Below are 113,636 nucleotides of genomic sequence, written 5' to 3'. Positions count from 1 at the left end.
CGACCCGGTCGATGAGGGCGGCGGCCCGCTTGGCCCGCTCCGCCTTGTCCCTGACCCCGGCCAGCCTCAGCGGCTCGGCGACGATGTCCTGGGCGCTCAGATGGGGATCGAGCGAGCCGTACGGGTCCTGGAAGACCATCTGCACCCGGTGGCGCAGCGGACGCAGCCGCCGCTCGGGCAGCGCCGCCAGGTCCTCGCCGTCCAGCAGGATCCGGCCGGAGGCCGGCTTCAGCAGCCGGACCAGCGCGCGGGCGAGGGTGGACTTGCCCGACCCGGACTCGCCGACGACCGCGAGCCGGCCGCCGCGCTCCAGCGTGAACGAGACGTCGTCCACGGCCCGGAAGGGCCCCTGCCGGGTGGCGTACTCGACGACGAGGTTCTCGACGGACAACAGTGGTGTGCTCACCTGGCTGCTCCCTGCGCTGCGATGTCGGTGCCGGACCCGGCGCCTGGACCGGCTCCGGGCGGACTCTGGCCGTCCTCGTCCCAGGGGCCGAGGCGCGGCACCGCCGCGAGCAGATCACGGGTGTACCGCTCGACGGGGGATTCGACGATCTGCTCCGCCGTGCCCGACTCGACGAACCGGCCCTCCCGCATCACATGGATCCGGTCGGAGACCATCCTGGCCACCCCCAGGTCGTGCGTGATCATCAGTATGCCGATGCCGGTGCGCTCCTGGAGTTCCATCAGCAGCCCCAGCACGCTCGCCTGGACGGTGGCGTCCAGCGCCGACGTCGGCTCGTCCGCGACGAGCAGCCGGGGTTCGGCGGCGAGTGCGACGGCGATCAGGACGCGTTGCAGCATGCCGCCGGAGAACTGGTGCGGATAGGCCTTCCAGCGGGTCTCCGGGTGCGGGATGTGCACCTGCGCCAGCAGCTCGGTGCCCCGCTCCCTGGCCTCGGCCCTGGACAGCTCAGGACGGCGCAGCCGCACGGCGTCGCCGAGCTGGCGGCCGATGGTGTGGACCGGGCTCAGCGCGGTCATCGGGTCCTGCGGGACGAGCGAGACGGTACGGCCGCGCAGCCGGCGTACCGCGCCGGGGTCGGCGATCACGTCCGTACCGGTGATGCGGACGCTGCCGGACATGACGGCGAGTCCTTCGGGCAGCAGCCGCAGCACCCCCATGGCCGTGGTCGACTTGCCCGACCCCGACTCGCCGATGAGGGTGACGGTCTCGCCCTGCCGCACGGTGAAGTCGACACCGTCGACCGCGCGCACCACGCCGTGCGGGGTGACCAGTTCGATCTGCAGGCCCGCCACGTCGAGGAGCGTCTCGTCGGGGCGGTCGAGGTGGTCGGGATGGTCGGGGCGTTCGGACACCGGTGTGCCGGTCATGGCTCAGGCTCCCTTCGTGGTGCGTGTGCGGGTACGGTCGCGCAGCCCGTCGCCCATCAGGTTGACCCCGACGACCAGCAGCGCGATGACCAGTCCCGGCAGGGTCACCAGCCACCACGAGGTGGTCAGGTAGTCCTGCCCGTCGGAGATGATGCGGCCCCAGGTGGCGAAGGGCCGCTGCGGTCCGGCGCCGAGGAAGCTCAGGGCGCTCTCCAGCAGGACGGCCTGGGCGAGCAGCAGCAGGATGACCAGGCTGGCGGGCCGGATGATGTTGGGCACGATGTGCCGGCCGAGGATCGACCAGTTGCGCAGCCCCAGCACCCGGGCCGCCGCCACGTACGGCTTCTCCCGCTCGACGAGCACGAGCGAGCGGGTCAGCCGGGCCACCTCGGGCCACTGGGCCACCGCGATCACGCAGGTGATGACGGTGACGGAGGGCCCGAAGAGGGCCACCACCAGGAGCAGCATCATCAGCAGCGGCAGGGCGAGCTGCGCTTCGAGCACGCGGGAGACGACCGCGTCGACCCAGCCGCCGAAGTACCCGGCTGCGGACCCGGCGACCAGGCCGATGATGCCGGAGACGAGCACGGCGAGCAGGCCGACCGTCAGGGACACCTGCCCGCCGTGCAGGACACGGGAGAGCAGGTCGCGGCCGAGCTGATCGGTGCCGAAGACATGCCCGTCGGTGAAGGGGGCCAGCCGGCGCGCCGACAGGTCCTGCGCGTCGGCGGCGGGCAGCGGCAGCACGCCGGCCAGTGCCACGGGCAGCGCGACGATCACGGTGCAGACCGCGCCCGCCCACAGCTTGACGTGTGCGGCGCGCTGCTGCCGGGTCGCGGTGGCGCGGGCCAGTTGGCGCGGTGTGACCGCGCTCGGCCGGGTGAGGGTGGCACTCATGCTCAGGCCGCCTTTCCGAGACGTACCCGCGGGTCGAGCAGCGGATAGGCCAGGTCGACAAGGAGTTGGACGAGGATCGCGAGGGTTGCGGTGACGAGCACGGTGGCCTGGATGAGCGGGTAGTCGCGGGTCTCCAGGGCGCGTACGACGAGGGAGCCGACGCCGGGCCAGCCGAAGACGACTTCGACCACCACCACGCCGTTGAGCATCGCGGCGAACCGGGTGCCGATCGCGGTGAGCAGCGGCACACCCGAGTTGCCGAGCGCGTAGCGCCAGGTCAGCGCGGATTCGCCGACACCGCGCGAGCGGGCGACCGTGATGTAGGGCGAGGCGAGCGCCGTCGTCATCTCGCGCCGTACGAGCCGGGAGACGAGCGCCAGTTGCAGAATGGCGACGGTCACGGTCGGCAGGATCAGACCGCTCCACGAGGTGAATCCGGAAGCGGGCAGTACCGGTATCAGGACGGCGAAGACCGTCAGCAGCATCACGCCCGTCCAGAAGTCCGGCATGGACTGCCCCGCGATGGTCAGCACGTTGGCGCCCACCTCGCGGGTGGTGTCCGCCCTGCGGGCCATCCAGACGCCGAGCGGGACCCCGACGACGACGGTCACGATGATCGCGGCGACGGACAGGGTGAGCGTGTACGGCATGCGGTCCAGCACGACCTGGAGCGCCGGGGAGTGGAACGAGTAGCTCGTGCCCAGATCCCCGGTGACCAGGTCGCGCAGGAAGATGCCGTACTGCGTGATCATCGGCTTGTCGAGGCCGAACTGCGCGCGGATGTGCGCCAGGTCGGCGGTGGTGGCGGAAGGTCCCGCGTAGGCGGCTGCCGGGTCGCCGGGGGCGAGCCGTACGAGCACGAAGACGGCGGACAGGGTCAGAAATACGGTCAGCAGGCTCTGCCCGACACGGCGGGCCAGATACATCGGCACGGCTCAGCCCTCCAGCCGCACTGCGGACAGGTCGTAGGAGTTGATCGGGAGCAGATCGAGCCCGGCCACCCGGTCGCGGCGCGCGAGCAGGGTGTTCGGTGCGAAGGCCCACAGGCACGGCCAGGTGTCCCAGATGGCGCGCTGGACGTTGCCGAGCCGGGTGGTGCGCTCGGCCGGGTCGACCTCCTGGGCCGCGGCCGACAGCGCCTGTTCGATCTCCGGCTTCACGTATCCCATGAACGCGTCGCCGGTGCGCTCCTTGGCGGGTGTGCCGCCGTAGAGGCCCTGCAGGGTGGTCAGCGCGAGCCCGGTGGGATTGCCGAAGCCGTTGCCGATGATGTCCCAGTCGCCGCCGCGGCCCTGGCGCCACTTGAGGATGTCGCCGCCCGGCTCGAACTCCTGGAGCGTGGCGCGGACCCCGACGTCCCCCAGCATCGACACGACGGCCTCCATGACGGAGGCGTCAGCTGCGAACTCGCCCGACTCCCAGATGATCTTCACCTTGAGCCCGTCGGCGCCGAGCGTCCGCAGCGTCTTGCGGGCGAGGCCCGGGTCGAAGGCGTACGCGCCGGTGCGTATCGCGCCCTGGAGGGCGATCGGCACGACCCCGTCGGTCTGCTCGGCCGCGCCGGTCAGTACGTCGCGTACCAGCGCCTTGCCGTCGATGGCGTAGGTGAGCGCCTTGCGGACCCGGGTGTCGGCGAGCGGATGGCCCTTGGGCTTGCGGAAGTTGTAGAACAGCACGCACAACCGGGTGCCGGCGCTCTCTTCGAGCGTGACGCCCGGCAGCCCCTGGAGCTGCTCGGCCGAGTCGGGCGTGAGCGTGTCAATCACGTCGATTTCGCCGCTGCGGATCGCGACGACCCGGCTGGACTCCTCGGGCACGAAGCGCACCCGTACGTTCTCGACGGCGGGCGGCTTCCCCCAGTAGTGGGGGTTGCGGCCGAGGGTGTACTCGCCCGCGCCGCCGTTGGCGCTGAGCACCCTGTAGGGGCCCGAACCGATCCCGGAGCTGAGTTCCTCCGGGCGGTTCGCCTTGGCGGGCGTGATGTGGATGTTGGCCATCAGCAGATCCAGCACCGGTACCGGCTTCTTGGTGTGCAGCCGGAACGTGCGGGCCCCGGTGGCCTCGACGGTGGGCAGCTCGGGGAAGAGCCCGAGCAGGAAGGAGCCGTTGACCTTGCCGTACATGGTCAGGGCGGTGGAGACGTCGGTGACGGTGACCGGGCTGCCGTCGGAGTAGCGGACCCCGGCGCGCAACCGGACGTCCCAGACGGTGGGCTCGGTCATCTCGAACCGGTCGGCGAGGACCAGTTGGGTCTTCATACCGGGCCCGATACGGGTCAGGGTCTGCCGGACGGCGCGCTGTACGGTCACCGCCGCGTCGAACTGGTTCAGCTTGTTGTCGAGGCTGACGAGCGAGCGGTTCAGGCCCAGTGTCAGCGTGCCGGGCCCGGGGGCGCCGGTGGGCCCGGCACATGCCGTCAGCGGGCCGAGCGTGATCGCGGCTCCGCCGGCCGCGCCCCACTGCAGCAGGGTGCGACGGCTGAGCGTCTCACTCAGGGGAGTACGGGTCATCGTTGACCTTCTCGGGTTCTTGGACGCGACTGGCTCGGACCGCCGCCCGGTATGTCGGGGGCGGCAGGTTGTCGCGGCGCAAAACGTCGCACGATTGCGTGTTTCGCGCAAGAGGTCTCGCGCATTTCGCGCAAGGTGTGCCATCATCAGCCGCCGAGGCGGTCCGTCGGGACCGCCGTCCCGGTCACCCGAGGAGAGAACCGCACCCGTGTCCCCGAACAGCGGCGGCATACGTCCGCCCGGCCGCGTCATCGCGCTGGCGGACGACCTGTCCGGAGCCGCCGAGACGGCCGCCCTGCTGCGGATCCGCAGCACGGTCGTCCTCGGACCCGCCGCCGCGCCCGCGCCCGCCGAGGGTGCGGCCGTCGTCCTCGACCTCGACACCCGCCAGCTCTCGGCGGACGAGGCGCACGCGGCGGTGGCGGACGCGCTGACCGGGCTCGGCGGGGCCGCCGGCGCACCCGGCACCCTGGTCCTGAAGAAGACCGACTCGCTGCTGCGGGGCAATCTCGCGGCCGAGGCCGCCGCCTTCGCCGAAGGCGCCGAAGGGCTGGTCATCGCCACCGCGCTGCCCGCCGTCGGACGCACCGCACGCGGCGGCGTCGTCCATCTGCACGGCACGCCCCTGCACGAGACGGACGCCTGGCGCGCCGAGAGCGCGCCGCCGCCGCGCTCCGTCGCCGAGGCGCTCGGCCGGACGGCCCGGGACACCGGCATCCGTACCGAGGTGGTCCCGCTCGCGGTGGTCAGAGGCCCGGCCGAAGCGCTGCGTCAGCGGCTCCGCACCCTCGTCGCCGACGGGCTCGCACCCGTCTGCGACGGTGAGAGCGACGCCGACCTCGACGCGGTCGTCCGGGCCGCCGCCGGCTGCGGCCCGGGTGTACGGCTGATGGGCACGGGCGGCCTCGCCGCCGCCGTCGGACGGCTCATGGGGCGTCCTGACGTACCGTCATCGGCGTTCGGGGGAGGGCAGGTTCGGCCGCTGCTCGTCGTGGTCGGCACAGCCGAACCCACTGCCGTTGCGCAGATCGCGCAACTCACCGCCGTCGGCGCGCACCACATCGCGCTGCCGCCCGACGTCCTCGGCGCGCCTGCGGGCGCCTCCGTACTGCCCGACCTCGACCCCCGCGGGGTCACCGTCCTCAGCATCGACGGATCCTGCGGCATCAGCCCCGGCACGGCGCGCGCCCTGGTGGCGGGACTCGCCAGGACCGTGGCCGCCCTGCCCCTGGCCGCCCCGCCCGCCCCCGCCGATCTCGTACTGACCGGCGGCGAGACCGCCCGCCGGGTCCTCGACGCCCTCGGCGTCACCCAGCTCTTCCCCCTCGGACAGATCCAGCACGGCGCCGTGCACAGCACGACGGCCGACGGCCGCTCGGTCGTCACCCGGCCGGGCAGCTTCGGCGACGCCGACTCGCTGCTGCGGATCGTCCGCACGCTCCGCCCCGGCCTCCGGCCCCACCCCGTACCGCAAGGAGAAGCCCTGTGAACGCAAGCCCGACCGCCGACAGCGCCCAGCAGACCGGCAGCGGCACCGCCCGGCTCCCCGTCATCGCGGTCACCATGGGCGACGGTGCCGGTATCGGCCCCGAGGTGATCGTCCCCGCGCTGCTCGACCCGGACACCCTGGCCCGCTGCCGGCCCGTGGTCGTCGGCGACGCGGGACGGCTGCGCCAGGCAGCCGCGCTGCTGGGCATCGACTGCGAGATCGTGCCCGTCGAAGGGCCCGAGGACGCCGAGTTCACCCCCGGCCGGGTCAACGTCATCGACCTGGGGCTGCTCCCCGCCGACCTGCCCTGGGGCCGACTGTCCGCCGTCGCGGGCGACGCCGCGTACCACTACGTACGGGTCGCGGCCGAACTCGCCCTCGGCGGACGGGCCGACGGCATCTGCACCGCCCCCCTCAACAAGGAGGCGCTGCACGCGGCGGGGCACCTCTACCCCGGACACACCGAACTGCTGGCCCATCTCACCGGCGTCAAGGAGGTGTCGATGATGCTGTCGACACCCAAGGTGAAGGTCATTCACGTCACCACCCACATCGGACTGATCGACGCGGTCAACCGCATCGAACCGGGCCTGGTGGAGCGCACCGTGCGCAGGGGCCACCAGGCGATGGTGCGGGCCGGCGTGCCGGAACCCGTCATCGGGGTCTGCGGCATCAACCCGCACGCGGGCGAGAACGGCCTGTTCGGCTACGGCGAGGAGGAGGAGAAGATCGTGCCCGCCATCGACATCCTGCGCGCCGACGGCATCGACGCGCGCGGCCCGCTCCCCGCCGACACCGCGTTCTTCCTCGCCGGCCGAGGCGACTACGACCTGATCGTGGCCATGTACCACGACCAGGGGCACGGCCCCGTGAAGGTGCTCGGCATCGAGGCCGGTGTCAATCTCACCGTCGGACTCCCCGTCATCCGCACGTCGGTCGACCACGGCACCGCGTTCGACATCGCGGGTACCGGCGTCGCGGAGGCCGGTAGCATGGTCGAGGCCCTGCGCCAGGCGGCCGAGATGTCCTCCGCAGCCGTCCGGTGAGCAGCCGTCCGGTGAGTGAACCGGTGCGGGAATCCGTCGAAAGAGGATCAGTGCCGATGACCCCGATCGGATCCACGGCTCGCCGTGACCGCATCGTCCACCTGGCCAACACCACGGGCCTCGCCAGCGTCGAAGAGCTGTCCCAGCTCTTCGGTGTGACGGCCTCGACGATCCGCCGCGATCTGGCGAAACTCACCGGCGACGGGCGGCTCGCCCGCACGTACGGCGGTGCGATGGCGCTCGCCGCACACCCCGAGGCGTCGCTGCGCCAGCGCACCGGCGAGGCGTTCGAGGCGAAACAGGCCATCGCCCGCTGGGCCGCGGCACAGATAGGGGCGGGCGAGACGATCCTGCTCGACGCGGGATCCACCGTGGGGGCGCTCGCGCACGAACTGCGCACCGCCAAGGAACTGACCATCGCCACCACGGGTCTGACGGCCCTTCAGGAACTCTCCGACGTGGAGACCCTGCACATCGAATGCCTCGGCGGCACCCTGCGCCCGCTCAGCCAGGGCTTCGTCGGCCCGCTGACCGAGGCGGCGCTGGACCGGATGACCTTCGACCGGGTCTTCCTCGGCGCCGACGGCGTCTCGCCCGAGCACGGCATCTGCGAGGCGGACCTGCGCCAGACCCGCCTCAAGGAGCTGATGGCCCACCGCGCCGAGCAGGTGTACGTCCTCGCACACGCGGCGAAGCTCGGCCGCGGCCCTTTCCACGCCTGGGCGCAACTGCCCCCGGGCTGGACCCTCGTCACCGACGGCGCCGCCGAACCATCCGTGGTCGAAGCGCTGCGCGGACGCGGCGTACAGGTCGTCCTGACGGAGCCGTAAGAGCGAAGCTGAGGGAGAAGAGACCATGGCCGGCACCGGGGAACTCGTCACGGAGACGCTCGGGTACGACGGCGGCCGGCACGTCACGGCGTACGTGCCGCCGCGTGCGCCCGAGGCCGTCGTGTTCGCCGGTGACGGCCAGATGGTCCCGCGGTGGGGCGCGGTTCTGGAGGCGGCGGCCGACGTGCCGCCCACGATGGTCGTCGGTGCGCACCGGACGGCGGACGAGACCCTGCGGCTGCATGAGTACTCACCGGACTTCGACCCCGAACGGTTCGCGGCACACGAGGAGTTCTTCGTCGACGGCGTCCGCCGATGGACGCGCTCGCGCTTCGGAGTCGCGCTGCCCGCCGTGCGGACCGCCGTGTTCGGTGTCTCCGCCGGCGGGGAACTGGCGCTCGCCCTGGGGCTTCGGCACCCGGAACTCTACGGCGCGGTCTTCTGCGCGTCGCCGGGCGCCGGCTACCGCCCCGCCGACCCGCTGCCGACGCCGCTTCCGCGCGCGTACTTCGTCGCGGGCACGTCGGAGCCGTTCTTCCGCGCGAACGCGGTGCGCTGGGCGGACGCGCTCCGCGACGCGGGCGGGGACGTCGTCATGACCGAGCGGGCAGGATCGCACGGCGGCGCCTTCTGGCAGGAGGAACTGCCCCTCATGGTGGCGTGGGCCTTCGGGCGATGAGCCGCGCCCCGGTCAGCGCAGGGCGGGGATCTCGATGGCGGGGCAGCGGTCCATGACCATGTCGAGTCCGGCCGCGCGGGTACGTTCATACGCCGCGTCGTCGATGACGTCCAACTGGAACCAGACGGCCTTGGCGCCCACCGCGACAGCCTCGTCGGCGACCGCGCCCGCCAGGTCGCTGTTGACGAACACATCCACCACGTCCACCGGGAACGGGATGTCGGCCAGCGACGCGTACCCCTGCTCGCCGTGGACCGTCTCGGCCTTCGGATGCACCGGCACGACGCGCTTGCCGAAGCGCTTCAGGACCCCGGCGACCCCGTAGGCGGCGCGCGCCGTGTTGTTCGACAGGCCCACCACCGCCCAGGTGTCACCCGTCGAGGTCAGAATCCTGCGGATCGTCTCTGTCTCTGCGTCCATGACCTGCACAACGGCCCGTGCGACCCGGCCGTTCCCGGCGCATAGGGTGGGCCGAATGCAGGAGCAGTACAGAACGATCGCCCGCGCCGGAGTGCACGAGACAGAGGTGAACCGCTCACGCTTCATCTGCTCCCTCGCGCCCGCCGCGACCGAGCGGGAGGCGCAGGAGTTCATCGCGGCCGTACGCGCCGAGTACCCCACCGCGGGCCACCACTGCTTCGCGTACGTGATCGGCGCCGACGCCTCCGTACAGCGGGCGAGCGACGACGGCGAGCCGGGCGGCACGGCCGGCGTGCCCATGCTCCAGATGCTGCTGCGCCGCGAGACACGCTTCGTCGTGGCCGTCGTCACCCGCTACTTCGGCGGCGTCAAGCTCGGCGCCGGCGGTCTGATCAGGGCGTACGGCGGAGCCGTCGGCGAAGCCCTGGACGCGGTCGGCACCCGCACCCGGCAGCGGCTGCGGCTCGCCACCGTCACCGTCGACCACCAGCGCGCGGGAAAGCTGGAGAACGACCTGCGCTCCACCGGCCGCGCCGTGCGCGAGGTCCGGTACGCGGCGGCCGTCACGATCGAGATCGCCCTCCCCGACGCGGAGGTGGCCGCCTTCCGCGGCTGGCTCGCCGACACGACGGCGGGCACGGCGGTACTGGACCTGGGTGACGAGGCGTACGGCGACGCGTGAGCAAATCGGAGGTCCGTGGGGGAGCCGGGAACGATCGGCGCTAGCGTGGTGGGCTGTTGACCGGCCGGCAGACCCGGAGCGGCGGCGCAGGTGCGGCGCGCGGGTGGGGAAGGGAACGATGGGGCTCGGAGCTGTCTGTTGAGGATTCTGCACACGTCGGACTGGCATCTCGGCCGCTCGTTCCACCGGGTCGGCCTGCTGGACGCCCAGGCCGCCTTCCTCGACCACCTCGTGGCGACGGCCGTCGACCGTTCCGTGGACGTCCTGCTGGTCGCGGGCGACGTCTACGACCGGGCCGTGCCGCCGCTCACCGCAGTCGACTTGTTCGACCGGGCGCTGCACCGGCTCGCCGATGCGGGCGTACCGACCGTCATGATCTCCGGGAACCACGACTCGGCCCGCCGACTCGGCGTCGGGGCCGGCCTCATCGAGCGGGCGGGCATCCATCTGCGCACCGACCCGGCGCGCTGCGCCACCCCCGTCCTACTCACCGACACCCACGGCGACGTCGCCTTCTACGGCCTGCCGTATCTGGAACCGGCCCTGGTACGCGACGAGTTCAAGGCTCCGAAGACCGGACACGAAGCGGTGCTCGGCGCCGCGATGGCGCGGGTACGAAGCGACCTCGCCGCCCGTACCCCCGGCACCCGCTCCGTCGTACTCGCCCACGCCTTCGTCGCCGGCGGCGCGCCCAGCGACAGCGAGCGCGACATCACCGTCGGCGGGGTGGAGTCCGTGCCCGCCGCGGTCTTCGACGGGGTCGACTACGCCGCGCTCGGCCATCTGCACGGGGCGCAGAGCGTGACCGAGCGCGTCCGCTACGCCGGATCGCCGCTCGCGTACTCGTTCTCCGAGGCCACCCACCGCAAGACGATGTGGCTGGTGGACCTCGGCCCCGGCGGCGAGATCGAGGCCGAGCGGATCGACTGCCCCGTGCCCCGCGCGCTGGCCCGGCTGCGCGGCAGGATCGACGACCTGCTCGAAGACCCGGCGCTGGCCCGGCACGAGGACGCGTGGACCGAGGTGACGCTCACCGACCCGGTCCGCCCCGCCGAACCCATGGCCCGGCTCACCAAGCGCTTCCCGCACACGCTCAGCCTGGTCTTCGACCCAGACAAGGCCGACGACGACCCGCACGCCTCCTACGCGCGCCGGCTGCACGGCCGCACCGACCAGCAGATCGCCGAGGACTTCGTCGCGCACGTCAGGGGCGGCGCGGGACCCGACACCCGCGAACGCGCCGTGCTGCGCGGCGCCTTCGACGACGTACGGGTCGACGCGACCGTACGCGAGGTGACCCCATGAGACTCCACCGGCTGACCGTCGCCGCCTTCGGACCCTTCGCCGGTACCGAGGAGGTCGACTTCGACGCGCTCTCCACCGCCGGGATCTTCCTGCTGCACGGGCCGACGGGCGCGGGCAAGACCTCGATCCTGGACGCCGTGTGCTACGCGCTGTACGGCGAGGTCCCCGGCGCCCGGCAGGGAGCCGGGGCGGCGCTGCGCAGCGACCACGCGGCGGCCGGTACCGCCACCGAGATCAGCCTCGAACTGACCGTCGCAGGCCGCAGACTGGAGATCACCCGGCGCCCCGCCCAGCTCCGCCGCAAACTGCGCGGCACGGGTTTCACCACCGAGAAGGCCCAGAGCCGGCTGCGCCAGTACGACGCCGACAGCGGCGACTGGCGGGCGCTCAGCCGCTCCCACCAGGAGATCGGCGAGGAGATCAGCCAACTCCTCGGCGGGATGAGCAGGGACCAGTTCTGCCAGGTCGTCCTGTTGCCGCAGGGCGACTTCGCCCGCTTCCTGCGGGCCGACGCCGAGGCGCGCGGCAAACTGCTCGGCCGGCTCTTCGACACCCGCAGGTTCGCCGCCGTCGAGGACCGGCTCGCCGAGCTGCGCCGGGCGGCGGAGCACCAGGTGCGCGCGGGCGACGAGCGGCTGCTGTCCGTCGCGCAGCGCATCGACCAGGCGGCGCGGGACAGTTCGGCGCCGCCGCTGCCCGAGCGGCAGCCGGGCGACCCGGGCCTGGCACCCGCCGTCCTGGAATGGGCCGCGCTCGCCCGGTCGCTCGCGGTCGAGCGGGCCGACATCGCGGCGGCGGCGCTCGAAGCGGCCGGGAGCAGACAGGCGGCGGCCCGCAGGGCCCTGGACAGCGAGCGTGAACTGGCCAGACTCCAGGACCGGTTCGCCGAGACCCGGCGGCGCGCCGACACGCTGGAGGAGCGCCGCCCGGCGCGCGACCGGGCGCAGGCCGTCCTCGACCGGGCGCACAAGGCGGAACTCGTCGCGCCCGCGCTGGAGTTGCGCGAGGACGCCGAGCGCGCACACCGCAGCGCGGCGGCGGAGCACGACCGTGTGCTGCACGGCCGCCCGGCCCACCTGCCGGCCGTCCTCGCCGAGGCCGGAGCCGAACAACTCGTCGCGCTGGAACGGTCGGTGAGCCAGCAGCTCGGCGCCCTGGCCGCCGCCAGGACCGCCGAGCTGCGCAGCGCCGACATCAGCGAGGAGCGTGCGGCCCTTGACCTGGAGGCGCGGTCCGACGACGCGATCCTCCAGGACGCCGCCGGCTGGCTGAGCGGCTGGGAGCCCACCCGGGCCGCGCTGCTGGCCCGTATCGACGAGGCGCAGGTGGCCGCCGCCCGCGCCGAACAGCTCGCCGGTCAACTCGACCCGGCCGCGCGGCAGCTCGCCGCCGCCCGCCGGCGCGACGACCTCCGGACGGCGGTCGAGGACGCCGCGCGCACGCTCGACACCGCGAAGGAACACACCAACCAGGCCCATGAGCGCTGGCTGGAGCTGCGCGAACGCAGACTGCACGGCATGGCGGCGGAGTTGGCGGCCCGGCTCGCGGACGGCGAACCCTGCGCGGTCTGCGGCTCCGCCGACCATCCGGCCCCGGCCCGGGTGACGGCCGGTCAGGTGGACCCGGCGGCCGAGGAGTCGGCGCTGAACCGGTACCGGAGCCTGGGTCTGGCCCGCGACCGGGCCGACGCCGCGCACAGCGCCGTACGGGAGCGGTACGTGGCGGCCGAGGCCGAGGCGGACGGTGCGAGCGTCGCCGAACTGACCCGGCTCACCGGGCGGCTGGAGGACGAACACCGCGCGGCGCACACCCTCGCGGCGGGCACGCACGCGGCCCGCGAAGCGCTGGAAAGCGCCGAGCGGGAACAGCGGAACCGACTGGCCGCCCAGTCGGGCGCCGAGCGCAGGATCGCCGCCCGTACCTCGCGGCGCGAAGCCCTCGACCGCGAACAGGCCGCACTGCGCGACGAGTTGGCCAAGGCGCGCGGCGACGCCCCCAGTGTCGCCGCCCGCGCGGCCCAACTGGACTCGGGGGCGCGCTGGCTGGCCGCGGCGGCCGACGCCGTACGGGCCGTGGAGACCACGGCGGTACGGCTCAAGGAAGCCGACGACAAGCTCGCCACCGCCGCCTTCCGGGCCGGCTTCGACACCCCGCGCGCCGCGGCCGACGCGCTGCTCGGCACGGCCGCCCGGCGCGCCACCCAGCATCTGGTGGACGAGTGGCAGAGCGAGGCGGCCAAGATCGCCGAACGGCTCGCCGAACCGGACACCGCCGACGCCGCGGCCCGCCCCGCCGCCGACCCCGAAGGGGCCCGCACCGCCCACGACATGGCGGAGCGCGCCCTGCGCGACGCCACGTCGGCCCGCGCCACCGCCGACGACCGCCGCGCCGAACTGGCCAGGCTCTCCCGGCAGGCCGAGAGCGAAGTGCGCGCCCTCGGCCCGCTGCGCGAGGAGTACGACCGGGTGGCCCGGCTCGCCGGACTCGCCGCGGGCACGTCCACCGACAACGAACGCCGGATGCGCCTGGAGGCGTACGTGCTCGCCGCCCGGCTCGAACAGGTCGCCGCGGCGGCCACCGTACGGCTCCAGCGGATGTCCGCCGGGCGGTACGCGCTGCTGCACTCCGACGCCAGGGCGTCGGGCCGGTCGCGCTCCGGGCTCGGCCTCCAGGTGGTCGACGCCTGGACCGGCAGCGCCCGTGACACCTCCACGCTCTCCGGCGGCGAGACCTTCTTCGCCTCCCTGTCCCTCGCGCTCGGCCTGGCCGACGTCGTCACCGACGAGGCCGGCGGCGTACGGCTCGACACCCTCTTCATCGACGAGGGCTTCGGCAGCCTGGACGACCAGACCCTGGACGAGGTCCTGGACGTCCTGGACTCGCTGCGCGAACGGGACCGCAGCGTCGGCATCGTCAGCCACGTCGCCGATCTGCGCCGCCGTATCCCGGCCCAACTGGAGGTCGTGAAGGAGCGGCAGGGATCGGTGATCCTGGCCGTGGACACCGGACGCACGGCCGGCTGACCGGTCCGGTGTGCGGAAATACGGCTCAGCGGGCGCCGAGCGCCGTGAACAGCGCCGTGGCGTCCGCCCCCGCCGGCAGCCCGCTGACCTGACCGTCCCCGACCTCCACCACCCGCCACTCGCCGTCGTCGCGCAGCGCCATGTCCGTGGTCACGAACGGGCAGCCGAGCGCCTGCACGGCGGCGCCCACCGCGTCGAGTTCAGGCGCGGGAACCCGCTCGGGGGTGTCGGGATGCGCCGTGGTGAGGACCGGCTTGCCGTCCAGCCACCAGACGCGGGCCTCGCCGCCCGCCACGAACGGCTCGAACGCGCGCAGCACCACACCGCCGGCCAGGAACTCCTCCTGAAGGGCGAAGAAGCGGCCCACCACCGACACGAGCCGTGCCTGGTCGGTCAGTTCGGGGATGAAGCAGGCTTCGTCCCACTCGTGCTTGCGGGACTTGACGAAGTCCTTCACCACCCCGGGACCCGCACCCAGCGGGGCGGCCAGCGCGCTGAGCGCCGCCGGTTCCGGCGGGGTGCCCGGTGGCCGCGCCTGCCAGACGGTGCGCGGCGTGAGCGCGGCGAACTCCTCGTACCAGCCGGGCAGTTCGTGCGCGGTACGGAACGCGGCCGCGTCGGTGAACAGCGCGCAGCCGCGCTCCGCGAGCCCGCGCTCCAGCGCCGCGTACACCTCAGCGGGCATCATCCAGCCCCGGTACCAGTACGTGCCCGAGTCGCGCGGGACCCGGGCGAGCGCCGCTTCGGTGTCCCCGGCGAGCAGCGCGTCGTGGTCGACGAGCGCCACCCGTTCGGCCGACGATCTGGCCAGCGCCGATTCGGTGGCGAACGCCGGATCGGTCCGGCTGGCCCGCAGCGGATCGGAGCAGAGAAGGAAACCCGTGTGTGATGCCACCCCCGAGTCGTATGGGAACTGCGGGCGGCCGGGCCCGGACACCCCCGGGGCCCGGCCGCCTCGGATCGACAGCGGTCAGAGCTTGGACAGCTCGTCCACGAGGTCGTCGAGGCCGAGCGAGCCCTGCGACAGCGCCGCCATGTGCCAGGTCTTCGCGTCGAACGCGTCGCCGTGCCGCTTCTTGGCGTTCTCCCGGCCCAGCAGCCAGGCGCGCTCACCCAGCTTGTAGCCGATGGCCTGGCCGGGCATCGACAGATACCGGGTCAGCTCGCTCTCCACGAAGTCGGCGGGCCGCCCGCTGTGGTTGCCGAAGAACTCCTGCGCCAGTTCCGGGGTCCAGCGCTCGCCCGGGTGGAACGGCGACTCGGCCGGGATCTCCAGCTCCAGATGCATACCGATGTCCACGATGACCCGGCAGGCACGCATCATCTGCGCGTCGAGATAGCCGAGCCTGCGCTCCGCGTCGGGCAGGAAGCCCAGCTCGTCCATGAGCCGCTCCGCGTACAGCGCCCAGCCCTCGGCGTTGGCGCTGACCATGCCGACCGTCGCCTGGTAGCGGGAGAGCTGGTCGGCGACATGCGTCCACTGCGCGAGCTGCAGATGATGGCCGGGCACCCCCTCGTGGTACCAGGTCGACACCAGGTCGTAGACCGGGAAGCGGGTCTCGCCCATGGTCGGCAGCCAGGTGCGGCCGGGCCGGGAGAAGTCCTCGGACGGGGTGGTGTAGTACGGGGCGGCCGCGCCGCCCGCCGGGGCGATCCTGGCCTCCACCTTCCGTACTCGCTCGGCGAGTTCGAAGTGCGTGCCGTCCAGCGCCTCGATCGCCTCGTCCATCAGGCCCTGCAGCCACTCGCGGACCTCTTCGACGCCTTCGATGTGCTTGCCGTGCTCGTCGAGATGGGCGAGCGCCTCCCACGGGGTGGCGCCGGGCAGGATCTTCGCCGCTTCCGTCGTCATCTCGGCGAGCAGCCGGTGGTATTCGGCCCAGCCGTACGCGTACGCCTCGCCGAGGTCGAGGTCGGTACCGTTGAAGTAGCGCGACCAGCGGGCGTACCGCTCGCGGCCGACGGTGTCCGGCGCGTCCTCGACGGCCGGCGCGTACACGTCGCGCAGCCAGTCGCGCAGCGCGACGACGGCCGCGGTGGCTTCGGCGCCCGCAGGGTCGAGTTCGGCGCGCAGCGCGTCGGGGCCCGTCGCCGCGAAGTCGTCGAACCAGCCGCGCTGGTCGCCCGCCCACTGCGTGAGCTGGTCGATCAGGGTCGCGGTGGCGCGGGGGCCGCCCGGGAGCTTGCGGTCGAGGCCGAGGGCGAGCGAGACGCGGAACCCTTCGAGCGCGGCGGGCACCGCGCGCAGCCGGGCGGCGACGGCCGCCCAGTCGGCGTCCGTGTTCGTCGGGGTGACGGCGAAGACGTCGCGGATCGCGTGGGCGGGCGAGTGGATGTTGCTGACCGCGCGAAGGTGCTCGTCGGCTTCGTGGACGGCGAGTTCGGCGGTGAGGCGTTCGCGCAGCAGCCGGCCGCAGCGCACCTCTGCCTCGCTGTCGGCGCCGGGCAGTTTCTGTGCGGCGTCGAGCTTGGCCAGGGTGGCGACGGCGAGATCCGCGAGGGCCTGGCGGCCGGCGGGGGAGTAGTCGGGAAGGCGGGCCGAACTCTCGGCGACGCCCAGAACGGTGCCGGTGATCGGGTCGAGTTCGATGAGTGCGTCGACGTAGGCGTCGGCGACCTGGCGGGGCAGCGCGCTGCCGGCTGTGTCTGACATGGGGACATCTTCTCGAACGCGACCGGCCGCGTCACATCAATGCCGGTCGTTGGCTTGTCACACGCCCTTGCCATGCCCTTGTCAGGTACTCGGCGCGCTGCCCCGCGGCCCCGCCCTGCGCGGTGTCTAGCGCCGTCCGGAGTCGCCGTACGGGGGCAGCGAGTGCACGGCTGTCGGGTCCAGCATGGCGGTGACGACCAGGGTGCCTTCCTCCACCTGGTAGTCCAGCGGCAGGCCCAGGCCGCGCATGGCGGCCACCATGCCCGTGTTGGACGACTGGGTGACGGCGTACACATGCGCGCAGCCGGCCTCGGCGGCCAGCTCCGTCAGCCGGCCGAGCAGCGCGGCGCCGATACCGCGCTGCTGGTAGGCGTCCTCGACCATCAGGGCGATCTCGGTTTCTTCGCCGTCCCACAGCAGATGGCCGAGAGCGACCAGTCGGCCCGACGTCGTGCAGACGGCGAGGGTCCGGCCGAACCGGGGCGAGAGCAGATGGGTCAGATAGCGGTCCGCGTCACCGACCGGGCCGTGGTAGCGCAGCCCCAGGGTGCGCTCCGAGCAGCGCGCGTGCATGGCGAGCGCCGCTTCGAGGTCGTCCTCGTCCGCCCTGCGGACGGTGATCTCCTCGCCCTGCGGGAGGGTGAGCGGCTGCTGGCCGCGCGGGACCCGGGGGCCGAGCCGGGCGTCCAGCTCGACCAGGGCGCGGGCCCTGGCGAACTCGGTCGGGGTGAAGGGGAGATACGGGCGCTCGACGCCGATCGTGCCGCCGTTCGGGTCGCGCAGCCGCATCGACGTACCGTCCAGCACGCCCTCGACCGGCGCGAACTCGCCGGTCGGGCGGCCGGTGACGGAGACGGCGGGCCGTGACGTTATGGTGCAGCGCCCCAGCAACTGGCGCAGGGCGAGGGGCAGTTCCGAGGCGTCCAGGGCGGTGCGGGTCGCCAGACCGAGCACCCGGGTCGGGGTGTCGACCAGGTCATGGGCGTCGGCCCGCTCGATCCAGGTACGGCAGCCGCCCGCTGCCGACACGGTCTTGCTGAGGTCGCTCGCCTGGAGGTCGGCGGGGGAGCGCAGCAGGAACTCGTCGACCGTGCCGTCGGCCAGCGGGTGCGTCTGGAGGGTGAGGATGTCGACGCGGTGCGTGGCGAGGGCCGTGCACAGCCGCGCGAGTGTGCCCGGCTCGTCCCGGACCGTCGTGCGCATCCGCCACAGCGCCGTCGGTTCGTCGGACGTGTCGGGTCGGTCGGCCGTCGCGGCCTGGTCTGTCGCGGCCTGGCCCGGTGCGGCCTGGTCGGGTGCGGCCCGGTCCGGTGGGGCGTGACCGTGGTGACGTGCCCACCAGGTGTGGAACGTGGCCGTGGCGACGAGCGCCACGGCCGAGGCCACCAGCAGGAAGAGCCCGTCAGGAACATGCGCGATCGTGTTCGCGATGGCGTCCGCGACCGCCACCGCGGTGAACAGGGCGGCCAGCTCGACCAGATCCCGCCGCCAGTGGTGGGGGCGGCGGGAACTCTTCGCCGAAGTCACATCTGTCATGGCACCACTGTGACCGAGCGGTGTTTCGCGATCACGAACGGTTTGTGACTGACGGGTTAAGGATGGGTCTGTTTTAGTTTAGGCTGGTTTTTACCGTTTTTGGCGTGGAGTGATCGTTGGGTGGCGCCAACGCGGCCAGCAGCCGGGCCGCTTGAGCCGTCACCCGCGCGGCGCCGCCCCGCGCGGCCAGCGCGGCGAGACCGGCCGGCGCCTCGCCCGCGGCGCCGCAGTGCTCCACGCAGTCGGCCGCCACCGCCAGTATCTCCCCGAGTCCCGTCCGTTTGGTCCCCGGGGCCAACAGAGCTGGCAGAGCAGGGCGGATGACGGACCAGACCGTGCCGGCCGCACCGCTCTCCGCCGCCGTACGGAGCGAGTCGGTGAGCCGGTTCAGCTTCACCGAGTCCTCGTCCACGAGCGCCCCGGTCCGCTCACCCAGCAGCTTCCCGTCGAGACCGCCGCGGGCCGCCAGGATCAGCAGCCCGTCCACGGCCGCCAGCCGGTCGGCGGGGTGCCGGGCGCCGAGCCCGTACGCGAGCGCCAGATGGAGCGAGGGCCCCGGCCCCGGCAGTTCGGCGATCTCGGCCAGGACCGGCAGGCACCACGTGCCGCCCCGCTGCGTGTCCTCGGCGCAGCCCTGGACGCCGGGCAGCAGCCAGTGGGCCAGCACCTCGCTGTCCTCGGGCAGCACAGCGGGCCAGTTGGTGTTCCGGCCGCCGCCCCAGTGGTAGCAGTACCGCGCCACTTCGGCGTCCGACCGGCCCAGCCAGTGGAACTCACGGGGGAAGTCCTTCTCCACCACCCGCCGTTCACGCGTGCCGGCCAGCAGCCTGCGGGCCCTCGGCAGCAGCCCTCCGGCGGGCGCGGCGGGCGCGGCGGGGTCGGCGGGGCCTTCGAGATCGTCACGGAGCAGCGCCGGGAGGGGTGTTCCCCCGCCGCTGAGCCAGTCGGCCAGCCGGCGCGCCTCGGGCGTGCCCAGCGCCGCAGCGGCGCGGGCCGTCTCCGGACGGCCGCCGCGCCGCACCCGCAGCAGAGCCTGGGCGAAGTCGACCGGTGCGGGCGTGGCGCACAGCCGCTGGTACTCACCCAGCCGCTCCACCAGCACATCGGGATCCAGCGCCCCGGACTCCCACGTGGGAGTGGCCAGCAGGAAGGGCAGCGGTCTCGTCCGGATCAGCGAAGCGACCTCCCGCAGCCGTGCGTTGAGCACGCCGTCCAGCGCGTCGTGCGCACACCACTTGCCGTTCGCGGTCCACCGCGACTTCACGATCGTCAGCGTCCGCGCCGACACCTTCTCCAGCAGCGCGGCGGCGACCAGGCCCACATCGGCCGCCCGTACGAACCACGAGTCCTGGTCGATCCGCCTCTCGCCCTTGAACCACCAGCGGTCCGCGAGCGCGTCACCCAGCGCGGCCGTCAGCGCCGCGGCGTCCTGGTAGGCGAGCCTGACCAGGCCGTCGAGGGTCCGCTCGAACGACACGGTGTCGCCGTCCCGCCCGCGGGACAGCACCACCATCTCCTCGACCACCTCGGCGACGGTCGAAGGCGCCGGAGCGAGCCGTACCGGCAGCGGTACGGGAGGCAGGATCTCCTCGTACGGTACGAGGTCGGCGCCTGCCACCGACTGATCGCCGAACAGCTCGACCGCACGCGCCCGGTGGACCGGGCTCAGCAGCGCGGCCGAAGCCGCCACCGCCTGCCGGGACTCCTCGCCCGCATCGGCCAGATACCGCGCCACCAGCTTCAGCGCACGCTCCTGGACGTCGGTGTCCTGATGCCCGAACGCCGCATCGGCCAGCCCCGGCAGCAACTCGTCGGCGGCGCCCCGGTCGCCGCGCAGGACCTTCCCGACGAGCACCAACTGGGCCCGCAGCAGCTTCTTCTCCGGCCGGAACAGCACCGCCCCGGTCAGCTCGGCCAGGCTGCGGACCGGCAGCGCGCCGTCGGCCGCGAGCCGGGCGAGCACCCCGTGGGCGTGGCCGGCGACCGCCGACGTACCGTCGGCGGCCATCCCGATCCAGTCGGCCGTGTGCGCCGCCTCCTCCGCCGGGCTCAGCCTCAGCCGCCTGGCCACATTGAGGAAGAAGACCAACTCGCGCGGCCGGCCGCCGCGCAGCAGCCGGGCCACGCACGCGTCCACCAGCAGGGCGCGCTCGACCACCCCCTCGTCGGCCAGCACCGCCAGCAGCGAGGGCCAGTGGCCCGGGTCCTCCGCGTCGGTGCGCCAGCTCACCCCGTCGGGCAGTTCGGCGAGTTCGAAGAGCCGGGGCACGAACACCGCCGTCTGCGGGTCCTTGCGCAGCCCGCCGAGCAAGGACTGCTCTCGGTCCCCGACAGTGTTCGCCCAGCCCCGGACCACGGGGTCCGTGTCGGGCAGCGGGACACCGGCCCGCTCGCTCAGCTCCCGGATGAGGGAGAAGTCGTCCTCCGCCGTAGAACTGCGCTCGGCGAGCCTGCGGGCCACCTCGCCCAGCCAGGCAGGATCACGGTCGGCGAGCAGATCGGCCAGGCCCCACGGCGCCCGGTCGCCGTCGCGCAGATCGCGGGCCCCGATCCAGGCCGCGGTGGCGGCGGCCCCCGTCAGACACCCCGCACCCGCCACCAGCAGGGCGCGCTGCACGCGCCTACGCTCCCGCCAGCGGTTCCAGTCCCAGCCGCGCACCTCGGAGCGCAGCGCCTTCAGCTCCGCCAGCTCCGCCTTGCGGTCCGCCGGTGCCAGGGGCTTCAGCAGCCCGGGAACGGCATCGTGGTCACCGGCCCGCACCGCTTCGAGCAGCGCACTCATCGCGCACCGCCCGACACCAGCACCGCGCCGCGGCGCGCCATCCGGACGGCGAGCGCGTGCTTGCACGGACCGCGCCCGCCCCTGTGCCCCGCCCACCAGGCGCAGGTGCAGCTCAGGACCCCCGCGGCCTCCCGTACCTGGTAGCGCCGCTCGCCCGAGGCCACCGACGCCAGCTCGCCTTCGAGCCGCACGGCCCCTTCGGCGATCAGCGCACGCGCGGCGGTCAGCCGTGGATTGTGCCGCTCGACCCGGCCGGCGTCGTAGGGCAGCTCCCGGTGGAAGTACGCCGCGTCGGCGATGTCGTACCCGACCTTGCCCGCCGAGCCCAGCCTGGTCAGCGCCGCGCGCACCCGCGCCACGCTCAGCCCGGCGCGCGCCGCGAGATCCGCAGGTTCGATGGCGGGCTCCCAGGCCAGCAGTACGGACACCAGCTCGGCGTCCTCGGCCGACTCGTCGGCGGCCAGCGCCTCCAGCACCCCGCCCTCACCGGAGAAGCCGCGCGCCACCTCGGGCGACAAGGTCAGCGTGAGCCGCATCCCCGGCAGCGTCACCTCCCACGCGCTCGCCGCCGCGGCGCCGTCGGCCACGGGCCCGTACACCCGCAGCGCCGTCGCGTCCCGCAGCACCCGCTGGAGCGCGGCCAGCCGCTCCGGGCCCGGCAGGCAGACGGCGCCGGGTACGGGACGGGAGGTCGGCCGCAGCGTACGGCCGGCCGGTATCACCCACATCGCACCGCGCGAGGCACCGCCCGACCTGCTCGAAGGACGCGGCAGGGACCGCAGGAAGCGCACCGCTTCCGTCGCGGACAGCTCGGCCCGCAGATCGAAAGCGGCGGAAGCCACTTGCGCCTCGGCGAACCCGCGCAGCCAGCGGTCGGGCAGCGGCACCTTCTTCTCGACCACCGGACCGTCGAGCGTCGTCACCGCCATCTCGTCCGGGCCCACCCGCAGATGCAGCGGATCGTCGCCCGCCAGCCGCGAAAGCGCCTCACGCAGGGGGTTGTTCACATCCACATTGGTTGTGCCATGCCCGGTGTCCGCGCTGTCGAGACCGGCGCGCAGCACATCCAGCCTGGCGTACACGCCGCAGCACCCGGAGAACGACTCGAACCGCAACCGGTCCCCGTTGCCCGTGACCACCGGGTCGAGCGACGCGCGCAGCATCGGCTGGTAGTAGCGAGCAGCCGCCACGTCGGCGACCGCGAGCAGCCCCTGGGCCGCCGTCCGCGGCGAGGTCAGAAAACCCGTGAAGAACTGGGGATGGGCCTGCGCCCCACGGGGCGTCAGACCGCCCGATGTCTCCAGACCGAGCAACTGGCCGTCAGGCGCGCTCTCCAGCGCGGACGGACGTGAATAGGCGAGTGCCTGCATGGATCGCGTCATGGGAAAGACGCTAGAGCCCGCCACTGACAATCGGCCGGTCGGCCGCCATGATCGTCCACCCCCTCGGTGGCGGCACGGGAGCCTGCTCGTACGAGCGGGAGTCGCCCGGGGCTCCGGGAAGCTCACAGGACGGGTACGTGCAGGAAGGACCGCGTACGACGGCCGGGGGATTGGTCTTGACCAAAGGGTTGCACCGCCCTATCGTCATTAGTTAGTGCAGGAACCTTTAATAAACAAGGGCACGGAAAACCCGCCGGGGACACGGCGATTGCGGAGGATCAGGGTGGGGACCACGCAGCTCGAAACGGTGCCGGAGCCGAAGTACTGGCATCTCAAGACCGTGCTCGCAGAAGCGCTCGACACCGACTTCGCCGTGGGGGAGGTGCTGCCCAACGAGCGCGAGCTGGCCGCCAGGTTCGGCGTGGCGCGCGCCACCCTCAGGCAGGCGCTGGAACAGCTCGAACTGGAAGGCCGGCTCCAGCGCAGGCGCGGTGTGGGGACCACCGTCGCCCCGCCGCGCGTCGGTGTGGACGTCTCCACCGCCCAGCACGAATGGCCCGGCGCCGATCAGGACGCCTGGCAGCCCATCGGCTGTGTGACGGAGCCCGCGCCGATCGCCGTGGCCAAGCTGCTCGACTCGCCGTCCGGCGAAGAGGTCCATGTCGTACGGCGCATCCGGGTGACCCACGGCCAGTCCGTGGCTGCCGAGTTGCTGTACGTACCCGCCTCGTCCGTGCCCGGCCTGTCCGCCATAGACACCCCGTCCGGACCCGCCAGGGCCCGTGCCGTGCTGCGGGAGTTGCAGCATCTGGGGCTCGAAGGCCAGGATCGCGCCGTCGAACTCGGCTCCGCGCGCGCCGACGACGCCAGGGAACTCGACCGGCTGCCCGGTGCGCCCGTCCTCGTCGTCACCACGCGCTACATCGCCGAGGGCCGCACGGCCGCCGTGTCGATGGCCACCTACCGCGCCGACACCTGCCGGCTCACCTTCGGCGACTCGGGCGACCTGCAGATCACCGACCAGCCCCCGGAGCGCCAGGCGTCCTGATCCGCTGCGGGGCGGTCACCACGCCCCTCAACCGCCTTGCTCCACCACCATGTTGCTCCACACGGCCCGTCCGCGCTCAGCGGCGGGCCGTCACCGTTCCCTCCACGGCGAAGAGCTGCTCCTCGACATGGTCGAGGGCCAGCCGCAACGCACCGGTCGCCACCGCGGCCTCGCCGAGCAGCGAGAGCGTCACCCGCGGTGGCCGCAGACAGTAACGCGACAACTCGCCGCGCAGCGGCTCCAGTACGCCGTCGAGACCGGCCGCCCAGCCGCCGATCACGACCAGTTCGGGATCGAGCGCGAGCACCAGCGCCGCCACGTCGTGCACCAGCCGCTGGATGAACCGCTCCATGGCCTCCTGCGCCCGCTCGTCGCCCTGCTTGGCCAGGGCGAAGACCTTGGCCACCGCATGCTCGTCCAGCGGGTGCAGCGGCTCGTCCGTCGTCGACAGCAGTGTCTCCGGTGTGGCCTCACGGCCCAGCAGATGCAGGGCGCCGATCTCACCGGCCGCGCCGCCGAAACCCCGGTGCAGCCGTCCGCCGATCAGCGCGCCCGCGCCAGGGCTCAGCCCGGCCAGGACGAAGACGATGTCGTCGGAGTCGGTGGCCGCGCCCTTCCACTGCTCGGCCACGGCCGCCGCGTTCGCGTCGTTCTCCACCAGGACCGGACACCGGAACGAGCGGCGCAGCCGCTCGCCGAGCGCGAGCCCGGTCCACTGCGGCAGCGCCGTACCGAGCCGTACGGTCCCGTCCGCCTCCACGATGCCCGGACTGCCCACCCCGACCGCCCGCAGTGAGCTGCGGGCCACCCCGGCCCGCCGCAGCACATCGGCGACCACCGCCCTGACCCGGTCGAGCCGTTCGTCGGCGCAGGCCGTCTCCGTCACCTCGCGCGACCCGGCGCCGATGATCCGGCCGTCAAGACCCGACAGCAGGGCGGCGACCCGGTGCGGACCGATCTCGATACCGAGCAGATGCCCCGCCTCGGCCCGGAAGCGGAACCGGCGCGCCGGCCGCCCCTGCTTGCGGGTCTCGCCCTCTTCCGGCGCCGTCTCGACGACGAGCCCCGCCTCGATGAGCCCTTCGATCACCCCTTCGACCGTGGGCCTGGACAGCCCGGTGATCCGGGTCAGATCCGTCAGCGTGGGGGAGTCGGCGCCGCGCAGGGCGTGCAGCACGACGGCGGAGTTGATCCTCCGCAGCAGGGAAGGGTCTCCGCCGGTCAACCGCCCCACGGTGTGCCCTCCCAGCTCGTACAGGTGTGTCCGGATGCTACTCGTTGGTTGCGTACCGGGCGAGTGCCGATGGAGGGTAGGCGAATATCAACCGTCGAACGATCCGGAGGATCACGCATGCCGCAGGACGAAGAGCCCGTTGTCAGCCCCTCCGACTGGGTCGCGCAGCAGGCCACGCTCTACGCCGATTCGGACGGGGCCGAGGGCGGCGACTTCCAGGGCTCGCCGTGCCTGCTGCTCGACTACCGGGGGCGGCGGACCGGTCAGTGGCGCCGTACGGTCCTCATCTACGGCCGTGACGGCGAGGACTACCTGATCGTCGCCTCCAAGGGCGGCGCCGACGAACACCCGCTCTGGTACGTGAACTTGGCGGCCGAGCCCGACGTACGGCTGCAAGTCGGCGCCGAGCGGTTCGCCGCACACGCCGAGACGCTGTCCGCCGACGAGAAGGCGCGGGTATGGCCGAGCCTGGTCGACGTCTACCCGCCGTACGCCGACTACCAGCTCAAGACCGAACGGGACATCCCCGTGGTCCGGCTGCGCCGCACGGCCGGCTGAGCACCGCCACCGAGCACCGCCACCGAGCACCGCCACCGAGCACCGCCACCGAGCGCTGCCACCGAGCACCGCCACCGAGCGCTGCCACCGAGCGTTGCCACCGAGCGCTGCCACTGAGCACCGCCACCGCACACCGCACACCGCGACCGAGCAGCGGCACACCCCGGGCGGTCAGCGCGGCGCGACGAACCCCGATTCGTACGCCGCGATGACCGCCTGGGTCCGGTCCCGGGCCCCCAACTTCCCCAGCACCGCGCTCACATGGGACTTCACCGTCTCGGCGCCCACCACCAGCCGCCCGGCGATCTCCCCGTTCGTCAGCCCCTGGGCCATCAGCCGCAGCACCTCCGCCTCCCGGCCCGTCAGCCCGGCGGCGGCCAGCTCCCTGCGCGCCTCGGCGTTGCCGTACTCCGCGGCGAGTGAGCGCACAGCGGCCGGGAACAGCAGCGAGTCGCCCGCCGCGATCAGCCGCACGGCGTGGACGATCTCGGCCGGGCGGGCCCGCTTGAGCAGAAAGCCGTCGGCGCCCGCCCGCAGCGCGCGGTAGACGTACTCGTCGTTCTCGAAGGTCGTGACGACCAGGATCTTCGGCGGCGGCGACACCGTCCGCAGGACCGCCCTCGTCGCCTCGATCCCGTCCATCAGCGGCATCCGCACGTCCATCGCCACCACGTCCGGACGCAGGCTCCGCACCAGCGGGATCACGGCGGCGCCGTCCGCCGCCTCGCCGACCACGGCGATGTCGGGCTGCGCCTCCAGCACGGCGCGCAGCCCCGCCCGGACAAGCGGCTCGTCGTCCACGAGCAGCACGCTCACCGTCATGCCCGTACCCCCGCCCGGCCGTCCAGCGGCAGCATCGCGCTCACCCGCCACTCCCCGCCCCGCAGCCCCGTCCGCGCCTCGCCGCCGAGCAGCGCCGCCCGCTCCTTGATCCCCCGCAGCCCGCCGCCGTCCGCCAGCACCGGACCGTGGGCCGCCGCACCCGCGAACGGGTTGGTGACCTCGATACCGAGCCCCGCCCCCGTCACATCGACACACACCCGCACCGGCGCCGCCCCCGCCGCGTGCCGCAGTACGTTCGTCAGCGCCTCCTGGAGGATCCGGTAGCCCTCACGGGAGACCGGCGCGGGCACCCGCTCCAGCGGCCCGGTGACGGTGGCCTCCACCAGCGCCCCCGAGGCGCGCGCCGAGTCCAGCAGCCGGCCGGCGTCGACGAGCGTGGGCCGCTGCGAGGCGGGCCGCGCCGACTCCCGCAGTACGAGGAGCACCCGCTCCAGATCCTCCAGGGCCGCGCGGCCCGTCTCCTCGATCGTGCCGAGCGCGCGGTCGGTGAACGCGGCGTCGCCCGCCGCCCTGGCCGCCCCCGCCTGGAGCACGGCGACGGTGAGGGCGTGGCCGATCGAGTCGTGCAGCTCACGGGCGATCCTGGTGCGTTCGAGCAACTGCTCCGTACGCTCCTCCAGCGCCGCCAGCCGCTCGGCGGGCGAAGGACCGAGCAGCCGCCGCGCGACCGCGGCGGCCAGCCGCCCGATCGCCACCACCCCGACGGCGGCGACGGCGAGCGGCACGGGCGCGAGCACCGCGCACCACAGCCGCGGCGCCGTCCCCGACAGAGCGGGAAACGTCGGCGGCGCGTGCCCGGCGGCCCTGACCAGCAGATCGACACCGAGCAGCGGCAGCCAGACGGTGCACCCCAGCATCAGCACCGACAGCACCGAACGCGCCTCCAGCCACAGCACCGTCCGCCACCGGTCGGCCCAGGTCGCCGAGGCCCCGGCGGCGATGACCGGGTCAGGACCGCTCCGCTCACGCGGCGTGAGCAGGAGCTGCGCCTGCACGCCCTCCGCCAGCCGCATCCCCGGCAGCAGCCCGATCGGTACGAGGAACAGCAGCGGGAGGTACGGATGCCGGGGGTCGACGAACATCCAGACCGCGAGGAGCGCGAGCGGGATGCACAGATGCAGGACGCGGGTGTACGTCACCGTGCGGGCCAGCGGTCCCAGGAGTCGGCGCATGCCGCCATCGTGCCAGTGGCCGCGCCGCCGGAGCCTCCCCCGGCCGGGGGAGAAGCCGGCCACCTGCGGGGGAGGGCACGGTCCTGCGCGACGGCCAGGCTGAGGCCATGACCAGTATCGACATCCAGCACCTCACCAAGGAGTACGGGGCGACCCGCGCCGTCGACCGGCTCACGTTCCGGGTCGCACCCGGCCGGGTCACCGGCTTCCTCGGCCCCAACGGCGCGGGAAAGTCCACCACCATGCGGCTGGTCCTCGGCCTCGACCGGCCGACGTCCGGGAGCGCCACCGTCGGCGGGCAGAGTTACGTACGGCTCGCCGAACCGCTGCGCGAGGTCGGGTCGCTGCTGGACGCGGGAGCCGCCATGGGCGCGCGCACCGCACGCGCGCACCTCCAGATACTCGCGGCGAGCAACCGCATCCCCGCCCGGCGGGTGGAGGACGTGCTCGAAGAGGTGGGCATCGCGTCCGTCGCCGGGCGCCGCGTCAGGACGTACTCGCTCGGGATGCGCCAGCGGCTGGGCATGGCGGCGGCGCTGCTCGGCGACCCGCCGGTGCTGATGCTGGACGAGCCGTCCAACGGCCTCGACGCCGAAGGCATGCGCTGGATCAGGGAGTTGCTGCGCCGGTTGGCCGACGAGGGCAGAACGGTCCTGGTCGCCAGCCACCTCATGAACGAGACGGCGTCCTACGCCGACCACCTCGTGGTCCTCGGACGCGGCAGACTCCTCGCCGACACCCCGCTGCGGGAGTTCATCGACGCACGCGTGCGCCCGCGCGTCAGACTGCGCACCACCGAGGGGGTCCGGCTGCGCACCCTCCTGCGCGCGAAGGGCTTCGCGCCCGTCGAGGACGCCGACGGCGGCTGGACCGTCGAGGGCGCCCGGGTGGTGGAGATCGGGCCGCTCGCCGCCCGCGCGGGCATCCCCATCCTGCAACTCGCCGACGAGGTCGGCACGCTGGAACAGGCGTATCTGCAACTCACCGAGGACGCCGCGCAGTACACGTCCACCACCGCCCCGCACCCCCAGGAGGTCTGAGCCATGTCGCTCCCCGCGGCGGCCCACGCCGAATGGATCAAGGTCCGCTCCCTGCGTTCCCTGCCCGGCTCGCTGGCCGGCGGCTTCCTGGTGACGACGGTCTTCTCCCTCCTCATCTGCGGCACGCTCGGTCCCGACGACACCGCGAGCGCCGACTTCGACCCGCTGCTCTCCTCGTACTCCGGCCTGAACTTCGGCCAGCTCGCCGCCATCGTGTTCGGCGCCGCCGCCATGGCGTCCGAGTACCGGGGCGGCACGATCCAGGTCTCTTTGGCCGCCGTGCCGGACCGACGCGCCTTCTACGCCGCGAAGCTGGCGGTCGTCGCCGTCCTCGCGTGCGCCGTCGGGCTCGTCACCGGCCTGGTCTGCTTCACCGGCGGACAGGCCCTGATCGGCGAGCAGTTCGGCATCGGCATCGGCGACCAGGCGGCGCCGCGCGCGATCCTCGGCTGCGGCCTCTACTTCGCCTGCGTCTCGCTGCTGGCGGCGGGCGTCGCCGCGCTGCTGCGCAGCGTGGCAGGGACGCTGAGTCTGCTCGTGCCGGTGTTCCTGCTGCTGCCCTTCGTGCTCGGGGACGTGTCGGGCAACGGAAAGGCGGCGGACTTCTTTCCCGCGCAGGCGGGCCGGCGGATGCTCGTGCTGGACCCGTCGGGAACACCCGGCGCCTGGACGGGACTTGCCGTGCTGATCGGCTGGACGGCCGCCGCCGTACTGGCGGGCGGACTCGCGCTGCGCCGCCGCGACGCCTGACGGGGAGCCAACTGTCGGCGCGGCCGGGTTTACTGGACACATGGACATCGCCCGGCAACTCGCCCTCGTGGAGCTGCTGCGCACCCGGGAGTTCCCCGCGGAGCGCGGCAGCTCAGGGACGGTCACCGGCGGCCCCGGCTACCATCTGGCCGCGCTGAGCAGCAGCGAGGAGTTCTGGGAGGACGACGGCAGCGGCAGCGGGCCTGCGGCCGAGCAGTACGAAGCGCTCTGCGAGGCGCTGGCAGGGCGCCTGGACGCGCGCTGGGGCCCCGCACAGCGGTTCAGCCTGTGGAGCATGCGGGCCAGGGGCATGGCGGGCGAGGAGCTGCCCGAGCCCTGGTACGAGCTGAGCGCGGCGGTGGAGTCGCTGTGGATCTGGCGGACGCAGGACCGCTGGACGGCGATAGGGGTGGCCCGGTGGGGCGCGGAACAGCCGTACCAACTGATGGCCCTCATAACGGAAACGGACCCGCCGTAGCCTAGAAATACGTCCCGACCTGCGACAACGTGCCTTCCTGACAAGCGACTTGACGCACGGACGGTGCCCCTTCGGCTGATTGGAACGTTCAAAACCCTTGACGGGCTTCTCGCCCAGGAGTCACGATCTTCTGGTCACCGTGTCGCGCGTGCGCGTCGCGGTGCGTCGCGGTCCCCCCATGTCCTGCCGTGATCCGCCCCAGGAAAGGCCGGTATCCCCGTGTCCCCCCACTCCCTCCGGCGCCGCACAGGCGCGCTCCTCGCGGCGCTCGGCGTCGCTGCCCTGTCCCTCACGATGGGCGCAGGCTCGGCCCAGGCAGCCGCTCCGGCCGCGCCGTCGGCCGCCGCCGCACCGGCCGACGCGGGCAGCGCCTTCGTCACCTTCACCAACAACAACGACGGCGGGGTGTACACCTGCGAGGTCACCATGCCCTCCGGCATCGGTTACCCCCCGACCCAGCCCCACCAGCTCTCCTGGCGGTCGGTCATCGTGTGCGGCGTCGTCGTGCGCATGTACGGGGTCAGCGCCTCGTACGTCTGGGGCAGCGACATCGCGTACTACCCCGGCAGCACCTACGACATCACCGGCACCATCGCCGAGACGGTCGGCCGCGTGAACGTGCCCCCGGGCGCGTGGGGCCTGAACAGCAACGTCATCATCTTCACCCCGGCCGGCTACACGGCGACGCCGGGCGCCGGCTGCGCGACCGTGGCCGCCGACCAGACGAAGTGCACCGCCACCGCGGGACCGATCGCGGTCAGCTAACGCCGGACACCGGCCCGAGCCGGACACGTCCCGAACGGGCCCGTCCCGACCGGGACACGTCCCGAACCGGACACGTAGCGCCGTCGCCGTCCCGCCCCACGGGCGGCCGGCGCTACGTGCCCGCCGGTCCCTCGGCCGCCTCCGCCGCCGCGCGCAGCCGGCCGAACTCCTCCGCCATCGTCTGCGCCGTCCAGTGCGCGTTGAGCCCGCTCGGGTTCGGCAGCGCCCACACCCGGGTCGCGCCGATCGTCCGCTCCTGCGGGCCTATCCGGGCCTTCCTGTCGGCGAAGGCCACCCGGTACGCCGTGACCCCGACCACCGCGAGCCAGCGCGGCCGCAGCCGCTCCACCTTGGCCGTCAGGATCTCGCCGCCCGCGCGGAACTCCTCGTCGCCCAACTCGTCCGCGCGCGCCGTGGCCCGCGCCACGACGTTGGTGATGCCCAGCCGGTGGGTCAGCAGCTCCTGCTCCTCGGCCGGCTTCAACTGGCGCGGTGTGAAGCCGGAAAGATGCAGCACCGGCCAGAACCGGTTGCCGGGGCGGGCGAAGTGATGGCCCGTCGCCGCCGACATCAGGCCCGGGTTGATGCCGCAGAACAGCACACGCAGCCCCGGCCCGGCCACATCGGGCACGAGCCGGTCGCGGGCCGCTTCCAGTTCTTCGGGGCGCATCTCAGAGGATCGATCCGGGCGTGTACCCGGCGGCCTCCGGACGCTGCTTCACGATCTCCTCGATCCGGGCGACCACCGCGCCGATCTGGTCCTCCGCGGCGCCTGTGAACGACAGCTTGTCCGCCATCAGCGCGTCCAGCCGGGCGCGGTCCAGCGGGATCCGGTCGTCGGCCGCCAGCCGGTCGAGGAGTTCGTTGCGCTCGGCGCCCCGCTCCCGCATGGCCAGCGCCGACGCCACCGCGTGCTCCTTGATGACCTCGTGCGCCGCCTCCCGGCCGACGCCCTCGCGTACGGCCGCCATCAGCACCTTCGTCGTCGCCAGGAACGGCAGGTAGCGGTCCAGTTCACGCGCCACCACGGCGGGGAACGCGCCGAACTCGTCCAGCACGGTCAGGAACGTCTCCAGCAGCCCGTCGAGGGCGAAGAACGCGTCGGGCAGCGCCACCCTGCGCACCACCGAGCACGAGACGTCGCCCTCGTTCCACTGGTCGCCCGCCAGCTCGCCGGTCATCGACGCGTAGCCGCGCAGGATCACCATCAGCCCGTTGACCCGCTCGCAGGACCGGGTGTTCATCTTGTGCGGCATCGCGGACGAGCCGACCTGGCCCGGCTTGAAGCCCTCGGTGACCAGTTCGTGCCCGGCCATCAGCCGGATCGTCTTCGCCACCGACGACGGCGCGGCGGCGAGCTGCACCAGCGCGGTCACCACGTCGTAGTCGAGCGAGCGGGGGTAGACCTGGCCCACCGAGGTGAAGGCGTGCGCGAAGCCCAGATGCCCGGCGATCCGGCCCTCCAGGTCGGCCAGCTTCGCCGCGTCGCCGCCCAGCAGGTCCAGCATGTCCTGCGACGTGCCGACCGGGCCCTTGATCCCGCGCAGCGGGTAGCGCTCCAGCAGGTCATCGAGCCGCCCGTACGCCACCAGCAGCTCGTCGGCCGCCGTCGCGAACCGCTTGCCGAGCGTCGTGGCCTGCGCCGCCACGTTGTGCGAACGGCCGGCGATCACCAGCGGCCCGTACTCTCCGGCCAGCTTGCCCAGCCGGGCCAGCACCGCGACCGTGCGGTCCCGCATGAGTTCGAGCGACAGCCGGATCTGGAGCTGCTCGACGTTCTCGGTGAGATCCCGCGACGTCATGCCCTTGTGCACCTGCTCATGGCCGGCGAGGGCGTTGAACTCCTCGATCCGGGCCTTCACATCGTGCCGGGTGACCTTCTCGCGCTCCGCGATCGACGCCAGGTCGACCTGCTCGACCACCCGCTCGTAGTCGGCGACGGCCGTCTCCGGCACCTCGATCCCGAGGTCCCGCTGCGCGCGCAGCACGGCCAGCCACAGCCGGCGCTCCAGCTTCACCTTGTGCTCGGGGGACCACAGCACAGCCAGCTCCACCGAGGCGTAGCGGCCGGCAAGGACATTGGGGATACGGGGCTTCGACACGGGAGTCACGTGAGCGGATTCTACTGGGGCCCGGCCGGGGACCGCGCCACGGTCCTACCGGGTCCCGTCGGCGGACTCGGGCGCGTACGGCTGGTAAGGCAGCAGCTCAGGGCGTTTGGGCAGCCTGCCGTCACCCGTCGAGCGCCCGGTCAGCCTGCGCACCACCCACGGCCCGAGATACTGCCGGGCGAACCGCACGTCGCTGCCGCGCCGCATCAGCCAGCGGGCCGGCGCGGCGGGCGGCAGCGCGGCGCGCCAGTCGTGCTCGGCGTCGAGGCCGAGCCCCTGCCAGACCGCCTCGGCGATACGCCGGTGGCCCTCGGCGGTCGGATGCAGCCGGTCCACGTCCCACAGCCGCTGGTCACCGAGGACGTCCCCGCCGTAGAGGTCGACGACCAGCGCGTCGTGCCGCTCCGCCAGCTCGTCGATGTACGTGAACAGCTCCTCCATGCGCGGCCGGATCCGCTCCATCACCGGACCGTTCCTGCCGGGGCTGCGCATCAGCACGAGCTGCTTGCAGGACGGCGCGAGCCGCTCGACGGCCTCTTCGAGCAGCCCGCGCACCCGCCCCATGTCGACCTTGGGCCGCAGGGTGTCGTTGAGCCCGCCGACCAGCGTCACCAGGTCAGGAGTCATCGCGGCGGCGACGTCCACCTGCTCGTCCACGATCTGCCCGATGAGCTTGCCGCGCACGGCGAGATTCGCGTACCGGAAGCCGGGGGTACGGGCCGCCAGCCGGCCGGCGAGCAGATCGGCCCAGCCCCGGTACGTACCGTCGGGCAGCAGGTCGGACATGCCTTCGGTGAAGGAGTCCCCGACAGCGACGAAACTGGTGTAGTTGGCATTCATCTCCATGGCGGGCCTGATCCTACCGCGCGGTAGGACCCGGCTCAGGCATGGCGCCCCACCAGTTCGCGCAGCACGTCCTCCATGGTCACCATGCCTTCGAGCTTGCCGTCGGCGTCCAGCACCGCGGCCAGGTGCGTACGGCTGCGGCGCATCGCCGTCAGCACGTCGTCCATCGGTGTCTCGTCCTTCACCCGGGCGATCGCGCGCATCCCCGTGACCGGGAACGGCACGTCGCGCGGCATCGCGTCGAGCGCGTCCTTCACATGGAGATAGCCCAGGATCCGCCGCGACGGGTCGACCACGGGGAAGCGCGAGAAACCGGACGTGGCGGCCATCGCCTCCAGCTCCTCCGGGGTCACCCCCACCTCGGCCGTCACGACCCGCTCCAGCGGCAGCACCACGTCGCGCACCGGCCGGCGGCCCAGCTCCAGCGCGTCGTGCAGCCGCTCGGTCGCCCGGTCGTCGAGCAGTCCCGCATGGCCCGCGTCGGTGACCAGCCGGGCCAGCTCGTCGTCGGAGAACGTCGCCGACACCTCGCTCTTGGCCTCCACCCGCAGCAGCTTCAGCAGGGTGTTGGCGAAGGCGTTGACGGTGAAGATCACCGGCCGCAGCGCCCGCGACAGGCCCACCAGGGGCGGCCCGAGCAGCAGCGCCGTACGGACGGGCCCCGCCAGGGCGACGTTCTTCGGCACCATCTCGCCCAGCAGCATGTGCAGATACGTCGCCAGGACCAGCGCGATCACGAACGAGATCGGATGGACGAGGCCGTGCGGCACGCCGACACCGTTGAAGACCGGCTCCAGCAGATGGGCGATGGCGGGCTCGGCGACGATGCCCAGCACCAGCGTGCACAGCGTGATGCCGAGCTGGGCTGCGGCGAGCAGGGCCGACACATGCTCAAGGCCCCAGATCACGCTGCGCGCCCTGCGGTCGCCGTTCTCGGCAGCCGGTTCGATCTGGCTGCGGCGCACGGAGATCAGGGAGAACTCGGCCCCGACGAAGAAGGCGTTCACGACGAGCGTGAGCAGACCGATGATGAGCTGGATCGCGGTCATCGTCCGGCCTCCTCTTCCGTGTCGTCAGCATCCGTACCGCTGTCGGCATCCGTATCGCTGTCGGCGCCCGGCAGCGCGCCGTGCAGGGTCAGCCGGGCCGCGCGGCGGCCCGAGGCGTCGGTGACTTCCAGCCGCCAGCCGCCGACGCCGACCTCGTCGCCCTCGGCGGGGATCCGGCCCAGCTCGGCCGCGACGAAACCGGCCAGCGTCTCGTACGGACCCTCCGGCACCCGCAGCCCGATCTTCTCCAACTGGTCGGCGCGAGCGGCACCGTCCGCCGACCACAGCGGCCGGCCCTCGGCGTCCTCACCGACCGGGGCCAGGTCCGGGGTCTCGTGCGGGTCGTGCTCGTCGCGCACCTCGCCGACGACCTCCTCGACGATGTCCTCCAGCGTCACCACCCCGGCCGTGCCGCCGTACTCGTCGATGACGACCGCCATCGTGGAGCGTCCGGAGAGCCGGTCGAGCAGCTTGTCCACCGTCAGCGTCTCCGGGACGAGCAGCGGCTCCCGCAGCAGCTCCCTGACGGGGTGCCGGACCCTGCGCTCGGCCGGTACCGCCAGGACGTCCTTGATGTGCGCGATACCGACGACCGTGTCCAGATTGCCGCGGTAGACGGGGAAGCGGGACAGGCCGGTGGCCCGGGTCGCGTTGGCGACGTCCTCGGCCGTGGCCTGCACGTCGAGCGCCATGACCTGGACGCGCGGCGTCATCACGTTCTCCGTGGTGAGCGCGGCCAGGCTCAGGGTCCGTACGAACAGCTCGGCGGTGTCCGCCTCCAGCGCGCCCTCCTTCGCCGAGTGCCGGGCCAGCGCGACCAGTTCCTGCGGCGAGCGGGCGGAGGCCAGCTCCTCGGTCGGCTCAAGACCCATCGCGCGCACGATGCGGTTCGCTGTGTTGTTGAGATGCGCGATGAACGGGCGGAAGACGGCGGTGAAGTGCCGCTGCGGTGTGGCGACGACCTTGGCGACGGCCAGCGGGGACGAGATCGCCCAGTTCTTCGGTACCAGCTCGCCGACGACCATCAGCACGACGGTCGACAGGGCCGTACCGATGACGAGCGCGACCGAGGACGCCACGGACTCCGAGAGGCCGATGGCCTCGATCGGACCCCGGATCAGCTTGGAGACGGACGGCTCGGCGAGCATACCGACGACCAGATTGGTGACGGTGATGCCGAGCTGCGCCCCGGAGAGCTGGAAGGTGAGGCTCTGCACGGCCTTCAGCGCCCCGGCGGCGCCCCGTTCACCGCGCTCGGCGGCCCGTTCCAGATCACCCCGTTCGACGGTGGTGAGCGAGAACTCGGCGGCGACGAACGCTCCGCAGAGCAGCGCGAGCAGCACGGCCAGGATGAGCAGCAGCACTTCGGTCATCGGTTCACCTCCGTCACATGATCGGTCAGCGGGCGGAGGGCTGCGCGGTGTCTGCTGATACTGGGAGGCTCGCCCATGAGCGGACGTTCACACCTTTCGGTTGTACGGAACAACGAACCCTCATGGTAAAGGATCGGCAAAGTGGCTACCGCAGGGGCTTCACCCAGCGCCGCCAATGATCCTCGCGGTGGTACCCGGCGGACGCCCAGGCCCGCCGCGCCCGCGTGTTGTCCTCCAGCACCATCGCGTCCACCCGCCGCCCGCCGATGGCCGCGAACCGCTGCTCGGCGGCGTCCAGCAGAGCCGTGGCGACACCCCGCCTGCGCTGCTCCGGATGGACGGCCAGCCGGTAGGCGGAGCACCGCCACCCGTCGAACCCGGCGATGACCGTCCCCACGAGCCGGCCGTCGCGCTCGGCGAGCAGCAGGGCCTCGGGGTCGCGCGAGATGAGCCGGGTCATCCCGTCGTGGTCGTCACTGATGCTGGTGCCCTCGGCGGCCAGCCGCCAGAAGGACAGTACGGCGTCGATGTCGGCGAGTCCGGCGCAGCGGATCTGGAGGTCACCCATGCCCCGAGCCAAGCAGAGCGGCCACCGCCGGGGCGAGCCGATTTCGGCGCAGGTCCGGCCAGGTCAGGCCGGGGTCACGAAGCAGAACTCGTTGCCCTCCGGATCGCGCAGCACCTGGAAGCTGCCCGCCGTGTCGGACACGATCCCACCGACCCGCTCGGCCCCGAGCCCGACCGCCTCGGCCGTGGCGGCGGGGATGTCGTCGGCCAGCAGGTCCAGATGGAGCCGGTTCTTGACGGTCTTGCCCTCCGGAACCCGCTGGAAGGCGATCCGGCTGAACTCCGGCGGGTCGATGTAGGCCCAGTCGGCACTCCGCTCAGCCGGCTCACCACCGAGCAGCCCGGCCCAGAACCGAGCCAGCTCCGCCGGCTTCCCGCAGTCGAAGACGATCTCGTCGATACGTGCGCGCATGCGGAGCAGCCTATGGGGCGGTGAACTCCGCGCCGAACGCCGCCGCGTCCCACTCGCCGGCCAGTTCCGGGGCGAGCCAGTGCGGCGCCTCCGTGCGGAAGCGGTTCGGGGGGAGGGTTCCCGCGCCCGCCGGGATCGCGCCCAGGAGTGGGGTGCCCGTCATGTCCGGGAGGTCCGCCAGGTTGCAGCGGGCCGCGAGGTCCGGGGCGGTCGGCCAACTGCCGATGACCACGCCGAGCGGGCGCACGTCACGGGCGCGCAGGGCCTCGGTCGTCAGGGCCGTGGCGTTGAGGGTGCCCAGGCCGGCGGGGGCCACGACCAGGGCGGGTGCGCCCAGCAGCCGTGCCGCGTCCGCCAGGGTGCCGCCGTGGGCGTCGAAGCGTACGAGCAGGCCGCCCGCGCCCTCGACCAGCACCAGGTCGTGCTCGGCGGCCAGCTTCTCCGCGGCGACGGCCACCTCGTCGGGCCGTACCGGTGTCAGGCCCGCGCGCCGGGCGGCGGTCGCCGGTGCCAACGGCTCGGGGAAGCGGGCCAGTTCGAGCGGTGTGACAGGACCGGCCAGCCGGGCCGCCTCCGCAGCGTCGCCGGGTTCGCCGGGCGCCAGACCCGTCTGGGCCGGTTTCAGTACGGCGACGGTCCGGCCCCGCGCGAGCGCGGCGGCCGCCAGTGCCGCCGTGACGACGGTCTTGCCGATCTCCGTCCCGGTGCCCGTGACGATGAGAATGGTCATGTCAGCCCTCCCGCGCCGCCGCCGTCACCGCGCGGCAGATCCGCGCGATGTCGTCGTCACCCGTCACATACGGCGGCATCGTGTAGACGAGATCGCGGAACGGCCGCAGCCATACGCCCGCGCGCACCGCCGCCCGGGTCGCCGCCGCCATGTCCACGTCGTGGTCGAGCTGGACCACCCCGATGGCGCCCAGCACCCGTACGTCACGCACGCCCGGCAGCTCCGCGGCTTCCGCGAGACCTTCGCGCAGGCCCGTGCCGATCCGCTCCACCTCTTTGACCCAGTCCTGGCCGAGCAGCAGGTCGATGGAGGCGCAGGCCACGGCCGAGGCCAGCGGATTGCCCATGAAGGTCGGCCCGTGCGCCAGTACGGGAACGTCGCCGCGCGCGATGCCCTCGGCCACCCCCGCCGTGCACAGCGTCGCCGCCATCGTCAGATAGCCGCCGGTCAGCGCCTTGCCCACGCACATCACATCGGGCGATACCCCGGCCTGGTCGGCGGCGAACAGCGTGCCCGTACGGCCGAAGCCCGTCGCGATCTCGTCGAAGACCAGCAGGACGTCGTGCGCGTCGCACGCCTCCCGCAGCACCCGCAGATACGTGGGGGAGTGGAAGCGCATCCCGCCCGCGCCCTGCACCACCGGCTCCACGATCACCGCCGCCAGTTCGTCCGCGTGCTCGGCGATCAGCGCGCGCAGCCCGTCCGCGTACGTCTCGTCGTACTCGACCGGCGGCACCCCCGCGAACACCTGGCGCGGCAGGACGCCCGACCACAGCTCGTGCATCCCGCCTTCCGGGTCGCAGACCGACATCGGCTGCCAGGTGTCGCCGTGGTAGCCGCCGCGCCAGGTCAGCAGCCGCTGCTTCGCGGGTCTGCCGACCGAACGCCAGTACTGCAGGCACATCTTGACGGCGACCTCGACGGAGACCGAGCCCGAGTCGGCGAGGAACACGTGCCGCAGCGGCTCGGGCGTCATGTCGACCAGCTTCGTGGCGAGCCGTACGGCGGGCTCATGGGTGAGGCCGCCGAACATCACATGGCTCATCCGGTCGAGCTGGCCGTGCGCCGCCTCGTTGAGCACGGGATGGTTGTAGCCGTGGATCGCCGACCACCAGGACGCCATCCCGTCGACCAACTCGCGCTGCCCGTGCGCCGGTTCGGCGAGCCGTAGCCGTACGCCCGACGCGGACTCCACGACCAGCGGGTCCGTACGGCCCGGCATCGGGCCGTACGGGTGCCAGACGTGCGCCCGGTCGAGCGCGAGCAGTTCGGCCGGGGCGAGATCAGGCATTGGGTGCGAGATCCGTACCGGCTCCGCGGCGGCGCACCGAGACCAGGTCCTTGCGCGAAGGCGCCGGAGCCGCGTCGGCCAGCGGCTCGTCGGCCACGGCGGCGGCAGGCGCGGCGCACCCGCCCGCGCGGTGTTCCGGCAGGGTCGTCGTCTCCGCGCCCTCCACCTCGAAACCGGCGTCCGCGATCATCTCCAGGTCGGCCTTGCCCTCCTGGCCCTCGGTGGTCAGATAGTCGCCGAGGAAGATCGAGTTGACCAGGTGCAGCGCGAGCGGCTGCATCGAGCGCAACTGCACCTCACGGCCGCCGGCCAGCCTGACCTCGACGTCGGGGCAGATGAACCGGGTCATGGCGAGGATCCGCAGGCAGCGCTGCGGGGTGAGGTTCCACTCGGCGGCGAGCGGCGTGCCCTCCACCGGGATGAGGAAGTTGACCGGCACCGAGTCCGGGTCGAGCGCGCGCAGCGAGAAGACGACATCCACCAGATCGGCGTCGCTCTCGCCCATGCCGGCGATCAGCCCGGAGCAGGCGGACAGCCCGGCCGCCTGGGCGTGCCGCACGGTCTCGACCCGGTCGGCGTAGGTGTGCGTGGTCGTGATGTCCCCGTACGTCCCCTCGGACGTGTTGAGGTTGTGGTTGTACGCGTCGGCGCCCGCGGCCCGCAGCCGCTCGCCCTGGCCCTCCGAGAGCAGCCCCAGGCACGCGCAGACCTCGACGCCCTCGTTCTGCTCCTTGATGGCCTTGATCGTGCCGGACACCCGCTCCACGTCGCGGTCGGTCGGACCGCGCCCGCTGGCGACCAGGCAGACCCGCTTGGCGCCGCCCGCCACCCCGGCGGCAGCGGCCTTCGACGCCTCTTCCGGCTTCAGCCAGGTGTACTTGAGGATCTCGGCGGTCGAGCCGAGCCGCTGCGAGCAGTACGAGCAGTCCTCGGGGCACAGCCCGGACTTGAGGTTGACCAGGTAGTTGAGTTTCACCCGCCGGCCGAACCACTGGCGGCGCACCTTGCCCGCGGCAGCGACCACCTCCAGCAGGTCGTCGTCGGAGGTCGCCAGCACGGCGAGCGCTTCTTCGCGGGTCGGCGGCTCGCGCCGCAGGCCCTTCTCCACCAGCGTGTTCAGCAGGTCCATAGGGCCGATCTTCGCCTACCTCCGCACCCTGATGCCAGGGTGGAATCTGACAACTCCGCCACTTCGAAGTGTGGGTATGGCCACACCCTGTCCTGGTCCGGCCGGGTTTAGGGTCTGTGCGCAGCCTACAAAAGGACCTACGGAGGGACCGGACCCATGGAGCAGGACCCCTTCGACTGGACCGACGGGGCGGCGCGCGCCCGCGAGGCGTCGGGCCTGGTCCGTACGCTCCGGCCGCGGCCGGCCGATTCCCCGCTGCTCGACCTCGCGAGCAACGACTACCTGGGCCTCGCCCGGCATCCCGCCACCACCGGCGCCGCCGCCGAGGCCGCCCGCCGCTGGGGCGCCGGCGCCACCGGCTCACGGCTGGTGACCGGCAGCACCGAACTGCACGCGGAGCTGGAGGCCGAACTGGCCGCGTTCTGCGGATTCGAGGCGGCGCTCGTGCTGTCGTCCGGTTACGCGGCCAACCTCGCCGCGCTGACCGCGCTGACCGCGCGCGGCTCGCTGCTGCTGTCCGACGCGGGCAACCACGCCTCGATCGTGGACGGCTGCCGGCTCTCCCGCGCCGAGACCGTCGTCGTCCCGCACAGCGAGCCGGAAGCGGTACGCAAGACGCTGGAGGCCGAGCGCGGCAGGCGCGCGCTGGTGGTCAGCGACGGGGTGTTCTCGGTGGACGGCGACGCGGCGCCGCTGCGCGAGCTGGTAGCCGTCTGCCGAAGTCTCGGAGCCGCGCTGGTCGTTGACGACGCGCACGGGTTCGGGGTGCTGGGCGCGGGCGGCAGGGGAGCGCTGGACGCGGCCGGTGTCGCCGGCGCGCCCGGGGTTGTCGCCACCCTCACGCTGTCCAAGTCGCTGGGCAGCCAGGGCGGTGCGATCCTCGGCCCGGCCCGGGTCATCGACCATCTGGTCAACGCCGCCCGTACGTTCATCTTCGACACCGGCCTCGCCCCAGCGGCCGTGGGCGGCGCGCTGGCGAGCCTGCGGCTGCTGCGCGCGGAGCCCGCTCTCGCCGGGCGCGCGAGAGAGGTGGCGCGCACGCTGCACGGTCGGCTGACCGCCGAAGGTCTGACCGCCGTACGTCCGGACGCCGCCGTCGTCTCCGTACAGGCGCCGTCGCCCGAGGCGGCGTTGCGCTGGGCCGCGGACTGCCGGGCCGCAGGTGTGTCGGTCGGCTGCTTCCGGCCGCCCTCGGTGCCGGACGGCATCTCCCGTATCCGGCTCACCGCGCGCGCCGACCTGACGGAGCGTCAGATCGACACGGCGGTCGGCACGATCGTGTCGGTCGCGGCTCAGTAGGCCGACCCCGGCACCTCCCCGCGCAGGGCCGACACGAAACAGCTCCAGGCTTCGGCGGAGAAGGACAGATGCGGGCGGGTCACGTTCTTCGAATCACGAACGGCGAGTTCGCCCGCGCCTTTGCGGGCCGTCTCCACGCAGTTGTTCATCCCTACGCTGCGGCTGCTCCGCCGCCAAGCCGCGGGGTGTGGGGGGTTAGCGGTCATGATGCTCCCTAAACGCCGTCACCGATCCCGGCGATGAGATCCAGCGAATCATCAGGCGAAAGGGCATGCGCCTCCAGGGTGCGGAACGCGGCGCAGTACGCCTCAAGGTCTTCTTCCCGCTCCAAATAAAGGCTACTCGTCAAGTGGTCGAGAACGACCAAATCCAGATCGGTAATGTTCGGGAAAGAGAAGATGACGAAAGGGCCGGTCAGGCCGACATGGCCGCCGACGCTGAACGGCAGCACCTGGAGCCGGATGTGGGGCAGCTCGGCGAGTTTCCGCAAGGTCCACAACTGCTCGCGCATCACCCCGGGCCCGCCCACCTCGCGCCGCAGCACCGCCTCGTCCAGCACCGCGTGCAGCGCCAGCGGATCCGGCGCGCGCAGCACCTCCTGGCGGGCGAGCCGCACCTCCACCAGCGAGTCGACCGTCGTGGCCGGCGGGCCGTCCAGCGCCGCCCGGGTGACCGCTCGGGCGTAACCGGGCGTCTGCAGCAGCCCCGGCACCACCGATGTCTCCAGCGTGCGCGCCGTGCGGGCCTGCGACTCCAGGCTGATGAAGTCCCGGTACCGGGGCGGGATCACCCCGCCGTACGCCTGCCACCACCCCTGGCCGCCGCCCGCAGCGCCCGCCAAGGTGCCGAGCAGGGAACGCAGTCGGCTGTCGGTGACCCCCAACGCGTCCAGCAGCCTGGGCAGATCCGCGTCCTTCACGCCGCTGACGCCCGTCTCGATCCGGCTCACCTTCGACTGGTGCCAGCCGAGCAGCCGCGCGGTCTCGTCGCTGGTGAGACCGGCCTCGCGGCGCAGTCTGCGTAACTCCTCGCCGAGTCTGCGGCGGCGCACCGCAGGACCGTTGCGCATGATCAACTCCCCTTCTCCGCCCCCGTTTCGGCCATATCGCGGAGAAGGTATCTTTCGGCCGCCCAAATACGCTCTCGCGTCGCAGAGTTCACCGCTTCGAGCGACAGATATATGCATATCTCGGTGGATTGGTCGGGGCAGGGGCACGATGAGTGGCACTCTGACGCGGAGGACGGATCCGGAGCCCTCCGCGCAGTCAACCGTTCTGTGCCGGATATCGGATCCGGCGGGAAAGGGACAGCCTCGCCATGGCAGACCATCAAGAAGCATCCGTCACCCTGCCGAGTGATCCGGTCTCGGTGCCGGCCGCTCGCAGATACGTCGCCGACATCCTCGCCGAATGGGGCCTGCCCGGCGGGGCGGAAACCGCTGAAACGGTCCGCCTGATCGTCTCGGAGCTGGCGACCAACGCCGTCCAGCACACCTTCGGCCAGTCACCCACCTTCACGGTGGACATCCGCCTCGAACGGCACGAGCAACTGCGGATCGGCGTCACGGACAGCCATCCCCGCTGGCCGCAGCGGCTACCGGCAGCGGTCCAGCAGGACAACGGCCGCGGCATGGTCATCATCCGCTGGCTCGCGGCCGAATGCGGCGGCCGGATGAGTGTCGTCCCGACGGCGGAGGGCGGCAAGACGGTCTGGATCGCCCTGCCGTGGCCCGTCGTCGTACCGACCTGAGCGCCGCGGACCCAGGCCTGTAGATCAGCCCCCGCGCGTACCGTGCCCCCCGCGCGTACCGTGCTCGCCGTTCGGCCCAGCGCCCGCCGTCCGGCTCAGCACCCGCCTCTCGGCCCGGCGCACCCGCCCGGCCCGGCGCACCCGCCCGGCCCGGCGCACCCGCCCGGCTCAGCGCACCCGGCCGTACCAGACGCTCTTGGACCAGATCCGCTCCAGCCGCACCACGGCGCCCGTCTTGGGGGAGTGCCAGATCTTGCCGCTGCCCGCGTAGATCCCCACGTGGTAGACCCTGCGCCCGGAATGGAAGAACACCAGGTCGCCCTGGCGCCGTCCGGCGGCCGAGACATGCCTGGTGTTGTTGTACTGCTGCTGTGTCGTGCGCGGGAGCTTCTTCCCCGCCTTCTTGTACGAATACAGCGTCAGCCCCGAGCAGTCGAAGCGTCTAGGCCCCGAAGCGCCCCACTGGTAGGGCGCGCCCTTCTTCGACGCGGCGATCTGCAGCGCCTTCGTCGCCAGCGTGGCCGCGTGCGCCTCGGCGGCCGCACCCGGCGCCAGGAGCATGCCGCCCACGGCGACGAGCGTCAGACCCGAGACGGTACGGGCCCGCGAGAGCAAGGACGGGACATGTGTCTGCGCAGTCATGCGCAACCCTTCGTCAGCCGCCTGTGAAGGATGACCTGTCGGGTTCGGGCTGGCGAAGTTGCCCGGCCGCCGCGGCGGCTTCACCCCGAGGGAGACTCGTTTCCGGGCCGTCCCGTACTGCTCGGGTCCTCCACTCCTGCCGATCCACTCGTGTCGACCAGGCATCCGGACGGCGGCAGGACTCGGCGTCCGCCCGGACCGCCCCGCCGTGGTGGCGGGGTCTTGCGACCTGTCACCCAGGGATCGTGTCCCGGCACGGGGCGTTTTCCGAGTTGAAATAGTGATATGTGAAATACGTCACTTTTGACCCATCCGGTGCGCGAGGTGACGACCAGCCACCGCCCGCGCCCCGCCGCCGAGGGCCCGACCTGCGACGCGAGCGCGGCGCGCCGGGCAAACCCCCGGCGCATCCCGCAACTCGCGCCCGTCAACCCGCCGCCGGGTCTCCTACGCCGAACGTGCGGGGCGTGTCGCCGCCGGAGCGGCCGAACGGGTGGCGCGGATCACCGTCCGCGGGCGGGTCCCGGAACGCTCAGCGACGCCTTGCGGTTGCGGACCACGTGGTCGACCAGTCCGTACGCCTGGGCGCCGGCCGCGTCGAAGACCGTGTCCCGCTCGATGTCGGCTGCCACCCGCTCGTCGTCCTGGCCGGTGTGGCGTACGAGGATCCCGGCGAGCATGGCGCGCTGGCGCAGCAACTCCTCGGCGTGGATCGCCAGGTCGGACGGCTGGCCCTGGACGGGTTCCTCGAAGCCGGGCTGCTGGAGCACGACCCGGGCGCCCGGCAGCGCCATCCGCTTGCCGGGGGCGCCCGCTGCCAGCAGCACGGCCGCGGTGGAGACCGCCTGGCCGAGGCAGGCGGTCTCCACGTCGCAGGTGATCATCTGCAGCGTGTCGTAGACGGCCGACATGGCGCTGATCGAGCCGCCGGGCGAGTTGATGTACAGGCAGATGTCCCGGTCCGGCGCCGCGTATTCGAGATGCAGGAGCTGGGCGATCACGTCGTTGGCCGAGGTGTCGTCGAGTGCGGTGCCGAGGAAGATGATCCGCTCCTCGAAGAGCTTGGAGTACGGGTCGAGCGTGCGGGTCCCGTTGCTGGTCCGCTCGGAGAACTCGGGCAGGACGTAGCGGGCCGAAGGGCGGTTCATGGGCATGGCTCTCCTCGTGCGGCGCTCTGTAAAAAATGTACAGGATGTACAACGCGTACCCTGGGGAGCATGGCCTACGAGATTCCGGTGACGCAAGCCCGCGCAGAGCTGGCAGACCTGATCAACCGCGTCGTCTACGGGGACGAGCGCGTGGTCGTGACCCGGCACGGCAAACCGCTCGTGGCCCTGGTGTCCGCCGCCGACCTGGCGCGACTTGAGCGCGAAGAGGCGCAGGAGCAGGAGCAGGATCAGCAGCGGGAGCGCGAAGAGGAGCAGGTGATCCGGTCCGTCTCGTCCGTCGGCCCGGGGCCGTCAGCTCCCGGCGAACCGGCCCGCTTCGGCATCGCCGCCCACCACGCGGGCCAGCACCGCTCCGAGCACCCCCGTGACCAGCGGTAGAGCATGATCAGTTAACGCGCCGGAAAAACTTCGCCTCTAACCTGCAATGTCCGGCCATCCACGGGCCGGACACGGTGAGGTGGAGACATGCAACTGACCCCGCACGAGCAGGAACGCCTGCTCATCCATGTGGCAGCGGACGTGGCGGAGAAGCGCAGGGCGCGCGGACTCCGGCTCAACCACCCCGAGGCCGTCGCCCTGATCACCTCACATCTCCTCGAAGGCGCCAGGGACGGCCGTACCGTCGCCGAACTGATGGCCTCGGGCCGTACGGTGCTCGGCCGCGCCGACGTGATGGACGGCATCCCCGAGATGATCCACGAAGTGCAGGTGGAGGCCACCTTCCCGGACGGCACGAAGCTCGTCACCGTCCATGACCCGATCGTCTGACGGCAAGGAACCGCCCGTGATTCCCGGAGAGATCCTGTACGGCGACGGGGACATCGTCCTCAACGAGGGCCGCGACACCACCGCGCTCACCGTCGTCAACGTGGCCGACCGGCCCGTCCAGATCGGCTCGCACTACCACTTCGCCGAGGTCAACCCCGGCCTCGACTTCGACCGCGCCGCGGCGCACGGCAAGCGGCTGAACATCGCGGCGGGCACCGCCGTCCGCTTCGAACCCGGCATCCCCGTCGACATCACACTCGTCCCGCTCGCCGGACTGCGTATCGTCCCCGGCCTGCGGGCGCAGACCGGAGGTCCCCTCGATGGCTGAGCTCTCCCGCCCGGTGTACGCCGACCTGTTCGGCCCCACCACCGGCGACCGGGTCCGGCTCGCCGACACCGATCTGCTCGTCGAGATCGAGGAGGACCGCAGCGGCGGTCCAGGACTCGCGGGCGACGAGGCGGTGTTCGGCGGCGGCAAGGTGATCCGCGAGTCGATGGGCCAGTCCCGTACGACCCGGGCGCAGGGCGCCCCGGACACCGTGATCACCGGCGCGCTCGTCATCGACCACTGGGGGATCGTCAAGGCCGACATCGGCATCAGGGACGGCCGGATCACCGGCGTCGGCAAGGCGGGCAACCCCGACACGATGGACGGGGTGCACCCCGATCTCGTCATCGGGCCGGAGACCGAGGTCATCGCGGGCAACGGCAAGATCGTCACGGCCGGCGCCATCGACGCGCACGTCCACTTCATCTCGCCGACCCTGGTCGACCAGGCGCTGTCGGCCGGGATCACCACCCTCGTCGGCGGCGGCACCGGACCCGCCGAAGGCACCAAGGCCACCACCATCACCCCTGGCCCCTGGCATCTGGCCCGGATGTTCGAGGCGTTGGAGACCTTCCCCGTCAACATCGGGCTGCTCGGCAAGGGCAACACGATGTCGAGCGACGCCATGCACTCCCAACTGCGCGGCGGAGCCCTCGGATTCAAGATCCATGAGGACTGGGGCGCCACCCCCGCCGTCATCGACGCCTGCCTGCGCGTCTGCGAGGAGACCGGCGCCCAGCTCGCCCTGCACACCGACACGCTGAACGAGGCCGGTTTCGTCGCCGACACCCTCGCCGCCATCGCGGGCCGCACCGTGCACGCCTACCACACCGAGGGCGCGGGCGGCGGGCACGCACCCGACATCATCACCGTCGTCTCCGAGCCGCACATCCTGCCCAGCTCCACCAACCCGACCCGGCCGCACACCGTCAACACCATCGAGGAACACCTCGACATGCTGATGGTGTGCCACCACCTCAACCCTGCGGTCCCCGAGGACCTGGCCTTCGCCGAGTCCCGGATCCGGCCCTCCACCATCGCGGCCGAGGACATCCTGCACGACCTCGGCGCCATCTCGATCATCTCCTCCGACGCCCAGGCCATGGGCCGGATCGGCGAGGTGATCATGCGCACCTGGCAGACCGCGCACGTGATGAAGAAGCGCCGGGGCGCGCTGGCAGGCGACGGCCGGGCCGACAACCACCGGGTCCGCCGCTATGTCGCCAAATACACCATCAACCCGGCGGTGGCGCAGGGGCTCGACCAGGAGATCGGCTCGGTCGAGACCGGCAAACTCGCCGACCTCGTCCTCTGGGACCCCGCCTTCTTCGGCGTGAAGCCGCAACTCGTCATCAAGGGCGGCCAGATCGCCTACGCGCAGATGGGCGACGCCAACGCCTCCATCCCCACGCCCCAACCCGTGCTGCCACGGCCGATGTTCGGCGCGCTCGGCCGGGCGGCGGCGGCCGGCTCCGTCAACTTCGTCTCGCAGCCGGCGCTGGACGACGGACTGCCCGAACGCCTCGCCCTGCACAAGGAGTTCAAGGCCATCTCCAGCACCCGGCAGGTCACCAAGGCCGACATGCGGGAGAACGACGCGCTGCCCCGCGTCGAGGTCGACGCCGACACCTTCACCGTCACCATCGACGGCGAGCCGGTCGAGCCCGCCCCCGCCGTCGAACTCCCCCTCGCCCAGCGTTACTTCCTCTTCTGATGAGCCGCGCGGCGCTGCTGGTCCTCGCCGACGGGCGGTTCCCCGCCGGGGGCCACGCCCACTCCGGCGGCGCCGAGGCGGCCGTCAAGGCGGGGCGGATCCATGACGCCGCGACCCTCGCGGCCTTCTGCCGGGGCAGGCTGCACACCGCAGGCCTGACCGCCGCCGCGCTCGCCGCGGCGGCGGCCCACGGCATCGACCCCCTCGCGCTCGACGAGGCGGCCGACGCCCGTACCCCGTCGCCCGCCCTGCGGGCGACCGCGCGCAAACTCGGCCGACAGTTCATGCGCGCCGCCCGCGCCACCTGGCCGGGCGATGAGCTGGACGCACTCGCCGCCGCCCGGCCGCGCGGCGCGCACCAGCCGGTGGTCCTCGGACTCACCGCGCGCACCGCCGGGCTTACCCCCGAGGACGCCGGGCACTGCGCGGCGTACGAGAGCGTCAGCGGCCCCGCCACCGCCGTCGTACGCCTGCTCAGCCTCGACCCGTTCCAGGCCACCGCCGTGCTCGCCCGGCTCGCCCCCGAACTCGACCAGGTCGCCGCACGGGCCGCGCGCGCCGCCTACGACGGCATCGAAGCGCTGCCCGCCGCCTCGGCGCCGCTCCTCGACATCGCGGCGGAGGCCCACGCCGCCTGGCCGGTACGGCTGTTCGCCTCGTAGCGGCGGTCCCACCGAACACGCACCACCGAAAGAAGGAGCCGCACCATGCATCTCGACCACCCCCAGCCGGGTCCCGGCGCCGTCAGCGCCGACGCCGTACGGTCCGACGGCACCCGGCGCGCCCTGCGCATCGGGCTCGGCGGCCCGGTCGGCTCCGGCAAGACGGCGACCGTCGCCGCGCTCTGCCGGGTCCTGCGCGACCAGCTTTCCCTCGCCGTCGTCACCAACGACATCTACACCCGCGAGGACGCCGAATTCCTGCTCCGCAACGCCGTCCTGCCGCCCGAGCGCATCCAGGCGGTCGAGACGGGCGCCTGCCCGCACACCGCGATCCGCGACGACATCTCCGCCAACCTCGAAGCCGTCGAGGACCTGGAGCACGCCGTGGGACCGCTCGACCTGATCCTCGTCGAGTCCGGCGGTGACAACCTGACGGCGACCTTCTCCAAAGGGCTGGTCGACGCGCAGATCTTCGTCATCGACGTGGCCGGCGGCGACGACATCCCGCGCAAGGGCGGCCCCGGCGTCAGCACCGCCGACCTGCTCGTCATCAACAAGACCGACCTCGCCCCGCACGTCGGCTCCGACCTCGGCAGGATGGCCCGCGACGCCAAGGAGCAGCGCGGCGAACTCCCCGTCGTCCTCACCTCGTTGAAGTCGCTGCACGGCGCGCCCGGCGAGGCGCTCGACGGGGTGCGGCCCGTCGCCGACTGGGTACGCGCACAGCTCGCGGCCTGGGCCGCGTGAGCGTCCGGGCCACCGCCCGGATCGTCGCCGCACCGGACGGGCTGCCCGTGCTGCACGGGGAAGGACCACTCGCCCTGCGCCGCACCCGCGCCACCGGGCCAGGCATCCGGGTCACCGTCGTCGGCGCGATGACAGCGCCGCTCGGCGGCGACCGGCTCACCATCGAGGTGGACGTACGGGACGGCGCCGTACTGACCGTGGACGCGGCGGCGGCGACCGTCGCGCTGCCCGGCCGCACCGCCGAACACGCCCGCTACGACCTGCGGTTGACGGTCGGCGACGGCGCCACGCTCAACTGGCTGCCCCAGCAGATCATCTCCGTGCGCGGCAGCGACCTGCGCACCCGCACCGAAGCCGACATCGCGGCCGGCGGCCGGCTCGTGCTGCGCGAGGAGCAGATCCTCGGCCGGCACGGCGAGGAGTCCGGCACCCTCACCAGCAGGCTCGCCGTCCGGTACGCCGGACGCCCGCTCCTCGACCAGGAGTTGGCGTACGGTCCTGGCGCACCCGGCGGCTGGGCGGGCCCCGCCGTCCTCGGCGGCCACCGGGCCGCGGGCCAGTTGCTGCTCGCCGGGCCGGAGTTCGCGGAGAAACCCCAGGAGGCCCTGCTGCTCGGCGACACCGCCGTCCGCACCCCGCTCGCCGGACCTGGCGCGCTGGTCACAGCGGTGGCGGCGGACGCCAGGCTGCTGCGCCGGGTGCTCGACGAGGCGCTGTGCGAGCGCTGAAAAGATCAGTTCGGTAAAAAAATCGTCCCACAGCCTGTACCCAGCAAGGTCACAGACGAAAGGATCCCGGGGAGCCCAACGGACACGCGCTGCCACGAGCGGCGCACCACACAGGGGGAGGATCCACTTGAGACGCACAGCAGTGCTCGGTTCGGCCGGCACTCTGCTCGCGGGCGCGCTCATAGCCGGCGCCGTGGCCGCCCCGTCGGCCACAGCCGACGGACGCCATCACGACAACTCGGCCGCGTACGGCGCGAAAATAGCCGCCGAGCGAGCCGCGAAGACGGGCATCGCCTGGCAGGACTGCCCCGCCGACTGGGGCATCGCCAAGGGCATCCAGTGCGGCTGGGTGAGCGTTCCGCTCGACTACACCAAGCCGAACGGCAAGCAGATCAAGCTCGCCGTCGACCGGATCGGCAACACCGGTACGGCGGCGGAGCGCCAAGGCGCGCTCATCTACAACCCGGGCGGCCCCGGCGGCTCCGGCATGGCGTTCCCCGCCAGGGTCGTCAACAAGAACGCCATCTGGGCGAGCGCGGCGAAGGCGTACGACTTCGTCGGCTTCGACCCGCGCGGCGTCGGCCACTCGTCGCCCATCTCCTGCATCGACCCGCAGGAGTACGTCAAGGCGCCGAAGCTCGACCCGCGGCCCGGCAGCGAGGCGGACAAGCGCGCCCAGCGCAAGCTCGCCGCCGAGTACGCGGACGGCTGCAAGGAGCGCAGCGGTTGGATGCTGCCGCACATGACGACGCCCAACACGGCACGCGACCTGGATGTCATCAGGGCCGGGCTCGGCGAGAAGAAGCTCAACTACCTGGGTGTCTCCTACGGGACGTACCTGGGCGCCGTCTACGGCACGCTCTTCCCGTCGCACGTCCGGCGCATGGTCGTCGACAGCGTCGTCAACCCGTCGAAGGAGAAGATCTGGTACCAGGCCAACCTGGACCAGGACGTCGCCTTCGAGGGCCGGTTCGCCGACTGGATGACCTGGGTCGCCAAGAACGACGCGGTCTTCCACATCGGCACGACCAGGGCAAAGGTCGCCGCGGAGTACGAGACGCTGCGCGCCGCCGCCAAGAAGGCGCCGTTCGGCGGGGTCGTCGGACCCAACGAGCTGGACGTGCTGTTCCAGGGCGCCGCGTACTACGACTCGAGCTGGGTCCCGACCGCGGACGTCTGGAGCAAGTTCCGGGAAGGCGACACCCAGGCACTGGTCGACGCGGCCGGTCCTGACCTGTCGAACACGGCGGGCAACATCTCCGCCGAGAACGGCAACGCGGTCTACACCGCCGTCGAGTGCGCCGACGCCAAGTGGCCCACGAGCTGGCAGAAGTGGGACCGGGACAACACCCGCCTCAACCGCGACTACCCGTTCCTCACCTGGGGCAACGCCTGGCTGAACCTGCCGTGCGCGACCTGGGGCGTCAAGCAGCAGACCCCGCTGACGGTGAAGACCGGCAAGGGCCTGCCGCCGGTGCTGATCGCGCAGTCCACCCGGGACGCCGCCACGCCGTACGCGGGCGCCGTCGAACTGCACAAGCGGTTCAAGGGCTCGCGGCTGATCACGGAACAGGACGCCGGATCGCACGGCATCACCAACCTGGTGAATCCGTGTATCAACGGCAAGGTCGAGGCGTACCTGCTCAAGGGCACGCTCGACCGGCACGACGCGACGTGCGGCCCGCACGCCACGCCGGTGCCGTAGGCGCTGTAGTGGGTTAAGAGCGTCAGTCAGTACGGCGGGGGCGTCCGGCGCGAGCCGGGCGCCCCCGTTTCTGTCCGCTCTGCTCGGCCTTCACATCGGCCGCGTAGCGGTCCACGTACTCCTGCCCGGACAGCGCGAGGATCTCGTACATGATCTCGTCGGTGACGGCCCGGATCGCCGCCTTCTCGTTCTCCAGGCCCGCGTAGCGCGAGAACTCCAGCGGCTTGCCGAAGCGGATGGTGACCCGGCCGATCCGGGGGAGCTTGCGCCCCGGAGGCTGGAGCTCGAACGTGCCCACCATGGCGCACGGCACCACCGGCACCCCGGCGCTGATCGCCATCACGGCGACCCCCACCTTGCCCTTGTACAGGCGGCCGTCGAGCGACCTGGTGCCCTCCGGGTAGATCCCCAGCAACTCGCCCCTGGAGAGCACCCCCAGCCCCTCGCGGATGGCCGCCTTGCCCGCCTCCTTGCCCGAGCGGTCCACCGGGATCTGACCGATGCTCCGGAAGAAGAAGGCGGTGAGCCGCCCCTTGGGGCCGCGCCCGGTGAAGTACTCCGCCTTGGCCAGGAAGGTGATGCGGCGCTTGAGCATCGTCGGCATCAAGAAGTGGTCGGAGAACGAGAGATGGTTGCCGGCGACGATCGCCGCCCCGTCCGCGGGGATATGTTCCAGACCCTCGATCCTCGGCCGGAACAAACCTCGCAACAGCGGGCCTAGCAGGACGTACTTGAGCACGTAGTAGAACACGGCGTTGTGCTCCTCACTCTGCCGGACCGGGACCGAGTGGTCCTCGCACAGGTTCATCGACCATACTGCCCGCCGTGGAGCGCATCGATCCGAAAATCCAGCCCGTACCCGCAGCGGGAACCGATCCCGGATACATCCCTGGGCTCATGGCACCCCGTACCGCCGAGGAGGCCGACGACACCGTCCCCGAGGAAGCGCCGCAGGACGCCGCCGAGCGGCAGGCCGGGAGCCCGGCCGTGGCAGAGCCCGCCGACGAACCCGCCGCCGAGGAACCTGGCGCAGCGGAGCCCGCCGCAGCGGAGGACGACGCGGCGCGGGACGCCGCCGGAGCAGCCGAGGGGCCCGTCTTCGAGGTCAGCGACCGGCGCAGCTCGGTCTCCGCGGACCGTACCGGCGTACGGCTCCAACTGGACGAGGAGGAAGCGGAGTTCCGCTGGGACGAGATCGGCGCCGTCGAGATCGGCAGCCCCCGGTTCGGACGCCGCTTCGCCGTCACGGTCCACACGACGGACCGCCACTCGTACGAGGCGGACGTCGAGGCACCCGCCAGGAGCAGCCTCAAGGAGTGGGAGGCCGGACTCGACGCGGTGCTGGACGCCTACTTCGAGGAAGCCTGACCCCTCCCCGCGACCCCCGGCACCCGGACGGACCCGTCCCGGTGGCCGGGGGTCGCTGCCTGCTGTCCACTGGGGCTGGCGGCCCCGCCTGGGCCGGCCTCGCGCTGCCCGCACGGGGTGGCCGGACGGACCCAGAGGAGTCCCTTCATGAGACAGCACACCAGGACAGTCACAGCGACGGCCGCGGCCCTGCTGTTCGCAGCGGCGGTCGCCGGGTGCTCCGGCAGCGGCAGTGACAACGACAGCCACACCACCGGGAGCCACGACAACGGCCGCAAGGTCGAGGTGGCCGCTTCGGCGTCGGCGTCGGCTTCGACCTCCGCCTCCGCTTCCGCCACGTCAGCGGCGAAGCCCACCCTGGCCGTCGCGAAGGGATCGCTCGGCAAGATCCTCGTCGACGACAAGGGCCGGACGCTGTACCTGTTCGACAAGGACACCAAGACCAAGTCCAACTGCACCGGTGCGTGCGCAGCGGCGTGGCCGCCGCTCACCGACAAGACCAAGCCGACGCTGGGCAGCGGCCTCAAGGCGAACCTGCTCACGACGATCGACCGGTCCGGTGGTGTGAAGCAGGTCGCGTACAACGGCCACCCGCTCTACCGGTTCCAGGGCGACACGAAGGCCGGCAACACCAACGGCCAGGGCCTCGACCAGTTCGGTGCCAAGTGGTACGTCGTCGACCCGGCGGGCAAGCAGATCACCAAGAGCGCGCAGAACAGCGGCGGTACCGGTTACTGATCCCGGCGGCCACCGACCCCCGGCGGCCACCGACCCCCGGCCGGTCCGGCCCTGTCCGGCCGACGAGCGTTTCGGAGACCTCATGCAGTTGTCACGCCACACCGGCCGGGCACGGTTCGCCGCCGTCGCCTCCGCCGTCTGTCTGACCGCCCTCGTCGGCTGCTCCGACAGCAACGGCGGAGGCAGCGGTGACAGTTCGTCAACTCCCGCTGCCACCACCGCTGTACCGAGTCCGTCCGGCAGTTCGTCGTCCTCGGCGCAGCCGGGGAAGACGGCCGCGAAGGTCGTCATCAAGAACTTCAAGTTCAAGCCCGCCACACTGAGCGTCGCGCCCGGCACCAAGGTCACCGTCACCAACTCGGACACGACGACGCACACCATGACGGCGACCAAGGGCAAAGCCTTCAACACCGGTGACATCGCGGTGGGCAAGACGACCACCTTCACCGCACCCTCGAAGACCGGTGCCTACCCGTTCGACTGCACGATCCACCCGTTCATGACGGGCACACTCACCGTCAAGTGACCCCGGTCCCCGCCGCCGGCCGGCGGCTCGAATGGAGCAGCCATGCCGTCATCGACCTCCGGTCGCCTTCTGCGGGGAACCGCCCGGGTGCTCGCCGCCGCCGGCCTCGCCGTCGACGCGTATCTGCACGCCCATCTGGCGGACCGGTACGACGCGATCACGACGACCGCGATCAGCCAGGGCACCCTCTTCCGCATCGAGGCGGGCGCAGCCGCGCTGGCGGCGCTGCTCGTGCTGGTGTGGCGGCGGGTGCCCGGCGACGTCTTCGCCTGGTCGGTCGCGGCAGGCGGGCTCGCACTCCTGCTGGTGTACCGCTACGACAACGTCGGCGAACTCGGCTGGTTCCCGAACATGTACGAGCCGATCTGGTACGGCCAGAAGCGGCTCACCGTCATCGCCCAGGCGGTGACCATCGTGACCACCGTCTATCTGCTGCTCTTCCGCCCGCACCGCGACGCGGCCGCCGCGGGCGGGGGCGGCGGCGGGCGGCACAGCCACGGCAGGCGGCGGCGTACCTGACGTACCGGGGCGAATTCACCTGATCGCAATGAAACGATCTCGACACACACCCCCACCAGGTGTAATTCTCGCGCCATGCACCTCAGCGCCCGGGCCTGGCTGCCCGCCGTCCTCGTCATAGCCGCCGGCGCGGCCGCCGGCTGCGCCCCGCAGGAGGAGTCCGCGTCCACGGACGCCTCCTCCTCGTCCGCCGCCTCGTCCCCCGCAGCGGGCTCCTGCGCCAAGGGGCAGCTCGCGACCGCCACCAAGGGGAAGCTGACCGTAGGGACGGACAAGCCGGCGTACGCGCCGTGGTTCCAGGACGACGACCCGGCGAGCGGCAAGGGCTTCGAGTCCGCCGTCGCCTACTCCGTCGCCAAGGCGCTCGGCTACGAGAAGGACCAGGTCGTCTGGCAGACGGTGCCGTTCAACAACTCCTTCGCCCCTGGCGCGAAGAAGTTCGACTTCGACATCAACCAGGTCAGCGTGAGCGACGAGCGCAAGCAGGCCGTCGACTTCTCGTCCGGCTACTACGACGTCCGCCAGGCCGTCATCGCGCTCAAGTCGTCCCCGTACGCCAAGGCGAAGACCGTCGCCGACCTCAAGGGCGCGAAACTCGGCGCCCAGGTCGGCACCACCAGCCTCGACACCATCAACGAGATCATCAAGCCGGCCCAGAAGCCGGCCGTCTTCCAGAAGAACGACTTCGCCAAGTCCGCGCTGAACAACAAGCAGGTCGACGCCATCGTCGTCGACCTGCCCACCGGCTTCTACATCACCTCGGCCGAGGTGACCGACGCGAAGGTGGTCGGCCAGTTCGCCCAGGCGGCGGGCACACCCGAGCAGTTCGGGCTCGTCCTCGACCGGGAGAGCACACTGACGGGCTGCGTCACCGCCGCTGTCGACGGGCTGCGCAAGGACGGCACCCTCGCCGCGCTGGAGAAGCAGTGGCTGTCCGAGGCCGTGGACGCGCCGGTGCTCAAGTGACCGAGGAATCCGCCGTCCGCGAGGCCTACACACCCTCGCGGCGGCGGCTGGAACGCGAACGGTACAAGCGCGCGAGAAGCCGCCGCGCCCGGGGCGTGGCCACCCTCTCCACCCTGGTGACGGCGGCCGTGCTGTACTTCGTCATCACCGGCTCCCCGGGCTGGCAGCGCACCCGCGAGATCTTCTTCAGCGGTAAGTACGCCCGGATCGCGCTGCCCGACGTCCTCGAGGGACTGCTGCTCAACCTGAAGCTGCTCGCCATCTGCGGTGTGTGCGTCCTGGCTCTTGGGCTGCTGCTCGCCGTCGCCCGCACCCTGCGCGGCCCGGTCTTCTTCCCGCTGCGCGCCCTCGCCACCGCGTACACCGACTTCTTCCGCGGCCTGCCCCTGATCATCTGCCTGCTGGTCATCGTCTTCGGCGTACCGGCACTGCGGCTGCAAGGCGTGCCGACCGACCCCGTCGTGCTCGGCGGCGCCGCCCTCGTGCTGACCTACTCCGCGTACGTCGCCGAGGTCTTCCGGGCCGGCATCGAATCCGTCCACCCCTCGCAGCGCGCCGCCGCCCGCTCGCTCGGCCTGTCCTACGCCAAGACGCTGCGCTACGTCGTGCTGCCGCAGGCGGTGCGGCGGGTCATCCCGCCGCTCCTCAACGATCTCGTGTCGCTCCAGAAGGACACCGGACTCGTCTCGATCGCCGGCGCCGTCGACGCCGTCTACGCGGCCCAGATCCTCTCCGGCAAGTACTTCAACTTCACGCCGTACGTCGTCGCGGGACTCGTCTTCGTCGCCCTGACCATCCCGATGACCCGCTTCATCGACTGGCTGACCGCGCGGACCGACCGCAGGCGCGCCCAGGGAGGGACCGTATGACCGCCGACGCCGCGCCGGTGCTGCGCCTCGATGCCGTACGCAAGACCTTCGGCGACGGCCGGGTCGTGCTGCGCGACGTCAGCCTCGACGTACCCCCGCACACGGTGACCGCCCTGATCGGCGCCTCGGGCTCCGGCAAGTCCACCCTGCTGCGCTGCGCCAATCTGCTGGAGGAGATCGACGACGGGGCGATCTTCCTCGACGGCGAGGAGATCACCGACCCGCGGACCGACCCCGACGCGGTGCGCCGCAGGATCGGCGTGGTCTTCCAGTCGTACAACCTCTTCCCGCACATGACCGTCCTGCAGAACGTCACCCTCGCGCCCCGCCGGGTCCTCGGCACCCCGCGCGACGAGGCGACGGAGCGGGCCATGGAGCTGCTGGTCCGACTGGGGCTCGGGGACAAGGCGCAGGAGTATCCCGACCGGCTGAGCGGCGGCCAGCAGCAGCGCGCCGCGATCGTCCGGGCCCTCGCGGTACGGCCCCGGCTGCTGCTCCTGGACGAGATCACCGCGGCCCTCGACCCCGAGCTGGTCGGCGAGGTGCTGTCGGTCGTACGGGACCTCAAGGGCGAGGGGATGACCATGGTCCTCGCCACCCACGAGATGGCCTTCGCCCGGGAGGTGGCCGACCAGGTGTGCTTCCTGGACGACGGTGTCGTCCTGGAGCGCGGCACCCCGGACGAGGTCTTCGGCGCCCCCCGGCAGAAGCGGACGCAGCGGTTCCTGAGCCGGATCGTGGCGGCCGGGCGCTTGTAGGCCGCGCACCCGTTTTTCACGGTCCTGATACAGCCCGTGGCAGTGATACTCAGCCGACATCTCCCGGAGTACTGTGAACGTAACGGGGGCGTGTCGCCGTCGGCCGTGTGTACCCGGGTGTTCCCGGGAGGCCGGCGAGGTTGGAGGCGTGGGCCTCCGGAAGGCGTGGTCGCCCTATGGATGTGGGTGAGGGGGCGCTGGAGGTGGGGGAAACGACCTATGTGCGCGGCAGATGAGTCTTCGCAGAGCCCGGTAGGAGCGGTCGGCAGAGTCACCGTGCCGATCCCGGACGGCGGACCGGGCGAGGTTCTGGTGGCCGTACGGGGTGGCTCCGAGGCGTACGCGGCGTGGTCCGACCGGCCGATCGGACAACACATCAGGGTGATTGTCACCGACAGCATCTCGGCGCGCTCGGTGATGGTGGAGCCCCTTCCGTCCTGAGCCCGACGGTGCCCGGATTTTCCCGGGCCCTGTTCTCCGGACAAACGTGTAGTACGAAACCATGTAGTACGACAGGAGTTTCGCCATGCTGTTCTGGCATGTTCCAGCGCCCAACGAGGCAATGCTGATCTCCGGCTCCAAACGACAGGTCCAGGACACCCAGTTCCGGATCGTCACGGGCCACGGAAGCTTCGTGCTGCCCATCAAACAGAAGGCCCGCATGCTCTCGCTGGCGCTGCGGGAGGCGGAGATCGCCGAAGACTGCGTGACACAGCAGGGCATCCGGCTGACGGTGCGTGCGGTGACCGTCTTCAAGGTCGGCGACGACGCGGTGTCGATCGCCAACGCCGCCAGGCGCTTCCTGGCGGAGCAGGACCGGATGGAGGAGCTGGTCGGCCGGATCTTCGCCGGCCATCTGCGGTCCATCATCGGCGGCCTGACCGTCGAGCAGATCATCCGCGAGCGGGACAGGGTCGCCCAGGAGGTGAAGGCGGGCAGCCACAGCGAGATGGAGAAGCTCGGCATCGTCGTGGATGCCCTGCAGATCCAGGAGATCGAGGACAACACCGGCTACATCAACAACCTCGCCGCCCCGCACGCGGCGGCCGTCGCCAGCCAGGCGCGTATCGCCGCCGCCAGGGCGGACCAGGAGGCGGCCGAGCGCGAGCAGCAGGCGGAGGCACTGAAGGCCGAGTACGAGCGGGACACCTCGATCAAGCGGGCCGGCTTCCAGGCCGAGACCGAACAGGTCAGGGCGCGCGCGGCGCAGGCCGGACCGCTCGCCGAGGCGAGGGCGTCGCAGGAAGTCATCGAGCAGCAGACGGCCCTGGCGGAGCGTCAGGCCCAACTGGCCGCCCAGCGGCTCGAAGCGGAGGTCAGGCGGCCGGCCGACGCGGAGGCGTACCGGCAGCGCACCCTGGCCGAAGCGGCGCGCGACCAGGCGAAGTTCGAGGCGGACGGCAGCGCGTACGCCGAGCGGACCCTCGCCCAGGCGCAGGCCGACGCGAACAGCGCACGCGCCGAGTCGCTGCGGGACGGCAACCAGGAACTGATCGCGGCCAACCGCATCGTCGAGGTGCTGCCCGCGCTGGCCGACGCCGCGGCGCGCGGCATGGCGGACTCGAACCTCACCATCCTCAACGGCACCGACGGTGTCAACGAGATGGCGGCGGGTCTGGTCGGTCAGGGCATGGCCATCCTGAACTCGCTCCAGCGGCGCCCCGGTTCGGGCGGCGCGGGTGCGGACGGCGGTGCGCAGCACCACAACGGCAATACACCGGCCCGTACGGGCGACTCGAAGTAGCCGACGCACGGTTCCTCGGAGCCCGGCTCTCCCCGGTGGGGTCAGCCGGGCTCCGGCGCGTCCGGAGCCGTCTCCGGGGGAGCGGCGGCAGGAGCCTCGGCCAGCCGCTTGATGACCGACAGCCGGGCGTCCCAGTCGGCCGCGATCCGGTCCATCCAGCGCGCCGTCGCCCCGAGCCCCTCGGGCCGGACCGTGAACCGCGCCTCACGGCCCTCCCTGCGGCCCGCGACCAGGCCGGCCTTGTCCAGTACGGCGAGATGCTTGACGATCGCCTGGCGGCTGACCGGCAGTTCGGCGGCGAGGACCGTGGCCGTCGCCTCGCCGTGCGCGGCGAGGGCGTCCAGGATCCGCCGCCTGGTCGGGTCGGCCAGCGCGGCGAGGACGTCCGTCACCGCGTCCTGCGCGGAATCCGCTGTCATCCGGCGGTCATTCCCCGTCGTTCTGGGCGTACTTCTGGATGGTGCCCACCATCTCGGTCCAGCCCTCGCTGTGGCTCGCGTGCGACGCCGCGTGGGCGCGGTCCTCGGGGATGTCGAGGGCAGCGAAGCCCGTCTCGACCACGCGCAGGTGCGTGCCGTCGCCCTCCGGGGTGAGGGTGAACTCCACCAGGGTCGAGTTGGTCTCGTCGGCCACCTGCGCGGGGAAGGCGCTCGCCCAGCGGTACGAGAAGTACCGCGGCGGGTCGACGGTCACGATCTTCGTCCGGAACACGCCGAAGTCGCCGTGGTCCAGCACCATGATCCCGCCGGGCCGCAGGTCGACCGGGGTCGGCTTGCCCTGCCCGAACCAGCTCCCCACATGCTCGGGCTCGGTCAGCACGGCCCAGACGCGCTCCACGGACGCGTCGATGGTGATGTCTCGTTCGATCCGGTCCTCGGACATGGGAAGTCCCTCCACTGGGAAGACAGCCTCTCGGCCTTCACGTGCAACTCCAGAGTTGCACGTGCCGGAGGGACGCGCAACCTTTCGGTTGCGTGATGCGGTCAGTGGGTGCGGGTGGCGACCATCCCGATGGTGACCAGACCGAGCACCACCCAGCCGAACCAGAGCCAGCCGTTGCTGCCGAGCGCCGCCGTGTAGGCGGTCACCATGACCAGCGCACCGACGGTGAGCACACCCATGGTCTTCGTGGATCCGGACATGTCGTCCTCCTCCCGGCCGAAAGCCGTGACTGCCATCCTCACCCACGCCGCCCGGTTGGCGCTACTACGGGCCTGTCCGGTGGATCAGGCCCTACTGCCTCGCCTGCAGCGACGCGAGGTACGCGTTGTACGCCGCCAGCTCCTTGTCGCCGTCCCGGTCCGCCGCGCGGTCCGAGCGCTTCGCCTGGCGCTGCTCCGAGCGGTACCACTGGTACACCAGCGCGATCAGCACCAGCACGGACGGGATCTCGCTGAACGCCCAGGCGATACCGCCCGCCGCGCTCTGGTCGGTCAGCGCGTCGATGCCGAGCGAGCCCGGCGGGTTCTTGTACGCGTTGATCATCGGCTCGCTCGCCATCATCAGCGCGATCCCGAAGAAGGCGTGGAACGGCATCCCGGCGAACAGCTCCAGCATCCGCATCACATAGCCGGGCCGGTGCGGCCCCGGGTCGACCCCCATGATCGGCCAGAAGAAGACCAGACCCACGGCGAGGAAGTGCACCATCATCACGACGTGCCCGGTCTTCGACTCCATCAGGAAGTCGAACAGCGGCGTGAAGTACAGCCCGTAGAGGCTCGCGATGAACAGCGGGATGGTGAAGGCGGGGTGGGTGACCACCCGCATGAACCCGCTCCGCAGGAACGCCAGCAGCAGCTCGCGCGGCCCCTTGCTGCCGCGCGTCGCCGCGACCGGCAGGGCGCGCAGGGCCAGCGTCACCGGAGCGCCCAGCAGCAGCAGGATCGGCGAGACCATGCTGATCACCATGTGCTGCACCATGTGCACGCTGAACATGACCATGCCGTAGTCGTTCAGCCCGGTGCACATCATCAGCGCCACCGTCAGCACGCCGAGCCCGAAGGCCACGGCGCGCGTCACCGGCCAGCGGTCACCCCGCCGCACCAGCCGCGCCATGCCCCAGCCGTACAGGACGAGCGCCAGCACGCAGCCGACCAGGAAGAAGGTGTCGGGCGAGTACGCGAGCCCCCGCCCCAGCGTGAACGGCGGCAGATCCATCGTCATGCCGTGCCCGCCGTGGTCCATCCGTGAGCTCCCGAGACAGTCCTGATTCGTACCTGTTGTCCGAACCAGACTAGGACCGCCCCGGATCCCCCTCGCGCGCGGGGCCCTCTCAGCCGCGCGTCACAGCACGCACTCCGCCTCGGCGTACCGCTCGGCCGGCACCGTCTTCAGCGTCTCGACGGCCTCCGCCAGCGGCACCATCACGATGTCCGTGCCGCGCAGCGCCGTCAGCATGCCGAACTCGCCGCGGTGCGAGGCCTCCACGGCGTGCCAGCCGAACCGGGTCGCCAGCACCCTGTCGTACGCGGTCGGCGTACCGCCGCGCTGCACATGACCGAGTATCACCGGCCTGGCCTCCTTGCCGAGCCGCTCCTCCAGCTCGATGGAGAGCTGCCGCGCCACCCCGGCGAAGCGCTCGTGGCCGTACGCGTCCTTGACGCCGACGTCGAACTCCATCGAGCCCTCGCGCGGCTTGGCGCCCTCGGCGACCACGACGATCGCGAACCGCTTGCCCGCCGAGAACCGCTTGCCGACCAGTTCGGTCAGCTCCCCGATGTCGAAGGGCCGCTCCGGCACCACGATCGCGTGCGCGCCGGCCGCCATGCCGGAGTGCAGCGCGATCCAGCCGGTGTGCCGGCCCATGACCTCGACGATCAGCACCCGCTGGTGCGACTCGGCGGTGGTCTTGAGCCGGTCGAGCGCCTCGGTCGCGACCCCGACGGCCGTGTCGAAGCCGAAGGTCACGTCCGTCGACGCGATGTCGTTGTCGATGGTCTTCGGGACACCGACGATCGGCAGCCCCGCGTCGGAGAGCAGATTGGCGGCCTTGAGCGTGCCCTCGCCGCCGATCGGGATGATCGCGTCGAGACCGAGGTCGGCGACATGGCCCTTGGCCCGCTCCACGCCGTCCCGCAGATGGGCGGGCTGGACCCGGGACGAGCCCAGGATCGTGCCCCCGCGGGCCAGGATCCCGCCCACGGCGTCAAGGTCGAGCTTGCGGTAGTCGCACTCCAGGAGACCCTTCCACCCGTCGTGGAAGCCGATCACCTCGTCGCCGTGGTCGACGACGGCGCGATGCACGACGGACCTGATCACGGCGTTGAGGCCGGGACAGTCGCCGCCGGAGGTGAGCACACCAATTCGCATTGCCCGGATTACCTTTGCAACGTGGGCCGGGGCCGGACCACATCGTCCGGTCTGGTCCCAGCCAGCCTACCGGCGCGAAGCGGCCCGACCGAACCCGCAGTCCGCCTGCTGGACACCTGCTCAGGTGGGTCCAGCAGGCCTCAAGCGGGCGGCCCCGCCCTGGTCCTGCGGCGCTCCCGCGCGGGTCAGGCGGGCTGAGTCGCGGCGGCCACCCGCTCGGCCCGCAGCGCCTCGAACCACCGGTCGTCCGTCGGCGGCAGCGCGTTGACGTCGAGCGCCAGCTTCAGCAGCAGATCCGCGATCTGCGGGTTCCGCGCCATCACCGGGCCGTGCATGTACGTACCGAAGACGGTGCCGTTGAACGCGCCCTCCGTACCGTCCCCCGTGCCGTTGCCCTTGCCGAGCCTGACCCGGGCGAACGGCCTCGCGGCGGGGCCGAGATGGGTGATGCCCTGGTGGTTCTCGAAGCCCGTCAGCGGCGGCAGGTTGAGCTGCGGGTCGATGTCGCCCAGCACGTCGCCGACGCACCGCTCGCCCTCGCCCCGGGTGGAGACCACGTCGAGCAGCCCAAGACCCGGCTCGCGCTCACCGAGGTCGTTGATGAACTCGTGGCCGAGGATCTGGTAGCCGGCGCAGACCGAGAAGATGATCGCGCCGTTGGACACGGCGCGGCTGAGCCCGCCGTCCCTGCGCAGCCGCTCGGCCGCCAGCCGCTGCGGGCGGTCCTCGCCGCCCCCGATGAGGTAGATGTCACCGGAGGTGGGGATGGGCTGGTCGCTGCGTACGTCGACCCGGGTGACCCCGAGCCGCCGCTGCCGGGCCCTGCGCTCCACCACGAGGGCGTTGCCCTGGTCCCCGTACGTGCTCAGCAGGTCCGGATAGATCCACACCAGCCGCAGGCTGCTCTCACTCATGCTCGCTCGTCCTTCGTGTCAGTTGCCGACGCGGCGGCGCAGATCCTGGAACGCGGTGTAGTTGGCGATCGCCTCGATACGTCCGGGCGGCGCCGACTGCACGGCTTCGTCCGGGCTCTCGCACACCCGGAAGTCGAGCCCGGCCACCTCAAGGCGCACCGCGAGGTCCAGCTTGCGGTCCCCGATGACGAAGATCGGGTGTCCGGCCAGCCGGGTGTAGTCGACGTCCCACAGCCACGACGTGTCCGTACCGTCGGCGCCGCGCGCGTTGACGGAGAGGATGACCGGGGTGGGCGGCGGGTCGATGAGGGAGAACGTCTCCAGCCAGCCCGCCGGGTTCTTCGCGAGCAGCAGCCGGATGTCGCGGCCGAGGAACGACACCACGTCGTAGCGGCCGGCCACGGCCTGCACCTGCCACATACGCTCCAGGGCCACCTGCGGCGGTACGCCGAAGGTGGCGGCGACGGCGGCCGACGTCGCCGCGTTCGCCTTGTTGGCGCGGCCCGGCAACTGGAGGTGGATCGGCCAGGCCGAGCCGTGCGGGTCGAGCACGTGGTCGCCGTGCAGCACCCAACTGGGGGAGGGCCTGCGGAAGCCGCACTCGCCGCAGAACCAGTCGTCGCCGGGGCGCTGCATCACACCGCCGCAGGAGGGGCACGACCAGGCGTCGTCCTTCCACTCCTGGCCGGCCGCCACCCACACCACGTTCGGGGACGAGGAGGCGGCCCACACGATCAGCGGGTCGTCGGCGTTGGCGATGACGACCGCCTTCGTGCCGGCCAGGCCCTCACGCCACTTCTCGGCGAGCATCCGGGTCTCCGCCGCGCGGTCGAGCTGGTCGCGGGAGAGGTTGAGCAGCGCGATCGCCTTGGGTGTCGTGTCGCGTGCCACCCCGGCGAGGTACTTCTCGTCCACCTCGATCACACCGAACCTGGCGTCGGAACCGCCGGCCAGGGCCGAGGTGATGCCGGCCGGCATGTTCGCGCCCAGCGCGTTCGAGACCACGGGCCCGGCGGCGCGCAGGGCCTCCGCGATCAGGCGGGTGGTGGTGGTCTTGCCGTTCGTCGCCGACACCAGGATGACGTCGAGGTGCTGCGCGAGCCGGCCCAGCAGATCGGGGTCGAGTCTCAGCGCCACCTTCCCGCCGATCACCGATCCGCTGCCACGCCCGGCAGCGCGCGACACCGCCGCTGCGGCCTTGCCCGCCGTCACGGCCAGTTTGGCCCGCGGCGACAGCGGCTCCGTGTTGCCTGCCATCGTCCTTGATCCTCCTTGGGTCGGTCCGTGGGTCAGCCTATCGAGATCCGGCCACGGACCCGAACTGCGGCACCGGGCAGAAGACGGAGGTCACCTGGACCGTACCCTGACCGGCATGCGAAACCGCCCGATCCCCGGCAGTACCGGGCGAGTACGAGCCATGCGAATGCTCGGCGACCCGGTGCTGCACGCTCCCTGCGAACCCGTCACGGACTTCGGCCCCGCCCTCGGCGGACTGATCGAGGATCTCTACGCGACGATGTACGCGGCGCGCGGCGTCGGCCTGTCCGCCAATCAGATCGGCGTGGGGCTGCGGGTGTTCGTGTACGACTGCCCCGACGACGAGGACGTGCGCCATCTCGGACACGTCGTCAACCCGCGGCTCGTCGAGGCGGACGGCGTCGTCGTACGCGGTCCCGAGGGCTGTCTCTCGCTGCCCGGCATCGAGGCGGGAACCGAGCGGTTCGACCACGCGGTGGTCGAGGGCTTCGACCGCGAGGGCGGTCCGGTACGGCTGGACGGCGGCGGCTTCTTCGCCCGCTGCCTGCAGCACGAGTGCGATCATCTGGCCGGCAAGGTCTACCCGGACCGGCTGACGGGGTGGCGCAAGGCCAAGGTGCTGCGGGCGGCCCGCCGGGCGCCGTGGAGCGGGTGACGCACCCCGGCCCTGGTGGTTCAGAAGCCGGGGCCGCCGGCGCGATTGTCGACGCTCGCCAGCCTGCCCCACAGCATGTCCGCCAGGGTGCGCACCAACTGCTCACGCGAGCAGGGGCGTTCGCCGAGCCACCAGTCGCCGGCCGCGTGCATCATGCCGACGATGCCATGCCCCCAGATACGGGCGAGCTGCTGGCCGTCGGGGCCGAGGTCGACCCGCTCCTCGATGACGGTGGCCAGCTCCTCGCCGAGCCTGCGCAGCAGCGGCGCCGAATGCCGGCCGACGTCGAACCCGGCCTCGGTCGGCTGGGCGTCCTCGGCCGGATGCATCAGGAAGCGGTACACCTGCGGACGCGCCTCGATGGCGTACAGGTACGTGTCCAGCGTGGCCTCGACCCGCTGGCGCCGCTCGGCCGGCGCGTCCAGCGCCGCGCGCAGGGCGTCGAGCAGCGCGTCGGTGTGCCGCTTGGCGAGCGCCCGGTACAGCCCGCCCTTGTCGCCGAAGTGCCGGTACAGAATGGGCTTCGTGATGCCCGCCTCGGCGGCGATGGCGTTCATGGACGCCTGGGGTCCGTCGCGGAGCACCACGCGGTCGGCGGCCTCCAGCAACTGGCGCCGTCTCTGCTGGGCCGAGCGCTGCTGCTCGGCCTGCTGTGTGGTCTCCATCGTTTCTCCCCGCCCGTGCGATTTCCGTGCCGCTCCCGCAACGTAACACCCTGCCCGCCGCCCACGCGGATCCGGCCGAACTCTGTTGACATGGCCTACTTGCGGGTAACAGACTGTGGTTACCGCAGGTAACCAACGCGGGTGGCCGCCTCGGGCGACACAGCGCGCGACGCAGCACTGGAGGAGAACATGGCCGAGTTCACGCTCGAACTCAACGACGACCAGAAGCAGGTGCGGGACTGGCTGCACGGCTTCGCCGCCGATGTCGTCCGCCCGGCGGCCGCCGAGTGGGACGAGCGTGAGGAGACGCCGTGGCCGGTCATCCAGGAGGCCGCCAAGCTCGGCATCTACTCGCTCGACTTCTACGCGCAGCAGTTCTTCGACCCCACGGGCCTCGGCATCCCGATGGCGATGGAGGAGCTGTTCTGGGGTGACGCGGGGATCGCCCTGTCGATCGTCGGCACCGGCCTCGCCGCTGTCGGCGTCCTCGCCAACGGCACCGAGGAGCAGATCGGCACCTGGATCCCGCAGATGTACGGCGACGCGGACGACGTGAAGCTCGCCGCGTTCTGCTCGTCCGAGCCCGACGCCGGCTCGGACGTGGCCGCCATGCGCACCCGAGCCGTGTACGAAGAGGCCACCGACGAGTGGGTGCTGAACGGCACCAAGACCTGGGCGACCAACGGCGGCATAGCCAACGTCCACGTCGTGGTCGCCGTGGTCGATCCGGAACTCGGCTCGAAGGGGCACGCGTCCTTCATCGTCCCGCCGGGGACCCCCGGGCTCGCCCAGGGCCAGAAGTTCAAGAAGCACGGCATCCGCGCCTCGCACACCGCGGAGGTCGTCCTCGAAGACGTCCGGATACCCGGGCACTGCCTGCTCGGCGGCAAGGACAAGCTGGACGAGCGCCTCGCCAGGGCCCGCGAGCGGGCCGCGGCCGGCGGCGAGCGGACGAAGAACGCCGCCATGGCCACCTTCGAGGCGTCCCGCCCCGCCGTCGGCGCGATGGCGGTCGGCACGGCGCGCGCCGCGTACGAGGTCGCCCTCAACTACGCCACCACCCGCACCCAGTTCGGCCGCCCCATCATCGACAACCAGGGCATCGCCTTCCAGCTCGCCGACATGCGCACCCGGATCGACGCGTCCCGGCTGCTGGTGTGGCGGGCGTCCTGGATGGCCAGCACCGGAAAGCCGTTCACCTCGGCCGAGGGCTCCATGTCGAAGCTCTTCGCCAGCGAGACCGCGAAAGCCGTCACCGCCCAGGCCGTACAGATCCTGGGCGGCAACGGCTTCACCCGCGAATACCCGGTCGAGCGGATGCACCGGGACGCGGCGATCTACACGATCTTCGAGGGCACCAGCGAGATCCAGCGCCTGGTGATCGCCCGCGCCATCTCGGGCGTGCAGATCCGCTAGCGCGCTGCGGAGAAGGCGGGTGTCAGGCCGGGAGCTGCGCCTCGATCGCCGAGACGACCTCCGGCGCGTCCGGCTCGGTGCGCGGCCGGATCCGGGCCACGACCTCGCCCTGCGGGGAGAGCAGGAACTTCTCGAAGTTCCACGAGACGTCCCCGGCCTCACCGGCGCCGTCCGCGGTCTTCGTCAGCTCCGCGTACAGCGGGTGCCGGCTCTCCCCGTTCACATCCGTCTTCTCCAGCATCGGGAACGTGACGCCGTACGTCGCCGAGCAGAACGTCTGGATCTCCTCGGCCGTACCGGGCTCCTGCCCGGCGAACTGGTTGCTCGGCACGCCGAGCACGGTGAAGCCCCGCTCGCCGTAGGTCTTCTGAAGCTGCTCAAGTCCGGCGTACTGCGGGGTGAGCCCGCACTTGGAGGCCACGTTCACCACCAGCACGGCCTTGCCCCGGTACTCGGCCAGAGAAGTGGGCTCGCCGGCCAGGGTGCGCAGCGGGATGTCGTACAGGGCCATCGGAATCTCCTCAGTACTCAAGTAGTCCTTCCAGTGTGGACCCGGGAGACCGACGGCCGTGAACAGGCCCCCCGGCCGGCTCAGAGCTGACCCACCGACGTCACCCGGACGACGGCGAGACCCTCCTCGTCCGAGGCCGCCAGGTCCACCTCGGCGCTGATGCCCCAGTCGTGGTCGCCGTTCGGGTCGGCGAAGGTCTGGCGGACCCGCCAGAGGCCGTGGGCCGGGTCCTCCTCGATGGCCAGCAGCTTCGGGCCGCGGGCGTCGGGGCCGGTGCTCATGTCCTCGTACTCGTCCCAGTACGCGTCCATCGCCTCGCCCCACTTGTCGGCGTCCCAGCCCGAATCGGCGTCCAGCTCGCCCAGTTCGCCGACCTTGTCCAGCGCCGCCAGCTCCACCCTGCGGAACATGGCGTTGCGTACCAGGACCCGGAAGGCGCGTGCGTTGGCGGTGACCGGCCTGACCTGGTCGGCCTTCTCCTGCGCCTGCTCGGCCGTTTCCACCTCCGGGTTGGCGAGCTGCTCCCACTCGTCCAGCAGACTGGAGTCGACCTGCCGGACCATCTCGCCCAGCCACGCCGTCAGATCCTCCAGGTCCTCCGACTTCAGATCGTCCGGAATGGTGTGCTCCAGCGCCTTGTACGCCCCGGCCAGATAGCGCAGCACGATGCCCTCGGTGCGGGCCAGCTCGTAGAAGGAGGTGAACTCCGTGAACGTCAGGGCCCGTTCGTACATGTCACGAATCACCGACTTGGGCGAGACCGGGTGGTCGCCGACCCACGGATGGCTCGTGCGGTAGGTGTTGTACGCGTGCACCAGCAGCTCTTCCAGCGGCCTCGGGTACGTGACGTCCTGGAGCCGCTCCATCCGCTCCTCGTACTCGATACCGTCGGCCTTCATCTGCCCGACCGCCTCGCCGCGCGCCTTGTTCTGCTGCGCCGCGAGGATCTGCCGCGGGTCGTCCAGTGTCGACTCGACGACCGAGACCATGTCCAGCGCGTACGAGGGGGAGTCGGGGTCCAGCAGCTCGAAGGAGGCCAGCGCGAAGGTCGAAAGGGGCTGGTTCAGCGCGAAGTTCTGCTGGAGGTCGACGGTGAGCCGGACGATCCTGCCCTCGGCGTCCGGTGTCTCCAGGCGCTCGACCACACCGCCGTCCAGCAGCGAGCGGTAGATCGCGATGGCGCGTCTGATGTGCCGCAACTGCTGCCTGCGCGGCTCGTGGTTGTCCTCCAGCAGATGGCGCATCGCCTCGAAGGCGTTGCCGGGACGGGCGATCACCGACAGCAGCATCGTGTGTGTGACCCGGAAGCGTGAGGTCAGCGGCTCCGGGTCGGAGCCGATGAGCTTGTCGAAGGTGGTCTCCGACCAGGCGACAAAGCCCTCGGGCGCCTTCTTGCGCACCACCTTGCGGCGCTTCTTCGGATCGTCCCCCGCCTTGGCGAGCGCCTTCTCGTTCTCCACCACATGCTCGGGCGCCTGCGCCACCACGAGCCCGGCCACGTCGAACCCGGCGCGGCCCGCCCGGCCGGCGATCTGGTGGAACTCCCGCGCGCGCAGCGTGCGTACGCGGGTGCCGTCGTACTTGGTCAGGGCGGTGAACAGCACCGTGCGGATGGGGACGTTGACGCCGACACCCAGCGTGTCCGTACCGCAGATCACCTTCAACAGCCCTGCCTGCGCCAGCTTTTCGACCAGCCGGCGGTACTTGGGCAGCATCCCCGCGTGGTGCACGCCGATGCCGTGGCGGACGTAACGCGACAGGTTGCGGCCGAACTTGGTGGTGAAGCGGAAACTGCCGATCAGATCGGCGATCTTGTCCTTCTCCTCGCGGGTGCACATGTTGATGCTCATCAGCGACTGCGCCCGCTCGACGGCCGCCGCCTGGGTGAAGTGCACGATGTACACCGGGGCCTGCCGGGTCTCCAGCAGCTCGGTCAGTGTTTCCGTGATCGGTGTCAGCCGGTACTCGTACGACAGCGGCACCGGACGCGTCGCCGACCGTACGACGGAGGTCGGCCGGCCCGTACGCCGGGTCAGATCCTCCTCGAACCGCGACATGTCGCCGAGCGTCGCGGACATCAGGATGAACTGCGCCTGCGGCAGCTCCAGCAGCGGGATCTGCCAGGCCCAGCCGCGGTCCGGCTCGGCGTAGAAATGGAACTCGTCCATCACGACCTGGCCGATGTCGGCGTACTTGCCGTCACGCAGCGCGATGGAGGCCAGCACCTCCGCCGTACAGCAGATGACGGGCGCGTCGGCGTTGACCGAGGCGTCGCCGGTCAGCATGCCGACGTTCTCGGTGCCGAAGAGTTTGCACAGGTCGAAGAACTTCTCCGAGACCAGCGCCTTGATCGGCGCGCTGTAGAAGGTGACCTTGTCCTGGGCCAGCGCCGTGAAGTGCGCACCGGCCGCGATCAGGCTCTTTCCCGACCCGGTGGGGGTCGAGACGATCACGTTGGCCCCGGAGACCACCTCGATCAGCGCCTCCTCCTGCGCCGGGTAGAGCGCGATGCCCTGGCCCTCGGTCCAGGAGGAGAACGCCTCGAAGAGGGCATCGGGGTCGGCATCGGGCGGCAACTGATCGATGAGGGTCACCACCCCATCTTGCCTGCCTTCCGCCCCGATGAGGGAACCGGACGACGTCGAGAAGATCATGGAAGGTAGCCTGCCGTCTCAACTGACCATGAATAACAACTGCAATGGGGCGGGTACGACGATGATGGGACCGGCACACTCACTGTCAGGGGCAGCGGCCTGGCTGGGGGTGGGTGCGGCGGCGGCAGCCGCGGGACACAGCATGCCGTGGCCGGTACTGGCCGTGGGAGCCCTGATATGCGCGGGCGCCGCGCTCGCCCCCGACCTGGACCACAAGGCGGCGACCATCTCGCGTGCGTTCGGTCCCGTCTCACGCTGGCTGTGCGAGGTCGTGGACCGGATGTCGACCGCCGTCTACAAGGCGACGAGGAAGAAGGGCGACCCGCGCAGGAACGGCGGCCACCGCACCCTGACCCACACCTGGCTGTGGGCCGTCCTGGTCGGCGCGGGAGCCTCGGGCCTCGCGATCGCCGGCGGCCGCTGGGCGGTGCTCTTCATCCTCTTCGTGCACATGGTGCTGGCCGTGGAGGGGCTGCTGTGGCGGGCCGCGCGGGTGTCGAGCGACATCCTCGTCTGGCTGCTCGGCGCGACCAGCGCGTGGATGCTCGCCGACATCCTGGACGAGCCGGGCAACGGCGCCCACTGGCTGTTCACCGGGGTCGGCCACGAGTACGTCTGGCTGGGGCTGCCGATCGTCCTCGGCGCGCTCGTGCACGACATCGGCGACGCGATCACGGTCTCCGGCTGCCCGATCCTGTGGCCCATCCCGCTGGGCCGCAAGCGCTGGTACCCGATCGGGCCGCCGAAGTTCATCCGCTTCCGGGCGGGCGCCTGGGTGGAGATCAAGGTCCTGATGCCCGCGTTCATGGTGCTGGGAGGGGTCGGCGCCGCGGCGGCGCTGGGCGTGTTCTGACCCGGCGCCGCACCGGGATCCCGGCGCCGCCCGCGTGTCATTCCGCCGACAGGTCGGACATGTCGAGCACGAAGCGGTAGCGCACGTCGTTGCGGCCGAGCCGGTCGAGCGCTTCGTTCACCCGGGCCGAAGGCAGCAGCTCGATGTCGGCCGTGACGCCGTGCTCCGCGCAGAACTCCAGCATCGCCGCGGTGGCCGGGGTGCCGCCGCTGCCGGCCGACGTGAGCTTCTTGCGGCCGGTCAGCAGGTCCAGGGTCGCCACCTGCATCGGGCCCAGGTAGCCGACCTGGCTGAGGGTGCCGTCCATGGCCACCACGCGCAGGTACGGGCCGAGGTCGTGCACGGCCGAGATGGTGTCGATGACGACGTCGAAGCGGTCGCGCGCCTCGGCCATCGCCGCTTCGTCCGTGGAGACCAGCAGGCCGTCGGCGCCCAGCTTGCGGGCGTCGTCCGCCTTGTCCGCCGTGCGGCTGATCACCGTCGTCCCGGCGCCGAGCGCCACGGCGAACTTGACCGCGAGATGGCCGAGCCCGCCGAGCCCGGCCACGGCGACCCGGGTGCCGGGGCCCACCCCGAGGGCCCGCAGCGGCTCCCAGACGGTGATTCCGGCGCACAGCAGCGGGGCGGCGGTGGCCGGGTCGAGTCCCGCGGGCAGCGCATGGACGAAGCGGTCGCGCACGACGTACTCGCGTGCGTAGCCGCCCAGGGTGGTCGATCCGTCCTGGCGGTCGGTGCCGCCGTACGTCAGGGTCGGGAACTCGCGGCAGAAGTTCTCCTGCCCCGCCCGGCACATGGCGCACACACCGCACGAGTCGACGATGTTGCCCACCGCCACCAGATCGCCGACCGCGAAGCGGGAGACCTCGGGGCCGACCTCGGTCACCGTGCCGGTGAACTCGTGGCCCGGTACCAGCGGGGCGTCCTCCTCGCCGGTACGCGCGGTCAGGGCGTGCAGATCGGTGTGGCAGACACCGCAGAAGTCGACCTGTACGGCGACGTCGTCGGGGCGCAGCTCGCGGCGCTCCAGCGGGGTGCGGCGCAGCGTCGTCCCAGATCCTTCGGCGCGCCAGCCAACTGTGGTCCTCATGCCAACTCCTCAAACAGACTGTTCGGTCTATTTGAGCGTAGGCGCATCGGGTCCGCCAAGCAAACCAACTGTTCTGTTTGGTACCGTGGCGGACATGGCCGACCAGTCCCTGACCGCCCGCGGCGCCGCGACCCACAAACGCATCCTCGACGTCGCGACCGCGGAGTTCGCCGAGCACGGGATCGCCGGGGCCCGGATCGAGCGGATCGTGGCGGCGGCACGCACCAACAAGGCGCAGCTCTATGCCTACTTCGGCAGCAAGGAAGGGCTGTTCGACGCGATCTTCTTCGGCATGATGGAGCGGATCGTCAACGTCGTCCCCATCGACGCGGGCGACCCGGGCGACCTCGCCGACTGGGCCGTACGCCTCTACGACGAGTACCTGTCCCGCCCCGACCTCATCCGGCTCGCCACCTGGGCGCGCCTGGAGCGGCGCCCGGCAGGGCATCTCGTCGAGGAACACGAACGCCTCGACCAGCGCAAACTGCGCGTCATCGCCGACGCGCAGGCGGCGGGGCTGGTACGGCAGGGCAACCCGTTCGACCTGATGGCCATGGTCATCGCGATGTCCATGGCCTGGTCGCCGGTCAGCAACGTCTACGCGGCGACGGCGGACGAGCCGGCGGAGGTGCACGAACAGCGCCGCGCGCTCCTGCGCGAAAGCGTCAGCCGTGCCACGGCGCCGACCGACGTGCTCTCATGAACAGGTGACCGTGCCGCCCGCGCCGCTGTTCGACTCGGTCCTCCGGCGGATGTACCGGCGAGAGGGCGAGGCGGCCCTGCCCGCCCACATCGAGCAGACCTGCGGGATCACCCCCGCGAAGCTGACCACCCTCGACGTCGGGGTGTTCCGGGTGGACCGGAGCGACAAGGGCACACCGCTGGTGGCACGGCTGTTCTCCGCCGCGCGGCCCTACGCCGCCGCGGCGGCCGATCTCGCCGTGCTGCGCGCTCTCGCCGGGACCGGCTTCCCCGCCGAGCGGCCCTTCGGGGACGCGGCGCTCAGCAGCCACGAAGGCCAGGCCCTGCTCCTGACCGAGTTCGTCCGGCAGGTCCCCAAGGCCGACCGCCCCCCGTACCCCATCGTCTCCCTCGGCGCCCGGATCGGCCGGCTGCACCAACTCCCCGTGCCCGCCGGCGCCGACCGGCCCGCAGGGGCCCTGCACCACTTCGCCGAAGGGACGATGACCGACGAACTCCGGGCGGTGCAGGGCTGGCTCGACTCCGTCGCACCCCGGATGCCGCGCGGGAGCGCCGACGCACTCGACGCCCTGCGCACCGCCGTGGCCACCGCCGACGGCGGGGACGGCCTGCCCGAGGCGTTCGTCCACCCCGACCCCGTCCCCAAGAACGCGATCTTCACCGCCGAAGGCCCTGTCCTGGTCGACTGGACCTCGGCGGGACGCGGCCCCCGGCTCGCGTCCCTGACGCTCATCCTCAAGTCGGGATGGGCCGCGGCGCCGTTCCTCAAGGGCTACACCAAAGTGGCTGCCTTCACGGACGACGAACGCGACCGGCTCGGCGGGCTGCTCTTCAGCCGCAGGCTCATCGACGTGGTGTTCCGCGTCTGCCGCGAACCGGAGACCGTGACCGCCGCGGCAGGAAAGCTCGCGGCCCTGCGCCTCGACAGCGAGGCCAAGGCGCAGGGGCTGCGCGGCACCATGGGCTAGCCGTGCCACGAGCGCCACAGCGCCGCGTACGCCCCGTCCGCCGCCACCAGTTCGTCGTGGCTGCCCAGTTCGCTGATCCGGCCCCGCTCGACCACCGCGATCACATCCGCGTCATGCGCCGTGTGCAGCCGGTGCGCGATCGCCACCACCGTGCGCCCGTCCAGGACCCGGGCCAGTGAGCGCTCCAGATGGCGGGCGGCCCGGGGGTCGAGCAACGACGTCGCCTCGTCCAGCACCAGCGTGTGCGGGTCGGCCAGGACCAGCCGGGCCAGCGCCACCTGCTGCGCCTGCGCCGGGGTGAGCGCGACACTGCCCGAGCCCACTTCCGTGTCGAGCCCCGCGGCGAGGCCGCGCGCCCAGCCGTCGGCGTCGACCGCCTCCAGCGCCGTCCACAGCTCGGCGTCGTCGGCGCCCGTGCGGGCGAGCCGCAGATTGTCCCGCAGCGTGCCGACGAAGACATGGTGCTCCTGGTTGACCAGCGCCACATGCTGCCGCACCCGCTCGGCCGGCATCCGGGACAGCTCGGCGTCGCCCAGCGTGACCGTACCGGTCCGGGGGCCGTAGATACCGGCGAGCAGCCGCCCCAGCGTCGACTTGCCGGCGCCCGAAGGGCCGACCAGCGCCAGCCGGGTGCCGGGGCTGACGTTCAGGGTCACCCGGTGCAGTACGTCGACCCCTTCGCGGTAGCCGAAGTGCACCTCGTCCGCGCTGACCGCGCGGCCGGCGGGCACCACCGACTCGTCGCCCGCCGCCGGTTCGATGTCCCGTACGCCCACCAGCCGGGCGATGGACACCTGGGCGACCTGCAACTCGTCGTACCAGCGCAGGATCAGCCCCACCGGGTCGACCAGCATCTGCGCGAACAGCGCTCCCGTCGTGAGCTGGCCGACGTCGATCCACCCCTCCAGGACGAAGGCGCCGCCCATCACCAGGACCGCGAGGAAGATCACCACATTGGTCAGGTTGATGACCGGGAACAGCACCGAGCGCAGGAACAATGTGTACCGTTCCCACCCCGTCCACTCTTTGATCCGCCGGTCCGACAGCGCCACCCGGCGCCCGCCGAGCCGGTGCGCCTCCACCGTGCGGCCCGCGTCCACCGTCTCGGTCAGCATCGCCGCGACCGCCGCGTACCCCGCGGCCTCCGAGCGGTACGCGGAAGGCGCCCGCTTGAAGTACCAGCGGCAGCCGACGATCAGCAGCGGCAGCGCCACCAGCACGGCGAGACCCAGCGGCGGCGCCGTCACGGTCAGCGCGCCGACCAGCAGCAGCGCCCACACGACACCGATCGCGAGCTGCGGCACCGCCTCGCGCATGGCGTTGGCCAGCCGGTCGATGTCGGTGGTGATCCGGGACAGCAGATCGCCGGTCCCGGCCCGCTCCAGCACCCCCGGCGGCAGCCCGACCGACCGGACCAGGAAGTCCTCGCGCAGATCGGCCAGCATCTCCTCGCCGAGCATCGCCCCGCGCAGCCGGACCGTCCGGGTGAAGACGGTCTGGATGATCAGCGCGACCGTGAACACCGCGGCCACGCGCCCCAGATGCAGATCGCGCGCGCCGTCCGACAGATCCTCCACGATGTTGCCCAGCAGATACGGGCCCACCATCGAGGCGATCACCGAAACGGCGTTCACGGCGACCAGCACGACGAACGCCGTACGGTGCCGCTTCAGCAGCTCGGACACATACGCCCGGACCGTCGCGGGGGTGCCGACCGGCAGGGTCGTCGCGGACTCCGGGGCCGCCGGGTCGTGATCCGGTCGTGCCACGCCGATCATGCGGACTCCTCGATGAGCTGTTCCTGTTCGGTCTCGCGCGTGACGACCGCGCGGTACTCGCCGTTGTCGCGGACGAGTTCGCGGTGGCTGCCGGCGGCCACCGCGGCGCCGTCGTGCACGAACACCACCCGGTCAGCGTGGTCGAGCAGCAGCGGCGACGAGGCGAACACCACCGTCGTACGGCCGGCCCGCAGCGCCTTCACGCCCTCCGCGATCCGGGCCTCCGTGTGCGAGTCGACCGCCGACGTCGGCTCGTCGAGCACCAGCACCTCCGGGTCGGTGACCAGCGAACGGGCCAGCGCGAGACGCTGGCGCTGGCCGCCGGAGAGCGACCGGCCGCGCTCCGTGATCCGCGAGCGCATCGGATCGCCCGTACCGTCGACGGACGCCTGCACCAGCGCGTCGAGCACATCGCCGCACTGCGCCGCCGCCAGCGCCTTCTCCGGGTCGACGGCGCCCGACGACGGCACGTCGAGCAGCTCGGCGAGGGTCCCCGACAGCAGCACCGGATCCTTGTCCTGGACCAGCACACTGGCCCGCGCCGCGTCCAGCGGCAGATCGTCCAGCGCCACCCCGCCGAGCAGCACCGAAGCGCTCTTCTCCTCCTCGGCCGCATGCCCGCCCAGCCGCTCGGCCAGCCGGCCCGCCGCGTCCGGGTCGCCGCACACCACCGCGGTCAGCAGCCCGGCCGGGACGCGCAGCCCGGTCGCCGGGTCGTACAGATCGCCGGTCGGCCTGGCGTCGGCGAGACCGCCGCGCTCGGCCTCGTACGAGGTGCGCTCCAGCGCCAGCACCCGGGCGGCGCGCTTCGCCGAAGGCCGGGAGAAGGAGTACGCCATCGCGATCTCCTCGAACTGGCCGAGCGGGAAGATCAGCAGCGTGACCGCGCTGTAGACGGTCACGAGCTGCCCCGGGTCGATCCGGCCGTCCAGGGCGAGATTCGCCCCGTACCAGACCACCGTGATCAGCATGATCCCCGGCAGCAGCACCTGGACGGCGGAGATCAGCGACCACATCCTGGCGCTGCGCACGGCCGCCTTCCTGACCTCCTGCGAAGCGGCGCGGTAGCGGTCGAGGAACAGCTCCTCGCCGCCGATCCCGCGCAGCACCCGCAGCCCGGCGACGGTGTCCGAGGCCAGTTCGGTGGCCTTGCCCGCCTTGTCGCGCTGCACGTCGGCCCGCTGGGTGGCGCGCGGCAGCAGCGGCAGGACGGCGAGGGCCAGCACCGGTACGCCGATGGCGACCACCAGCCCCAGCGACGGCAGGTACCAGAGGAGCCCCGCGCAGATCAGCACGATCGCGCAGGCGGCGGCGAGGAAGCGGGAGACCGCCTCGACGAACCAGCCGATCTTCTCCACATCGCCGGTGGAGACGGCGACCACCTCACCGGCGGCGACCCGGCGGGTCAGCGCCGAACCCAGCTCCGCCGTCTTGCGGGCGAGCAGTTGCTGGAGCCGCGCCGCCGCCGTGATCCAGTTGGTGATGGCGGTGCGGTGCAGCATCGTGTCGCCGAGCGCGATCCCGACACCGAGTACGGCGATGAGGCCGCCGGCGAGTGCCAGCCGCGCGCCCGAGCGGTCCACGACCGCCTGCACGGCGAGGCCGGCGCCCACCGGCAGGCCGCCGACGGCCAGATGGTGCAGCAGGCCCCAGCCCAGCGCCTTGAGCTGGCCGCGCAACTGGTTGCGGCCCAGCCACAGCAGGAACCGGGGGCCCGACCGTGCGTCGGGGACCCCGGGGTCGGCGTACGGAAGGTCGCGAATCTGCATGATGTCCCATGACTCGTGGAGTGGCCCCAAACCGTGCAAGCTTCGCCTTCCGGGACCGCCCGGAGCAACGGCTTTTCCGCGCTGAGGTGGCAAAACGAGCCACCGGGCCGAGCGGGACGCGGCGGGTCAGGGGGCGGCGGGGCGGGTCACCCGCTCCAACTCCAACAGCACGGACCGGTAGTGGTGCCCGGTGGCCCGGTCCATGCCGATCTCGCACATCCGGTTCGCCGAGAGATACGCGTCGAAACTCCGTCCGGTGACCTCGGCCGCCTCATGGGCGGTGGCCGAATCCGTCAGCTCCTTGTGCAGCATGCCCCGGTCACCCGCGAAGGCGCAGCAGCGGGCGTCGTCCGGCACGTACACCTCATGGGCGCAGGCCTCGGCGACCGTACGCAACTGCTCCTCGTCGCCGAGATGGCGCATCGAGCAGGTCGGATGGACGACCGCCGAATCCGCCTTCCTGAGCACCGTCAGCCGGGGGAGCAGCGTGTCGGCCGCCCAGACGAGCGAGTCCACGACAGTCAGCTCCTTGTGCAACTGCCGGTTGTCGGGGGTGAGATACGGCACGACCTCCTCGGCGATACCGAGCGTGCAGGACGACGCGTCCACGATCAGCGGGAGCCGGCCGCCCGCCGTCCAGCGCCAGGCCGCCTCCACGATGCGGTTGGCCATCAGCCGGTTGCCCGCCTCGTACCCCTTCGAGTGCCAGATGGTCGCGCAGCAGGTGCCCGCCACATCGTCCGGGATCCAGACGGCCTGTCCGGCGCGGTCAGCGAGCGCGACGACGGCCTGCGGGAGCGACGGGCCCTTCTGGCCCTTGCGGCCTTCGCCGTCGGCCGAATCGCCGAAGATCCGGTTCACACAGGCGGGGTAGTAGACGGCCGTCGCCGCCCGCTTGTCCGTACGGGGCAGGGCGCGCGCTGCGGCGCCGGGGATCTCCGGCAGCCACTCGGGGACGAGATCGGGGCGCACCGCCGCGCGTGCCCTGCGGGTGACCGACTCCAGGAGCCGGTCGCTGATCCGGGTCGAAGCGGCGACGGCGAGCCGTGCGGACGCCTCGACCGCCTTGAAGTGCCGGGCGGTCAGCTCGGCGATCCGCTCCTCACGCGGGGAGTGCCGCTGATGCCGGAAGTCCTTCATCATCGCACCGGTGTCGATGCCGACGGGGCAGGCCAGCTTGCAGGTGGAGTCGCCGGCGCAGGTGTCCACCGCGTCGTAGCCGTAACTCTCCAGCAGATTCGACTCGACGGGGGAGCCGCCAGGCTGGCGCATCATCTCCCTGCGCAGCACGATGCGCTGGCGCGGGGTGGTCGTCAGGTCGTGGCTGGGGCAGGTCGGTTCGCAGAAGCCGCACTCGATACAGGGGTCGGCGACGGCCTCGACCTCGGGGATGGTCTTGAGGCCGCGCAGATGCGCCTTCGGATCGCGGTCGAGCACGATGCGCGGGGCCAGCACCCCTGCGGGGTCGATGATCTGCTTCGTCCGCCACATCAACTCCGTGGCCCGCGGCCCCCATTCCAGTTCGAGGAAGGGCGCGATGTTGCGTCCGGTGGCGTGTTCGGCCTTGAGCGAGCCGTCGAAGCGCTCCACCACCAGCCGGCAGAACTCGTCCATGAACGCCGCGTACCGCTCGACGTCCGCCTCCTTCGCCGCGTTGAACGCGAGCAGGAAGTGCAGATTGCCGTGCGCGGCATGACCGGCCACCGCCGCGTCGAAGCCGTGCCTGGTCTGCAGTTCGAGCAGCGCCTCGCAGGCGTCGGCGAGCCGCGACGGCGGTACGGCGAAGTCCTCGGTGATCAGCGTCGTACCGGACGGGCGCGCGCCGCCGACCGCCGTGACGAACGCCTTGCGCGCCTTCCAGTACCCGCTGATCACCGCCGCCTCGCGGGTGAAGGTGTTGGTCACCGACGCCACGGGCGCGACCAGGTCGAGCCCCTTCATGGCGTCGGCGGCGGCCTGCTCGTACGCCTCCTGGCCCGCTTCGTCGGGGGCCCGGAACTCCACCAGCAGGGCCGCTGTCGAGCGGGGCAGCCCGGCCCAGTCGGCGGGCACCCCGGCGACGCTCACCGAGGCGCGGAGTGTGTTGCCGTCCATCAGCTCGACGGCGATGGCGCCGGCCTCGGTGAAGCGCGGCACGGCCGCCGCGGCGGCGGGCAGGGAGGGGAAGAACAGCAGCGCCGTGCTGACCTTCCGGTCGAGCGGCAGGGTGTCGAAGACGATGTCCGAGATGAAGCCGAACGTGCCCTCGGAGCCGACCATCAGACCGCGCAGGATCCGCACGGGCGTCGCGCCGTCCAGGAAGGCGTCGAGCCGGTAGCCGTTGGTGTTCTTGATCTCGTACTTGGCGCGGATCCGCGCGGTCAGCGCCGCGTCCGCCTCGATCTCCGCCTTCACCGCGAGCAGCCCGGCACACAGCTCGGGCTCGGCGCGCGCCAGTTTCTCTTCGGCGTCCGGCGCCGCCGTGTCGACGACCGTGCCGCTCGGCAGGACGAAGGTCAGCGAAGCGACCGTGCGGTAGGAGTTGCGGGTGATGCCCGCCGTCATCCCCGACGCGTTGTTGGCGACGACCCCGCCGACGGTGCAGGCGATGGCGCTCGCCGGGTCGGGGCCGAGCAGCCGGCCGTGCCGGGCGAGCGTGGCATTGGCGCGCGCCACCGTCGTACCGGGGCTGACCCGGGCCCGTGCGCCGTCGTCCAGCACCTCGACACCCGTCCAGTGCCTGCGGACGTCGACCAGGATGTCCTCGCCCTGCGCCTGGCCGTTCAACGAGGTGCCCGCCGCTCGGAAGACCACCTCGCGGCCCGCGCGGTGCGCGTACCCGAGCACGGCCGAGATCTCCGCGATGTCGCGCGGCACCACGACCACCTGCGGGAGGAAGCGGTACGGGCTGGCGTCGGACGCGTACCGCACGAGGTCGGAGATCTTCGAGAGCACCCGGTCCGGACCGAGGAGGGCGATCAGCTCGTCGCGCAGCGTCTCGGGGCTGCCCTTGGCCCGGTCGTCGGCGACCCGGTCATGGGCGGCCGGACCCTTGGTACGACGCGGGCGGAGCGCCTGCGGCTTCGGCTCCAGCAGTGGCATGAACGGGCTCCTCGACGGTCGTCGTACGCGGTGACGCGGGCGGCGGCCGGCAGTGCGACGCTGGTCAGCGGCGCCCCCTGCGATCAGCAGCGCCGCTCCGGCCCTCCGTCCACCAGGGTAGACAGCAGCCCGCCGAGCACGTCGCGCTGGTCCGCGTCGAGCGGCGCCAGGATGTCCTCGGCCGCCGAACGGCGGGCCGTACGGAGCGAACGCAGCGTCTCGCGCCCGGCCTCGGTCAGCTCGATCCGCACCACCCGGCGGTTGGTCGGGTCGGGCGCCCGCCGCACCCACCCGCTGGACTCCAGACCGTCCACCAGCGTCGTCACCGCGCGCGGCACCACCTCAAGGCGGGCCGCCAGATCGGCCATCCGGGGCGGCTCCTCGTACGCGGCGACCGCGCGCAGCAGGCGGGCCTGCGCCGGGGTGATGCCGATCGGCTCCAACTGGCGCTTCTGGATGCGGTGGAGCCGGCGGTTCAGCCGCAGCAACTGCTCGGCCAGCATGCCGTCGCGGTCGGGGGAGTCCATACGGGAACAATACCAGGACGGCGCTCATTGTGTACATAGGTAACAGTGAGCTATGCTCGCCGAGACCGCTCCCGTATCCGCTTCCGAAGGAGCCCATGAAACCCGAAGCGTCCACCTGGACACCCCCGGACCGCACCGGCGGCCCCGGGCAGCCGGAGCCCCCCGCCCAGTTGCGGCGCATCTTCGGCCTCTTCCGCCCCTACCGCGGCCGGCTCGCCGTCGTCGGGCTGCTCGTCGGCGCCTCGTCGCTGGTCTCCGTCGCCTCGCCGTTCATGCTGCGGGCGATCCTCGACACCGCGATCCCGCAGGGGCGCACGGGCCTGCTGACGCTGCTCGCGCTCGGCATGATCGCCACCGCCGTCGTCAACAGCGTCTTCAGCGTGCTCCAGACGCTCATCTCGACCACGGTCGGCCAGCGCGTCATGCACGACCTGCGCACCGCCGTCTACGGCCAGCTCCAGCGCATGCCGCTCGCCTTCTTCACCAGGACCAGGACCGGCGAGGTCCAGTCCAGGATCGCCAACGACATCGGCGGCATGCAGGCGACCGTCACCTCGACGGCCACCTCGCTCGTCTCCAACCTCACCTCCGTCATCGCGACCGTCGTCGCGATGCTCGCGCTGGACTGGCGGCTGACGATCGTGTCGATGCTGCTGCTGCCGGTCTTCGTCTGGATCAGCCGCCGCGTCGGCCGCGAGCGCAAGAAGATCACCACCCACCGCCAGCGCCAGATGGCCACGATGGCGGCCACCGTCACCGAGTCGCTGTCCGTCAGCGGCATCCTGCTCGGCCGCACGATGGGCCGGGCCGACTCCCTCACCAAGACCTTCGCCGACGAGTCCGAGCAGCTCGTCGACCTGGAGATCCGCTCCAACATGGCGGGGCGCTGGCGGATGTCGACCATCGGCATCGTCATGGCCGCCATGCCGGCCGTCATCTACTGGGTGGCGGGCATGGCGCTGCACAGCCAGGGACCCGCCGTCTCCATCGGCACCCTCGTCGCCTTCGTCTCGCTCCAGCAGGGCCTCTTCCGCCCGGCGGTGAGCCTGCTCGCCACCGGCGTGCAGATGCAGACGTCGCTCGCCCTCTTCCAGCGCATCTTCGAATACCTCGACCTGCCGGTGGACATCACCGAGCCCGACGAGCCGGTCAGGATCGAGCGGGTCGCCGGGGAGGTCCGCTTCGACAAGGTCGACTTCGCCTACGACGACAAGGGCGCCCCGACCCTCACCGGCATCGACCTGACCGTCCCGGCGGGCGGCAGCCTCGCCGTCGTCGGCCCCACCGGATCCGGCAAGTCGACGCTCAGCTATCTCGTCCCCCGGCTGTACGACGTGACGGGCGGCCGGGTCCAGCTCGACGGCGTCGACGTCCGCGACCTGGACTTCGACACGCTGGCCCGCGCGGTCGGCGTGGTCTCCCAGGAGACCTATCTCTTCCACGCGTCCGTCGCGGAGAACCTGCGGTTCGCCAAGCCCGAGGCCACGGCCGAGGAGATCGAGACGGCCGCGCGGGCCGCCCAGATCCACGACCACATCGTGTCGCTGCCCGACGGCTACGACACGCTGGTCGGCGAGCGCGGTTACCGCTTCTCCGGAGGCGAGAAGCAGCGGCTGGCCATCGCCCGTACGATCCTGCGCGACCCGCCCGTGCTGATCCTCGACGAGGCGACCAGCGCCCTGGACACCCGCACCGAACACGCGGTGCAGCAGGCGATCGACGCGCTCTCGGCGGGCCGTACGACCATCACCATCGCCCACCGGCTCTCCACCGTCAGGGACGCGGACCAGATCGTCGTCCTGGACGCGGGCCGTATCGCCGAGCGGGGCACGCACGAGGAGCTGGTCGAGCGCGACGGCCGCTACGCGGACCTGCTCCGCAGGGGCGAGTCGGCCGACCGGCCCTCCGACGGTCTTGCGGCGGTCTCCTCGTGAGGCCGTCCCCTGCTGAGAACGCGGCAGCGCCGCTGCTCCCGTGGGACGGGAAGCAGCGGCGCCGGGCTCGCGGTCGAGATGTCAGACGAGCCAGCCCACGAAGTGGACGAGGCCGGCGAGCAGGTTGGTGATGACGTTCATGGGGGTGTTTCTCCTCAGTACGTAATGCTGATCTGGGACTGCGCGGCTCCGGTCTGCAGCCCGTCGCTTGCGCCCCGTAAGCATCACGCTTCACAGAGTGATCGGGCAATGGAAATCCTGACGATCACACCTTCTGACGAACATCCGATCCCACGTTCGTTTGTTCGTGCTTGTGGCGCGGTCGGGGGCGGCGTCCGTGTCGTCGCAGCTCAGCTACCGGATTCGGTGATCACTCCGGGTTAGCGTGCCCGCATGACCCACCACCCTCCGCGCACCGGACCCGGCCGCCGCACCCGGCTGACCCGCCGGGGCCGGCTGGTCGTGCTGACGGGCGCCCTGCTCGCGGTGGCGACCGCCGTCGCCGTGCCCGTCCTGCTGCTGACCGGTGACGGCAGCGGCGGCGGAGGAGGCGGTGAGCAGGCCACCCTGGTCGTGCCGGAGGGCCGCCGCGCCACCCAGGTGTACGCCGCCGCCGACCGCGCGCTCGCCGTCCCCGCCGGTACGACCCGCAGGGCGGCGACGGGCGGCGCGCTCACGCTGCCGACCGCCGCCCGTAACAACCCCGAGGGCTATCTCTACCCCGCCACCTATCCGGTCGGCCGGGGGACGACAGCGGCGAGCCTGCTCAGCTTCATGGTCAACACCGCGAACCAGCGCTTCGGCGCCGACCGGATCGCCGCCGGGGCCCGGCGCAACGGGGTGACGGTCTACCAGACCGTGACGATCGCCAGCATCGTGCAGGCGGAGGCGGCGACCGCGGCCGACATGGGCAAGGTCGCCAGGGTCGTGCACAACCGGCTGGCCATGGACATGCCCCTGCAGATGGACTCGACCCTCAACTACGCCCTGGGCCGCGCCACACTGGACACCAGCCACGACGACACGAAGACCAGGAGCCCGTACAACACCTACGCGCACCGGGGGCTGCCGCCCACCCCGATCGGCAACCCCGGGGATGCGGCGATGAACGCGGCGATCAACCCGACCCCGGGACACTGGCTGTACTTCGTCACCGTCGCCGACGGCGACACCCGGTTCGCCGAGACCTACGAGGAACAGCGCAGAAACGTCCGGGAGTTCAACGAGAACCGCAGCCGCCCGAGCGCCAACTGACCGTGAGCGCCAACTGACCCCGCTCGGCGGCGACTCGAACCCGGCGGCTCAGACCCGGACCGCCACGCCCGCCGGCTCCCTGGCCAGCAGCCGCCTGATGTCCCGTACGGCGGTACGCCCCGCCCTGTTGGCGCCGATCGTGGAGGCCGAAGGCCCGTACCCGACGAGATGGACCCGTTCGTCCCGTACGGCGCGCGTCTCCTCGACCCGGATGCCGCCGCCCGGCTCGCGCAGCCGCAGCGGCGCCAGATGGTCGACGGCAGGCCGGAAGCCCGTCGCCCAGAGGATCACATCGGCGGCCACCCGCCGGCCGTCGTCCCAGGCCACCCCGTCCGGGGTGATCCGGTCGAACATCGGCTGCCGGTCGAGCACACCGTCCGTGCGCGCCTGCCGGATCGCGTCGGTCAGCGGCAGCCCCGTCACCGAGACGACACTCAGCGGCGGCAGGCCGCGCCGTACCCGCTCCTCGACGAGAGCGACGGCGGCCCGCCCCTGCTCCTCGCCGAACGGGCCTTCGCGGTAGACCGGTTCGCGCCGGGTCACCCAGGTGGTGTCCGCCGCCACCGGCGCGATCTCCATCAGATGCTGGGTCCCCGAAGCGCCGCCGCCCACCACGACCACCCGCAACCCGGCGAACTCGGCGGGTCCTTGGTAGTGCGCCGTGTGCAACTGCCGCCCCCGGAAGGTCTCCTGGCCGGGGTAGCGGGGCCAGAACGGACGGTCCCAGGTACCGGTGGCGTTGATCACCGCGCGGGCCCGCCACACCCCCTCGGACGTCTCCACCAGCAGCCGCCCCGCCTCGCCGTCGCGCACCGCCGAGACCTCCACCGGCCGGTGCACCCGCAGGTCGAACCGTTCCTCGTACGCGGTGAAGTACGCGCCGATCACCTCGGCCGACGGGCGCCCGGCGTCGGCGTCCGTACTGACCAGCTCCATACCGGGCAGCGCGTGCATGCCGTGCACCTTGCCGTAGGTCAGCGAAGGCCAGCGGAACTGCCAGGCGCCGCCGGGGTGCGGTGCGTGGTCGAGCACGACGAAGTCGCGGTCCGGCTCGAATCCCGTGCGCCGCAGGTGGTAGCCGCTCGACAGACCGGCCTGGCCGGCGCCGACGACCACCACGTCCACATCGCGCACGTCCGTACCGCGCACCCCGAAGTCGTTCACGCTTCTGCCAACAGCTCCGAAACCGGGGATCTTCCCGTGCGCGCCGGACCCCCTCACACGGCACGATAGGGGCTATGTCACACGCATTCACCACCAGGATCCTGCACATCGACAGCGGCAGCGAAGAGGCGGTCATCGACCTGACCCGGGACTGCGCCGCGTTCCTGCACGACGTGGCGGACGGCCGCGACGGCCTGCTGAACGTGTTCGTGCCGCACGCCACGGCGGGGGTGGCCCTCATCGAGACGGGCGCGGGCAGCGACGAGGACCTGCTCAGCCAGCTCAGGACCCTGCTCCCCGCCGACAACCGCTGGCAGCACCGGCACGGCAGCCCCGGCCACGGCAGGGACCACGTCCTCCCGGCGCTCGTACCCCCGCACGCCACCCTGCCGGTCGTCGCCGGCCGACTGGAGCTGGGTACGTGGCAGTCGGTGTGCCTGGTCGACACGAACGTCGACAACGAGAGCCGTCAGGTGCGGCTGAGCTTTCTCGGCTGATGCGCGTGACGGCACCTTAGCGTCGAAGTCCGAACGCACCTCGGCTCGCCAAACCAGCTCATTGGGTCCATGTTCCTGGGTGCGGTCGGGTGGCGGCATCTGAAGCCACGACCTCTCCGAACGATGGCATTACGCTTAGATCGTGTCCGCAAAGTCTCGCCTGGCTCAGGGTGGCCAGCAGGCAAGCTCGCGGCGCTGCGAAGTGTCTGGGTAGGTCCGCCACAAGGGCACTGCAGCGTTTGCGATCGCACGCACCTGCTCCTGCGAGCCCCGCCTGCATGCGACGACGCTACTCTGCGACGCTCCCCAGGGCTGTATCGGCGGTCTCCTTCCTGGTCAACGTGACGCCTCAATGATGCGGTTGATGTTGGTGCCCACGTTGCTTCGGATCCTCGGGCGGCCCGAGAACCGAGGCCGTTCGTGGATGCCGCGGTGCAGTGCGACCAGATGCCAGGAGTGGTCAAAGACGGGGGCGCCGGACGACCCGTAATAGGTGTCCGTCAGGTAGTAGAGGAGGTGTTCGTCCCGTTTGACGACCGCGTTGTGGTGAAGGGCGAGCTGTTTGTGGCCACCGAAGGGGTGCTGGATGATGTTGACGTATCGCGGTTGAGAGGTAACTGGAACCATCTCTATAGCGCCGTAGGTGTCGTTGGGACTCCCGGCGACTGCTACTACCGTCCAGTCGTCCTCCGCCTGCGGGGAGGTGCGGTAGAACGCTTCCGGCCGGAGCCGGTAGGTCGTACCCGCCCGTTCTCTCCCGTCAGTTCCCAACTCGTAACCGAAGATCGCCTTGGCTTTCTCGGCCGCCTCGGGCGTCGGCAGCACGTGATTGTTGGTGACCAGCAGGTTGCCGTCGATCAGGAAGCCGGTACCGGATTTTCCGTCGGCCTGGAGCAGAGCCACAGACCGCGCGATCTTCTGTCCCCTGGCGAGAAAGTGGACGGGCAGGAGAGTGCTCTGAGCCTCCATGAGGGCCTCGGCCCGGATGAAGTCCGCCTCCGTAGGCTCTGGTTGCGATGAGCCAACGGCGATCGACCGCGCGCCGCTGTCATCCGTCAGCGACCCGAGCCGTGCCTGGTGCAGCAGCGGATCGTCCGGAAAGTCCTCAAGAGCCACACCGACGACAGCATCAGTCAGCCCCCTCAAGGATGCCTCTCGCAAAACGGCGTACCACATGTCCAACGGGCTACCAACGAGGGCAATATGGGCGAGTGGGAGCCCTGCCTGCTCGATAACCCTGCGGGTGGGCGTCGGCTCTGGGTAGTACATGGCGAGTAGCCGGTTCAGGGCCGTCAGGGAAGGAGTCCAATGCATGTCAAGTTCCTCGTCGTCCTATGCCGGTGCTTCGTGAGCGTGCCGCTCACGCTCCGAGATCCGTCGGCCGAACAGGGTCCGCAGTCCGGGCCTGAGCGGGCGTGGCTGTCGTGTGACCCGTCGCCGAAGGGGTCTGCGGCAATCCGTGCACAGGTCGCAGCAGCGCCATGATGAGACCGATCATCGTGGTGCCGACCAGCAGCACGAGGGCACTCAAACCCGGCCGATACCAGTCCACTGTCTCGAACGGAGAGTTCGGGAGGCTGAAGGCCCAGAACAGGAAAGCCGCCGACGCGGAAGCCATCTCTGGCCAGGGCCACATCCGTGCGGATCGTGGCAGCGGGGCGCCGCCTGCCCTCATCTTCAAGGCGTAGCTGATCCAGGTGACAACCGGAGTGAGCGCCAGGGTGACCCACATCAGAATCCACTGCCCGTCTTGAGGCCTTGAACTGGGCGAGTGGAGTGTGGAAGCGGCCGCGACATAGATCGTCACGATCTCGGTGGGTATATAAGTGACGATCATTTCGGACGCTTTTGCGACGGTGGTCGACCCTGGCTGAGCCTCAGGGTCCACGGGCCCGGCGGGCAGAGTCTCCGGAATGATCCGCGGCCGGCTGGCCTCGTGCGCGGACTTCACGGCCCGGGTCGTCATCGCGTGCACACTCATGGCTGCCTCTCCTCTTCGCGGCAAGTCTCCAGGATGACGGCTAGACTGACTATATTTCCGTAAGATCAGCAAAATACCGACGGCCCGTCATGCAAGGCAGCAGCACGCCGGACAAGCGCGGCCGTCGAGGGGCATTCCAGACGCGTATCCGATCTTGAGGACGGTCACGTACGGTGTTGTGGCAGGAGCATAGAAAGGGCGTCCTCAACGAGCTGGCGTCGCTCTACGACCTCCCTCTGTCGGCTGAGCGAATCCTTGGAAACGCCGGTCTGGAAGTGCAACCCTTGCGCGAGGTCGCGGCCAGGGACATGTGGTTCCAGATCCTGAAGGAGCTCGGACTTGACCCGGCGACTGTGACCCGACTGCTTCGGGCTGTGATTGAGGACGGTAAGGCGGCGCCTGCTACCGAGCGTGCTCTTGCCGAACTCACCCAGCCCGAGCGCGAGACAGATGGGAACAGGCCGAGCGGAGACGCCGCACCCGCGCAGTGGATCAACCGCAAGCGAGCGGTCAAACACTTCATTCCGCGGGATTCTCTGCTGGAGAGTCTGCAGGACAAACTTAGGACCGATGGCGCGGAGGTGCCGCTCGTGGCCCTGGTTGGGCTCGGCGGCATCGGGAAAACTCAACTTGCCCTCCGACACTGCCAGTTGGTCGAAAGTCAGACCCAGCATATCCTCTGGTTGCGTGCCCAGGACCGACCGGCGCTTGTCTCGGAGGTGGCGAAACTGGGTAGGCAACTGGGCCTGGAGGAGAGCGCGAACTCCGATGACGAGATCATGATCCGCTTCAAGGAACACCTTGAGACAGAGGCCCGCACCTGGCTTGTCGTGTTGGACAACCTCGAGTCGGTCGCGGACGTGAAGGACTTGTTGCCGGCGGTCGGCAATGGCGCAGTACTTGCCACGACGCGCAACCGGAATGAGGTGACCGACTTTGACTGCATCGACGTCGGCGCACTGGACCCGATCGCCTCGGCCAGTCATCTCGTCACCGTTACGGACCGGGACGACCACCCCGGGGCCATCATGCTCGCTGTCGCGCTCGGAGGGTTGCCGCTGGCCCTCGCGCACGCCGGTGCCTACATCCGTAAGCACCAGATCGGCTTCCAGGAGTACCGGGAGACGCTGGAAAACCTCCCCGCGCGAGAGCTTCTGACTGACGCGCCGTCCATGTTCTACGAGGGTGCGATTGCGAGTACTTGGAAGCGGTCCGTCAAGGCCGCTGTCGACTACTCACCTTTGGCTGAGGACCTCCTCGGTCGGCTGAGCTTCATTGAATCTGACGGCATATCCCGCGAGTTGGTGGACGGGTCGGCGGCAGCTCTAGCGCTTCAGGTGCGGCGGTCGGACTTGCGTCATGCCGCAGGCGCGTTGGCCGGTTATTCGCTGATCGACCTGGACGATGCCCAGGTGTCCGTGCACCGGATGGTACAGAAAGTGACGAGGGAGGACGCCCAGGCAGAGAAGGTTGCCGACCGGCACGTCGACGAGCTTCTCCGAATCTTCCGCAATGCCTTCGAGTCGTACGCCGCCGCGGAACGCTCCTGGCCTGAGATGTACGAGCTCGTCCCGCACGTGCTCATGGTGCGGTACTGGATCAGCCGGGCGTTCCAGGAGCCCGAAAGAGAACCACTCGCGAAGGGCGCCGACGACACCGTCGCCACCGTACTCCGCAACGGTCTGGTCGGGCTCGCTGCGTCGCCGGTTGGGCTCATCGACAGCACCAGCGAGGCGTTCGAAACGCTTCGCAAGCTGCGCTGGACCGCTCTCAAGGCACCCCTCGAAGGCCATCTGGGACTGTTGCTGCGGCTGTGCCTCGGCGAGGACAACGACGCGAAGCAGGCCATGGCCGCCTGCCGTGCAGTCGTCGAACACGGCAGTGACCGAGAGATCGCCGCGTTGTTCTTTCTGACGGTGCACGGCCATCGCGCCTCCATCCACATGCTCTACCTGAGACAGCAGAACCGCGTCACCGAGGTACTCCGCAACCACCCCGATTGGACGGGATGCGTACGGTTCGCCAGCGCGGTACCGAAGCCGGGGCCGGTAGAGGAAGCGGTGCTGCGGGCTGGCGTCGTTGCTGGAGACCACCAGGCCACGACGCACTGGCTGTCGCTACTCAAGGGGCGGTCCGCTGCGGCCGCTGAGAAGGAGTTGCGTAAGTGTCAGGGCGTCAGCGAGCACGTCACCCTGGCGCTGGCTGGCAACCTGCAGCGCCGTGGACGCACGGCTGAGGCGATCGAAGTCTTACGGGACGGCCTGCACCTGGGATCACGTGTCCCGCTCAGTCTTGCTGCGGCCCTCAAGCACGACGAGCGGTCTGACGAGGCGCGCGACGTACTCGAACGGTTCGCCGGGCACATTCCCGAGGCAGCGGTCGAGTTCGCCCGTATCCTGCTGCAGGAGGGCAACACAGCCAGAGCTGAACAGTTGCTTTCCTGTTTCCCCGCGAGCGAGCCGCATACCGCGGTGGCCAAGGCCAAGTTGCTAGCCAAACTGGGCCGACGGGATGAGATCGAGGCCACACTGAGGGTCGCAGCCAGAGTCTGGCCAAAGGCGGCCATAGAATTGTCGGAGGTGCTCTACCGCAAGGGCGACGTCATCGGTGCGATAGTGATAATCAAGCCCTTTATCGACAAGGACGCGCGAGCGGACAGCCAGGCCACGCGCATTGTACAGCGCACCCCCATCCGGGACCCGAACTTCGCCAAGGTCATCTCGGCTCTCACCTCGGACAGGTTCGCAGCGGACCATCGAAATAAGAAGAATCGCGGGCGCCATCCGCTCGCTGCCGATGTTCTGACCACCGTCCGACTTCTGGCGTCCGAAGGCCGGTGGCATGACATTGTCCAAGAGGTCGCGCCGATGCTGGAGTCCGACCGGACGAATTCGTACACCTACGGCAAAGCCGTCGTGCGAACGGCCGAGCGGCTGACCGCCTCGGGTGATGGGCAGACCGCACACCAACTCCTGGCGTACTTTGCCGGACTGCCGTCGGTCCGCCTGCACATGGCCCGTTCCAAAATCAAAGCGGGAGAATACGAGGAGGCCCTGGATCTCGTCGCCCCACATGGAGAGCTCAGCCCGTCGAACGAACCTCTGGCCCTGGAGATCGCCGCGATCCAACGTGATGCGGGAGATCCTGAGGCAGCGCTATCCACACTGGTCAGCGTCGAGCGACAGACCGTATCGATCATCCAGCGCACAGCCGAATCGCTCGCGCAGTTGGGGCGGGTTCAGGAGGCGCTGCCCTTGCTTGAGCCGCATGCGAGTAACCCCCATATCGCGCATACCCTAAGAAAGCTGCTTCGGGGGCAGGATCTTACCGAACAGAGCAAGTTGCTTCTCGAGCAGACGCCCTCTTTGAGGCCCGGCAGGAATACTGCCACCTCGTTTAGGGCCAATAACGCTGACATAGAGCGCCAACTTGCGCAGGCCGATGCCGAGTGGTTTTTCGGTGATCCGCGCAAGGCGCTCCCGCTTTATGAAACACTGGCGTCCGGCAACCTCCGGGCGGCGATCCGCCTGGTCGCATGTCTACTTTGTCTCGACGAGCACGACGGGGCGCTGGATTTCCTCGCAGGCAATCTAGGCGCCCATGTCGATTTGATACCTCTGACTGTCGAAGTCTGCGCCGAAAAATATGGCCTGACACGGGCGGAGAGTATCATTGGCGAATTTCTGCCGAATCGGCCGCATGCTGTCCTCGGCCTTACATGGTTGGCAATGCGGGAGCCGCAGCAGCCGCGATTCCACGAGTTCGCGGGGCTGATTCGGGGGCAGGATGCCATCCAATCGATCGGAGATCTACTGAAAGGGGACCTCAAGGATCCGGAGCGCGCGCGCCACCTGGCGAGACATCTGCGTAGGCAAGGCATGCTCGGCTTTGCCGAGGATGTGCTTAGGCCACACCAGGCGGACCATGCGGCGCGGGTCGATTTCGCCGAGCTGAAGCGGAGACGCCTGGACTTCTCGGGGAGCCAGGAGTTGCTCGCCAGCATTAGTACGCAGGATCTACCGGCAGCCTGCGGACTGGCGACTACGTGGCTTCGCAACGGCCAGCCGGAGCGCGCTGCGGAGACCTTGGAGGCATACCGGGGCGGAGTCGGGCAGGTGACTAGTCTGGGTTCCTATCTACGCACCGTCCGAGATCATCCGGATCATGCTGTCATCATTGCCAAGAACTTTATGGGCTGGCGTCAGATGGGCTGCGTCTTCGAGGTTCTGCAGACGCCTCGTGAAGGGAATGACAAGCGCCTACGGGAGATGCGCAAGCTGCCGGGCGTCGCGCTAAACTCGCACGAAATCCGAGCTGTTGAACGCTACCGGACCCGGGCGCTGTTCAGAGACCGGCAGCGGGCCGTGGTGGTGTGGCCAGATTTCCGCGAGGGACTTCGGAAGGTGGCGAATCTACGGCGCATACAGTCAATCCGTAGATCCGGCTGACGCTCACTTGCGCCCTGGCCTTACTGCCGCAGTTCCGAGGGGGGTTGGTCGACACGAACGTCGACAACGAGAGCCGTCAGGTGCGGCTGAGCTTTCTCGGCTGAGTACGAGGCACCGCTGTCCGTTTTGTGTAGATAGTCACGTTTGGGGAAAAATACACAGTAGGACATGCCGAGACCACGATGAAGGGGTCCTCATGGCATACATCGAAACGCACGAGAACGACAGCTTCTACGCCCTCGACCGGCCGGCCAACCCCACGCTCGCCGAGGACAGGCCCCGTGGCGGCGGAGCGCGGAAACCGCTGCAGCACAAGGGGAGCCTGACCTTCGGCGCGCTGGTGGGCGCGGTCTTCCTGGAGATCCTCATCGGGATCTTCATGTTCCCGTGACGGGCGCCTCATGACCGGTCCGTACCGGGGAGCACCGAGAGCGCCCACGAGCGCCGGCGTCAGTCGGCTTCGCGCCGTGCGGCGTTCTTCTCCTTGATACGGACCGCTTCCTTGCGCACCTCTGCCTGGGTGGCGCGCTCGCGCGTGAGCCAGTCGGGGCCGTCTTCCCTCAGCGCCTCGATCTGCTCCGTGGTGAGCGGTTCGGTGACCCCGCCGCGAGCGAGGCCCGCGATGGAGACGCCGAGCTTGGCCGCCACCACCGGGCGGGGGTGCGGACCGTTGCGGCGCAACTCCACGAGCCACTCGGGCGGGTCCGCCTGGAGCGCGCTCAGTTCGCTGCGTGAGACGACACCCTCCTGGAACTCGGCGGGGGTGGCCTCAAGGTACACACCCAGCTTCTTCGCGGCTGTCGCCGGCTTCATGGTCTGGGTGGTCTGCTGCGACGTCATGGGGACCAGGGTATCGAGCGGGTGCGCCGCCGCTGACCACGCCCGGTAACCTGGCGGGGTGACAGGCTCGGAAGTGCCCCCCTCGTTCCGCCTCGCGTACGTCCCCGGGGTGACCCCCACCAAGTGGGTGCGGATCTGGCACGAGCGGCTGCCGGGCGTCCCGCTGACCCTCGTTCCCGTCTCCGCCGCCGAGGCCGCTGACGTCCTGCGGGACGGCGGCGCGGACGCCGGGCTCGTACGGCTGCCGATCGACCGGACGGACCTGAGCGCGATCCCCCTCTACACCGAGACCACCGTGGTCGTGGTCCCGAAGGACCATGTCGTGGCGGCGGTCGAAGAGGTCTCCGCGCAGGAGCTGGCCGACGACATCGTCCTGCACCCGCTCGACGACACCCTCGGCTGGGAGCGCCCGCCGGGGCAGCCGGCCGTTGAACGCCCCGAGACGACGGTCGACGCGATCGAGCTGGTCGCCGCGGGGGTGGGGCTGCTCGTCGTGCCGCAGTCCCTCGCCCGGCTGCACCACCGCAGGGACCTGACGTACCGCCCCCTCTCGGATGCGCCGGAGTCGCGGGTCGCGCTGTCCTGGCCGGAGGACGCCACCACCGATCTGGTGGAGGACTTCATCGGGATCGTGCGCGGCCGTACGGTCAACAGCACCCGGGGCCGCACACCGCCCGCCGCGGCGCCGACGCAGCCGAAGAAGGAACGCCCCGGCTCGGGCGGCGCACGGCGCAAGCCGGCGGCGGGCACCTCCACCGGCAAGAACCCGCGCGGCGGCTCGGCGGGAGCCAAGGGCGGCAAGCGCGGCAAACCGCGCCGCCGGTCCTGAGGCCCGCCGGGAGGTTCCGCCCGAGAAGCGGCCCGCACACCGCACGAGCAGGCATATTGGCGTCTTGTCAGGTTCGTGTACCGGGCAATAAGGTTTGGTCGCCTTCGTACCAGCCCTGTTCCCGGTGTCAGGAGTGCACGTGCCCGCTGCCCACCCGTCCGCCGACGGTGCCCGCCCGCTTCGCGGCTTCGTCCGGTCCGGCCTCCTGAGCACCACCGTCGCCGTCCTCGCGATCACCGCCCTCACCCTGACCACCGAGGGCACCGCCGTGGCGGCCGTCGCCGCGAAGGCCGGCGCCCCGGGACTCGGCGACCCGTACTTCCCGCTGGCCGGCAACGGCGGCTACTCCGTACGGCACTACGGACTCGACCTCGCGTACGACCCGGGCACCAAGCGGTTGGACGGCGAAGCGACGATCACCGCGCGGACCGGCGGCCGGGACCTGCGGTCGTTCGACCTCGACCTGTCCGGCCTCACCGTCAAGAGCGTGCGCGTGGACGGCCGTACGGCGAAGTGGCGGCGGGACGGCCAGGAGCTGGTCGTCACCCCGCGCAAGGCGCTGCGCCGAGGCGCCGCCTTCCGGGTCGAGGTCGGCTACGGCGGTGTCCCGGCGGACGTCACCGACCCGGACGGATCCCCGGACGGCTGGATCGCCACCGACGACGGCGCGTTCGTCGCGGGGGAGCCGCAGGGCGCCATGACCTGGTTCCCCGCCGACAACCACCCGCTCGACAAGGCCGCGTACTCGTTCGAGATCACCGTGCCGAAGGGGTACACGGCGGTGGCGAACGGGGTGCTGAAGTCCCAGCGGACCAGCCGCGGGAAGACGACGTTCCGCTGGGACCAGCGCGAGCCGATGGCGGCCTATCTCGCCACCGCCACGGTCGGCAAGTTCACCGTCCAGAGCTACAAGACGGCTTCGGGCATCCCGGTGTACAACGCCGTGGACCCGAGGGAGGCCGCGGAGGCCGCCCCCGCGCTGGCCGAGATCCCCGAGATCCTCAACTGGGAGACCAAGCGGTTCGGCCCCTACCCGTTCTCGGCGGCCGGAGCCATCGTCGACCACGCACCCGACGTGGGCTACGCGCTGGAGACGCAGACCCGGCCGGTCTACGACCGGGCTCCGGACGTCGGCACGGTCGTGCACGAGATGGCACACCAGTGGTTCGGCGACTCCGTGAGCCTGACGAGCTGGCAGGACATCTGGCTCAACGAGGGCTTCGCGACGTACGCCGAGTGGCTCTGGGAGGAGCAGCACGGCGGGCGGAGCGCGCAGGCCAGCTTCGACCACTTCTACGCGTCGCCCGCCACCAGCGGTCTCTGGGCGTTCCCTACCGCCGATCCCGGCAGCGGCGAGAACATCTTCGCGTCGCCCGTCTACACGCGCGGCGCGATGGCACTGCAGAAGCTGCGTACGGCCGTCGGCGACCGGGACTTCTTCACGATCCTGAAGTCCTGGGCAGGCGGGCACCGGTACGGCAACGGCACCACGGCCCAGTTCATCGCCCTGAGCGAGAAGGTGTCGGGCAAGCACCTCGGGCCGCTGTTCCACACCTGGATCGGCACGGCGGGCAAACCCGCCAAGCCGTAGTCGCCGTCGCCCGGCACTGCCGGCCGGGGCGGGTCGTCACGCCTTGCGGAACCTGGCCCCGATCGCCGGCGAGTGGAAGGCCGTCGACGTACCGGAGGCCCAGGCCGCCAGGTCGGGGCGCTTCGGCCGGGAGCCGCCGGCCAGCCAGATGCCGATGACGACCAGTCCGCCGAAGACGGTCAGGATCAGGGTCACCACCACCGATGTCCGGTACCCGTCGGCGAAGTCGGATCCCGTCGTCATGGCCAGGTGCACCAGGACCGGGCCGATCAGGAACGCGGCTTCGGAACGCAGCAGTTCGACCAGGGCGAAGGTCGGGCCGAGCTGTGCGGCCGACACCGAGAAACCGGCCAGGAACAGCCCGGGGGTGACACCGGCGCCCGCGCCGAAGCCCAGGAACAGCATGGCGACCGGCACGACGGCTGACGCGTTCGACGCCGAGACCGCCAGCAGGATCCCGGCGCCGACGGCGACGCTGACGATCCCGGAGAGCGCAAGGACCGGTGTCCAGCGTGTGGTCACCAGTTGCTTGAACAGCACGGAGGCGACCACCACTCCGAGCACCATCGGGGCGATCAGCGCGCCCGACTTGATCGGGGAATAGTGCGCCACCTCCTCCAGATAGACCTCGGCCAGCTCCAGCAGGGTGGTGAAGGCGGCGCCGACCAGCATCGCGCCGAGGGTCCCGCTGACGGGCAGCGTATTGCTGATGGGACGTACCGGCATCAGCGCGTTCTTCTTCCGGTACTGACCGACGATCAGGACGGCGCCGATCAGCAGCCCGACGATGACCGGCGCGAGGAACGCGGCGTCGGAGAACGAGCCGCGGGACAGCCAGGAGACGCCGAAGAACGGCAGGAACGCGGTGCCGAAGGCGAGCGGGATGGCGAGCCAGTCGAATCGCGACCCGCGCGCGTAGGGCTCGTTGCTCTCGAACGTCAGGGCCCCGAGGGTCAGTCCGACGGCGGCGAGCACGGCGATCGAGGTGTACAGCAGCCGCCAGCCGCCGTAACTGCCGATCAGCCCGCCCACCAGCGGTCCCGCCGTCACCATGCCGAACAGCCCGATGCTGATGACAGCGGCGGTGAACGGCAGCCGTTCGATGCCGTGCCCCAGGATCAGCGGCGGCAGCGCGGAGACCAGCAGCATGCCCGTGCACAGCCCCTGGAGGATCAGACCGGCCATGAACAGCCCGATCCCGGGGGCGCTCAGCGCCAGTACGGAGCCCAGGACGAACCCGGACTCGGCGAGCAGGTAGACCACCCGGCGCGGCAGCCGCTGGAGCAGGTCGGCGGCGCCCACGGCGCCGAACGCGTACCCCGCGTTGGACATGCCGCTGGTGAGCTGCAACTCGAACCGGGTGGCACTGAGGTCGTGCATGAGGACCGGCAGTGCGAAGGAGGTCGCCGTGGTGAGGATCAGATAGGGGCTCAGCGCGAGAAGCACCATGATCACTGCCGCGGGGTAGTTCCCGGCCAGTGGGACGCTGCTGAGGATGCGTGGCACGGGAAGCCTGAGCGGCATGGTTGCCCTTTGTGATCGGCGGCGGGCTGACGGATGGTCAGCAGCGTAGATCGCGGTGACCCTGGGTCACGGCTGACACGCCCGCGTCCGGAAGCGGCCGCCGCCGCGCGGCCCCCTACCGTTCCGGTTCGGCCACCGGTCCGGGTGGTCCGGGTGGTCCGGGTGGTCCGGCCGGCTCGGGCGTGAGGTCGTCGTGCGTCGGCATCGCGGACTCCGGTGCGGCGGTCCGGTTGCGTCTGCCGACGACCAGGGACTGGACCCTGCTGACGGCCGGCTGGGTCCAGCGGGCGGTGAGCGGGCCGAGGATGACCAGGATCAGGACGTACGCGGTGGCGATGGGGCCGATGCGCGGCTCCGTCGCGACGGCGAGCCCCGCGATGACGATCGAGAACTCGCCGCGCGCCACCAGCGTGCCGCCCGCCCGCCAGCGCCCCGGCGAGCCGATACCGGCACGCCGGGCCGCGTACCAGCCGGTGAGGATCTTGGTGACCACCGAGACGACCGCCAGCAGCGCCGCGGGCAGCAGCACGGGCGGGATGGCCGCGGGGTCGGTGGACAGGCCGAAGAACACGAAGAACACGGCGGCGAACAGGTCGCGCAGCGGCGTCAGCAGCTTGCGGGCGCCCTCGGCGACCTCCCCTGACAGGGCGATCCCGACGAGGAACGCGCCGACGGCCGCCGAGACCTGCAACTGCTGGGCCACGCCGGCGACCAGGACGGTCAGCCCGAGGACCACGAGCAGCAGCATCTCCGGGTTGTCGGACGACACCGCCCTGCTGATCAGCCGCCCGTGCCGCAGCGCCACGTAGAGCACGAGCCCCACGGCGCCGAGCGCGATCACCAGCGCCACGCTGCCGCCGGCCAGACCGACCCCGGCGAGCATGGCGGTGAGCAGCGGGAGGTACACGGCCATCGCGAGGTCCTCGATGACCAGGACCCCGAGCACGACGGGCGTTTCGCGGTTGCCGAGCCGGCCCAGGTCGGCCATCACCTTGGCGATCACTCCGGACGACGAGATCCAGGTGACCCCGGCGAGCGCGACGGCCCCCACCGGGCCCCAGCCGAGCAGCAGCGCGGCGACGGCGCCCGGCGTGGCGTTCAGGACGAAGTCGACGGCGCCGGACGGGTATTGCGTCTTGAGACTGGTGACGAGTTCGGAGGCGCTGTACTCAAGACCGAGCAGGAGCAGCAGCAGGATCACGCCGATCTCGGCGCCGACGGCGGTGAACTCCTCACTCGCGCCGAGCGGCAGCAGCCCGCCGTGCCCGAACGCGAGCCCGGCGAGGAGGTAGAGCGGGATCGGCGAGAGGCCGATCCGTCCGGCGAACCGGCCGATGATGCCGAGACCGAGGATGACGGAGCCCAGCTCCACCAGGAGTGCGGTCGTGTCGTGCACGGTCAGCCCCCCGCGATGATGTCGGAGAGGGTGTCGACGCCCTCGCGCGTACCCACGGCCACGAGCGTGTCCCCGATGGCCAGCCGGAAGTCGGGTCCCGGCGAGGGATGCGCGCTGTGGGTCCGCAGCACGGCGACGATGGAGGCGCCCGTCCTGGTCCTGGCCCGGGTGTCACCCAGCAGCCGCCCGCCGTAGGGGGAGCGGGTGCCGAGCGGTATGTGCTCGGTCACCAGGTCGATGCCCTCGGTGCGTACGGCGTCGATGGGCGCGGGGTCGATGAGGTGCGCGAGCGCGGTGGCCTCCTCGGTCGTCAGCGGTACCGAGAGCTGGCACGAATCGGGGTCGTCCTGCCGGTAGAAGCCGAGGAAGCGCCGTCCGTCGTTGTGCACCACCACCGAGATGTGCCGGCCGGAATCGGTGGTGAAGTCGTACTGCGCGCCGACTCCGGGCAGCGACGTGTGGCGGGTTCCCATGGCTTCCTCCCGAGCAGTGCGCCGCGGCGGGATCGCGCCACGACGCACTTGGTGATCTCTTTATCCTCTCATTACCTTATAGCGACCGAGCGGCCGGGCTTTATGCCCGGAGTGATCAATCCGTTTCGCCGGGGAGCGCGGCGGGCGCCGGGGCGGCCGACGCGGCGGGGTGATCTCCGGGGTTCTGTCGTATCGTCGCGGACATGGTCGAGCGAACTCACCGCGTGGTCGTCGAAGGGGCCCGGATTCTCAGTCCGCGGCTGAACCTCCGCCCGTGGCACCCTGACGACATCGAAGGAGCGCTGCGCGTCTACGGCTCGGACGACGTGTCGCGCTGGCTCGCACCCGCGATGGAACGGGTGCCCGACGCGGACGCCATGCGGGTGCTCCTCGACCGGTGGGTCGCCGAGGCCGGCACGCTGGAGACACCGCAGGGCCGCTGGGCCGTCGAGCTGCGCGAGACCGGCGAACTGATCGGCGGCGCCGCGCTGCTGCCCCTGCCGCCGCACGGCGGGGATCTGGAGATCGGCTGGCAGCTCGCCCCGGAGATGTGGGGGCACGGCTACGCGGCCGAGGCCGGGCACGCCGTCGCGCACCAGGCGTTCGAGTCGCCCGCCGGGATCGACGAGCTGTTCGCCGTGGTCCGCCCCCGCAACGAACGCGGCGCCGCCACGGCGCGCCGGGTCGGCATGGAGTGGGTGGGTGAGACCGACAAGTACTACGGCCTGCAACTGCAGGTCTACCGGCTGCGCAAGGGCGACCTCGACACCACGGGCCTCACGGCGCCCCCGGCGTAGCGGCGCACGCCCCCGCACGGCTTCGGGTGGCCGGTGCCGTACCGGGTGCGTAGGCTGGAACGCGCCTTCTACGAAGGGCGGCGCGACGTGGCTGTCATCTCCCGAGGGTTCCACGGCAGGCCCGCCCGGTCTGCGCGGAAACTGCCTCCAGGACAGTACGAGACCACCGACTTCCCGGTCCTGTCGGCCGGGCCGACACCGCGCGTCGACCGGGCGGACTGGCAGTTCACGATCACCACCGAGACCGGCGCCCGGCACACCTGGGACTGGGCCGGCCTCATGGCCCTGCCCGGTGAGCGCCCGACCGTCGATCTGCACTGCGTGACGAAGTGGTCCAAGTTCGGCACGGACTGGCAGGGCGTCTCCCTCGACCTGCTCCTCGCCGACGTCGAGACCGCGGCCGACTTCGCGCTCGTGCACTCCTACGGCGGCTACACCACCAACCTCCCGCTCGAAGACCTCCTCGACGGCCGGGCGTGGATCGCCCACCGGTACGACGGCGAGGACCTGGCGCCCGAACACGGCGGCCCCGCAAGGCTGCTCGTCCCCCACCTGTATCTGTGGAAGTCGGCGAAATGGGTACGCGGCATCGAGCTGCGCCTGGACGACGAGCCGGGCTTCTGGGAGAGCGCGGGCTACCACGACTACGGAGACCCATGGCGCGAACAGCGGTACCAAGGCGACTAGGACAGGCCCTGAGCGGGCGGTTGCGCTGGCGAACGGCCGAACTCGTCGGCAGGCGGCCGGAGTCGGCGGGCGCGGTGACGCTCGTCTTCGATGTGCCGGGCTGGCCGGGCCACCTGGCGGGTCAGCATGTCGATGTGCGGCTGACGGCGGAGGACGGATACAGCACGCAGCGCAGCTACTCCGTCGCCTCCGCCTCGGGCGGCGAGGGACTCGAACTGACCGTGCAGCGCGTCGAGAACGGCGAGGTGTCGCCGTACCTCGTGGACGAGATGACCGACGGCGACCTGGCCGAAGTGCGCGGCCCGGTCGGCGGCTGGTTCGTCTGGCGCCCCGAGCAGACCGAGCCCGTCCTGCTGGTCGCCGGCGGTTCGGGCGTGGTGCCGCTCATGGCGATGATCCGGGCCCGCCGCGCCGCAGGCAGCCGGACGCCGTTCCGGCTGCTGTACTCCGTACGCACTCCCGACGACCGGATGTACGCCGACGAACTGCGCCGCGGGGACCCGGGAGTTGACACCGCGTACGTCTACACCCGGGCGGCGCCACCGGAGTCGGCCCGGCCCGCCGGCCGGCTGACCGCCCCCGACCTGGTCCGCGACGGCTGGCCCGCCGACTTCGAGCCGACCTGTTACGTGTGCGGGCCGACCGGTTTCGTCGAGGCGGCCGCCGACCTGCTGGTCGGGCTCGGCCACGCGCCGGACCGTATCCGTACCGAACGCTTCGGCCCCAGTGGGGCATGACCCCGACGGTGGACGACCCCAGCGGAGGACGACATGGACCAGGCCCGCACGGACGACCAGTACGTGGACGGCAACGTCCTCGCAGGACCCCTCTCCGAGGTCTTCACCTTCGACCCGACCAGCGCGATCGGCCGGTGCGCCACCTGCGGCAGCGCCGGTCCGCTCGCCGCGCTGCACGTCTACACGCACGCGCCCGGCCTGGTGGCGCGCTGCCCCCGCTGCGACGACGTGATGCTGATGCTGGTCGAAGACCCGCACGGCGTCCGGCTCGACATGCGCGGAGCCGCCGCCCTCACCGTGCCGCTCGCCGGCTGACAGCGCGGCCCGTCCGCCGACCGACCGCCGACCGCTCACCACTCACCGCTCACCACTCACCACTCACCGCTCACCGCTCACCGCTCACAGGTCGAGCACGGTGTCCTCGCGGGGGCGGGAGCAGCAGATCAGCGCGTCGCCCTCGGCCGGCGGCTCGACGGGGTCCGGCTCGTAACCCACCTCGCCCGCCAGCAGGCCGGTGACGCAGGTGTGGCACACGCCGGTACGGCACGACCAGCGCACCGGCACGTCGCATGCCTCGGCCAGCTCCAGCAGCGTCCCGTACGCCGGTGTCCACGGGACCGTGAGCCCGCTGCGGGCGAAGGTCACCGCGGGGCCCGTCCCGGGGTCGCCCTCCGGTAGATGCGGCGGGCGCGCGGCGACCGGCGCGATACCGGGGGTGAGCGCGGGGCCTGCCCCGAAGACCTCGGTGCGGATGCTGCCGGGGGCGAGGCCCGCCTCGGTCAGCGCGCCGGTCAGATCGGCCATGAAGGCGGTCGGACCGCACAGATACGCGTCCGCTTCGGCGGGCAGCCCGAGCCGCGCCACCAGCGCGGACGTCAGCCGCCCCTGCTCGGTGCGGCCGCCCGCGCCGCGCAGGTCCTCGGGGCGCGGATGGCTGTAGCAGATGACGCTGCGGCTGCCGGGCAGCCCGTCGAGCAGTTCCCGGGTCTCCTTCGCGAAGGCGTGGTCGGCGCCGTCGCGTGCGCCGTGCAGCCACCAGACCTGCCGGTCACGCGCCGTGTCGGCGAGCGAGCGCAACATCGCGAGCAGCGGAGTCGCGCCCACGCCCGCCGACGCCAGCACCACAGGCCCCGGGCCCGGCGCCAGGGTGAAGTCGCCGCGCGGCGCCGCCGAGAGCAGCCGGTCACCGACCCGGACCCGGGTGTGCAGCCGGGTGCTGGCAGCGCCGTGCGGCTCCTGCTTGACGCTGATCCGGTACCGGTCGCCGCCGGGGCGGCCCGACAGCGAGTAGCTGCGCACCAGCGCGGGTCCGTCCGGGCTCGCGTCGAGCCGTACGGTCAGATACTGGCCGGGCGCGGCCGCGGGCAGCGGCGCGCCGTCGTCGGCGGCCAGCCACAGGGACAGCACGCTGCGGCTCTCCTCCTCGATCCCGGTCACGGTCAGCGGCCGGAAGCCCGGCCACGCGGGACCGCCGCCGGGGCCGGTGGTGCCGTCCGTCCCGGCCGTTCCGTCCGTCCCGGCCGTTCCGTCCGTCCCGCTCTGTCCTGCCGGCTCCGCCAGCATCGTCTCGAAGGAGTCCCGCCAGCCGGGGCTGAGCGCCTCGATCCGCAGCGCACGCCGCACCCGCTCGCGCGGGTGCCCCGGCAGATACAGCAGCCCGTCGACCTCGGCGACGGTCATTCCGCCGGGACCTTCCGCGACCTTGACGATCTCCTGCCCCGCCGCCACCTCGCCCTCCGTGAGGACCCGCAGGTAGAAGCCCGGCCGCCGGTGCGACACCAGCAGGGACGGCATACGCGGCTCCCGCATCCGCATCCCCACCCGGTAGCAGGTCACCCGGGGCTGCGTCACCTCGAAGAGCGCGTCCCCGATCCGGTACCGGTCGCCGACACACACCTCGTCGTCGGGCAGCCCCTCCACGGTGAAGTTCTCCCCGAACTGCCCGTGGGTGAAGTCGTCGCGGCCCAGCTCCCGCTCCCAGTGGCGGTAGGAGTCGAGCTGGTACACCATGACCGCCCGGATCTCGCCCCCGTGCCCGGCCAGATCGCCCTGCCCGTCCCCCTCGACGTTCAGCCTGCGCACCATCCGCGGCCCGGCGACCGGGCTCTTCCAGATGCCCGTGCGCACGGTCCTGCCCTGCCACGTCACGTCCTGGGGGAGGCCGACATTGACGGATACCAGCCTGGCCACACTGCCCACCTCACCGCTCGACGGCCCCCCGGCCTCCGAGCGTAAAACGTCCGCCGCTGTGCCGCGCGCCCGTCCGCGCGGGCAGGACCGGGCGGATACTGGAGGTATGGAGCTGTACATACCCGGCATGGCCGCGGTGCGGGAGCGGATCGGCAGCAGTCTGTTCGAGCGGGTCGCGGGACCGGAGGGACCGGCCAACCGCAGCCGGTTCCACGACGCGCCGGGGGAGCGCTGGTTCGGCCCCGACCGGCCCGTACGCGCCGTGCACGGCGACGCCTCGATGTTCGTCGGCGGGCTCAGGGCGCTGCTGCTCCAGTCGCTGCACCCGCTGGCCATGGCGGCCGTCGCCGGCCACTCCGGCTACCGCGGCGACCCCTGGGGGCGGCTCCAGCGCACCAGCACCTTCCTCGCCGTGACGACGTTCGGCACGGCGGACGACGCGCAGCGCGCCGTCGACCGGGTACGGGACGTGCACGAGCGGGTACGCGGACGCACGCCGGACGGCGAGCCGTACCACGCGGCCGATCCGCATCTGCTTACCTGGGTGCACATCGCCGAGGTCGACAGCTTCCTGCGCGCCCACAAGCGGTTCGGCTCCCAGCGGCTGACCTCCGCCGAGTACGACGGCTACGTCGCCGACACCGCGCGCGTCGCGACCGCGCTCGGCGCCGTCGACCCGCCGCGCGACCAGGCCGAGCTGGCCAGGCGGCTGGCCGACTACCGGCCCGAGCTGCGCGCCACGCCGCAGGCGCGGGACGCCGCGCGCTTCCTGCTGCTGAGCCCGCCGCTGCCGTTGCTGGCGCGCCCGCCGTACGCGGTGCTCGCCGCCAACGCGGTCTCCCTGCTGCCCATGTGGGCGCGCCGGCCGCTGCGGCTGCCGTATCTGCCGGGCGTCGAGGAGACGGGCGTACGCGTCGCAGGACACGGCCTGGTCAGGACGATCCGCTGGGCCATGGCCCGCCCCGCCCCCGACCGGCCCGCCCCCGACCGGCCCGCCCCCGACCAGCCCGCCCCCGACCGGCCCGCCGACGACCGCCCCACCCCGGACTCCGCCGGCACCTGACCGCCGCCTCAGCCGCGCCGTACCCGAGGCGCGGGCACCAGCCGCACCGCCGTGTTCAGCACATGGTCGATCGCGTCGCGCGAGGGGCTGTCGGTGAGGTTGGCCAGCAGCCGGGCCAGCGTGTTGACCAGGAACGGCGAGCCCATGACGTACCGGTTGAGGATCGGCTGGAACCCGGACCTGCTGAAGACCAGATCGGCCGCCGCGTTGCCCAGCCGGTAGTAGCGCCCCAGGCGGCGGTTCATCTCCTCCGGGTAGCCGTGCAGCACCCGCTCGCGCGCGGCCCCGTCCGGCCGGGACAGCGCGAGCGCCGCCTTCTCCGCCGCCACCTCACCGGCCTCCATGGCCTGGCCTATGCCCTCACCGTTCCACGGGCTGATCATGCCGCCCGAATCCCCCACCAGCAGCAGCCCGTTGGTGTACAGGGGGTGCCGGTTGAAGCCGAGCGGCAGCGCGGCGCTGCGCACCGGGCCCTCGGCGTTCTCCTCGCGCAGCCCCCACTCCTGCGGGGTACGGGCGAGCCATTCGTCCAGGACCTTCCGCAGGTCGGCGCTGCCGTGCGTGCGGTGCGGTACGGCGCCGAGCCCCACGTTGACGCGGCCGTCGCCCATCGGGAAGATCCAGCCGTACCCGGGCAGGAAGTACTTGCCGCCGGGGAAGCGCAGATCGGCCCACAGCTCCAGATACTCCTCCTGGGAGCGCTCGGGACTGCGGTAGTAGCGCCGCGCGGCCGTCGCGATCAGTCTGCCCTTGTCCCGGTCGAGCCCCATGGCGAGCGCGAGCCTCGCGGACGCCCCGTCGGCGGCGACGACGATCGGCGCGCGGTGCACCACAGGGTCCCCCGACCCGGACACGGCGGTGACGCCGGTGATGCGTCCGGCCCGGTCGGTGACCGGCTCCGTCACCTTCACGCCGTTACGCAGCCGCGCCCCGGCGGCGACCGCGTGGCGCGCCAGGATGTCGTCGAAGTCGTGCCTGCTGCGGGAGAGTCCGAAGCTGGGGTAGCGCCCGAGGTCGGGCCAGTCGATGTGCACCTGGCGCTCACCCGCCACCCAGCGCATACCGCGCGAGCGCATCCAGCCCGGCGCGTCGATGTCGATGCCCATCCTGACGAGCTGGTGCACGGCGCGCGGTGTCAGACCGTCACCGCACACCTTCTCCCGGGGGAAGTCGGCCTTCTCCAGCAGCAGGACGTCCACGCCCGCCTCGGCGAGGTGGAAGGCGGCGGAGGAACCCGCGGGGCCCGCTCCCACCACTATCACCTGGGCGTCTTCGCCCGACTTCGTCTCCCGCATCGGGAATCCCCTTCCGGTCCGGCCCGCACCGCGTTCGGTACGGTCTGCGCGCCGCGCTCGGTCCGGCGGCCCGGTACATCATCGCCCGACCCGGGTTCTTGACGGACGATCACGACGGGACGAGACTGCCGCTGGACGTGACAACGATGTCACGAGTGCGTTTCACGGCACGCGGCAGGCACGCGGCAGGCACGCGACAGGCGCGCCGTACGCGGCGGCAGGCGGTAGAGGAAGGTCTCCACGGTGCAACGACCAAGCGGCAGATGGAGCAGACTCGGGATCGCGGCGGTGGCGCTTGCGGCCTGCGCGACGGCCGTCCCTTCGGCGGCGGTCGCCGACTCCCCGGCGCGGGCTGACCACGTCAAACTCGTGTCGGACCCGACGGATTACGTCGATCCGATGATCGGCACCCAGAAGGGCGTCGACTGGGAGAACACCTTCCCCGGTGTGACGGCGCCGTTCGGGATGATGCAGTTCAGCCCCGACACCCCGTCGGGGCCCACCGGTTACTCGTACGACGACGACCAGATCAAGGGCTTCAGCCTCGACCACTTCTCGGGCGGCTGCTCTTCGTTCGGCGACATCCCGATCCTGCCGGTCACCGGGGCAGTCGGGGACGACCCCGCTGCCAGGACCGAGCACTTCTCGCACGACGACGAGCACGCGGCGCCCGGTTCGTACGCCGTCACGCTCGCCGACTCCCACGTGCAGGCGCAGTTGGGCGCCACCGAGCGGACCGGTATCGCCTCCTTCCGCTACCCGGCGGGCAGCCAGGCGCAGGTGCTGGTCAAGTCCGGCACCAGCCTCGGCGGCGATCTGGCGGCCGATGTCCGGGTGGTCAACGACCACGAGCTGTCCGGCACCACCACCGCGCACGGGCTGTGCAACAACAGCAAGTACACGATGTACTTCGACATCGCCTTCGACCGCCCGTTCACCGCGCACGGCACCTGGCAGGACGGCACGGTCACGCCGGGATCCTCCGGCGCCACAGGTGCCGGCTCCGGCGCGTACCTGACCTTCGACACGTCTCACAAGGCGTCCGTGACCGCCAAGGTCGGTATGTCGTACGTGAGTACGGCCGGCGCGGCGAAGAACATGGCCTCCGAGATACCCGGTTGGGACGTCGGACGGGTGCAGGCCAAGACCCGCGCCGCCTGGCGCGACGCGCTGCTGAAGGTCGACGTCGGCGGCGGCAACGCCGACCGGCTGACCACCTTCTACACGTCGCTGTACCGCTCGCTCCAGTCGCCGAGCGTCTTCAACGACGTGGACGGCCGCTACATCGGCTTCGACAACGTGATCCACCGGGTCCCGGCCGGGCACACCCAGTACGCGCACTTCTCCGACTGGGACATCTACCGCTCGCACGCGCCGCTCCAGACGATGCTCTATCCGCAGCGGACCGGCGACATGGCCAACTCGCTGCTGCGCGACGCCCAGCAGCAGGGCGGCTGGTGGCCGAAGTGGCCCTCGCAGAACATGACGGGCAACGTGATGAACGGCGACAACGGCGTGCCGCTGTTCGCCCAGTACGTGGCGTTCGGCGCCCGCGGTGTCAACGTCCGTGACGCGCTGCCCATCATGAAGAAGGGCGCGACGCGCTCGGAGAGCGTCGGCTGGGGCTGGGTCGAGCGGCCCGGCGTCGAGGACTACGTCCGGCTCGGCTACGCGCCCAACAACGCCGACTCGCAAGGCGATCACGGTCTCCAGGGTGCTTCGGAGACCCTGGAGTACGCGACCGACGACTTCGCGATATCCCAGCTCGCCGCTTCCGTCGGCGATCACAAGACGCAGGCCGAGTACGCGAAGCGCGGCAACAACTGGCAGAACATCTACGACCCGGCGACCGGCTATCTGCGCCCGCGCGACGACAACGGCGCGTTCCCCGCGGGCCCCGGCTTCCAGACACCGCCGGCCGGCGCCTTCGGCCAGGACGGCTACGACGAGGGCAACGCCGCCCAGTACAACTGGTCCGTCCAGCAGGACATGGCGGGCCTGGTGGCTGCCATGGGCGGCAAGGACAAGGTGATCCCGCGCCTGGACGAGTTCTTCGGCAAGCTCAACGCCGGCGGCAACGAGCCGTACGACTGGGCGGGCAACGAGATCGACACCACGGCGCCCTGGGCGTACGACTACGTCGGCCAGCCCTGGAAGACGCAAGAGGTCACCCGGCGCTTCGAGACCGAGCTGTTCACGACGGAGCCCGACGGCCTGCCGGGCAACGACGACAACGGCGCGCTGTCGTCCGAGTACGTGTGGGCGGCGCTCGGCATGATGCCGGCGACCCCCGGCACCCCGACCCTCGCGCTCAACAGCCCCCTGTTCAAGCGGGCCGTGATCAGCCTCGGCACCGGCAAGAAGATCACCATCGACGCCCCGGCCGCGGCCGACAACGCGCCCTACGTCACCAGCATGCGGCTGAACGGCAGGCAGTTCGAGTCGACCGCCCTGCCCGCCTCGTTCGCGACGCGCGGCGGCGACCTCGACATCAGCCTGTCCACCCGGCCCGACACCCACTGGGCCACCGGCGCCAAGGCCGCGCCGCCGTCGTACCGGACCGGAGAGGTGCCGGCCGTCGGCTACCTCACCCCGACCGGCACCCAGGTCACCCCCGGCGGTACGAGCCTGCCGGCCACCGTCGGCGCCGCCACCCTCGCCGGGCACGCGGGCAAGGTCCGCTGGACGGCGGCCTCCGACGTCGCGGGCGTCACCGTCACCCCGTCGTCCGGCACGCTGGACCTCGGCCGCGCGCCGACCGCGCACGTACCGGTCACGATCAAGGTCGCGCAGGACACCCCGTCCGGCTACCACCCGGTGAAGGTCACCTTCCGTACGGCGGCCGGGAAGACCCTGCCCGGCGGCGCCGTCGTGGTGACCGTACCGGCCGCCGACGGAGCCGCGACCGCCTGCGACACCCTGGGCGCCACCGACACCGAATGCGGGCTCCGGCTGCGCGACAACGGCGACGGGCACACCGCCCCGGTCACCGCGGGCGGCCGTGAGGGCCGCTCCACCACCGACGGCTCACCGTTCCAGTACTTCGACGTCGACAACACCATCGTCCCCGGCGGGCACTACACGGCGACCGTGACGATCGAGTACTACGACCACGGCACCGGAAGCTGGGGCATGCAGTACGACTCCACGACCGACGCCTACAAGCAGGCGGCCCCGGTCGCCAAGACCGGCACCGACACCTGGAAGACCGCGACGTTCACCCTGGACGACGCGGCGTTCCACAACGGCGAGAACGCCGGCACCGACTTCCGGCTCGCCAACAACGGCGACACGGGAACCATCGGCAGCGTCCATGTCTCCGTCTCCGGCGACAACGTCCTCGCACTCCACCTCTGCCCCGCCGACAACTGACGGCGGTCTCCCACCGGCCACGGGCGCCGGGTGTCCGCGCGGACACCCGGCGCCCGTGGCTTTGACCCGCCCCCGACTACGTGACACCGATCGCCGACGGCATATCTTGATATCAAGCAATGTCGCAGACGCAGACGTGGAGCGGAGTACCGGTGACTGACTCGACCATCATCTATACGCGAACCGACGAGGCCCCGGCCCTGGCGACGTATTCGTTCTTGCCTGTGGTCGAGGCGTACGCCTCGACGGCCGGGGTCACCGTGGAGAGCCGCGACATCTCGCTGTCCGGGCGGATCATCGCCGGCTTCCCCGAGTACCTGGAAGAGGGCCAGCGGGTCGAGGACGCGCTCGCCGAGCTGGGCGAGCTGGCCAAGACGCCCGGCGCGAACATCATCAAGCTGCCGAACATCTCGGCCTCGATCCCGCAGCTCAAGGCCGCAGTCGCCGAGCTGCAGCAGCTCGGCTACGCGCTGCCCGACTACCCGGACGACCCGAAGACCGACGAGGACAAGGACGTACGGGCCCGCTACGACAAGGTCAAGGGCAGCGCCGTCAACCCGGTGCTGCGCGAGGGCAACTCCGACCGCCGCGCGCCCGCCTCGGTCAAGAACTACGCCAAGGCGCACCCGCACCGCATGGGCGCCTGGACCCCCGAGTCGAAGACCAACGTCGCGCACATGAGCGCCGACGACTTCCGCTCCACCGAGAAGTCGACGGTCGTCGCCGAGGACGGCACCCTGCGCATCGAGCTGGTCGGCGACGACGGCAGCACCACCACGCTGCGCGAGTCGGTGCCCGTGCTCGCCGGCGAGGTCGTGGACGCGACGGTGATGCGGGTCGCGGCGCTGCGTGAGTTCCTCACGGCGCAGGTCGCCCGCGCCAAGGCCGAGGACGTGCTGTTCTCGGTGCACCTGAAGGCCACCATGATGAAGGTCTCCGACCCGATCATCTTCGGCCACGCGGTGCGCGCCTTCTTCCCGAAGACGTTCGCCGAGCACGGCCAGGCGCTCGCGGCGGCGGGCCTCAGCCCGAACGACGGCCTCGGCGGCATCCTCAAGGGCCTGGCGGCCCTGCCGGACGGCGCGAAGATCAAGGAGTCCTTCGACGCCGAGCTGGCCGAGGGCCCGGCCCTCGCGATGGTCGACTCCGACCGCGGCATCACCAACCTGCACGTGCCGAGCGACGTCATCGTCGACGCCTCCATGCCGGCCATGATCCGCACCTCGGGCCACATGTGGGGCCCGGACGGCAACGAGGCCGACACGCTCGCCGTCATCCCCGACAGCAGCTACGCGGGCATCTACCAGGTCGTCATCGACGACTGCCGCGCCCACGGCGCCTTCGACCCCGCCACGATGGGCTCGGTCGCCAACGTCGGTCTGATGGCGCAGGCCGCCGAGGAGTACGGCAGCCACGACAAGACCTTCGAGATCCCCACCACCGGCACGGTGCGGGTCACCGACGCCACCGGCAAGGTCGTCCTGGAGCACGTGGTGAGCGCCGGGGACGTCTGGCGCATGTGCCAGACCAAGGACGTGCCGATCCAGGACTGGGTCAAGCTCGCCGTCACCCGCGCCCGCGCCACCGGCAACCCCGCGGTGTTCTGGCTGGACGAGGGGCGCGCGCACGACGCGAACCTCATCGCCAAGGTCGAGAAGTACCTGCCGGAGCACGACACGGACGGGCTGCTCATCGAGATCAGGAAGCCCGAGGACGCCATCGCGTACTCGCTGGAGCGCATCCGCAGGGGCGAGGACACCATCTCCGTCACCGGCAACGTGCTGCGCGACTACCTGACCGACCTGTTCCCGATCCTGGAGCTGGGCACGAGCGCCAAGATGCTCTCGGTCGTCCCGCTCATCAACGGCGGCGGCCTGTTCGAGACGGGCGCGGGCGGCTCGGCGCCCAAGCACGTCCAGCAGCTCGTCAAGGAGAACTACCTGCGCTGGGACAGCCTGGGCGAGTTCCTCGCCCTCGCCGTCAGCTTCGAGCACCTCGCGACGACCACGGGCAACGCACGCGCCCAGATCCTCGCCGACACGCTCGACCGCGCGACCGGCACGTTCCTGGACGAGAACAAGTCGCCCAGCCGCAAGGTCGGCGGCATCGACAACCGCGGCAGCCACTTCTACCTGGCCCTCTACTGGGCGCGTGAGCTGGCGGCGCAGACCGAGGACGCCCAGCTCGCCGGGGCGTTCGCCGCGCTGGCGAAGACGCTGGGCGACCAGGAGCAGACGATCGTGGACGAGCTGATCGCCGTCCAGGGCAAGCCCGCCGACATCGGCAGCTACTACCGTCCCGACGACGCCAAGGCGTCCGCCGTGATGCGCCCGTCGGCGACGTTCAACCAGGCCATCGCCACCCTCGGCTGACCCGGCAGAGCCACGCCTGAAAGCCCCGGTCCCGCACCCCTGCGGGACCGGGGCTTTCACCCGGCGTCGGTGTCACCGCCTGCCTCGGTCCCGACGATCCACCGGTAGGCGGCCCGCGCGCTGAACTCGGCCTGGCCGCCGGGGAAGAGCAGCTCGGCGGTGCGGAACGCCGGGTCGTCGGCCGCCGCGCCCGGTACGTACGGGACGGCGACGCAGCGCATCCCCGCCGCGTGCGCGGCGACCACACCGGGCGCCGCGTCCTCCAGCACCACACACGCGCCCGGCGCGGCGCCCAGCCGCCGCGCCGCCTCAAGGAAGACGTCGGGCGCCGGCTTGCCGTGCGCGACCTCCTCCGCCGACACAGTCGTCGCGAAGTACCGGTCGAGCCCGGTACGGCCGAGCGCGGCGTCGATGGCCGCGCCGGAGGAACCGGACGCCACCGCCAGCGGGGCACCCGCCGCGTGCAGCAGCTCCACGAACGCGCGCATCTCCGGGAACACCTCGGTCGACTTCCGCACCAGCTCCAGATACAACTCGTTCTTGTCGGCCAGCAGCTCGTCGACCGGTACGCCGATGCCGTACTCGGCGCGCAGCGCCTCCAGGGTCTCGCGCGTACTGATCCCGATGTACCGGCTGTGCTGCTCCCAGGTGAAGTCGGGCACCCCGTGGCGTGCCAGCAGCCGGCGGCCCGCCTCGTAGTAGTTCGGCTCGCTGTCGACGAGTGTCCCGTCAAGATCGAAGATGACCGCCGGTGGCTGTGACGTGCCCGAAGTGCTCATGCCCTCAGCATGTCAAGGCCCGGTACCGGCCCGCTCGCCGGCGCCGTCCGCCCTGCTACCGTCGCCGGGCATCGTCACATCGTCGTATCGAAGAGGGGACACACACCGTGAGCGTCAGCAGCGCCGGGCGGGCCTTCGTCGGATCGTTCACCTCGGCGGGAGGCCGTGGCGTGATCGCCGTGGACGTGGCGGGCGGGAGCGGCGCGCTCACCGAGCGCGGCGCCAGTGACGCGGTGGCCGATCCGTCCTTCCTCACGCTCACCCCGGACGGCTCCGTGCTCTACGCCGTCTCCGAGACGCAGGACGGCGGCGCCGCGGCCTTCGAGGTGCTCGCGGGCACCGGCGGCCTCCGGCCGCTCGGGCAGCGGGTGCGGGTCGAAGGGGCGGGCCCCACGCATCTCACACTCGTCGGCGGCCACCTGCTGACCGCCAACTACGGCTCGGGCAGCGTCAGTGTGCTGCCCGTCGCCGCCGACGGCGCGCTGCTGGCCCCGTCCGCCGTGTTCCGGCACGAGGGCGCTGGACCCCACCCCGAGCGGCAGCGCGAACCCCATGCCCACCAGGTGCTCCCCGATCCGGGCGGACGCTGGGTGGTGAGCGTCGACCTCGGCACCGACTCGGTACGGGTCTGCGCCCTCGACCCCGGGACGGGGGAGCTGACCGCGCACAGCGAGACACCGCTGCGCCCCGGGTCAGGACCGCGCCATCTCGCCTTCCACCCGGCGGGCGGCCACGCGTATCTGCTGAACGAACTCGCACCGACCCTCATGGTCTGCCGCTGGGACGCGTCTGCGGGGCGGCTCGAACCGCTCGGCGAGGCGCCGCTGCTGCCCGCGGGCGAGCAGCCGGAGAGCTTCGCCTCGGGCGTGGCCGTCTCCAGGGACGGACGGTTCGTCTGGGCCGCCAACCGGGGCCATGACAGCATCGCCGTCCTCGCGCTCGACGAGACGTACGAGAAGGCCGAGCTGGTCACCACGGTCGGCTGCGGCGGTCGCTGGCCGCGCGATCTGACGCTGGACCCGACAGGGCGCCGCCTGTACGTCGCCAATGAGCACTCCGGCGACGTGACCTGGTTCGACATCGACCCGGTGACCGGGATCCCGGCCCGCGCCGGTTCCTTCGAGGCCCCCGCCGCCTCCTGCGTGATCTTCGGCTGAGGCCGAGCGGGACGTGATCTTCGGCTGGGACCGAGCGGCGGGGGGGGGGGGGGGGGGCCGCGCCGCCCCCGCCCCGCCCGGCCCGGGGGGCGCCGGGGGGCGGGGGGGGGGGCGGCGGGGCCCCGGCCCCGGCAAGCCCACCAGAC

The 113,636-nt window shown here is 71.5% G+C and carries 105 protein-coding genes and 1 riboswitch (1 of these 106 running past the window's edge); of the genes, 51 read left to right on the top strand and 54 right to left on the bottom strand.

Annotation, left to right across the window (positions count from 1 at the left end):
- The 5 genes in view from ACZ63I_RS27535 to ACZ63I_RS27515 are tightly spaced (at most 9 nt apart) and all read right to left on the bottom strand, a layout consistent with a single transcriptional unit that may run on beyond the window.
- Positions 1-406, bottom strand: partial view of an ATP-binding cassette domain-containing protein gene (locus ACZ63I_RS27535; protein WP_469341794.1) — the beginning only. It extends 425 nt beyond the left edge of the window; 406 of the gene's 831 nt are visible here — the first part of the coding sequence; the start codon lies at positions 404-406; its stop codon lies beyond the left edge, outside the window.
- Positions 403-1,335 (bottom strand): ABC transporter ATP-binding protein, encoded by a 933-nt coding sequence (locus ACZ63I_RS27530; protein ID WP_469341793.1) that lies wholly within the window; start codon positions 1,333-1,335, stop codon positions 403-405. Before ACZ63I_RS27530 ends, ACZ63I_RS27535 begins: the two co-directional genes overlap by 4 nt.
- Before the next feature lie 3 nt (positions 1,336-1,338).
- Positions 1,339-2,232 carry an ABC transporter permease gene (locus tag ACZ63I_RS27525; protein WP_469341792.1) on the bottom strand — a complete coding sequence of 298 codons (894 nt, stop codon included), beginning with the start codon at positions 2,230-2,232 and terminating at the stop codon, positions 1,339-1,341.
- Positions 2,233-2,234: 2 nt separating this feature from the next.
- A complete protein-coding gene (locus ACZ63I_RS27520) occupies positions 2,235-3,158 on the bottom strand; it encodes an ABC transporter permease (protein WP_469341963.1) in 924 nt (307 codons plus the stop codon).
- A gap of 9 nt (positions 3,159-3,167) precedes the next feature.
- Complete coding sequence (locus ACZ63I_RS27515; RefSeq protein ID WP_469341791.1) at positions 3,168-4,742, bottom strand: ABC transporter substrate-binding protein; 1,575 nt, start codon at positions 4,740-4,742, stop codon at positions 3,168-3,170.
- A gap of 208 nt (positions 4,743-4,950) precedes the next feature.
- Here ACZ63I_RS27515 and ACZ63I_RS27510 point away from each other — a divergent pair, with 208 nt between their 5' ends.
- The 4 genes from ACZ63I_RS27510 to ACZ63I_RS27495 are packed head-to-tail and all read left to right on the top strand — an operon-like array spanning position 4,951 to position 8,786.
- Positions 4,951-6,231 (top strand): four-carbon acid sugar kinase family protein, encoded by a 1,281-nt coding sequence (locus ACZ63I_RS27510; RefSeq protein WP_469341790.1) that lies wholly within the window; start codon positions 4,951-4,953, stop codon positions 6,229-6,231.
- Positions 6,228-7,277, top strand: coding sequence for a 4-hydroxythreonine-4-phosphate dehydrogenase PdxA (gene pdxA / locus ACZ63I_RS27505; RefSeq protein ID WP_469341788.1), 1,050 nt, complete (start codon positions 6,228-6,230; stop codon positions 7,275-7,277). Before ACZ63I_RS27510 ends, pdxA begins: the two co-directional genes overlap by 4 nt.
- Before the next feature lie 56 nt (positions 7,278-7,333).
- Positions 7,334-8,107, top strand: coding sequence for a DeoR/GlpR family DNA-binding transcription regulator (locus tag ACZ63I_RS27500; RefSeq protein WP_469341787.1), 774 nt, complete (start codon positions 7,334-7,336; stop codon positions 8,105-8,107).
- 25 nt (positions 8,108-8,132) lie between these two features.
- Positions 8,133-8,786: an alpha/beta hydrolase gene (locus tag ACZ63I_RS27495; RefSeq protein ID WP_469341786.1), complete on the top strand. Its 654-nt coding sequence runs from the start codon at positions 8,133-8,135 to the stop codon at positions 8,784-8,786.
- Positions 8,787-8,798: 12 nt separating this feature from the next.
- Here ACZ63I_RS27495 and ACZ63I_RS27490 read toward each other — a convergent pair whose 3' ends face one another.
- Entirely contained in the window at positions 8,799-9,206 is a 408-nt protein-coding gene (locus tag ACZ63I_RS27490; protein WP_469341785.1) for a CoA-binding protein, read from the bottom strand.
- Between the two features lie 55 nt (positions 9,207-9,261).
- Between ACZ63I_RS27490 and ACZ63I_RS27485 the strand changes: the two genes are divergently transcribed.
- The 3 genes from ACZ63I_RS27485 to ACZ63I_RS27475 all read left to right on the top strand — a co-directional run bounded on the left by ACZ63I_RS27485 (position 9,262) and on the right by ACZ63I_RS27475 (position 14,216).
- Positions 9,262-9,888: a YigZ family protein gene (locus ACZ63I_RS27485; protein ID WP_469341784.1), complete on the top strand. Its 627-nt coding sequence runs from the start codon at positions 9,262-9,264 to the stop codon at positions 9,886-9,888.
- Positions 9,889-10,026: 138 nt separating this feature from the next.
- Positions 10,027-11,193 (top strand): exonuclease SbcCD subunit D, encoded by a 1,167-nt coding sequence (locus ACZ63I_RS27480; RefSeq protein ID WP_469341783.1) that lies wholly within the window; start codon positions 10,027-10,029, stop codon positions 11,191-11,193.
- Positions 11,190-14,216: an AAA family ATPase gene (locus tag ACZ63I_RS27475; protein WP_469341781.1), complete on the top strand. Its 3,027-nt coding sequence runs from the start codon at positions 11,190-11,192 to the stop codon at positions 14,214-14,216. The genes ACZ63I_RS27480 and ACZ63I_RS27475 overlap by 4 nt, the downstream gene beginning before the upstream one ends.
- Positions 14,217-14,241: 25 nt before the next feature.
- On the opposite strand, the gene ACZ63I_RS27470 is transcribed toward ACZ63I_RS27475, so the two are convergent.
- From ACZ63I_RS27470 to ACZ63I_RS27450, 5 genes are all read right to left on the bottom strand, one after another.
- The gene (locus tag ACZ63I_RS27470; protein WP_469341780.1) at positions 14,242-15,111 is read right to left on the bottom strand and encodes an ATP-grasp domain-containing protein; all 870 of its coding nucleotides are present in this window, start codon (positions 15,109-15,111) and stop codon (positions 14,242-14,244) included.
- A 75-nt stretch (positions 15,112-15,186) separates the two neighbouring features.
- Positions 15,187-16,869, bottom strand: coding sequence for a DUF885 domain-containing protein (locus ACZ63I_RS27465; RefSeq protein WP_469341779.1), 1,683 nt, complete (start codon positions 16,867-16,869; stop codon positions 15,187-15,189).
- A gap of 126 nt (positions 16,870-16,995) precedes the next feature.
- A complete protein-coding gene (locus ACZ63I_RS27460) occupies positions 16,996-18,405 on the bottom strand; it encodes a GNAT family N-acetyltransferase (RefSeq protein ID WP_469341778.1) in 1,410 nt (469 codons plus the stop codon).
- Between the two features lie 73 nt (positions 18,406-18,478).
- A complete protein-coding gene (locus ACZ63I_RS27455) occupies positions 18,479-21,187 on the bottom strand; it encodes a DUF7824 domain-containing protein (protein ID WP_469341777.1) in 2,709 nt (902 codons plus the stop codon).
- A complete protein-coding gene (locus tag ACZ63I_RS27450) occupies positions 21,184-22,569 on the bottom strand; it encodes an SWIM zinc finger family protein (protein ID WP_469341775.1) in 1,386 nt (461 codons plus the stop codon). The genes ACZ63I_RS27455 and ACZ63I_RS27450 overlap by 4 nt, the downstream gene beginning before the upstream one ends.
- 283 nt (positions 22,570-22,852) lie before the next feature.
- On the opposite strand from ACZ63I_RS27450, the gene ACZ63I_RS27445 reads away from it, so the two are divergent.
- Positions 22,853-23,617 carry a GntR family transcriptional regulator gene (locus ACZ63I_RS27445; protein WP_469341774.1) on the top strand — a complete coding sequence of 255 codons (765 nt, stop codon included), beginning with the start codon at positions 22,853-22,855 and terminating at the stop codon, positions 23,615-23,617.
- Between the two features lie 76 nt (positions 23,618-23,693).
- Here ACZ63I_RS27445 and ACZ63I_RS27440 read toward each other — a convergent pair whose 3' ends face one another.
- A complete protein-coding gene (locus ACZ63I_RS27440) occupies positions 23,694-24,851 on the bottom strand; it encodes an ROK family transcriptional regulator (protein WP_469341772.1) in 1,158 nt (385 codons plus the stop codon).
- Positions 24,852-24,968: 117 nt separating this feature from the next.
- Here ACZ63I_RS27440 and ACZ63I_RS27435 point away from each other — a divergent pair, with 117 nt between their 5' ends.
- The gene (locus tag ACZ63I_RS27435) at positions 24,969-25,409 is read left to right on the top strand and encodes a nitroreductase family deazaflavin-dependent oxidoreductase (RefSeq protein ID WP_469341771.1); all 441 of its coding nucleotides are present in this window, start codon (positions 24,969-24,971) and stop codon (positions 25,407-25,409) included.
- Between the two features lie 171 nt (positions 25,410-25,580).
- Here the strand turns inward: ACZ63I_RS27435 and ACZ63I_RS27430 are convergent, their stop codons facing one another.
- Entirely contained in the window at positions 25,581-26,231 is a 651-nt protein-coding gene (locus ACZ63I_RS27430; RefSeq protein WP_469341769.1) for a response regulator transcription factor, read from the bottom strand.
- Positions 26,228-27,424: a sensor histidine kinase gene (locus ACZ63I_RS27425; protein WP_469341768.1), complete on the bottom strand. Its 1,197-nt coding sequence runs from the start codon at positions 27,422-27,424 to the stop codon at positions 26,228-26,230. The genes ACZ63I_RS27430 and ACZ63I_RS27425 overlap by 4 nt, the downstream gene beginning before the upstream one ends.
- Before the next feature lie 107 nt (positions 27,425-27,531).
- On the opposite strand from ACZ63I_RS27425, the gene ACZ63I_RS27420 reads away from it, so the two are divergent.
- From ACZ63I_RS27420 to ACZ63I_RS27405, 4 genes are all read left to right on the top strand, one after another.
- A complete protein-coding gene (locus ACZ63I_RS27420; RefSeq protein ID WP_469341767.1) occupies positions 27,532-28,464 on the top strand; it encodes an ATP-binding cassette domain-containing protein in 933 nt (310 codons plus the stop codon).
- A 3-nt stretch (positions 28,465-28,467) separates the two neighbouring features.
- The gene (locus tag ACZ63I_RS27415) at positions 28,468-29,214 is read left to right on the top strand and encodes an ABC transporter permease (protein ID WP_469341766.1); all 747 of its coding nucleotides are present in this window, start codon (positions 28,468-28,470) and stop codon (positions 29,212-29,214) included.
- Between the two features lie 40 nt (positions 29,215-29,254).
- Positions 29,255-29,692 carry a hypothetical protein gene (locus tag ACZ63I_RS27410; protein WP_469341765.1) on the top strand — a complete coding sequence of 146 codons (438 nt, stop codon included), beginning with the start codon at positions 29,255-29,257 and terminating at the stop codon, positions 29,690-29,692.
- Positions 29,693-29,911: 219 nt separating this feature from the next.
- Positions 29,912-30,457 (top strand): hypothetical protein, encoded by a 546-nt coding sequence (locus ACZ63I_RS27405; protein WP_469341764.1) that lies wholly within the window; start codon positions 29,912-29,914, stop codon positions 30,455-30,457.
- 112 nt (positions 30,458-30,569) lie between these two features.
- On the opposite strand, the gene mug is transcribed toward ACZ63I_RS27405, so the two are convergent.
- The 10 genes from mug to bioB all read right to left on the bottom strand — a co-directional run bounded on the left by mug (position 30,570) and on the right by bioB (position 39,965).
- Complete coding sequence (gene mug, locus ACZ63I_RS27400; protein WP_469341762.1) at positions 30,570-31,127, bottom strand: G/U mismatch-specific DNA glycosylase; 558 nt, start codon at positions 31,125-31,127, stop codon at positions 30,570-30,572.
- Position 31,128: 1 nt separating this feature from the next.
- A complete protein-coding gene (gene purB, locus ACZ63I_RS27395; RefSeq protein ID WP_469341760.1) occupies positions 31,129-32,568 on the bottom strand; it encodes an adenylosuccinate lyase in 1,440 nt (479 codons plus the stop codon).
- 45 nt (positions 32,569-32,613) lie between these two features.
- Positions 32,614-33,414, bottom strand: a complete 801-nt coding sequence (locus tag ACZ63I_RS27390) for an SGNH/GDSL hydrolase family protein (protein ID WP_469341758.1) — start codon at positions 33,412-33,414, stop codon at positions 32,614-32,616.
- 35 nt (positions 33,415-33,449) lie between these two features.
- Positions 33,450-34,463, bottom strand: coding sequence for a hemolysin family protein (locus ACZ63I_RS27385; protein WP_469341757.1), 1,014 nt, complete (start codon positions 34,461-34,463; stop codon positions 33,450-33,452).
- A complete protein-coding gene (locus ACZ63I_RS27380; RefSeq protein ID WP_469341755.1) occupies positions 34,460-35,836 on the bottom strand; it encodes a hemolysin family protein in 1,377 nt (458 codons plus the stop codon). The genes ACZ63I_RS27385 and ACZ63I_RS27380 overlap by 4 nt, the downstream gene beginning before the upstream one ends.
- A gap of 145 nt (positions 35,837-35,981) precedes the next feature.
- Positions 35,982-36,404: a GNAT family N-acetyltransferase gene (locus tag ACZ63I_RS27375; RefSeq protein ID WP_469341754.1), complete on the bottom strand. Its 423-nt coding sequence runs from the start codon at positions 36,402-36,404 to the stop codon at positions 35,982-35,984.
- Positions 36,405-36,467: 63 nt separating this feature from the next.
- Positions 36,468-36,815: a VOC family protein gene (locus ACZ63I_RS27370; RefSeq protein WP_469341752.1), complete on the bottom strand. Its 348-nt coding sequence runs from the start codon at positions 36,813-36,815 to the stop codon at positions 36,468-36,470.
- Between the two features lie 10 nt (positions 36,816-36,825).
- A complete protein-coding gene (gene bioD, locus ACZ63I_RS27365) occupies positions 36,826-37,545 on the bottom strand; it encodes a dethiobiotin synthase (RefSeq protein WP_469341751.1) in 720 nt (239 codons plus the stop codon).
- Between the two features lies 1 nt (position 37,546).
- A complete protein-coding gene (locus ACZ63I_RS27360) occupies positions 37,547-38,836 on the bottom strand; it encodes an adenosylmethionine--8-amino-7-oxononanoate transaminase (RefSeq protein ID WP_469341750.1) in 1,290 nt (429 codons plus the stop codon).
- Entirely contained in the window at positions 38,829-39,965 is a 1,137-nt protein-coding gene (gene bioB, locus ACZ63I_RS27355) for a biotin synthase BioB (RefSeq protein WP_469341749.1), read from the bottom strand. The genes ACZ63I_RS27360 and bioB overlap by 8 nt, the downstream gene beginning before the upstream one ends.
- Before the next feature lie 156 nt (positions 39,966-40,121).
- Here bioB and ACZ63I_RS27350 point away from each other — a divergent pair, with 156 nt between their 5' ends.
- Entirely contained in the window at positions 40,122-41,264 is a 1,143-nt protein-coding gene (locus ACZ63I_RS27350) for an 8-amino-7-oxononanoate synthase (RefSeq protein ID WP_469341748.1), read from the top strand.
- Here ACZ63I_RS27350 and ACZ63I_RS27345 read toward each other — a convergent pair.
- Both ACZ63I_RS27345 and ACZ63I_RS27340 read right to left on the bottom strand, forming a co-directional pair.
- The gene (locus ACZ63I_RS27345; protein ID WP_469341747.1) at positions 41,258-41,470 is read right to left on the bottom strand and encodes a DUF397 domain-containing protein; all 213 of its coding nucleotides are present in this window, start codon (positions 41,468-41,470) and stop codon (positions 41,258-41,260) included. The genes ACZ63I_RS27350 and ACZ63I_RS27345 overlap by 7 nt on opposite strands.
- 8 nt (positions 41,471-41,478) lie before the next feature.
- On the bottom strand, positions 41,479-42,333 hold the full coding sequence (locus ACZ63I_RS27340; protein WP_469341746.1) for a helix-turn-helix domain-containing protein: 855 nt from the start codon (positions 42,331-42,333) through the stop codon (positions 41,479-41,481).
- Positions 42,334-42,581: 248 nt separating this feature from the next.
- Here ACZ63I_RS27340 and ACZ63I_RS27335 point away from each other — a divergent pair, with 248 nt between their 5' ends.
- On the top strand, positions 42,582-43,013 hold the full coding sequence (locus ACZ63I_RS27335) for an ATP-binding protein (protein WP_469341744.1): 432 nt from the start codon (positions 42,582-42,584) through the stop codon (positions 43,011-43,013).
- Between the two features lie 168 nt (positions 43,014-43,181).
- On the opposite strand, the gene ACZ63I_RS27330 is transcribed toward ACZ63I_RS27335, so the two are convergent.
- Positions 43,182-43,655 carry a C40 family peptidase gene (locus ACZ63I_RS27330; protein WP_469341743.1) on the bottom strand — a complete coding sequence of 158 codons (474 nt, stop codon included), beginning with the start codon at positions 43,653-43,655 and terminating at the stop codon, positions 43,182-43,184.
- A gap of 3 nt (positions 43,656-43,658) precedes the next feature.
- Positions 43,659-43,829: riboswitch (cyclic di-AMP (ydaO/yuaA leader) on the bottom strand.
- Between the two features lie 329 nt (positions 43,830-44,158).
- The gene (locus tag ACZ63I_RS27325; RefSeq protein WP_469341741.1) at positions 44,159-44,803 is read right to left on the bottom strand and encodes an ATP-dependent Clp protease proteolytic subunit; all 645 of its coding nucleotides are present in this window, start codon (positions 44,801-44,803) and stop codon (positions 44,159-44,161) included.
- A gap of 69 nt (positions 44,804-44,872) precedes the next feature.
- Here ACZ63I_RS27325 and ACZ63I_RS27320 point away from each other — a divergent pair, with 69 nt between their 5' ends.
- The 8 genes from ACZ63I_RS27320 to ACZ63I_RS27285 all read left to right on the top strand — a co-directional run bounded on the left by ACZ63I_RS27320 (position 44,873) and on the right by ACZ63I_RS27285 (position 51,476).
- Positions 44,873-45,202, top strand: a complete 330-nt coding sequence (locus ACZ63I_RS27320; RefSeq protein WP_469341740.1) for a type II toxin-antitoxin system Phd/YefM family antitoxin — start codon at positions 44,873-44,875, stop codon at positions 45,200-45,202.
- Between the two features lie 87 nt (positions 45,203-45,289).
- Positions 45,290-45,592, top strand: coding sequence for an urease subunit gamma (locus tag ACZ63I_RS27315; protein ID WP_041997949.1), 303 nt, complete (start codon positions 45,290-45,292; stop codon positions 45,590-45,592).
- A gap of 16 nt (positions 45,593-45,608) precedes the next feature.
- The gene (locus tag ACZ63I_RS27310; RefSeq protein ID WP_469341739.1) at positions 45,609-45,920 is read left to right on the top strand and encodes an urease subunit beta; all 312 of its coding nucleotides are present in this window, start codon (positions 45,609-45,611) and stop codon (positions 45,918-45,920) included.
- Positions 45,913-47,634: an urease subunit alpha gene (locus tag ACZ63I_RS27305; protein ID WP_469341738.1), complete on the top strand. Its 1,722-nt coding sequence runs from the start codon at positions 45,913-45,915 to the stop codon at positions 47,632-47,634. Before ACZ63I_RS27310 ends, ACZ63I_RS27305 begins: the two co-directional genes overlap by 8 nt.
- Positions 47,634-48,296, top strand: a complete 663-nt coding sequence (locus ACZ63I_RS27300) for an urease accessory protein UreF (protein WP_469341737.1) — start codon at positions 47,634-47,636, stop codon at positions 48,294-48,296. Before ACZ63I_RS27305 ends, ACZ63I_RS27300 begins: the two co-directional genes overlap by 1 nt.
- A 45-nt stretch (positions 48,297-48,341) precedes the next feature.
- Entirely contained in the window at positions 48,342-49,043 is a 702-nt protein-coding gene (gene ureG, locus ACZ63I_RS27295; RefSeq protein WP_469341736.1) for an urease accessory protein UreG, read from the top strand.
- The gene (locus ACZ63I_RS27290) at positions 49,040-49,771 is read left to right on the top strand and encodes an urease accessory protein UreD (RefSeq protein WP_469341735.1); all 732 of its coding nucleotides are present in this window, start codon (positions 49,040-49,042) and stop codon (positions 49,769-49,771) included. Before ureG ends, ACZ63I_RS27290 begins: the two co-directional genes overlap by 4 nt.
- Before the next feature lie 127 nt (positions 49,772-49,898).
- Positions 49,899-51,476, top strand: a complete 1,578-nt coding sequence (locus ACZ63I_RS27285; RefSeq protein ID WP_469341733.1) for an alpha/beta hydrolase — start codon at positions 49,899-49,901, stop codon at positions 51,474-51,476.
- 22 nt (positions 51,477-51,498) lie between these two features.
- Here ACZ63I_RS27285 and ACZ63I_RS27280 read toward each other — a convergent pair whose 3' ends face one another.
- Positions 51,499-52,227 carry a lysophospholipid acyltransferase family protein gene (locus tag ACZ63I_RS27280; protein ID WP_469341962.1) on the bottom strand — a complete coding sequence of 243 codons (729 nt, stop codon included), beginning with the start codon at positions 52,225-52,227 and terminating at the stop codon, positions 51,499-51,501.
- A 146-nt stretch (positions 52,228-52,373) separates the two neighbouring features.
- On the opposite strand from ACZ63I_RS27280, the gene ACZ63I_RS27275 reads away from it, so the two are divergent.
- From ACZ63I_RS27275 to ACZ63I_RS27240, 8 genes are all read left to right on the top strand, one after another.
- Positions 52,374-52,844, top strand: coding sequence for a hypothetical protein (locus ACZ63I_RS27275; protein WP_469341732.1), 471 nt, complete (start codon positions 52,374-52,376; stop codon positions 52,842-52,844).
- A gap of 147 nt (positions 52,845-52,991) precedes the next feature.
- Positions 52,992-53,582, top strand: a complete 591-nt coding sequence (locus ACZ63I_RS27270) for a COG4315 family predicted lipoprotein (RefSeq protein ID WP_469341731.1) — start codon at positions 52,992-52,994, stop codon at positions 53,580-53,582.
- A gap of 82 nt (positions 53,583-53,664) precedes the next feature.
- Positions 53,665-54,108: a cupredoxin domain-containing protein gene (locus tag ACZ63I_RS27265; protein ID WP_469341730.1), complete on the top strand. Its 444-nt coding sequence runs from the start codon at positions 53,665-53,667 to the stop codon at positions 54,106-54,108.
- A 42-nt stretch (positions 54,109-54,150) separates the two neighbouring features.
- Complete coding sequence (locus ACZ63I_RS27260) at positions 54,151-54,627, top strand: hypothetical protein (protein ID WP_469341729.1); 477 nt, start codon at positions 54,151-54,153, stop codon at positions 54,625-54,627.
- A 75-nt stretch (positions 54,628-54,702) separates the two neighbouring features.
- Positions 54,703-55,593 carry an ABC transporter substrate-binding protein gene (locus ACZ63I_RS27255; RefSeq protein WP_469341728.1) on the top strand — a complete coding sequence of 297 codons (891 nt, stop codon included), beginning with the start codon at positions 54,703-54,705 and terminating at the stop codon, positions 55,591-55,593.
- Positions 55,590-56,462: an amino acid ABC transporter permease gene (locus tag ACZ63I_RS27250; RefSeq protein WP_469341727.1), complete on the top strand. Its 873-nt coding sequence runs from the start codon at positions 55,590-55,592 to the stop codon at positions 56,460-56,462. The genes ACZ63I_RS27255 and ACZ63I_RS27250 overlap by 4 nt, the downstream gene beginning before the upstream one ends.
- Positions 56,459-57,220 carry an amino acid ABC transporter ATP-binding protein gene (locus ACZ63I_RS27245; protein WP_469341726.1) on the top strand — a complete coding sequence of 254 codons (762 nt, stop codon included), beginning with the start codon at positions 56,459-56,461 and terminating at the stop codon, positions 57,218-57,220. Before ACZ63I_RS27250 ends, ACZ63I_RS27245 begins: the two co-directional genes overlap by 4 nt.
- A gap of 526 nt (positions 57,221-57,746) precedes the next feature.
- A complete protein-coding gene (locus ACZ63I_RS27240) occupies positions 57,747-58,964 on the top strand; it encodes an SPFH domain-containing protein (protein ID WP_469341724.1) in 1,218 nt (405 codons plus the stop codon).
- A gap of 41 nt (positions 58,965-59,005) precedes the next feature.
- Here the strand turns inward: ACZ63I_RS27240 and ACZ63I_RS27235 are convergent, their stop codons facing one another.
- The 7 genes from ACZ63I_RS27235 to ACZ63I_RS27205 all read right to left on the bottom strand — a co-directional run bounded on the left by ACZ63I_RS27235 (position 59,006) and on the right by ACZ63I_RS27205 (position 64,444).
- A complete protein-coding gene (locus tag ACZ63I_RS27235; RefSeq protein WP_469341723.1) occupies positions 59,006-59,383 on the bottom strand; it encodes an ArsR/SmtB family transcription factor in 378 nt (125 codons plus the stop codon).
- 7 nt (positions 59,384-59,390) lie between these two features.
- A complete protein-coding gene (locus ACZ63I_RS27230; protein WP_469341722.1) occupies positions 59,391-59,846 on the bottom strand; it encodes an SRPBCC family protein in 456 nt (151 codons plus the stop codon).
- A 101-nt stretch (positions 59,847-59,947) separates the two neighbouring features.
- Complete coding sequence (locus ACZ63I_RS27225; RefSeq protein WP_041997981.1) at positions 59,948-60,106, bottom strand: hypothetical protein; 159 nt, start codon at positions 60,104-60,106, stop codon at positions 59,948-59,950.
- Between the two features lie 91 nt (positions 60,107-60,197).
- Entirely contained in the window at positions 60,198-61,148 is a 951-nt protein-coding gene (locus ACZ63I_RS27220; protein ID WP_469341721.1) for a cytochrome c oxidase assembly protein, read from the bottom strand.
- Between the two features lie 99 nt (positions 61,149-61,247).
- A complete protein-coding gene (locus ACZ63I_RS27215; RefSeq protein ID WP_469341719.1) occupies positions 61,248-62,273 on the bottom strand; it encodes a 6-phosphofructokinase in 1,026 nt (341 codons plus the stop codon).
- Positions 62,274-62,458: 185 nt separating this feature from the next.
- Entirely contained in the window at positions 62,459-63,187 is a 729-nt protein-coding gene (locus ACZ63I_RS27210) for a type 1 glutamine amidotransferase (RefSeq protein ID WP_469341718.1), read from the bottom strand.
- An 18-nt stretch (positions 63,188-63,205) separates the two neighbouring features.
- On the bottom strand, positions 63,206-64,444 hold the full coding sequence (locus ACZ63I_RS27205) for a MurT ligase domain-containing protein (protein ID WP_469341716.1): 1,239 nt from the start codon (positions 64,442-64,444) through the stop codon (positions 63,206-63,208).
- A gap of 115 nt (positions 64,445-64,559) precedes the next feature.
- Here ACZ63I_RS27205 and def point away from each other — a divergent pair, with 115 nt between their 5' ends.
- Positions 64,560-65,099 (top strand): peptide deformylase, encoded by a 540-nt coding sequence (gene def / locus ACZ63I_RS27200; RefSeq protein WP_469341715.1) that lies wholly within the window; start codon positions 64,560-64,562, stop codon positions 65,097-65,099.
- Positions 65,100-65,119: 20 nt separating this feature from the next.
- Here the strand turns inward: def and ACZ63I_RS27195 are convergent, their stop codons facing one another.
- On the bottom strand, positions 65,120-65,764 hold the full coding sequence (locus ACZ63I_RS27195) for a TetR/AcrR family transcriptional regulator (RefSeq protein WP_469341713.1): 645 nt from the start codon (positions 65,762-65,764) through the stop codon (positions 65,120-65,122).
- A gap of 189 nt (positions 65,765-65,953) precedes the next feature.
- Here ACZ63I_RS27195 and ACZ63I_RS27190 point away from each other — a divergent pair, with 189 nt between their 5' ends.
- Positions 65,954-67,180 carry an acyl-CoA dehydrogenase family protein gene (locus ACZ63I_RS27190; protein ID WP_469341712.1) on the top strand — a complete coding sequence of 409 codons (1,227 nt, stop codon included), beginning with the start codon at positions 65,954-65,956 and terminating at the stop codon, positions 67,178-67,180.
- Between the two features lie 22 nt (positions 67,181-67,202).
- Here ACZ63I_RS27190 and ACZ63I_RS27185 read toward each other — a convergent pair whose 3' ends face one another.
- Both ACZ63I_RS27185 and ACZ63I_RS27180 read right to left on the bottom strand, forming a co-directional pair.
- Positions 67,203-67,691, bottom strand: a complete 489-nt coding sequence (locus ACZ63I_RS27185; protein ID WP_469341711.1) for a glutathione peroxidase — start codon at positions 67,689-67,691, stop codon at positions 67,203-67,205.
- Positions 67,692-67,771: 80 nt separating this feature from the next.
- Positions 67,772-70,345 (bottom strand): DEAD/DEAH box helicase, encoded by a 2,574-nt coding sequence (locus ACZ63I_RS27180; RefSeq protein WP_469341709.1) that lies wholly within the window; start codon positions 70,343-70,345, stop codon positions 67,772-67,774.
- Positions 70,346-70,406: 61 nt separating this feature from the next.
- Here ACZ63I_RS27180 and ACZ63I_RS27175 point away from each other — a divergent pair, with 61 nt between their 5' ends.
- Positions 70,407-71,198, top strand: coding sequence for a metal-dependent hydrolase (locus ACZ63I_RS27175; RefSeq protein WP_469341708.1), 792 nt, complete (start codon positions 70,407-70,409; stop codon positions 71,196-71,198).
- 37 nt (positions 71,199-71,235) lie between these two features.
- Here the strand turns inward: ACZ63I_RS27175 and ACZ63I_RS27170 are convergent, their stop codons facing one another.
- On the bottom strand, positions 71,236-72,285 hold the full coding sequence (locus ACZ63I_RS27170; protein ID WP_469341706.1) for an NAD(P)-dependent alcohol dehydrogenase: 1,050 nt from the start codon (positions 72,283-72,285) through the stop codon (positions 71,236-71,238).
- 94 nt (positions 72,286-72,379) lie between these two features.
- On the opposite strand from ACZ63I_RS27170, the gene ACZ63I_RS27165 reads away from it, so the two are divergent.
- Together ACZ63I_RS27165 and ACZ63I_RS27160 are read left to right on the top strand one after the other, a co-directional pair.
- Positions 72,380-72,988, top strand: a complete 609-nt coding sequence (locus ACZ63I_RS27165) for a TetR/AcrR family transcriptional regulator (protein WP_469341705.1) — start codon at positions 72,380-72,382, stop codon at positions 72,986-72,988.
- A gap of 4 nt (positions 72,989-72,992) precedes the next feature.
- Entirely contained in the window at positions 72,993-73,955 is a 963-nt protein-coding gene (locus tag ACZ63I_RS27160) for a phosphotransferase (protein ID WP_469341704.1), read from the top strand.
- Here the strand turns inward: ACZ63I_RS27160 and ACZ63I_RS27155 are convergent.
- From ACZ63I_RS27155 to ACZ63I_RS27140, 4 genes are all read right to left on the bottom strand, one after another.
- A complete protein-coding gene (locus ACZ63I_RS27155; RefSeq protein ID WP_469341702.1) occupies positions 73,952-75,733 on the bottom strand; it encodes an ABC transporter ATP-binding protein in 1,782 nt (593 codons plus the stop codon). The genes ACZ63I_RS27160 and ACZ63I_RS27155 overlap by 4 nt on opposite strands.
- A complete protein-coding gene (locus ACZ63I_RS27150; protein ID WP_469341700.1) occupies positions 75,730-77,502 on the bottom strand; it encodes an ABC transporter transmembrane domain-containing protein in 1,773 nt (590 codons plus the stop codon). The genes ACZ63I_RS27155 and ACZ63I_RS27150 overlap by 4 nt, the downstream gene beginning before the upstream one ends.
- A 126-nt stretch (positions 77,503-77,628) precedes the next feature.
- Positions 77,629-80,583, bottom strand: a complete 2,955-nt coding sequence (locus ACZ63I_RS27145; protein ID WP_469341699.1) for an FAD-binding and (Fe-S)-binding domain-containing protein — start codon at positions 80,581-80,583, stop codon at positions 77,629-77,631.
- A gap of 83 nt (positions 80,584-80,666) precedes the next feature.
- Positions 80,667-81,110, bottom strand: coding sequence for a MarR family winged helix-turn-helix transcriptional regulator (locus tag ACZ63I_RS27140; protein ID WP_469341698.1), 444 nt, complete (start codon positions 81,108-81,110; stop codon positions 80,667-80,669).
- Positions 81,111-81,205: 95 nt separating this feature from the next.
- Between ACZ63I_RS27140 and ACZ63I_RS27135 the strand changes: the two genes are divergently transcribed.
- Both ACZ63I_RS27135 and mltG read left to right on the top strand, forming a co-directional pair.
- Complete coding sequence (locus ACZ63I_RS27135; protein WP_469341696.1) at positions 81,206-83,044, top strand: ABC transporter ATP-binding protein; 1,839 nt, start codon at positions 81,206-81,208, stop codon at positions 83,042-83,044.
- Between the two features lie 393 nt (positions 83,045-83,437).
- Positions 83,438-84,298 (top strand): endolytic transglycosylase MltG, encoded by an 861-nt coding sequence (mltG, locus tag ACZ63I_RS27130; protein ID WP_469341694.1) that lies wholly within the window; start codon positions 83,438-83,440, stop codon positions 84,296-84,298.
- Positions 84,299-84,346: 48 nt separating this feature from the next.
- Here mltG and ACZ63I_RS27125 read toward each other — a convergent pair whose 3' ends face one another.
- Complete coding sequence (locus tag ACZ63I_RS27125) at positions 84,347-85,432, bottom strand: NAD(P)-binding domain-containing protein (protein WP_469341961.1); 1,086 nt, start codon at positions 85,430-85,432, stop codon at positions 84,347-84,349.
- Positions 85,433-85,536: 104 nt separating this feature from the next.
- Here ACZ63I_RS27125 and ACZ63I_RS27120 point away from each other — a divergent pair, with 104 nt between their 5' ends.
- Positions 85,537-85,959 (top strand): secondary thiamine-phosphate synthase enzyme YjbQ, encoded by a 423-nt coding sequence (locus tag ACZ63I_RS27120; RefSeq protein WP_469341693.1) that lies wholly within the window; start codon positions 85,537-85,539, stop codon positions 85,957-85,959.
- 336 nt (positions 85,960-86,295) lie between these two features.
- Here the strand turns inward: ACZ63I_RS27120 and ACZ63I_RS27115 are convergent, their stop codons facing one another.
- Positions 86,296-87,273, bottom strand: coding sequence for a trypsin-like peptidase domain-containing protein (locus tag ACZ63I_RS27115; protein ID WP_469341692.1), 978 nt, complete (start codon positions 87,271-87,273; stop codon positions 86,296-86,298).
- A 46-nt stretch (positions 87,274-87,319) separates the two neighbouring features.
- Positions 87,320-87,940, bottom strand: coding sequence for a hypothetical protein (locus ACZ63I_RS27110; protein ID WP_469341690.1), 621 nt, complete (start codon positions 87,938-87,940; stop codon positions 87,320-87,322).
- A 173-nt stretch (positions 87,941-88,113) separates the two neighbouring features.
- Here ACZ63I_RS27110 and ACZ63I_RS27105 point away from each other — a divergent pair, with 173 nt between their 5' ends.
- Positions 88,114-92,388, top strand: coding sequence for a DUF7779 domain-containing protein (locus ACZ63I_RS27105; protein WP_469341688.1), 4,275 nt, complete (start codon positions 88,114-88,116; stop codon positions 92,386-92,388).
- Positions 92,389-92,584: 196 nt separating this feature from the next.
- Positions 92,585-92,779: a hypothetical protein gene (locus ACZ63I_RS27100; protein WP_469341686.1), complete on the top strand. Its 195-nt coding sequence runs from the start codon at positions 92,585-92,587 to the stop codon at positions 92,777-92,779.
- A gap of 59 nt (positions 92,780-92,838) precedes the next feature.
- On the opposite strand, the gene ACZ63I_RS27095 is transcribed toward ACZ63I_RS27100, so the two are convergent.
- Positions 92,839-93,228: a DUF5997 family protein gene (locus ACZ63I_RS27095; protein WP_469341685.1), complete on the bottom strand. Its 390-nt coding sequence runs from the start codon at positions 93,226-93,228 to the stop codon at positions 92,839-92,841.
- 58 nt (positions 93,229-93,286) lie between these two features.
- Between ACZ63I_RS27095 and ACZ63I_RS27090 the strand changes: the two genes are divergently transcribed.
- Positions 93,287-94,057, top strand: a complete 771-nt coding sequence (locus ACZ63I_RS27090) for a LysR substrate-binding domain-containing protein (protein ID WP_469341683.1) — start codon at positions 93,287-93,289, stop codon at positions 94,055-94,057.
- Between the two features lie 247 nt (positions 94,058-94,304).
- A complete protein-coding gene (locus ACZ63I_RS27085; RefSeq protein WP_469341960.1) occupies positions 94,305-95,648 on the top strand; it encodes a M1 family metallopeptidase in 1,344 nt (447 codons plus the stop codon).
- Positions 95,649-95,684: 36 nt separating this feature from the next.
- On the opposite strand, the gene ACZ63I_RS27080 is transcribed toward ACZ63I_RS27085, so the two are convergent.
- The 3 genes from ACZ63I_RS27080 to ACZ63I_RS27070 all read right to left on the bottom strand — a co-directional run bounded on the left by ACZ63I_RS27080 (position 95,685) and on the right by ACZ63I_RS27070 (position 99,041).
- On the bottom strand, positions 95,685-97,154 hold the full coding sequence (locus tag ACZ63I_RS27080; protein ID WP_469341682.1) for an MFS transporter: 1,470 nt from the start codon (positions 97,152-97,154) through the stop codon (positions 95,685-95,687).
- 133 nt (positions 97,155-97,287) lie between these two features.
- Positions 97,288-98,568: a cation:proton antiporter gene (locus ACZ63I_RS27075; RefSeq protein WP_469341680.1), complete on the bottom strand. Its 1,281-nt coding sequence runs from the start codon at positions 98,566-98,568 to the stop codon at positions 97,288-97,290.
- A gap of 2 nt (positions 98,569-98,570) precedes the next feature.
- Positions 98,571-99,041, bottom strand: coding sequence for a cation:proton antiporter regulatory subunit (locus ACZ63I_RS27070; protein WP_469341678.1), 471 nt, complete (start codon positions 99,039-99,041; stop codon positions 98,571-98,573).
- A 203-nt stretch (positions 99,042-99,244) separates the two neighbouring features.
- Between ACZ63I_RS27070 and ACZ63I_RS27065 the strand changes: the two genes are divergently transcribed.
- From ACZ63I_RS27065 to ACZ63I_RS27050, 4 genes are all read left to right on the top strand, one after another.
- Complete coding sequence (locus ACZ63I_RS27065; RefSeq protein ID WP_469341676.1) at positions 99,245-99,838, top strand: GNAT family N-acetyltransferase; 594 nt, start codon at positions 99,245-99,247, stop codon at positions 99,836-99,838.
- A gap of 87 nt (positions 99,839-99,925) precedes the next feature.
- Complete coding sequence (locus tag ACZ63I_RS27060; RefSeq protein ID WP_469341959.1) at positions 99,926-100,525, top strand: sulfite oxidase-like oxidoreductase; 600 nt, start codon at positions 99,926-99,928, stop codon at positions 100,523-100,525.
- Positions 100,495-101,262 carry a ferredoxin reductase gene (locus ACZ63I_RS27055; protein WP_469341675.1) on the top strand — a complete coding sequence of 256 codons (768 nt, stop codon included), beginning with the start codon at positions 100,495-100,497 and terminating at the stop codon, positions 101,260-101,262. The genes ACZ63I_RS27060 and ACZ63I_RS27055 overlap by 31 nt, the downstream gene beginning before the upstream one ends.
- Before the next feature lie 33 nt (positions 101,263-101,295).
- Entirely contained in the window at positions 101,296-101,577 is a 282-nt protein-coding gene (locus tag ACZ63I_RS27050; protein ID WP_469341674.1) for a DUF6510 family protein, read from the top strand.
- Between the two features lie 84 nt (positions 101,578-101,661).
- Here the strand turns inward: ACZ63I_RS27050 and ACZ63I_RS27045 are convergent, their stop codons facing one another.
- Entirely contained in the window at positions 101,662-103,452 is a 1,791-nt protein-coding gene (locus ACZ63I_RS27045) for an MOSC domain-containing protein (protein WP_469341673.1), read from the bottom strand.
- 106 nt (positions 103,453-103,558) lie between these two features.
- On the opposite strand from ACZ63I_RS27045, the gene ACZ63I_RS27040 reads away from it, so the two are divergent.
- Positions 103,559-104,515, top strand: coding sequence for an oxygenase MpaB family protein (locus ACZ63I_RS27040; protein WP_469341671.1), 957 nt, complete (start codon positions 103,559-103,561; stop codon positions 104,513-104,515).
- 8 nt (positions 104,516-104,523) lie between these two features.
- Here ACZ63I_RS27040 and ACZ63I_RS27035 read toward each other — a convergent pair whose 3' ends face one another.
- Complete coding sequence (locus ACZ63I_RS27035) at positions 104,524-105,810, bottom strand: geranylgeranyl reductase family protein (RefSeq protein WP_469341669.1); 1,287 nt, start codon at positions 105,808-105,810, stop codon at positions 104,524-104,526.
- Positions 105,811-106,098: 288 nt separating this feature from the next.
- Between ACZ63I_RS27035 and ACZ63I_RS27030 the strand changes: the two genes are divergently transcribed.
- Positions 106,099-109,182 (top strand): GH92 family glycosyl hydrolase, encoded by a 3,084-nt coding sequence (locus ACZ63I_RS27030; RefSeq protein ID WP_469341668.1) that lies wholly within the window; start codon positions 106,099-106,101, stop codon positions 109,180-109,182.
- A gap of 152 nt (positions 109,183-109,334) precedes the next feature.
- A complete protein-coding gene (locus ACZ63I_RS27025) occupies positions 109,335-111,554 on the top strand; it encodes an NADP-dependent isocitrate dehydrogenase (RefSeq protein ID WP_469341666.1) in 2,220 nt (739 codons plus the stop codon).
- 56 nt (positions 111,555-111,610) lie between these two features.
- Here the strand turns inward: ACZ63I_RS27025 and ACZ63I_RS27020 are convergent, their stop codons facing one another.
- Entirely contained in the window at positions 111,611-112,333 is a 723-nt protein-coding gene (locus ACZ63I_RS27020) for an HAD family hydrolase (protein ID WP_469341665.1), read from the bottom strand.
- Positions 112,334-112,440: 107 nt separating this feature from the next.
- On the opposite strand from ACZ63I_RS27020, the gene ACZ63I_RS27015 reads away from it, so the two are divergent.
- Complete coding sequence (locus ACZ63I_RS27015) at positions 112,441-113,490, top strand: lactonase family protein (RefSeq protein ID WP_469341664.1); 1,050 nt, start codon at positions 112,441-112,443, stop codon at positions 113,488-113,490.
- The last annotated feature ends 146 nt before the right edge of the window (positions 113,491-113,636 follow it).

It is taken from the genome of Streptomyces sp. NPDC087906 (genome assembly GCF_055584925.1).
This window is presented reverse-complemented; position numbering and strand designations above follow the sequence as displayed.

Bases quoted from the DNA above. Each gene is read 5' to 3' on its own strand.
- ACZ63I_RS27360 (WP_469341750.1), bottom strand. From the start codon at position 38,836: ATGCCTGATCTCGCCCCGGCCGAACTGCTCGCGCTCGACCGGGCGCAC.
- mltG (WP_469341694.1), top strand. From the start codon at position 83,438: ATGACCCACCACCCTCCGCGCACCGGACCCGGCCGCCGCACCCGGCTG.
- ACZ63I_RS27380 (WP_469341755.1), bottom strand. From the start codon at position 35,836: ATGACCGAAGTGCTGCTGCTCATCCTGGCCGTGCTGCTCGCGCTGCTC.
- ACZ63I_RS27190 (WP_469341712.1), top strand. From the start codon at position 65,954: ATGGCCGAGTTCACGCTCGAACTCAACGACGACCAGAAGCAGGTGCGG.
- ACZ63I_RS27275 (WP_469341732.1), top strand. From the start codon at position 52,374: ATGGCACCCCGTACCGCCGAGGAGGCCGACGACACCGTCCCCGAGGAA.
- ACZ63I_RS27500 (WP_469341787.1), top strand. From the start codon at position 7,334: ATGACCCCGATCGGATCCACGGCTCGCCGTGACCGCATCGTCCACCTG.
- ACZ63I_RS27425 (WP_469341768.1), bottom strand. From the start codon at position 27,424: ATGCGCCGACTCCTGGGACCGCTGGCCCGCACGGTGACGTACACCCGC.
- ACZ63I_RS27530 (WP_469341793.1), bottom strand. From the start codon at position 1,335: ATGACCGGCACACCGGTGTCCGAACGCCCCGACCATCCCGACCACCTC.
- ACZ63I_RS27135 (WP_469341696.1), top strand. From the start codon at position 81,206: ATGAAACCCGAAGCGTCCACCTGGACACCCCCGGACCGCACCGGCGGC.
- ACZ63I_RS27095 (WP_469341685.1), bottom strand. From the start codon at position 93,228: ATGACGTCGCAGCAGACCACCCAGACCATGAAGCCGGCGACAGCCGCG.
- ACZ63I_RS27495 (WP_469341786.1), top strand. From the start codon at position 8,133: ATGGCCGGCACCGGGGAACTCGTCACGGAGACGCTCGGGTACGACGGC.
- ACZ63I_RS27350 (WP_469341748.1), top strand. From the start codon at position 40,122: ATGGAGCAGGACCCCTTCGACTGGACCGACGGGGCGGCGCGCGCCCGC.
- ACZ63I_RS27520 (WP_469341963.1), bottom strand. From the start codon at position 3,158: ATGTATCTGGCCCGCCGTGTCGGGCAGAGCCTGCTGACCGTATTTCTG.
- ACZ63I_RS27165 (WP_469341705.1), top strand. From the start codon at position 72,380: ATGGCCGACCAGTCCCTGACCGCCCGCGGCGCCGCGACCCACAAACGC.
- ACZ63I_RS27100 (WP_469341686.1), top strand. From the start codon at position 92,585: ATGGCATACATCGAAACGCACGAGAACGACAGCTTCTACGCCCTCGAC.
- ACZ63I_RS27475 (WP_469341781.1), top strand. From the start codon at position 11,190: ATGAGACTCCACCGGCTGACCGTCGCCGCCTTCGGACCCTTCGCCGGT.
- ACZ63I_RS27335 (WP_469341744.1), top strand. From the start codon at position 42,582: ATGGCAGACCATCAAGAAGCATCCGTCACCCTGCCGAGTGATCCGGTC.
- ureG (WP_469341736.1), top strand. From the start codon at position 48,342: ATGCATCTCGACCACCCCCAGCCGGGTCCCGGCGCCGTCAGCGCCGAC.
- ACZ63I_RS27300 (WP_469341737.1), top strand. From the start codon at position 47,634: ATGAGCCGCGCGGCGCTGCTGGTCCTCGCCGACGGGCGGTTCCCCGCC.
- ACZ63I_RS27320 (WP_469341740.1), top strand. From the start codon at position 44,873: ATGGCCTACGAGATTCCGGTGACGCAAGCCCGCGCAGAGCTGGCAGAC.
- ACZ63I_RS27225 (WP_041997981.1), bottom strand. From the start codon at position 60,106: ATGTCCGGATCCACGAAGACCATGGGTGTGCTCACCGTCGGTGCGCTG.
- ACZ63I_RS27465 (WP_469341779.1), bottom strand. From the start codon at position 16,869: ATGTCAGACACAGCCGGCAGCGCGCTGCCCCGCCAGGTCGCCGACGCC.
- ACZ63I_RS27435 (WP_469341771.1), top strand. From the start codon at position 24,969: ATGCCGCAGGACGAAGAGCCCGTTGTCAGCCCCTCCGACTGGGTCGCG.
- ACZ63I_RS27450 (WP_469341775.1), bottom strand. From the start codon at position 22,569: ATGACGCGATCCATGCAGGCACTCGCCTATTCACGTCCGTCCGCGCTG.
- ACZ63I_RS27020 (WP_469341665.1), bottom strand. From the start codon at position 112,333: ATGAGCACTTCGGGCACGTCACAGCCACCGGCGGTCATCTTCGATCTT.
- ACZ63I_RS27415 (WP_469341766.1), top strand. From the start codon at position 28,468: ATGTCGCTCCCCGCGGCGGCCCACGCCGAATGGATCAAGGTCCGCTCC.
- ACZ63I_RS27265 (WP_469341730.1), top strand. From the start codon at position 53,665: ATGCAGTTGTCACGCCACACCGGCCGGGCACGGTTCGCCGCCGTCGCC.
- ACZ63I_RS27305 (WP_469341738.1), top strand. From the start codon at position 45,913: ATGGCTGAGCTCTCCCGCCCGGTGTACGCCGACCTGTTCGGCCCCACC.
- ACZ63I_RS27525 (WP_469341792.1), bottom strand. From the start codon at position 2,232: ATGAGTGCCACCCTCACCCGGCCGAGCGCGGTCACACCGCGCCAACTG.
- ACZ63I_RS27120 (WP_469341693.1), top strand. From the start codon at position 85,537: ATGTCACACGCATTCACCACCAGGATCCTGCACATCGACAGCGGCAGC.
- ACZ63I_RS27330 (WP_469341743.1), bottom strand. From the start codon at position 43,655: ATGACTGCGCAGACACATGTCCCGTCCTTGCTCTCGCGGGCCCGTACC.
- ACZ63I_RS27370 (WP_469341752.1), bottom strand. From the start codon at position 36,815: ATGCGCGCACGTATCGACGAGATCGTCTTCGACTGCGGGAAGCCGGCG.
- ACZ63I_RS27260 (WP_469341729.1), top strand. From the start codon at position 54,151: ATGCCGTCATCGACCTCCGGTCGCCTTCTGCGGGGAACCGCCCGGGTG.
- ACZ63I_RS27170 (WP_469341706.1), bottom strand. From the start codon at position 72,285: ATGAGGACCACAGTTGGCTGGCGCGCCGAAGGATCTGGGACGACGCTG.
- ACZ63I_RS27245 (WP_469341726.1), top strand. From the start codon at position 56,459: ATGACCGCCGACGCCGCGCCGGTGCTGCGCCTCGATGCCGTACGCAAG.
- ACZ63I_RS27035 (WP_469341669.1), bottom strand. From the start codon at position 105,810: ATGCGGGAGACGAAGTCGGGCGAAGACGCCCAGGTGATAGTGGTGGGA.
- ACZ63I_RS27050 (WP_469341674.1), top strand. From the start codon at position 101,296: ATGGACCAGGCCCGCACGGACGACCAGTACGTGGACGGCAACGTCCTC.
- ACZ63I_RS27325 (WP_469341741.1), bottom strand. From the start codon at position 44,803: ATGAACCGCCCTTCGGCCCGCTACGTCCTGCCCGAGTTCTCCGAGCGG.
- ACZ63I_RS27155 (WP_469341702.1), bottom strand. From the start codon at position 75,733: ATGATCGGCGTGGCACGACCGGATCACGACCCGGCGGCCCCGGAGTCC.
- mug (WP_469341762.1), bottom strand. From the start codon at position 31,127: ATGCGCCCCGAAGAACTGGAAGCGGCCCGCGACCGGCTCGTGCCCGAT.
- ACZ63I_RS27345 (WP_469341747.1), bottom strand. From the start codon at position 41,470: ATGACCGCTAACCCCCCACACCCCGCGGCTTGGCGGCGGAGCAGCCGC.
- ACZ63I_RS27110 (WP_469341690.1), bottom strand. From the start codon at position 87,940: ATGAGTGTGCACGCGATGACGACCCGGGCCGTGAAGTCCGCGCACGAG.
- ACZ63I_RS27180 (WP_469341709.1), bottom strand. From the start codon at position 70,345: ATGATCTTCTCGACGTCGTCCGGTTCCCTCATCGGGGCGGAAGGCAGG.
- bioB (WP_469341749.1), bottom strand. From the start codon at position 39,965: ATGGACCTGCTGAACACGCTGGTGGAGAAGGGCCTGCGGCGCGAGCCG.
- ACZ63I_RS27455 (WP_469341777.1), bottom strand. From the start codon at position 21,187: ATGAGTGCGCTGCTCGAAGCGGTGCGGGCCGGTGACCACGATGCCGTT.
- ACZ63I_RS27410 (WP_469341765.1), top strand. From the start codon at position 29,255: ATGGACATCGCCCGGCAACTCGCCCTCGTGGAGCTGCTGCGCACCCGG.
- ACZ63I_RS27340 (WP_469341746.1), bottom strand. From the start codon at position 42,333: ATGCGCAACGGTCCTGCGGTGCGCCGCCGCAGACTCGGCGAGGAGTTA.
- ACZ63I_RS27430 (WP_469341769.1), bottom strand. From the start codon at position 26,231: ATGACGGTGAGCGTGCTGCTCGTGGACGACGAGCCGCTTGTCCGGGCG.
- ACZ63I_RS27390 (WP_469341758.1), bottom strand. From the start codon at position 33,414: ATGGAGATGAATGCCAACTACACCAGTTTCGTCGCTGTCGGGGACTCC.
- ACZ63I_RS27070 (WP_469341678.1), bottom strand. From the start codon at position 99,041: ATGGGAACCCGCCACACGTCGCTGCCCGGAGTCGGCGCGCAGTACGAC.
- ACZ63I_RS27315 (WP_041997949.1), top strand. From the start codon at position 45,290: ATGCAACTGACCCCGCACGAGCAGGAACGCCTGCTCATCCATGTGGCA.
- ACZ63I_RS27185 (WP_469341711.1), bottom strand. From the start codon at position 67,691: ATGGCCCTGTACGACATCCCGCTGCGCACCCTGGCCGGCGAGCCCACT.
- ACZ63I_RS27240 (WP_469341724.1), top strand. From the start codon at position 57,747: ATGCTGTTCTGGCATGTTCCAGCGCCCAACGAGGCAATGCTGATCTCC.
- ACZ63I_RS27055 (WP_469341675.1), top strand. From the start codon at position 100,495: ATGGCGCGAACAGCGGTACCAAGGCGACTAGGACAGGCCCTGAGCGGG.
- ACZ63I_RS27140 (WP_469341698.1), bottom strand. From the start codon at position 81,110: ATGGACTCCCCCGACCGCGACGGCATGCTGGCCGAGCAGTTGCTGCGG.
- ACZ63I_RS27150 (WP_469341700.1), bottom strand. From the start codon at position 77,502: ATGCAGATTCGCGACCTTCCGTACGCCGACCCCGGGGTCCCCGACGCA.
- ACZ63I_RS27255 (WP_469341728.1), top strand. From the start codon at position 54,703: ATGCACCTCAGCGCCCGGGCCTGGCTGCCCGCCGTCCTCGTCATAGCC.
- ACZ63I_RS27195 (WP_469341713.1), bottom strand. From the start codon at position 65,764: ATGGAGACCACACAGCAGGCCGAGCAGCAGCGCTCGGCCCAGCAGAGA.
- ACZ63I_RS27270 (WP_469341731.1), top strand. From the start codon at position 52,992: ATGAGACAGCACACCAGGACAGTCACAGCGACGGCCGCGGCCCTGCTG.
- ACZ63I_RS27215 (WP_469341719.1), bottom strand. From the start codon at position 62,273: ATGCGAATTGGTGTGCTCACCTCCGGCGGCGACTGTCCCGGCCTCAAC.
- ACZ63I_RS27065 (WP_469341676.1), top strand. From the start codon at position 99,245: ATGGTCGAGCGAACTCACCGCGTGGTCGTCGAAGGGGCCCGGATTCTC.
- ACZ63I_RS27230 (WP_469341722.1), bottom strand. From the start codon at position 59,846: ATGTCCGAGGACCGGATCGAACGAGACATCACCATCGACGCGTCCGTG.
- ACZ63I_RS27375 (WP_469341754.1), bottom strand. From the start codon at position 36,404: ATGGGTGACCTCCAGATCCGCTGCGCCGGACTCGCCGACATCGACGCC.
- ACZ63I_RS27515 (WP_469341791.1), bottom strand. From the start codon at position 4,742: ATGACCCGTACTCCCCTGAGTGAGACGCTCAGCCGTCGCACCCTGCTG.
- ACZ63I_RS27175 (WP_469341708.1), top strand. From the start codon at position 70,407: ATGATGGGACCGGCACACTCACTGTCAGGGGCAGCGGCCTGGCTGGGG.
- ACZ63I_RS27490 (WP_469341785.1), bottom strand. From the start codon at position 9,206: ATGGACGCAGAGACAGAGACGATCCGCAGGATTCTGACCTCGACGGGT.
- ACZ63I_RS27420 (WP_469341767.1), top strand. From the start codon at position 27,532: ATGACCAGTATCGACATCCAGCACCTCACCAAGGAGTACGGGGCGACC.
- ACZ63I_RS27485 (WP_469341784.1), top strand. From the start codon at position 9,262: ATGCAGGAGCAGTACAGAACGATCGCCCGCGCCGGAGTGCACGAGACA.
- ACZ63I_RS27210 (WP_469341718.1), bottom strand. From the start codon at position 63,187: ATGAGTGAGAGCAGCCTGCGGCTGGTGTGGATCTATCCGGACCTGCTG.
- bioD (WP_469341751.1), bottom strand. From the start codon at position 37,545: ATGACCATTCTCATCGTCACGGGCACCGGGACGGAGATCGGCAAGACC.
- ACZ63I_RS27040 (WP_469341671.1), top strand. From the start codon at position 103,559: ATGGAGCTGTACATACCCGGCATGGCCGCGGTGCGGGAGCGGATCGGC.
- ACZ63I_RS27145 (WP_469341699.1), bottom strand. From the start codon at position 80,583: ATGCCACTGCTGGAGCCGAAGCCGCAGGCGCTCCGCCCGCGTCGTACC.
- ACZ63I_RS27115 (WP_469341692.1), bottom strand. From the start codon at position 87,273: ATGCATTGGACTCCTTCCCTGACGGCCCTGAACCGGCTACTCGCCATG.
- ACZ63I_RS27460 (WP_469341778.1), bottom strand. From the start codon at position 18,405: ATGACAGATGTGACTTCGGCGAAGAGTTCCCGCCGCCCCCACCACTGG.
- ACZ63I_RS27205 (WP_469341716.1), bottom strand. From the start codon at position 64,444: ATGGCAGGCAACACGGAGCCGCTGTCGCCGCGGGCCAAACTGGCCGTG.
- ACZ63I_RS27385 (WP_469341757.1), bottom strand. From the start codon at position 34,463: ATGACCGCGATCCAGCTCATCATCGGTCTGCTCACGCTCGTCGTGAAC.
- def (WP_469341715.1), top strand. From the start codon at position 64,560: ATGCGAAACCGCCCGATCCCCGGCAGTACCGGGCGAGTACGAGCCATG.
- ACZ63I_RS27235 (WP_469341723.1), bottom strand. From the start codon at position 59,383: ATGACAGCGGATTCCGCGCAGGACGCGGTGACGGACGTCCTCGCCGCG.
- ACZ63I_RS27220 (WP_469341721.1), bottom strand. From the start codon at position 61,148: ATGGACCACGGCGGGCACGGCATGACGATGGATCTGCCGCCGTTCACG.